99 protein-coding genes and 1 tRNA gene (2 of these 100 cut by a window edge) are annotated in these 115,343 nt (G+C 40.6%); 48 read left to right on the forward strand and 52 right to left on the reverse strand.

The genetic code is table 11. From position 1 onward, the window contains the following. The 6 genes from rnr to fsa form a co-directional block, all read right to left on the reverse strand. A protein-coding gene (gene rnr / locus H8B06_RS00960) for a ribonuclease R (protein WP_190992404.1) crosses the window boundary here: on the reverse strand, nucleotides 1-813 show its start. The gene continues 1,317 nt to the left of window position 1, outside the view; only the first 813 of its 2,130 coding nucleotides appear in the window; it begins with the start codon at nucleotides 811-813; its stop codon lies off the left edge, out of view. Between the two features lie 512 nt (nucleotides 814-1,325). Beyond that, a complete protein-coding gene (locus H8B06_RS00965; RefSeq protein ID WP_190992405.1) occupies nucleotides 1,326-1,772 on the reverse strand; it encodes a Fur family transcriptional regulator in 447 nt (148 codons plus the stop codon). A 76-nt stretch (nucleotides 1,773-1,848) separates the two neighbouring features. Further along, nucleotides 1,849-2,529 (reverse strand): anaerobic ribonucleoside-triphosphate reductase activating protein, encoded by a 681-nt coding sequence (locus tag H8B06_RS00970; RefSeq protein ID WP_190992406.1) that lies wholly within the window; start codon nucleotides 2,527-2,529, stop codon nucleotides 1,849-1,851. Further along, complete coding sequence (gene nrdD / locus H8B06_RS20770) at nucleotides 2,522-2,695, reverse strand: anaerobic ribonucleoside-triphosphate reductase (RefSeq protein WP_190992407.1); 174 nt, start codon at nucleotides 2,693-2,695, stop codon at nucleotides 2,522-2,524. The genes H8B06_RS00970 and nrdD overlap by 8 nt, the downstream gene beginning before the upstream one ends. 5 nt (nucleotides 2,696-2,700) lie before the next feature. Next, entirely contained in the window at nucleotides 2,701-4,797 is a 2,097-nt protein-coding gene (locus H8B06_RS00980; protein WP_190992408.1) for a ribonucleoside triphosphate reductase, read from the reverse strand. 173 nt (nucleotides 4,798-4,970) lie between these two features. Next, nucleotides 4,971-5,630, reverse strand: a complete 660-nt coding sequence (gene fsa / locus H8B06_RS00985) for a fructose-6-phosphate aldolase (protein WP_130140975.1) — start codon at nucleotides 5,628-5,630, stop codon at nucleotides 4,971-4,973. Nucleotides 5,631-5,754: 124 nt separating this feature from the next. Here fsa and H8B06_RS00990 point away from each other — a divergent pair, with 124 nt between their 5' ends. Continuing rightward, the gene (locus H8B06_RS00990; RefSeq protein WP_190992409.1) at nucleotides 5,755-6,978 is read left to right on the forward strand and encodes an MFS transporter; all 1,224 of its coding nucleotides are present in this window, start codon (nucleotides 5,755-5,757) and stop codon (nucleotides 6,976-6,978) included. A gap of 10 nt (nucleotides 6,979-6,988) precedes the next feature. Here the strand turns inward: H8B06_RS00990 and H8B06_RS00995 are convergent, their stop codons facing one another. The 5 genes from H8B06_RS00995 to H8B06_RS01015 form a co-directional block, all read right to left on the reverse strand. Beyond that, entirely contained in the window at nucleotides 6,989-8,251 is a 1,263-nt protein-coding gene (locus tag H8B06_RS00995) for an acyloxyacyl hydrolase (protein ID WP_223857400.1), read from the reverse strand. Nucleotides 8,252-8,259: 8 nt separating this feature from the next. Continuing rightward, nucleotides 8,260-8,697: a retropepsin-like aspartic protease gene (locus H8B06_RS01000; RefSeq protein WP_190992411.1), complete on the reverse strand. Its 438-nt coding sequence runs from the start codon at nucleotides 8,695-8,697 to the stop codon at nucleotides 8,260-8,262. A gap of 48 nt (nucleotides 8,698-8,745) precedes the next feature. After that, nucleotides 8,746-9,690: a malate dehydrogenase gene (locus H8B06_RS01005; RefSeq protein ID WP_190992412.1), complete on the reverse strand. Its 945-nt coding sequence runs from the start codon at nucleotides 9,688-9,690 to the stop codon at nucleotides 8,746-8,748. A 67-nt stretch (nucleotides 9,691-9,757) separates the two neighbouring features. Further along, nucleotides 9,758-12,067, reverse strand: a complete 2,310-nt coding sequence (gene tamL / locus H8B06_RS01010; protein ID WP_223857401.1) for a translocation and assembly module lipoprotein TamL — start codon at nucleotides 12,065-12,067, stop codon at nucleotides 9,758-9,760. After that, complete coding sequence (locus H8B06_RS01015; protein ID WP_223857402.1) at nucleotides 12,057-17,318, reverse strand: translocation/assembly module TamB domain-containing protein; 5,262 nt, start codon at nucleotides 17,316-17,318, stop codon at nucleotides 12,057-12,059. The genes tamL and H8B06_RS01015 overlap by 11 nt, the downstream gene beginning before the upstream one ends. A 296-nt stretch (nucleotides 17,319-17,614) precedes the next feature. Here H8B06_RS01015 and H8B06_RS01020 point away from each other — a divergent pair, with 296 nt between their 5' ends. From H8B06_RS01020 to H8B06_RS01035, 4 genes are all read left to right on the forward strand, one after another. Next, complete coding sequence (locus tag H8B06_RS01020) at nucleotides 17,615-18,286, forward strand: response regulator transcription factor (RefSeq protein ID WP_190992415.1); 672 nt, start codon at nucleotides 17,615-17,617, stop codon at nucleotides 18,284-18,286. Nucleotides 18,287-18,290: 4 nt separating this feature from the next. Next, nucleotides 18,291-19,568, forward strand: coding sequence for a sensor histidine kinase (locus tag H8B06_RS01025; protein ID WP_190992416.1), 1,278 nt, complete (start codon nucleotides 18,291-18,293; stop codon nucleotides 19,566-19,568). A gap of 74 nt (nucleotides 19,569-19,642) precedes the next feature. Further along, nucleotides 19,643-20,086 (forward strand): PepSY-like domain-containing protein, encoded by a 444-nt coding sequence (locus H8B06_RS01030; protein ID WP_190992417.1) that lies wholly within the window; start codon nucleotides 19,643-19,645, stop codon nucleotides 20,084-20,086. Nucleotides 20,087-20,106: 20 nt separating this feature from the next. Further along, nucleotides 20,107-20,550 carry a PepSY-like domain-containing protein gene (locus H8B06_RS01035; RefSeq protein ID WP_190992418.1) on the forward strand — a complete coding sequence of 148 codons (444 nt, stop codon included), beginning with the start codon at nucleotides 20,107-20,109 and terminating at the stop codon, nucleotides 20,548-20,550. A 24-nt stretch (nucleotides 20,551-20,574) separates the two neighbouring features. Here H8B06_RS01035 and H8B06_RS01040 read toward each other — a convergent pair whose 3' ends face one another. The 4 genes from H8B06_RS01040 to H8B06_RS01055 form a co-directional block, all read right to left on the reverse strand. Continuing rightward, a complete protein-coding gene (locus H8B06_RS01040) occupies nucleotides 20,575-20,790 on the reverse strand; it encodes a YqaE/Pmp3 family membrane protein (RefSeq protein ID WP_130140964.1) in 216 nt (71 codons plus the stop codon). Between the two features lie 36 nt (nucleotides 20,791-20,826). Continuing rightward, on the reverse strand, nucleotides 20,827-21,108 hold the full coding sequence (locus tag H8B06_RS01045) for a hypothetical protein (protein ID WP_190992419.1): 282 nt from the start codon (nucleotides 21,106-21,108) through the stop codon (nucleotides 20,827-20,829). A gap of 400 nt (nucleotides 21,109-21,508) precedes the next feature. Further along, nucleotides 21,509-24,082 (reverse strand): CHAT domain-containing protein, encoded by a 2,574-nt coding sequence (locus H8B06_RS20870; RefSeq protein ID WP_190992420.1) that lies wholly within the window; start codon nucleotides 24,080-24,082, stop codon nucleotides 21,509-21,511. Continuing rightward, on the reverse strand, nucleotides 24,070-26,064 hold the full coding sequence (locus tag H8B06_RS01055; protein WP_190992421.1) for a PKD domain-containing protein: 1,995 nt from the start codon (nucleotides 26,062-26,064) through the stop codon (nucleotides 24,070-24,072). Before H8B06_RS01055 ends, H8B06_RS20870 begins: the two co-directional genes overlap by 13 nt. A gap of 127 nt (nucleotides 26,065-26,191) precedes the next feature. Between H8B06_RS01055 and H8B06_RS01060 the strand changes: the two genes are divergently transcribed. Both H8B06_RS01060 and H8B06_RS01065 read left to right on the forward strand, forming a co-directional pair. Further along, nucleotides 26,192-26,758, forward strand: a complete 567-nt coding sequence (locus H8B06_RS01060) for an RNA polymerase sigma factor (RefSeq protein ID WP_190992422.1) — start codon at nucleotides 26,192-26,194, stop codon at nucleotides 26,756-26,758. Nucleotides 26,759-26,770: 12 nt separating this feature from the next. Further along, nucleotides 26,771-27,484, forward strand: coding sequence for a hypothetical protein (locus H8B06_RS01065; RefSeq protein WP_190992423.1), 714 nt, complete (start codon nucleotides 26,771-26,773; stop codon nucleotides 27,482-27,484). A 51-nt stretch (nucleotides 27,485-27,535) separates the two neighbouring features. Here H8B06_RS01065 and H8B06_RS01070 read toward each other — a convergent pair whose 3' ends face one another. The 3 genes from H8B06_RS01070 to H8B06_RS01080 are packed head-to-tail and all read right to left on the reverse strand — an operon-like array spanning nucleotide 27,536 to nucleotide 31,390. Further along, nucleotides 27,536-28,288: an isocitrate lyase/PEP mutase family protein gene (locus H8B06_RS01070; RefSeq protein ID WP_190992424.1), complete on the reverse strand. Its 753-nt coding sequence runs from the start codon at nucleotides 28,286-28,288 to the stop codon at nucleotides 27,536-27,538. 46 nt (nucleotides 28,289-28,334) lie between these two features. Beyond that, nucleotides 28,335-28,748 carry a DUF6157 family protein gene (locus tag H8B06_RS01075; RefSeq protein WP_190992425.1) on the reverse strand — a complete coding sequence of 138 codons (414 nt, stop codon included), beginning with the start codon at nucleotides 28,746-28,748 and terminating at the stop codon, nucleotides 28,335-28,337. Nucleotides 28,749-28,771: 23 nt separating this feature from the next. After that, a complete protein-coding gene (locus H8B06_RS01080) occupies nucleotides 28,772-31,390 on the reverse strand; it encodes a valine--tRNA ligase (RefSeq protein ID WP_190992426.1) in 2,619 nt (872 codons plus the stop codon). 147 nt (nucleotides 31,391-31,537) lie between these two features. Between H8B06_RS01080 and H8B06_RS01085 the strand changes: the two genes are divergently transcribed. Beyond that, nucleotides 31,538-33,469: an LTA synthase family protein gene (locus H8B06_RS01085; protein ID WP_190992427.1), complete on the forward strand. Its 1,932-nt coding sequence runs from the start codon at nucleotides 31,538-31,540 to the stop codon at nucleotides 33,467-33,469. 11 nt (nucleotides 33,470-33,480) lie between these two features. Here H8B06_RS01085 and H8B06_RS01090 read toward each other — a convergent pair whose 3' ends face one another. From H8B06_RS01090 to H8B06_RS01105, 4 genes are all read right to left on the reverse strand, one after another. Continuing rightward, entirely contained in the window at nucleotides 33,481-34,491 is a 1,011-nt protein-coding gene (locus tag H8B06_RS01090) for a hypothetical protein (protein WP_190992428.1), read from the reverse strand. A gap of 90 nt (nucleotides 34,492-34,581) precedes the next feature. After that, a complete protein-coding gene (gene odhB, locus H8B06_RS01095; protein ID WP_190992429.1) occupies nucleotides 34,582-35,820 on the reverse strand; it encodes a 2-oxoglutarate dehydrogenase complex dihydrolipoyllysine-residue succinyltransferase in 1,239 nt (412 codons plus the stop codon). A gap of 48 nt (nucleotides 35,821-35,868) precedes the next feature. Then, on the reverse strand, nucleotides 35,869-38,598 hold the full coding sequence (locus tag H8B06_RS01100) for a 2-oxoglutarate dehydrogenase E1 component (RefSeq protein ID WP_190992430.1): 2,730 nt from the start codon (nucleotides 38,596-38,598) through the stop codon (nucleotides 35,869-35,871). A gap of 163 nt (nucleotides 38,599-38,761) precedes the next feature. Then, the gene (locus H8B06_RS01105; protein WP_190992431.1) at nucleotides 38,762-40,003 is read right to left on the reverse strand and encodes a deoxyribodipyrimidine photo-lyase; all 1,242 of its coding nucleotides are present in this window, start codon (nucleotides 40,001-40,003) and stop codon (nucleotides 38,762-38,764) included. Nucleotides 40,004-40,214: 211 nt separating this feature from the next. On the opposite strand from H8B06_RS01105, the gene H8B06_RS01110 reads away from it, so the two are divergent. The 3 genes from H8B06_RS01110 (at nucleotide 40,215) to asnB (ending at nucleotide 44,860) form a co-directional block, all read left to right on the forward strand. After that, nucleotides 40,215-41,072, forward strand: coding sequence for a Rossmann-fold NAD(P)-binding domain-containing protein (locus H8B06_RS01110; RefSeq protein WP_190992432.1), 858 nt, complete (start codon nucleotides 40,215-40,217; stop codon nucleotides 41,070-41,072). Between the two features lie 75 nt (nucleotides 41,073-41,147). Further along, complete coding sequence (locus H8B06_RS01115; protein ID WP_190992433.1) at nucleotides 41,148-42,986, forward strand: UbiD family decarboxylase; 1,839 nt, start codon at nucleotides 41,148-41,150, stop codon at nucleotides 42,984-42,986. A 182-nt stretch (nucleotides 42,987-43,168) separates the two neighbouring features. Further along, the gene (gene asnB / locus H8B06_RS01120; RefSeq protein ID WP_190992434.1) at nucleotides 43,169-44,860 is read left to right on the forward strand and encodes an asparagine synthase B; all 1,692 of its coding nucleotides are present in this window, start codon (nucleotides 43,169-43,171) and stop codon (nucleotides 44,858-44,860) included. 56 nt (nucleotides 44,861-44,916) lie between these two features. On the opposite strand, the gene H8B06_RS01125 is transcribed toward asnB, so the two are convergent. After that, nucleotides 44,917-45,651: a 3-keto-disaccharide hydrolase gene (locus H8B06_RS01125; RefSeq protein ID WP_190992435.1), complete on the reverse strand. Its 735-nt coding sequence runs from the start codon at nucleotides 45,649-45,651 to the stop codon at nucleotides 44,917-44,919. Between the two features lie 125 nt (nucleotides 45,652-45,776). Here H8B06_RS01125 and H8B06_RS01130 point away from each other — a divergent pair, with 125 nt between their 5' ends. The 7 genes from H8B06_RS01130 (at nucleotide 45,777) to H8B06_RS01160 (ending at nucleotide 54,467) form a co-directional block, all read left to right on the forward strand. Beyond that, a complete protein-coding gene (locus tag H8B06_RS01130) occupies nucleotides 45,777-46,142 on the forward strand; it encodes a dihydroneopterin aldolase (RefSeq protein WP_190992436.1) in 366 nt (121 codons plus the stop codon). A 154-nt stretch (nucleotides 46,143-46,296) separates the two neighbouring features. Then, on the forward strand, nucleotides 46,297-46,740 hold the full coding sequence (locus H8B06_RS01135; RefSeq protein WP_190992437.1) for an Hsp20/alpha crystallin family protein: 444 nt from the start codon (nucleotides 46,297-46,299) through the stop codon (nucleotides 46,738-46,740). A gap of 132 nt (nucleotides 46,741-46,872) precedes the next feature. Beyond that, complete coding sequence (locus H8B06_RS01140) at nucleotides 46,873-47,511, forward strand: TetR/AcrR family transcriptional regulator (protein ID WP_190992438.1); 639 nt, start codon at nucleotides 46,873-46,875, stop codon at nucleotides 47,509-47,511. Between the two features lie 33 nt (nucleotides 47,512-47,544). Beyond that, nucleotides 47,545-48,906 (forward strand): TolC family protein, encoded by a 1,362-nt coding sequence (locus tag H8B06_RS01145; RefSeq protein ID WP_190992439.1) that lies wholly within the window; start codon nucleotides 47,545-47,547, stop codon nucleotides 48,904-48,906. Continuing rightward, nucleotides 48,903-49,961, forward strand: a complete 1,059-nt coding sequence (locus H8B06_RS01150) for an efflux RND transporter periplasmic adaptor subunit (protein WP_190992440.1) — start codon at nucleotides 48,903-48,905, stop codon at nucleotides 49,959-49,961. The genes H8B06_RS01145 and H8B06_RS01150 overlap by 4 nt, the downstream gene beginning before the upstream one ends. A gap of 12 nt (nucleotides 49,962-49,973) precedes the next feature. Next, a complete protein-coding gene (locus tag H8B06_RS01155) occupies nucleotides 49,974-53,024 on the forward strand; it encodes an efflux RND transporter permease subunit (protein ID WP_190992441.1) in 3,051 nt (1,016 codons plus the stop codon). Between the two features lie 216 nt (nucleotides 53,025-53,240). Further along, nucleotides 53,241-54,467, forward strand: coding sequence for an MFS transporter (locus tag H8B06_RS01160; protein ID WP_190992442.1), 1,227 nt, complete (start codon nucleotides 53,241-53,243; stop codon nucleotides 54,465-54,467). Here H8B06_RS01160 and H8B06_RS01165 read toward each other — a convergent pair. Together H8B06_RS01165 and H8B06_RS01170 are read right to left on the reverse strand one after the other, a co-directional pair. After that, the gene (locus H8B06_RS01165) at nucleotides 54,464-55,156 is read right to left on the reverse strand and encodes a LytR/AlgR family response regulator transcription factor (protein ID WP_190992443.1); all 693 of its coding nucleotides are present in this window, start codon (nucleotides 55,154-55,156) and stop codon (nucleotides 54,464-54,466) included. The genes H8B06_RS01160 and H8B06_RS01165 overlap by 4 nt on opposite strands. A gap of 19 nt (nucleotides 55,157-55,175) precedes the next feature. Continuing rightward, a complete protein-coding gene (locus tag H8B06_RS01170) occupies nucleotides 55,176-56,588 on the reverse strand; it encodes a sensor histidine kinase (protein WP_190992444.1) in 1,413 nt (470 codons plus the stop codon). Between the two features lie 266 nt (nucleotides 56,589-56,854). Between H8B06_RS01170 and H8B06_RS01175 the strand changes: the two genes are divergently transcribed. The 3 genes from H8B06_RS01175 (at nucleotide 56,855) to H8B06_RS01185 (ending at nucleotide 59,274) form a co-directional block, all read left to right on the forward strand. Next, entirely contained in the window at nucleotides 56,855-58,129 is a 1,275-nt protein-coding gene (locus tag H8B06_RS01175) for a TlpA disulfide reductase family protein (protein WP_190992445.1), read from the forward strand. A gap of 155 nt (nucleotides 58,130-58,284) precedes the next feature. Next, complete coding sequence (locus H8B06_RS01180) at nucleotides 58,285-59,103, forward strand: siderophore-interacting protein (RefSeq protein WP_190992446.1); 819 nt, start codon at nucleotides 58,285-58,287, stop codon at nucleotides 59,101-59,103. 98 nt (nucleotides 59,104-59,201) lie between these two features. Next, nucleotides 59,202-59,274, forward strand: a tRNA-Lys gene (locus tag H8B06_RS01185). A gap of 67 nt (nucleotides 59,275-59,341) precedes the next feature. Here H8B06_RS01185 and H8B06_RS01190 read toward each other — a convergent pair. After that, nucleotides 59,342-59,887 (reverse strand): OmpA family protein, encoded by a 546-nt coding sequence (locus H8B06_RS01190; protein WP_190992447.1) that lies wholly within the window; start codon nucleotides 59,885-59,887, stop codon nucleotides 59,342-59,344. Between the two features lie 336 nt (nucleotides 59,888-60,223). On the opposite strand from H8B06_RS01190, the gene H8B06_RS20925 reads away from it, so the two are divergent. The 4 genes from H8B06_RS20925 (at nucleotide 60,224) to H8B06_RS01210 (ending at nucleotide 62,655) form a co-directional block, all read left to right on the forward strand. Then, the gene (locus tag H8B06_RS20925; RefSeq protein ID WP_223857403.1) at nucleotides 60,224-60,322 is read left to right on the forward strand and encodes a DUF1348 family protein; all 99 of its coding nucleotides are present in this window, start codon (nucleotides 60,224-60,226) and stop codon (nucleotides 60,320-60,322) included. Nucleotides 60,323-60,466: 144 nt separating this feature from the next. Further along, entirely contained in the window at nucleotides 60,467-60,811 is a 345-nt protein-coding gene (locus H8B06_RS01200; protein WP_190992448.1) for a YciI family protein, read from the forward strand. Continuing rightward, nucleotides 60,804-62,072 (forward strand): RNA polymerase sigma factor, encoded by a 1,269-nt coding sequence (locus H8B06_RS01205; protein ID WP_317170819.1) that lies wholly within the window; start codon nucleotides 60,804-60,806, stop codon nucleotides 62,070-62,072. The genes H8B06_RS01200 and H8B06_RS01205 overlap by 8 nt, the downstream gene beginning before the upstream one ends. Nucleotides 62,073-62,187: 115 nt before the next feature. Beyond that, the gene (locus H8B06_RS01210) at nucleotides 62,188-62,655 is read left to right on the forward strand and encodes a DUF2721 domain-containing protein (protein WP_190992449.1); all 468 of its coding nucleotides are present in this window, start codon (nucleotides 62,188-62,190) and stop codon (nucleotides 62,653-62,655) included. A gap of 34 nt (nucleotides 62,656-62,689) precedes the next feature. On the opposite strand, the gene H8B06_RS01215 is transcribed toward H8B06_RS01210, so the two are convergent. The 4 genes from H8B06_RS01215 to treY all read right to left on the reverse strand — a co-directional run bounded on the left by H8B06_RS01215 (nucleotide 62,690) and on the right by treY (nucleotide 71,446). Then, nucleotides 62,690-63,202 (reverse strand): DUF421 domain-containing protein, encoded by a 513-nt coding sequence (locus tag H8B06_RS01215; RefSeq protein WP_190992450.1) that lies wholly within the window; start codon nucleotides 63,200-63,202, stop codon nucleotides 62,690-62,692. Nucleotides 63,203-63,313: 111 nt separating this feature from the next. Continuing rightward, nucleotides 63,314-65,149 carry a malto-oligosyltrehalose trehalohydrolase gene (treZ, locus tag H8B06_RS01220; RefSeq protein WP_190992451.1) on the reverse strand — a complete coding sequence of 612 codons (1,836 nt, stop codon included), beginning with the start codon at nucleotides 65,147-65,149 and terminating at the stop codon, nucleotides 63,314-63,316. A 35-nt stretch (nucleotides 65,150-65,184) separates the two neighbouring features. After that, nucleotides 65,185-67,302: a glycogen debranching protein GlgX gene (gene glgX / locus H8B06_RS01225; protein ID WP_190992452.1), complete on the reverse strand. Its 2,118-nt coding sequence runs from the start codon at nucleotides 67,300-67,302 to the stop codon at nucleotides 65,185-65,187. Between the two features lie 106 nt (nucleotides 67,303-67,408). Beyond that, nucleotides 67,409-71,446, reverse strand: coding sequence for a malto-oligosyltrehalose synthase (treY, locus tag H8B06_RS01230; protein ID WP_190992453.1), 4,038 nt, complete (start codon nucleotides 71,444-71,446; stop codon nucleotides 67,409-67,411). Between the two features lie 283 nt (nucleotides 71,447-71,729). Between treY and H8B06_RS01235 the strand changes: the two genes are divergently transcribed. The 3 genes from H8B06_RS01235 to H8B06_RS01245 are packed head-to-tail and all read left to right on the forward strand — an operon-like array spanning nucleotide 71,730 to nucleotide 73,150. Then, entirely contained in the window at nucleotides 71,730-72,209 is a 480-nt protein-coding gene (locus H8B06_RS01235) for an adenylyltransferase/cytidyltransferase family protein (protein WP_190992454.1), read from the forward strand. A gap of 41 nt (nucleotides 72,210-72,250) precedes the next feature. Further along, nucleotides 72,251-72,688: an adenylyltransferase/cytidyltransferase family protein gene (locus tag H8B06_RS01240; protein ID WP_190992455.1), complete on the forward strand. Its 438-nt coding sequence runs from the start codon at nucleotides 72,251-72,253 to the stop codon at nucleotides 72,686-72,688. A 27-nt stretch (nucleotides 72,689-72,715) separates the two neighbouring features. Next, nucleotides 72,716-73,150 (forward strand): hypothetical protein, encoded by a 435-nt coding sequence (locus H8B06_RS01245; RefSeq protein WP_190992456.1) that lies wholly within the window; start codon nucleotides 72,716-72,718, stop codon nucleotides 73,148-73,150. A gap of 80 nt (nucleotides 73,151-73,230) precedes the next feature. Here the strand turns inward: H8B06_RS01245 and idi are convergent, their stop codons facing one another. From idi to H8B06_RS01285, 8 genes are all read right to left on the reverse strand, one after another. Continuing rightward, nucleotides 73,231-73,758: an isopentenyl-diphosphate Delta-isomerase gene (gene idi, locus H8B06_RS01250; RefSeq protein ID WP_190992457.1), complete on the reverse strand. Its 528-nt coding sequence runs from the start codon at nucleotides 73,756-73,758 to the stop codon at nucleotides 73,231-73,233. Nucleotides 73,759-73,787: 29 nt separating this feature from the next. Beyond that, nucleotides 73,788-75,089 (reverse strand): cryptochrome/photolyase family protein, encoded by a 1,302-nt coding sequence (locus H8B06_RS01255; RefSeq protein WP_190992458.1) that lies wholly within the window; start codon nucleotides 75,087-75,089, stop codon nucleotides 73,788-73,790. After that, the gene (locus H8B06_RS01260) at nucleotides 75,073-75,777 is read right to left on the reverse strand and encodes a lycopene cyclase domain-containing protein (RefSeq protein WP_148921133.1); all 705 of its coding nucleotides are present in this window, start codon (nucleotides 75,775-75,777) and stop codon (nucleotides 75,073-75,075) included. The genes H8B06_RS01255 and H8B06_RS01260 overlap by 17 nt, the downstream gene beginning before the upstream one ends. Beyond that, a complete protein-coding gene (locus H8B06_RS01265; RefSeq protein WP_223857404.1) occupies nucleotides 75,777-76,232 on the reverse strand; it encodes a sterol desaturase family protein in 456 nt (151 codons plus the stop codon). The genes H8B06_RS01260 and H8B06_RS01265 overlap by 1 nt, the downstream gene beginning before the upstream one ends. After that, nucleotides 76,229-77,065, reverse strand: a complete 837-nt coding sequence (locus H8B06_RS01270; RefSeq protein WP_190992459.1) for a phytoene/squalene synthase family protein — start codon at nucleotides 77,063-77,065, stop codon at nucleotides 76,229-76,231. The genes H8B06_RS01265 and H8B06_RS01270 overlap by 4 nt, the downstream gene beginning before the upstream one ends. Further along, nucleotides 77,049-78,542, reverse strand: coding sequence for a phytoene desaturase family protein (locus H8B06_RS01275; RefSeq protein ID WP_190992460.1), 1,494 nt, complete (start codon nucleotides 78,540-78,542; stop codon nucleotides 77,049-77,051). Before H8B06_RS01275 ends, H8B06_RS01270 begins: the two co-directional genes overlap by 17 nt. Beyond that, nucleotides 78,535-79,212, reverse strand: coding sequence for a MarR family winged helix-turn-helix transcriptional regulator (locus tag H8B06_RS01280; protein ID WP_190992461.1), 678 nt, complete (start codon nucleotides 79,210-79,212; stop codon nucleotides 78,535-78,537). Before H8B06_RS01280 ends, H8B06_RS01275 begins: the two co-directional genes overlap by 8 nt. Nucleotides 79,213-79,385: 173 nt before the next feature. Continuing rightward, nucleotides 79,386-79,859, reverse strand: a complete 474-nt coding sequence (locus tag H8B06_RS01285) for a hypothetical protein (protein WP_190992462.1) — start codon at nucleotides 79,857-79,859, stop codon at nucleotides 79,386-79,388. 130 nt (nucleotides 79,860-79,989) lie between these two features. On the opposite strand from H8B06_RS01285, the gene H8B06_RS01290 reads away from it, so the two are divergent. The 12 genes from H8B06_RS01290 to mgrA all read left to right on the forward strand — a co-directional run bounded on the left by H8B06_RS01290 (nucleotide 79,990) and on the right by mgrA (nucleotide 94,970). Then, nucleotides 79,990-80,595, forward strand: coding sequence for a hypothetical protein (locus H8B06_RS01290; protein WP_190992463.1), 606 nt, complete (start codon nucleotides 79,990-79,992; stop codon nucleotides 80,593-80,595). 49 nt (nucleotides 80,596-80,644) lie between these two features. Then, nucleotides 80,645-82,675 (forward strand): tetratricopeptide repeat-containing sensor histidine kinase, encoded by a 2,031-nt coding sequence (locus tag H8B06_RS01295; protein ID WP_190992464.1) that lies wholly within the window; start codon nucleotides 80,645-80,647, stop codon nucleotides 82,673-82,675. Next, on the forward strand, nucleotides 82,668-83,288 hold the full coding sequence (locus H8B06_RS01300) for a response regulator transcription factor (RefSeq protein ID WP_190992465.1): 621 nt from the start codon (nucleotides 82,668-82,670) through the stop codon (nucleotides 83,286-83,288). The genes H8B06_RS01295 and H8B06_RS01300 overlap by 8 nt, the downstream gene beginning before the upstream one ends. Before the next feature lie 80 nt (nucleotides 83,289-83,368). Next, nucleotides 83,369-83,932 carry an RNA polymerase sigma-70 factor gene (locus H8B06_RS01305; RefSeq protein WP_190992466.1) on the forward strand — a complete coding sequence of 188 codons (564 nt, stop codon included), beginning with the start codon at nucleotides 83,369-83,371 and terminating at the stop codon, nucleotides 83,930-83,932. A gap of 63 nt (nucleotides 83,933-83,995) precedes the next feature. After that, nucleotides 83,996-84,958 carry a FecR family protein gene (locus H8B06_RS01310; RefSeq protein WP_190992467.1) on the forward strand — a complete coding sequence of 321 codons (963 nt, stop codon included), beginning with the start codon at nucleotides 83,996-83,998 and terminating at the stop codon, nucleotides 84,956-84,958. Nucleotides 84,959-85,102: 144 nt separating this feature from the next. Continuing rightward, nucleotides 85,103-87,502, forward strand: coding sequence for a TonB-dependent receptor (locus H8B06_RS01315; RefSeq protein WP_190992468.1), 2,400 nt, complete (start codon nucleotides 85,103-85,105; stop codon nucleotides 87,500-87,502). Next, nucleotides 87,502-88,614 (forward strand): PepSY-associated TM helix domain-containing protein, encoded by a 1,113-nt coding sequence (locus H8B06_RS01320; protein ID WP_190992469.1) that lies wholly within the window; start codon nucleotides 87,502-87,504, stop codon nucleotides 88,612-88,614. The genes H8B06_RS01315 and H8B06_RS01320 overlap by 1 nt, the downstream gene beginning before the upstream one ends. Before the next feature lie 53 nt (nucleotides 88,615-88,667). Then, a complete protein-coding gene (locus H8B06_RS01325; protein ID WP_190992470.1) occupies nucleotides 88,668-89,789 on the forward strand; it encodes a vWA domain-containing protein in 1,122 nt (373 codons plus the stop codon). A gap of 68 nt (nucleotides 89,790-89,857) precedes the next feature. Then, nucleotides 89,858-91,324 (forward strand): sigma 54-interacting transcriptional regulator, encoded by a 1,467-nt coding sequence (locus tag H8B06_RS01330; protein WP_190992471.1) that lies wholly within the window; start codon nucleotides 89,858-89,860, stop codon nucleotides 91,322-91,324. Between the two features lie 32 nt (nucleotides 91,325-91,356). Beyond that, complete coding sequence (locus tag H8B06_RS01335) at nucleotides 91,357-92,226, forward strand: helix-turn-helix domain-containing protein (RefSeq protein ID WP_190992472.1); 870 nt, start codon at nucleotides 91,357-91,359, stop codon at nucleotides 92,224-92,226. 146 nt (nucleotides 92,227-92,372) lie between these two features. Next, entirely contained in the window at nucleotides 92,373-93,875 is a 1,503-nt protein-coding gene (locus H8B06_RS01340) for an acyl-CoA dehydrogenase family protein (RefSeq protein ID WP_190992473.1), read from the forward strand. Between the two features lie 63 nt (nucleotides 93,876-93,938). Beyond that, complete coding sequence (mgrA, locus tag H8B06_RS01345; RefSeq protein ID WP_190992713.1) at nucleotides 93,939-94,970, forward strand: L-glyceraldehyde 3-phosphate reductase; 1,032 nt, start codon at nucleotides 93,939-93,941, stop codon at nucleotides 94,968-94,970. Here the strand turns inward: mgrA and H8B06_RS01350 are convergent. Next, on the reverse strand, nucleotides 94,967-95,569 hold the full coding sequence (locus H8B06_RS01350; protein ID WP_190992474.1) for an NAD(P)H-dependent oxidoreductase: 603 nt from the start codon (nucleotides 95,567-95,569) through the stop codon (nucleotides 94,967-94,969). The genes mgrA and H8B06_RS01350 overlap by 4 nt on opposite strands. A gap of 99 nt (nucleotides 95,570-95,668) precedes the next feature. On the opposite strand from H8B06_RS01350, the gene H8B06_RS01355 reads away from it, so the two are divergent. Continuing rightward, on the forward strand, nucleotides 95,669-96,589 hold the full coding sequence (locus tag H8B06_RS01355) for a LysR family transcriptional regulator (RefSeq protein WP_190992475.1): 921 nt from the start codon (nucleotides 95,669-95,671) through the stop codon (nucleotides 96,587-96,589). Between the two features lie 51 nt (nucleotides 96,590-96,640). On the opposite strand, the gene H8B06_RS01360 is transcribed toward H8B06_RS01355, so the two are convergent. Next, a complete protein-coding gene (locus tag H8B06_RS01360; RefSeq protein WP_190992476.1) occupies nucleotides 96,641-97,645 on the reverse strand; it encodes a cytochrome d ubiquinol oxidase subunit II in 1,005 nt (334 codons plus the stop codon). A 3-nt stretch (nucleotides 97,646-97,648) separates the two neighbouring features. Next, nucleotides 97,649-98,989 (reverse strand): cytochrome ubiquinol oxidase subunit I, encoded by a 1,341-nt coding sequence (locus tag H8B06_RS01365; RefSeq protein WP_190992477.1) that lies wholly within the window; start codon nucleotides 98,987-98,989, stop codon nucleotides 97,649-97,651. Nucleotides 98,990-99,155: 166 nt separating this feature from the next. On the opposite strand from H8B06_RS01365, the gene H8B06_RS01370 reads away from it, so the two are divergent. Further along, a complete protein-coding gene (locus H8B06_RS01370) occupies nucleotides 99,156-100,244 on the forward strand; it encodes a hypothetical protein (protein ID WP_190992478.1) in 1,089 nt (362 codons plus the stop codon). Between the two features lie 67 nt (nucleotides 100,245-100,311). Here H8B06_RS01370 and H8B06_RS01375 read toward each other — a convergent pair whose 3' ends face one another. Beyond that, on the reverse strand, nucleotides 100,312-100,866 hold the full coding sequence (locus H8B06_RS01375) for a DNA-3-methyladenine glycosylase I (protein ID WP_190992479.1): 555 nt from the start codon (nucleotides 100,864-100,866) through the stop codon (nucleotides 100,312-100,314). 225 nt (nucleotides 100,867-101,091) lie between these two features. On the opposite strand from H8B06_RS01375, the gene H8B06_RS01380 reads away from it, so the two are divergent. Beyond that, nucleotides 101,092-101,655: a DUF1697 domain-containing protein gene (locus tag H8B06_RS01380; RefSeq protein WP_190992480.1), complete on the forward strand. Its 564-nt coding sequence runs from the start codon at nucleotides 101,092-101,094 to the stop codon at nucleotides 101,653-101,655. A 10-nt stretch (nucleotides 101,656-101,665) separates the two neighbouring features. Here H8B06_RS01380 and H8B06_RS01385 read toward each other — a convergent pair whose 3' ends face one another. Beyond that, a complete protein-coding gene (locus H8B06_RS01385; protein ID WP_190992481.1) occupies nucleotides 101,666-102,592 on the reverse strand; it encodes a hydrogen peroxide-inducible genes activator in 927 nt (308 codons plus the stop codon). 106 nt (nucleotides 102,593-102,698) lie between these two features. Between H8B06_RS01385 and katG the strand changes: the two genes are divergently transcribed. Further along, nucleotides 102,699-104,906 carry a catalase/peroxidase HPI gene (katG, locus tag H8B06_RS01390; RefSeq protein WP_190992482.1) on the forward strand — a complete coding sequence of 736 codons (2,208 nt, stop codon included), beginning with the start codon at nucleotides 102,699-102,701 and terminating at the stop codon, nucleotides 104,904-104,906. 86 nt (nucleotides 104,907-104,992) lie between these two features. On the opposite strand, the gene H8B06_RS01395 is transcribed toward katG, so the two are convergent. The 9 genes from H8B06_RS01395 to H8B06_RS01435 form a co-directional block, all read right to left on the reverse strand. Next, on the reverse strand, nucleotides 104,993-105,265 hold the full coding sequence (locus H8B06_RS01395; RefSeq protein WP_190992483.1) for a DUF2249 domain-containing protein: 273 nt from the start codon (nucleotides 105,263-105,265) through the stop codon (nucleotides 104,993-104,995). A 43-nt stretch (nucleotides 105,266-105,308) separates the two neighbouring features. Beyond that, nucleotides 105,309-105,740, reverse strand: coding sequence for an RrF2 family transcriptional regulator (locus H8B06_RS01400; RefSeq protein ID WP_190992484.1), 432 nt, complete (start codon nucleotides 105,738-105,740; stop codon nucleotides 105,309-105,311). Nucleotides 105,741-105,764: 24 nt separating this feature from the next. After that, complete coding sequence (locus tag H8B06_RS01405; protein WP_190992485.1) at nucleotides 105,765-106,088, reverse strand: metal-sulfur cluster assembly factor; 324 nt, start codon at nucleotides 106,086-106,088, stop codon at nucleotides 105,765-105,767. After that, nucleotides 106,085-107,368, reverse strand: a complete 1,284-nt coding sequence (locus tag H8B06_RS01410) for a heme-copper oxidase family protein (protein ID WP_190992486.1) — start codon at nucleotides 107,366-107,368, stop codon at nucleotides 106,085-106,087. Before H8B06_RS01410 ends, H8B06_RS01405 begins: the two co-directional genes overlap by 4 nt. A 7-nt stretch (nucleotides 107,369-107,375) precedes the next feature. Then, on the reverse strand, nucleotides 107,376-108,212 hold the full coding sequence (locus H8B06_RS01415) for a DUF2249 domain-containing protein (protein WP_190992487.1): 837 nt from the start codon (nucleotides 108,210-108,212) through the stop codon (nucleotides 107,376-107,378). Nucleotides 108,213-108,441: 229 nt separating this feature from the next. Next, nucleotides 108,442-109,092, reverse strand: coding sequence for a hypothetical protein (locus H8B06_RS01420; protein WP_190992488.1), 651 nt, complete (start codon nucleotides 109,090-109,092; stop codon nucleotides 108,442-108,444). A 518-nt stretch (nucleotides 109,093-109,610) separates the two neighbouring features. Beyond that, complete coding sequence (locus H8B06_RS01425; RefSeq protein ID WP_190992489.1) at nucleotides 109,611-110,522, reverse strand: helix-turn-helix domain-containing protein; 912 nt, start codon at nucleotides 110,520-110,522, stop codon at nucleotides 109,611-109,613. Between the two features lie 34 nt (nucleotides 110,523-110,556). Further along, entirely contained in the window at nucleotides 110,557-111,501 is a 945-nt protein-coding gene (locus H8B06_RS01430; RefSeq protein ID WP_190992490.1) for an NAD-dependent epimerase/dehydratase family protein, read from the reverse strand. A gap of 4 nt (nucleotides 111,502-111,505) precedes the next feature. Then, entirely contained in the window at nucleotides 111,506-112,204 is a 699-nt protein-coding gene (locus H8B06_RS01435) for a type 1 glutamine amidotransferase domain-containing protein (RefSeq protein ID WP_190992491.1), read from the reverse strand. Nucleotides 112,205-112,931: 727 nt separating this feature from the next. Between H8B06_RS01435 and H8B06_RS01440 the strand changes: the two genes are divergently transcribed. The 4 genes from H8B06_RS01440 to H8B06_RS01455 all read left to right on the forward strand — a co-directional run. Further along, entirely contained in the window at nucleotides 112,932-113,444 is a 513-nt protein-coding gene (locus H8B06_RS01440; protein ID WP_190992492.1) for a DinB family protein, read from the forward strand. Nucleotides 113,445-113,526: 82 nt separating this feature from the next. Continuing rightward, nucleotides 113,527-113,964 (forward strand): carboxymuconolactone decarboxylase family protein, encoded by a 438-nt coding sequence (locus H8B06_RS01445; protein WP_190992493.1) that lies wholly within the window; start codon nucleotides 113,527-113,529, stop codon nucleotides 113,962-113,964. Between the two features lie 6 nt (nucleotides 113,965-113,970). Beyond that, on the forward strand, nucleotides 113,971-114,351 hold the full coding sequence (locus H8B06_RS01450; RefSeq protein ID WP_223857405.1) for a nuclear transport factor 2 family protein: 381 nt from the start codon (nucleotides 113,971-113,973) through the stop codon (nucleotides 114,349-114,351). Between the two features lie 184 nt (nucleotides 114,352-114,535). Continuing rightward, nucleotides 114,536-115,343: the 5' portion of a sigma-70 family RNA polymerase sigma factor gene (locus tag H8B06_RS01455; protein WP_190992494.1), read on the forward strand. It continues 41 nt past the right edge of the window; 808 of the gene's 849 nt are visible here — the first part of the coding sequence; the start codon lies at nucleotides 114,536-114,538; its stop codon lies off the right edge, out of view.

Genomic DNA, 115,343 nt, shown 5'->3' on the forward strand with positions numbered 1-115,343 from the left:
TGCGTCAAAAGGGTCTATCGTGAACGTAAGTATATCACGAAAATCACGCCTTTTCTTTATCTCGTCCGTGGGTATTTGCTCTGGAATGGCATTTGCCTCCGCTTCCACTGCGGAAGGAAAAGATAATGGAAAGCCGAAATCCGCAAGGATAGCATTAATTTCCGTATCGTTCTCTCCTTTTTTACCTAAAATGCTTTTGACCTTTCCGATCGGATTTTTAGCATTCTTTGGCCATTCGATAATGGAAACAACAACTTTTTCTCCATGTTGTGCACCGTTTAAATTGTCTAGTGGAACGAATATATCATGAAGCATTTTCCTGTCGTCGGGGAGGAAAAATGCATACGATTTGGCGATGTCTATCGTGCCGGTAAAATCCATTTTAGCACGTTGGATAATCTCCACGACTTCCCCTTCTCGCTTCCGACCTTTTCTACGTTCGTAAACGTGTACTTTAACGATGTCATTATGGAGAGCTTGTCTCAATTTCCGGGGAGCAATATGGATGTCATTTTCAAGTTCATCTTCTGGAATAACATAGGCCGAACCATCGGCTGTCATATCGACCTTGCCTTGGATGTAAACATGCAGCTGACTCAACTGAAACTTGCCTCGTTCTGTTTGCAGGAATTTGCCGGATTTGGATTCGTCAGAAAGGATCTCCGCAATTGCATTTTTTGATTCCGTATCACTAAGGTTGAGTTTTGCAGCTACCTGTTTATAGTTAAGGGGAGTGTTGTTTGATTTTTCGAATATATCTACGATAAGATGGGTTAGAACTTCTTTGTATGTGTTCTCTTTTTTTTGTCTCATATGTTTCAAATTATGGCTTGATATCCATTCTTCCTATTGTTGAAATCTGACAAGAGGGAAGGAGATGTTTCGCCTTCTAGAAGAGCGACTGCCAGTGTTTTATTTATATAAACTAAGATAAGCAAAAAATGTTCTTTACGTCTGTCAAAAGATAAGTGATTATCGCATTTTTATAAAAGTGTTTATTTTATTTATTTTACTTATGTTAATTATTTGATTATCTGTTATATATTTTATTGAATGCTAAATATATTTTTGTTCAAGGGCTGTTTTCTGAGGAATAGATGGGGTTTCGTGTATGGCTGTTGGTTTTTTGGGTGGTCTATAGATATTTTATATTATATTTTTAATTTCGTTTACCTTTTGCAACTAATTTGAAATAAGTAAATTATGAAATCTTTGATAAAATATGTAGGAATTGTTTTTAATGTTTTGGTTGATGATTTTTGATAAAAAAAATGCTTTCTGCACGCAGAAAGCATTTCAATTAAAAAAGTATTTTGGAAGAATATTTAATGCTCTTTTTGACAATTTGCACATAGTCCGACAGCGTTTATTGCGAGGGAATGTAGTGCAAAATGAGGGGGTAAAGTGATCTTTGGAAGGCTTACTTCGTTCAGGCAATATACACTGTTGCAGATCGAACAAATGAAATGCACATGTTGGTCGTGATGATGGTTTTCGGTACAGTTGGAACTACACATGGCATAGGTTGCTGTGCCATTTAGATCAAAGATTTTATGTACAATTCCCTTTTCTTCGAAGCTCGATAAAATGCGATATAAGGTTACCCGATCAATGTCCTTTCCCACTATTTTCTCTAAATCCGGTTGGGATATGGCTGCTTCTTTGTGCGTTATTTCTTCTAAAACACGCAGTCTTGGGGAGGTTACTTTTAATCCGTTTTCCCGTAGAAGTTCCGTGAAGTCTTTGTTTTTTTCTGTTTTTTCATCCGTCATGATAGGGGTAAATTTACGGATTTTTTTTAACTCCTATTGTTTATCCAATGGGAGTTAAAATATCGGATTGCTATCGTTATGTTGTACGGATTTCTACTTTGATTTTCTCGGTAGACAATCGAATAGGATTGAGATGGCCGTTTGTGTATGGAAGTGGAGATAGGGTCTTGACACCATTCCTAAAATATTGAATGAAGTATTTTCCTTCATATCCTCGTTGTTCTAGATAAGTAACCATAGCATCCATGTCCTCAATAGAGAGTAGATCGGCATGCCAAGTGGTCCTAACTTCACAAGGAATGGCGTTTTTCTGTAATAATGTCAAGCTGTCTACAAAAGTGGCAAACGTATCGGATAAGGTAATATCGTGATACTTTTGACTGGTTCCTTTGAAGTCTAGCGCGACGTAATCAAGTAAGCCCTCGTCCCACAACTGCTTTAAGGTAGCGGGCATGGTACCGTTGGTATCCACTTTTATCCGATAGCCCAGTTCTTTAGCTATGCGGGCAAGTAGTATTAAGCTGGGATGTAAAGTACATTCGCCGCCGCTGAAAACGACTCCTTGCAGCAGCGATTTACGAGATTGCAGAAAATCCCGGGCATCTTGAACAGAGAATTTACCCTTTCCCAAGACGATATCTGGATTATAGCAGTACAGGCAACGCATATTGCAGCCTGCAAACCAAAGAATGCAGGCTGGATAACCTGGATAATCCAGTAATGTGAAAGGTGTAATACTGTAAATGGGTTTAATCATGCTGCTCTTTAAAATGCGTGCGCTGACGATGTTCTCCTTTTTTACCAATGTTAAAGCTTTCAACTGGCCTGTGATATCCCATAACGCGGGTGTAGACCAGGCATTTACTGCGTTTTTGTTGGTTTTGCTGCAAAATCAACAATTCTTTTTCGGTGTTGTGTGTCATGTGTATTATATATGTTGATGGTTAGAAATAATCATGTCATCACATTGTGGGCAATATTCGTGTTCACCTGTAAGGTAGCCGTGTACCGGACAGATGCTGAATACTGGTGTAACCGTGATGTACGGAAGTTTGAAGTTAGAAATTACGGTATGTACAAACGCTCGACACGCTTCCGGCGAGCTGATGCGTTCGTTCATGTAGAGGTGGAGTACCGTACCCCCCGTGTATTTACATTGGAGCTGATCCTGTAGTAAGAGGGCTTCAAAGGGATCTTCTGTATAGTCCACTGGAATTTGGGAGCTGTTCGTATAATAGATATGTTTGCCTTCTCCGGCTTGAAGAATTGCTGGAAATCTTTTTTTATCTTCCTTTGCGAAGCGATAGGTTGTTCCTTCAGCAGGAGTGGCTTCCAAATTATAAAGATTGCCGGTCTCTTCTTGAAATAAGCGAAGGCGCTGACGTATATGTTCCAGGAGATCGGAAGCAAAAGCTATTCCCCAATCGCTCACGATATTCTCGCTGTCGCCACTAAAATTACGGATCATCTCGTTCATGCCATTGACACCAATGGTCGAAAAATGGTTACGAAAATGGCTTAGATAGCGTTTGGTATAAGGAAATAAACCGTTATCATACAGCTCTTGGATGAATTTTCGCTTTTTTTCTAAGGTAGACTTTGCTACCAATAGTAGCTGATCAAGACGTTCATATAGTTTCTCTTTCTGGTGAGTATAGAGATAACCTAACCTTGCCATGTTGATGGTAACCACGCCAATGCTTCCCGTCATCTCCGCACTTCCGAATAACCCGTTTCCTCGTCTGAGGAGTTCGCGTAGATCTAATTGTAAACGACAGCACATGCTGCGCACGGCGTTCGGTTTATAGGCTTCGGGGTTCTCGACTTTATGTCCATCGGCATCAATAATATATTGGCTACCCATAAAATTTTGGAAATAGGAGGATCCGATCTTTGCTGTATTTTCGAAAAGTAAATAGGCGTTCTCACTATACCAATCAAAATCTTCCGTGATGTTAACGGTAGGGATAGGGAAGGTGAAAGGTTGTCCATTGGCATCTCCTTCGGTCATCACCGTATAGTACGCTTTATTGATCATGTCCATTTCTGTCTGAAAATGCCGGTAACAAAGATCTTCCAGACGCGTCACACCACGTTTTTGGGCAAGATTGGTGAGTTGTTGGCTCCGAACATTCGCAAAAAGATGTTGTCCCCCTCTAGTGGGGATCTGCTCTCTTAAATCTTCCGGCACATTCCAATCCAACGTGATGTTAGTGAATGGCGATTGCCCCCACCGTGCGGGTACGTTGAGGTTATACACAAAGCTGCGTACCGCTTTTAATACATCACGGTAAGCCAGTTGATCTTTAAAAACATAAGGAGCGAGGTAGGTGTCAAAAGAACTAAAGGCTTGTGCCCCCGCCCATTCGCTTTGGAGAATACCGAGAAAATTCGCCATCTGCCCCAATGCTTCACGAAAATGAGAGGGAGGTCGGCTCTCCACACGTCCCCGCACACCGTTAAAACCTTCATCAAGTAGTACCCGCAGGCTCCAGCCGGCACAATAGCCGGTTAGGCAATCTAGATCATGAATATGGATGTCACCATTGCGGTGTGCATAGCCTTCCTCTTTATTATAAATTTTATCTAGCCAATAGTTCGCAATAATTTTTCCCGCAGTATTGTTAATCAAGCCTGCATTGGAATAGGAGGTGTTCGCGTTTGCGTTAATGCGCCAATCTCGTTGTCGGATGTATTCTTCTACAGTTTGACTGCTGTCTACATAAGTCGTATCCTCATTAAAATGATCAACGTGTTCCCGCTGCAACTTGCGTGTATGCCTATAGAGCATGAAGGATTTCATAACCTCAAAATAGCCGAGCTCATAAAACTGCCTTTCAATGATATTCTGTATATCTTCGACGGCCCATACTTCTTGTTCGCGCAAGTTCGTTAATACCCGCTCGAATACGCGATCATCGATAGGATAAGATACGCTTTGAAAACCTTTCTGGATAGCGTCCTGTATTTTATAGATTTCTAGGGGCGCATAAACTCCATTTCGCTTGATCACATATTTTTCCATAACTGTTGTTTTGTCTGAGAATGCCGAGCTCCTCTATTTGGTGGAGGCTTCTAAACAAATTTAAGATGGAAATCAGGGTTGTTTTATGACCGGAAACATAAAGCGTTAAAAAAATAAAAAAGCCTCTCCAAATGATATCTGAAGAGGCTTTTTCTGCGGAAATAAAATCCTTTTTATTTTCCTGCCGCTTTCGCGTGGTCGGCTAAAAATTGTGCCAATCCACTATCGGTTAATGGGTGCTTTAATAGAGAAAGGATAACAGATAATGGCCCTGTCATCACATCCGCTCCAATCTTGGCACATCCCAATAAATGTGCACTATGGCGTACGGAAGCCGCTAAGATTTCGGTTTTAAAGCCGTAATTGTCATAAATAAGGCGGATTTCTTCGATCAATCCCAAACCATCTACAGAAATATCGTCCAACCGTCCAACAAATGGGGATACGTATGTTGCTCCTGCTTTTGCCGCTAATAAGGCCTGACCTGCAGAGAAAACAAGCGTGCAATTGGTTTTGATACCTTTTTGGCTGAAATATTTGATAGCTTTAACGCCATCTTTAATCATGGGAACTTTCACCACAATTTTAGGGTTTAGAGCAGCCAGTGCCTCACCTTCTTTGATGATATTGTCATAGTCGGTAGAGATAACTTCTGCACTTACATCGCCATCTACAATATCGCAGATAGCTTTATAGTGGTTAATTACATTCTCTTCGCCACTGATGCCCTCTTTCGCCATAAGGCTGGGATTCGTAGTTACGCCGTCTAATACACCGAGATCCTGTGCTTCTTTGATCTGTGCTAAGTTCGCGGTATCGATAAAAAATTTCATGTTTTATTAGATTGTTTATAGTGATTTAAAATATTTTAAAACATAATATACCTAAGTATGTTACAAAAGTAATTATATTATTCTCAATCTGGGAAGGTTTAGTCAAAACATTTTTTTGCCGTTCATGGATATATTCAGATCGCTTTCTTATCCTAATTTTCGATTACACGTCATAGGTCAGGCGATATCGCTTTTAGGTACTTGGATGCAGCGGATTGCTATTAGTTGGATGGTTTATGAAATGACGAACTCTGTTTTTTGGTTAGGTTTCGTACAATTTATCGCCTTGTTGCCCTCCCTGATTCTCTCTCCCTTTGTCGGTTCATTTGTCGATAAACATCAGAAATACAAATTGGTTTTTCTCACGCAGATCGGGTTAATGATACAAGCTGGTGTGTTGACTTTGGTAGTAGGACTGCAGTTACAGACCGTTTTTATCCTGTCCATGTTGGGGTTTATACAGGGTGTCATCAACGCTTTCGATGTACTTAGCCGTCAATCCTTAATGATATCGCTCGTAGATAACAAACGAGATTTACCCAATGCCATCGCATTAAATTCTTCCATCTTCAATGCAGCGAGGATGGTCGGGCCGGCTATTGGTGGTATTTTATTAACCAAATACGGCGAGTTTGTATGTTTTGGCATCAACTTTATCAGTTTTGTACCTGTTATTATATGTTTGCTGCTGATGCGTGTGAAAGAAGATCCGTCAAAGCTTATCAAGGAAAGCAATTGGCGGGCACTTATAGAGGGGTTCAGCTATTTGCGACGTTCACCACATATTGCATCATTGATTATTGTATTGGTGTTTTCGAGTTTGTTGGTTATCCCTTACACCTCTCTATTGCCCGCAGTGGCTAAGGATCTTTTTAGGGGGGATGAATCTACGTTCTCTTGGTTTGAAAGTGCCGCTGGTTTTGGTGCGATGATCGGAGCCATCAATATGGCAAGGTTAAAAACCGGTGAAAATCTGCGATATCGCGTGTTATTTTCTGCTTTTTTAATGGGGGCAGCACTTTGTTTATTAGCATTTGCTCGTATTCTACCGCTAGCCTTAGTGTTTACCATGATGGTGGCGTTTGCCATGATGATGCAAAATTCTTCTATTAATACGTATATCCAGACACATGCAGTTCCGAGCTATCGGGCTAGGGTAATAGGTTATTATGTGATGGCTTTTCAGGGTGTTGCGCCGATTGGGACACTCTTGGTTGGGGCAATGGCCGAATATATTGGAATCCAGCGTACGCTCTATGTGATGGGAACATCCGGTATTGTTATTGCGTTAGGTTTTTATACCTATTTGCGGTTACACATTCACCGGCGATTGTTCAAGAAAATATAACAGGTCTCCATCAATACAGCAACGATGGTGCTTTATTTTTAAATCGATAACCTAGACCTAACATCAAATAATTAGGTTCGTGAAAGTCTTTTAAATTATAGCCAATATGTAAGAATGAATTTTTGGTGGTTGCAACCTTCAGCGCAAATGTTTGATAAGTACCCCCGAGATCTCCGCCTTTGTGTAGCACATTACCTCCCAAACCGACGCCGATGGTAAAAATTGGCATAATATATTCGGCCCTCGCGGATAGCCCCACGGCCAGCTGTTTATCTAAAGATGGTTTGAAGAACTTTTCTTCCATGGTAGCCGAGAAATAGTTCTTGGTATAAACATTGGCACTGCCATCGTATACTGCGTCGACGGAAACGCCCACTCGAAACCTATAGCTTATATTGTACATTGGGCCAAAATACATGCCTAAAACAGGATATTGATGCGGCGAAGCGACAGGTTGCCCCATAACGTCGACTCCTTTCCGACGCCATGAGCCGAAAAGAACTAAATCATAGTTAATATGTTTGGGATACGCTGTGCGTAAAGAGTCAGGGATTTTGGTATGTTTTGTGGCGGGTTCTCGTTTTCTAAAATCATATAAAATACCCATTTTTAACCCTAGCATATTGAGCCCTGCATTTGGAAAATTTGTATTGCCATTTGAGAAATGCGTAAAGTCTAAACCAGTTGCCAGATCGGTATGTGGTGTTAATCTCCATCGCACATATAGGCCTGCATTCAAATAGGCATTGGTTTTGGAACCAATTGCGATATTATAAGGGTTGTGTACAAAATGATGCGGTTTCCAACCAGTAGATAAGCCAAAATTCCATTCATAATCTAGGGCTGTGTTTAGGCTTAGCTGCGTGATATTGGATCGTTGGAAAAAGTATACCGTTTTGGGATTGCCTAATTCCTGCGGGTTGCCGAAGTTATAAAATGACACGCCTATTCCTTGATAGGTATGTGCATAAATTCTATCTCCTAATGATCCATTTGGGAATCGAAAGGCATATTTTATGTGTCCAGATAACGCATTTCGAATAGGTTTTCGTTGATTGTTAAATCCGGAATAAAAAGGAACATTTGGTAATATATAGCCTGGTCGAAGTTCGAGTCCCAAATGGTGTACAAAACGTCCGGCACCATTCAGCTGATACACCGTATCAACCGAGAGTGTATCTAGTCCGAAAGCTAACGTGCCTACTGGGATAGCAAGGAGAAGGCTGCACGAGCATAATGCTTGGAGGAACACCGATTTTAGACCCATAAACATACACTAGCTCAACTTACTTTGCGGTCTCTTAAGATCAAAAGTTGTTTCCGATAATCAATTCGAGCAGCATAGGAAAATAGAATATCTCCTCCCAATACACCGATAACCGGGGGAAGATTCATTTGCTGATAGGCATAATTCACGGCGCTCAGGTCAAGTACTGCCGTTATAAATTTTTTTATTTTCCAGTTGCCTATGGCGAAAGTAGGTAGTTCGAGCATAAAACTTTCCATAGAATTTGTACCTAAGCCGGTCGAGATGATATTGGTATTCTCTATTTTTTCTTCTGGAATACCGGATTGCAGGAGTGTGGTTTTATCGAGAACGGTTTTTGAAGCGCCGGTATCCAGCACCATTTTAAAAGGTTGGTCAAATAAACAAACATCAATCAATATATGGTAACCATCGCCCTGAAGCTCCAATATTTCTAGCGGAATTTTTTGCATGGGTTAAACTTAGGAAATATAAAAATAAAACCCATGCAAAAAAGCGTGTTATATGATATTACTATCTTTCAATACTTGGTTCATATTTCTTACCGCATTTGCGCTATTTTTAAACAAGGCTTTCTCCTCTTCCGATAGTTCCAATGGAACAATGCGATCCCAACCTTTTTTGTTTATAATGACAGGTACGCCAATATTAATGTCTTCTTCGCCGTACTCCCCTTCTAGGAATACAGACGCCGTAAATAACCTATTTTGATCACGTACAATACTTTCTACCATAGCAGCCGTTGCCGCTCCGGGCGCGTACCAGGCCGAAGTACCAATTAAAGCAGTAAGTGTCGCTCCGCCCACCATTGTTTTGTTGACAATATCGTCTTGCTCTTCTGGTGTAAGGAAACTGTTTACAGGAATACTGTTCCACGTTGCGTGCTGTATCAATGGAATCATAGTGGTATCACCATGCCCGCCTATTACGATAGCATTTAAATCATTTGCTGACGCTTGTAGCTTTTGGGAAATTTGGTATTTGAAACGTGCTGAATCCAATGCGCCACCCATGCCTATAATCCTATTTTTAGGGAGACCGCTCGATTTTAATGCAAGATAGGTCATGGTATCCATCGGATTGGCTACAATAAGGATGATAATGTCCGGGGAATGCTTCACTAAATTCTCCACGACCGATTTCACAATACCAGCATTGGTGCCTATCAGTTCTTCGCGTGTCATTCCTGGTTTCCTCGGAATACCCGAAGTAATAACAGCCACCGCCGAACCCGCAGTTTGTGTATAATCGTTGGTGACTCCTTTTATGGTAGAATCAAATCCGAGAAGAGCGGCTGTCTGCATCATATCCTGTGCTTTGCCTTCTGCTACACCTTCTTTGATATCTAAGAGCACAATTTCTTCTGCAATGTTTCGTCGTACAAGATTGTCAGCTGTGGTAGCACCCACAGCTCCTGCTCCAATAACTGTTATCTTCGTCTGCATATTTTTCTCCTTTTATATTGGTATAGAATGATGTGTAGATAAATGTACGAAACTTTTCGGTATTCCCCTAGAACGGATAACCGATAGCTAAATTAAATACGAGGTTTTCGCGTCTCCATTGCGAATCACGGAAATCGATGTATTTAAATACCCAACGATCGCCCGGATCCCGATAAGGCACACGTACCGGGATCGCAAAATCTGTACGGATAATTAAGAAGTCCAAATCAAGACGTAATCCTAAACCTGTACCTACGGCCAGCTCCTTATAAAAATCCTTCGACAATTTTCCGCCAGGTTTGTTTTCATCCTCTCGTTGTAGCCAGATATTGCCCGCATCTATAAATGCTGCCCAATGCAGCATACCCGCTATCTGCGCCCGGTATTCCGTGTTAAGCTCTAATTTAAAATCACCCGTTTGATCAGCGAAAAAATTGTTTTCGCCCAAATTTTCAGGCAATGCTGAACCGGGACCGACTGCTCTGGGGCGGTAGGCACGCAATCCGTTAGGACCGCCGGAGAAATATTGTTTTAAATACGGAAGCGACCGTGAATTTCCATACGAATGGCTTAAGCCCACCATCACTCTCGAGGCGAGTTGTGAACTGGATGTCAATTTCATATAGTGGCGGAAGTCTGCTTCCGCTTTGATAAACTGCGCATATGGCGTTCCAAAAATCTCCTTCGCACCTTCATCATAGTTGGCTCCTTGAATCAATCCCAATACGTTGCCAGAAGTGTTTAAACCGGTTTTTACATAAAAAGTGTGCTTACGTGCTGCTTCCATCGAATTGGTAAACGTATACGAATAGTTTGGGCCGAAAGAAAACTGGGGATCTACAATGTGGCGTAGGGTAGGGACTGTATCCATTTGTGCACGGTAATCATCTGTAATATTACGTGGCTGTACATAGATAATTTCCGCAACGGCCAAGTCGTGTTGTTTTTGATCGTCTTCTCTCCAATTATATCCATAATTCAGGGTAAGGGAATTAAGTGTATACGCATTCCGTCTGTTCAAAAACTCGTAACCTACTTTTGCATACGTTTTCGGAATATAGCGTCTGGATGGTGCCCATTTATAGGGGGATAGCAAACGTGGCCATACGATACCTACCTCTGTTCCATAACGTATGTAAGCAGAGTTCAAGTTAACACTACCGCCTGTTTGGGTCTCGTAGCCCCCAAAAACACTTACCGTAAGCGTCTCAAACCCTTTAAAAGCATTGCGAAGTGTCCAATGTGCATTGGCTTCCGTACCATTATAAACCGACGCCGTCTTTCCAATCACCTCAAAACGGATCGATTTTCGTTGCATGGGGGTGAGGTGGTAGTAGACATCCATGGTGTTAGCTGAATCAGGACTGTCAACGAATGTGTTCTTCACAAATTTAAAAGCATTGAGATTGACCAGGTGGCTAATGGTTCGATTGTGTTCCCACCGTGTATACGTATCTCCTTTGTTGAAAAAGATATGGTTGGCCAACACTTTTTTACGATAGGTATCTTGTGGGTCTATGATATAATACTGGTTATTAAATAGTTGCTGTTGCCGGGGACGTGTTGTTTCGAAACCCTGAGATGTTTGCCGATAGTTGGGATAAATAAAAATGTTCCCTATTTTTTGGGGCTCTTTTGCTTTCGCGGGTGTTTCCGGTTTTACCGTAACATACATATCTACTTGGTGATTTCCCCGGCTACTGTCCACTTCCATTAATAAATGGTCAGGCGAAAAATAATAATACCCTTTATTTTTTAAATCATTGTCGATACGGTCTCGCTCATTTAGGATAACATCTAAATTATAATTGCTCTTCACATGCAGTAAGGATTGGGATTTTGTGCTTAGAATATCCTTTCCGAGCTGTGTGGCCGAGTCTATTTCAAAATCAACTTTGGCGATTCGGTAAATCTTTCCGGGGAATGCATTGTAGGTAACCTCTGCCAACTTCCCGTCTATCGTGGTATCTGACGTAACATACGCATTAAAAAAACCAAAATTCTCCATCCGGTTGCGTAGGAGATTTTCGTTATACTCCCTGTTTACATCGCTAAGTAAAACGGGTTCTTCTCCTTGCTTTCTCAACCATCTATTGATCGCGCCTGATGCGGAGTCAGACCCGCCGCCCATATTATACAGACCTAGTTTGAAACGCATACCCAAAATCTTTTTATTCGGTTTGGGGCGGAGCATTTCTTCCAGATGTGTTTCAAATGCTTCTTTTCGTTCTTTCGGAATACTATCTTCGGAATGGATGACAACATGTCCTTTATTATAGAGCTTTTCATCTTCCGCAAGATATTTGGTTGAATTACAGCTCGCCACCATAATCATGGTGATCATACCTATGGCGATATAATGCAACTTAGTCTTCATACGACCTCCTTTCCTCTTCATCGTCTCGGATAGCATTTGTTGTAGTATCTATTTGTGTATTCGTTGAATCTTTGTTCTCCTGTTCTGTTTCTTGTTCTTCTTGTTCTTCCATTTCTTCTTTCCGGATAGCCCGATGGGTGGAATCTACGGGTTCATCTGTCGTCGAACTGTCGCTGTTATTATCCTGCGGTTGTAGTTGCTCGTTTTTCCGGCGCTCCTCCACGCGTTTGCGGAACTCCGGACTGTTCTTCATGAGGCTATCTCTAATCACGAGGCGTACACTATCCCGATAAGCAGAATCTGTCTCCATCCGCTCCACATCGAAACGACGCCGAAAACTCCGACTATCCGTATTGTAATACTGTTCTAAGGCTCTGGAACTCATAAACAGCTCTTTGAACCGATCGTAACTCATGGTAATGATAAAACCGATACCGGTTTCGACAAATTGCCCTTGTAGCGTAGCCTGATATTGATTCTTTCGGTATACACGGGCAAAGTAGCGTCCGTCTTTTGAAAGTTGATAATCCAACGAAATGTCTCCCGCGATATTGGATGCTTTTTCTCCCGGACGCGTGTTACCTTCGACTTCGAAGTTGGAACCAATGGTAACTTTTAAGCGATCATCAAATAACATCTTAGATACCCCGACATTTAAATCTGTTCTCGTTTGTGCATTCCCCGTCAGATAATCCTCTTCCGATTGCAGATTGAAATCAAGTTCTACACCTTTAATAAGGTCGGACGCTAGATTATTCAGCTGGCTTGTTAAGAATGAACTAACCGTGCTACGCGCCATTCCCTCAGCTCCGCCGCCGCCCGAAAGGCTTTCGAACGGATTAGCCGACATAAAGCGACCGAGTGCAATTAATGAAAATACCTGCTTGTTCAATTCTGCCGGATCTTCGCGTATATTGGCTAAGGCAATATTCACCTTGCTCACAACATCTTGCGAAACAATAGCGTTGTTCTCATCCAGATCAATGTCAAAGTTAATTTCCGGTTTGAATAGCTCACCCGTGAGGATTAATTTTACGTCGAACGGAATCCGCTGCTTGTAGAGGTTTTGACTTTCCCCACCAATTTGTGACTGTACGAGTTCCAATGTTGGAAAGCGACTTCGGTATATGGCGGTAATATCCATACGCGCGTCCAATGGGTCACCGTTCCACGTGATGGTGCTTCCTTTCTGGAAAAGGAACGGCTTCGAAATCGGTCCTAATGAGAATGTATAATCTCCTTTTTCTACCGTGTAAGTGCCCGACATGGTGATTTTGTTACTCGCATCGATGGTTGCGTTTAACTCGGCAATACCTTGGATATTGAGCGCGTCTTGTGTACCCTCATCTAATATAACTTTGAATTTTGCCTCCGGATCGGTGGATAGATTGAGGGCAATGTCCATGCCAGACAGTTGTGTTGCTGTCGTCATCGAATCCAGGCGGGCAAATACATTCGCACGAGCTGTATCCGAACGGTTTACAAATTTGACCACACCATCCCGTTGCGCAATGCCCGGATCATCATTGGGTACAATGAGTGCAAAGTCCGTATTCTCATTGACCTTGATATCTCCCTCTACCCGCGGTTGATCCAGGTTGCCGCGTATACGAAGATTGGAGGTTAAATATAGTTTCCCGAAAAATAAATCGTTATCTTCTCTTGTTGAATTGACCGCAGCGAAATCGTTCATGGTCAAGTTCAGATTAAAATTGAAATCCGTATAGGTAGTGGTCGCTATAGCGCCATTTAATAAGGTAGAGTTACCACGTTGATCTTTGATCTCAAATTTTTTGAACTGTATGCCTTGGTTGTTGAAATATATGGTTTGGTTATCCATGAGGAAGTCAGCATTCAACATCGCGACGTTCAATTTACTGTTTTGGAATGTCAGCCCACCATTGATTTTCGGTGCATCGACCGTTCCCGTAATTTTCAAGTCACCTACCAAATCGCCTTCGCAGTCTTCCAGATAACCCAAGCTAAATGCTTGTATCGTTGTCATCTTCATAGGCTTCAAGGATAGTGTAGCGTTTAGGGTGGCCGGTCCATCCGGCGGACTGATGAAATCACCTGCGAGCTGTACATCATTACCATTTCCTTCGATTTTAACATCAGCAGAAAATGTGTTTTCTTTAATGTTATCTACTTTAACCAATACGTTACCCACGGTGTCTTTTCCAAAGTAAAACCTGTCGATCGTCAAGTCAGAAACAAACACAGGGCTGCTCTCCAGGCGAGATACGGTTGCTGTACCGTTGATGCCCCCACCTACATTGAACATTTCTGAAGCCAACATTTGCGCAAAGGTCTCGATTCTAAAATTGTTAAATGTCACATCAATAGGTGCGTTCGCTATTGAATCCTGTGATTGAACAAGAAGCTCCTGTCCGTTATTTGTTAAACGGAAATTGTTTGCATGTATGCCGCGTTCCCCAAAGCTAATTGTATTTGTTGAGTCGATACGCCAGTCTTCATAGTTTAATTTCAGCCCGTCTTCATGGAGACTGAACAGAAAATTGTTTTCGGCAGCCTGTAGTCTCGCCCCTAGATGATACTGTTCTTTATCTTCTTTATCTTTTATCCAAAGACCGAAATCGACGTTATTCTCTACTACACTGCCACTTGCTACGGTATTATTTAATTCAATATTACCCATTTTGATCTTATGGATAAGTGCAGAATAATACAATGTACTATCGAATGTTGTTAAATCAACACCCACATTTTCTATGGATGTTCCCCCATATATAATCTTTGGTGCAATGAGTTTGGCCATAAAATTTTGTGTAGCGCTGTTAAAGGTCCCATCTAAGGTTATATCGCGCATTTCTTCCAAATCTGGGAGAAAGTTGCGTATAAAGCGAGAGTGATTGAGCGTGGCACTAAATTCGAAGCTCTGCGGGTCGTACGAGGTCGTATCTTTTGGTGCATTACCGGGATTGTAGTAAATCTTTACAATATCCTGTAAGGCAGGTGCCAGTGCCGTGAGTTGGTATTTTCCAACCATATGTGCCCGAAGAAATTCTGATCGTAAAAGAAGCATATTTCTACTGGTATCTGCAAATGCCTTTAAGGAAATGCTATCTAACGTATAACGCGCGTCGTTGTATGCGATTGCGGAATTGACAATGTCTAAGGAACCGTTTAAGAAATCGGGGTCGGCTGTTTCAAAATCGGCGACAATTTTTCCATGATATCGAAAATCATCTTCCATCAGGTTCAAGTTTTGCAGATTTACGCTGTCAATAAGGAGTGTAGCGTTTACTTTTGGATAGGTATTGCGCATGTCCGCTGCAAAATCCATGTTGAACTGTATGTTGGGATCAGGACTATTTAGCGTACCTGCAATATCACCATCTTTAGCATCCACGTGCAGTTGAATATCGCGATAGGCATATCCCATCGCATCCAAATGATTCAAGCGTCCGTCTATAGATGCGTTCATGTTTTTGGGATCCAATCCAGTTCCCACTACGGTGGCTTCCGCAGATAGTATACCCAAAACAGAATCTTGATTCAAGATGTTCCCGATATTCAGGTCATCGATGGATACATAAGCGTTGTACGTGGTATCTGCTCCCATTTGCATGTTCCCATTAACGGTTGCATTTCCTTTTTCTGTTACCAGACTCATGTTGGCATCGAAGCCAGACATGCCTCCTTTGAATGTTCCCGATAGGCTGATGGCGTTGGGGAGTTGTAAGCTGTCTGGCATCATGGACTTCGCCACCAAGCGTTCGATATCCGCTCTGCCGGTCGTGAATTTTTTCAAATTCAAATCGATATAGAGTTTATCGGTATCCGGCAACCCCCGAATGACCGCACTGGCTATCAGATGTGTACGATCTAATGTTTTAAACTCTATGTTGGGAATAGCCAAGTTATCCATCCGCCCTTTTACGGTACCATTGATATAAAAAGAACGAGCCAGGAGCGGTTTCATAACTTCCATCGTATCCAGATCCGGTACGAAATAGCGAATATCGCTCATATCAAGCGTGGATTGTTTGATGTTGGCTTCTACCAGAACTTGGCTGGGGTCTTCCGTTAAAGCATCCAGTGACGGGTAGGATAGTTTGATATAATCCCGAATAGTTGTCTTTGGTGTTTGCGCGATAAAATTCCGGATTTCCACCCCCGTATTATGATAGACAAAATCTGCTTGTAGCTTTTTGATAGCAAATCCGGAATGGTCTGCCATCGAGAGGTTTTTCAAAGAACCGGAAATAGAATCACTCGAATAGTATAGATCTTCAAGTTCGCCCAAAAAGTCGCTGATTTTAATATTGAAATAGTCGAAACCCTTCATACGTGGTTCGTTATCATTCTTAAACCAGACATTGGTTTTGTCGATGTCTAATTTATCGGCCGAAACAATCCAGTTCATGGAACTACTATCTGAAGTGGTGTCAGATACCGTAGTTACCGTCGGTGTAGATGCCGTTTTGCCCATAAATATTTGGGAATCAGACTCATCTAGCGTAACCTTGCCTAAACGTACAATTTCCTTATTGAGATCCATTTCCTTGATCTCTGCCGCTAACTTCCGGATATTAAAGCGGGTATCCATGGCGGCTGACGAATCTTGATATTCCACCAGAATGTTGCTCAAGTCGAGGTTTTTTATCTCCAGATCCGGTAGTAGGGAAGACTCCTCGACGGAAGTATCCGTAATACCGAAATCTTCCGCGGATGGAGCCTCTCCATCAGATACGGGCGCCCATTGTCTAACGAAAGCCGTTAGTCCGTCCAATTTAATGTTGGGCATCGAAAAAGCCATATTGTTGGTTAGGTCAAACTTCTTTACTTTCGTGTCGAAATGTTGTAACCGAACGTCCGCACTTGTCCCGATAACCTCGTCATGATAAACAAAATGAATCCGTTCAAAAAGTACGTCGTTGATATCGAAAACAAGGGCGGATGTAGTATCGGCATCTGCGGTACTTTCCTCTTCCGAAGCAAACGCTTCGACAATGTAATCGAAATTAAAACTGCTATCGGGCAGTGTCCTGTTTATTTTAGCCGTAATACCCTTTAATTCTAACTGCTGTATCTCTACGGTATTTTTCAACAACTTAAACATATTGATATCGACCAATAATTTTTCGCCGGCAATCAACGTGTCTTTGGATTGGTCTTCAAAATAGACGTTTTCCAATACGAGTTTTTTAGGAAAAGTAATGTTAATGTACCCTATATTGACTGGTGTGCCAATCTTGTTTTCCAGATAGTTCGTGACTTTGCCCATTACGTAGTTTTGAACCGCAGGCATTCGTATAAGAAAAATTAGCAATAGCAGAAGGGCAATAATACTGCCGATAATCCATAATATTGTTTTTAAAGCTATTCGTCCGAATCGATTCAAAGTAATTTTCTGTTAAATTTTATGTGACTTTATTTTGTAATCCTCTTTAATCAACAAACGTAAAAACAGTAGAAATGTTCATTCCTACTGTTAATTATTTGCCGATACAAATTAACAAACAAAAATAAGTTTTGTGAACTATTAATGATAAAAGAGTAATATTGTAGTTTAGTTTGACGATGAAAATACTGATTATAGAAGATGAAATAGACCTTTGTGAGGTGATGAAATCATTTCTAGAAGGTGAAAAATATATCGTGGAAACCGCTAATGATTACGCGAGCGGATTCGCCAAATTGGCTAATTATGATTATGACTGTGTGTTACTGGATATTATGCTGCCAGGCGGTACGGGCATGCAACTGTTAGCGGAGTTGAGAGCATTGGGAAAAGATGACTCTGTCATCATCGTTTCGGCGAAGGATTCGGTGGAGGATAAGGTCGAGGGATTGGAATTGGGGGCGGATGACTATCTAGCAAAGCCTTTTCACCTCGCGGAGCTTTTGGCCCGTATCAAGACAGTTATCCGCCGAAGAAACCATCATGGAGAGCAGGCTATTCAATTTAAAGACGTTAAATTATTTCCAGAAGAGCGTAAAGTTCTTATTGGAACAGAGGAAGTCCAGCTAAACCGGAAAGAGTACGACTTGTTATACTATTTTATGATACGTCCGGAAAAACTAATTACAAAAACATCGCTTGCGGAAGCTGTTTGGGGTGACGATGCTGATCAATCCGATAACCTTGATTTTATCTATTCACAAATAAAAAATTTACGACGAAAACTCAAAAACCATCAAGCAGAAGTTGACTTTCAGGCAGTCTATGGCATAGGCTATAAATTGGTATAATACGATGCAAGTCTCTCTTAAAAATTATACGTTACGTTATTTAAGTATTGCTTTTCTCGTTATTATCACGATTTGGGCTGCATTGTTTTACGCCTTTATTCTGGAAGAGGTATACGATAATGTAGACGATGGATTGAAAAACCAAAAGATCTTGATCCTAAGGGAGGTGTACGAGGACCCGAACCTTCTGGAAACAAATGAATATGGCATTAACCAATTCCGAATTACACCGGTTGGTGATGATGACGATTTTTCGGAGGAGAATTATCTTGATAATGAATTTTTCTATATGCCCTATGACGATGAAATGGAACCTTATCGGGTGTTGCGTACGGGCTTCTACGCACCAAACCAGAAACCTTATCATTTGGAAATCCGTACATCTACTGTCGAGGAAGACGATTTGATACTAAATCTGACTACGGCACTCCTAGTTTTATACCTTGTGCTTGTTTTGGGCGTATATTTAATTAATGAATCGGCTCTTCGACGAGCTTGGCGCCCATTTCGAATTATTTTGGAGAACTTAAATCTTTATCGCTTTGGGAAAAAGGATTATCTAAAGCCTGTATCCACCAATATTATGGAATTTAATCAATTGGATGAGGAGATACATCGGATGTGGCGACGGAATGAGGAAGTGTTTGATGAGCAAAAGCGTTTTATTGAGAATGCTGCACATGAGCTGCAAACACCTTTAGCCATCACGATTAATAAATTGGAAATGTTAATGGAGGACGATTCCCTCTCCGAAGACCAACTGACACAGTTAGCGGAATCAAAATCATCGTTACGAAGATTGGTGAATTTGAATAAAGCGTTGTTAATGCTTTCGAGAATTGAGAATAAACAATATAAAGATGTTAAACAGCTTAATCTAAATCAACTGGTAAAGGAGATCAGTGCAGATTTCCAAGATTTTTTGTCTTTTAAAGATATAACACTACAGCTGAAGGAAAATGGGATTTTCGATATATCGATGAACAAAGATTTGGCACTTGTATTGATCTCTAACTTGTTCCGAAACGCCATACGATATAATATAAATGGGGGAATAATAACTGTACATATACAACATAATCAGCTTTCTATCACTAATACAGGAAATCAAGTTTCTTTAGATCAAGAAAAAATTTTTAACCGCTTTCATAAAGGGACGCAGGATAGCCAATCGAATGGTCTGGGACTTGCTATCGTGAAATCTATTGTCGATACCTATCCCGAGTTGTCGATTAATTATCGCTTTGAGGATAATAGGCATGTATTTTCGCTGAAAAAATAAATAACATTATTCCAGTTCCTAAATTTTTCCTAAATCAAATACAATTTTTGTAGTATCAAAAGAATGTATTAAAAATGAAAATGTCATTAAAAATAACCGCAATGATATTGTTGCTATTTATCGTATCGAACGCTTCTGCGCAAGATAAAGTAATATCATTTGCAAAACTGCCTACTAAAGCCCAAACATTCGTGAAAAAGCATTTTTCAGAAAACGATGTTACGACAGTCATCATAGATACAGAATATCTTATCAAAAAAGAGTATGAAGTACGCTTGAAGAATGGCTCAAAAATTGAATTTAACTCGGATGGAGAATGGGAAAAAATAGAGATGAAAGGAGTCGCCTTGCCCATACAAGTTATTCCGCTAGCAATTTCCCAGTATATCCATAAAAGCTTTCCAAATACGTTTGTAAAAGAGGTGAAGAAACAAAAAAATGGATATGAAGTGGAGATTTCAAACGGACTTGATTTGGAATTTTCAAAAAAAGGTGAGTTTATTAGAGTTGATGATTAACAAATTTTAGATTATATATAATGAAAAAAACACTATTTGGATTGTCTTTATTGGCAATAACATCGTTCTCCACTATTTCTTGTGATGACGATAAAGTGATTTCAGAAGCAGAATTACCAAAGAAATCTCAAGATTTCATTTCGGAGTATTTTGCAGGAAAATCTTATTCGCGAGTTGAAAAGGAAGGAAAAAACTATTCTGTAAAGCTTGGTGAGCCAGGCAGTCAAATTGAAGTAGACTTCGATGCTGATGGTAATTGGATGGAAGTAGATGGAGATGACGGGATATATATTCCGACAGGTTTTATTTTACCTAAAATTGTGGATTATGTAGAGGATAATCATCCTAATGACGGTATCAATGGTATTGAAAAGATAGCTTCGGGGTTTGATGTGGATTTAGTGGTTTCGGATACTGATTTGATCTTCAACGTGAGTGGTGATTTTGTGAGACAAGATAGATAACAAATAGGGGCGATTCTCGCCCCTTTATTTTGTCTCATAATATATCGGACGTTGCATTTGTCTCTCCAATTGTCGGATGCGATTCTTATTTTTCTCATCGATACGGGAAGCTACAGCCCATATCGCCGCAGGTAACCAACCGATTAATGTAAACTGTAAGAAAAGACAGATAAAACCAATGAATATCTTTCCTCTCAAAAAGAACGATAGCCAAGGGAACAAGACTGCAATCAATATCATCGTATTATTATTTTAATATTTTCTGAATTCTTTTTTTTAATAAGGTTCTATTTCGTTGTTTTGAATAGATGTTTCTTTTTTGTGCTCCCGCTCAAACGTAATATTTATTCCAAAAGTCAAAGCAAAAATAATACCGATTATTAGGGCAAAAGGAACAAGTATTGCGATCACAAAAGCGATAATGAAAGGAAGTTGGATGTATGGTTTACCTGTTTTCGACGTTATGTTGACCTTTGTCTCTTGAATCCAATACGTGATTTTCTGAAAGGCGTCGGAGATGTTGTCGCTGTTTACAGTGAATGTTTTTTTTGTTTCCATGATGTTCTTTTAATGTAGTTATTTATTTATCTCTTTTTGTATACTCCAAAGATAGTCTAGTTACAAATACAACCGTAGGTAGAATAGGTGTGCTTAATACATTTCTCGGTAAAAACAGTGTAGCACTCGGTGAAAATGTGTGAATTTAATTCTTTGATCGTTGGATGGTAACATTTTCAGTTACTAGCTGATATATCTACGAGTTTAACAAATTTATTCACTAAAAAAAATTAACGTTATGGAAAAACTTTTATCGAGGATGATTGTTCTAGAAAAGGACATCAAACGCTACAAAAGAAAAAGAGGTATAAAATATCAAATGATTTAAATTATGGAAAAGAATTTTGACGTGCCTCATGGAAGCCATGAAAGCATACAGCAGGGGATGATACCGAATGAATCATTTCTGATGTTTATGGTGGGGTTTATAATGTTTGTTTTTAAACTTTGTAAACCGTAATATGCCATAGAGGCAGATACCTAGCACAAGGAAAGCAATTAAGATTTTCCATGCAAATTGCTGTAGACTTGTATATTTATGCAAGTCTACTTTTATATCTATTCCGGTATAGGCGATATTGGCCCAATACCAAGGATTTGCACCTAACGCGGATTGTTCGGAAAGATACTTTCTTTTTGCTTCCGCTAAAGCATGAATGGGCTTTTTGTGTATCGTCAACTCCTCATAGAATTTTGCCATAATACCTAGCATAGCGTCATCACTAGCAAACCAATGTGTTGCCATTACTCCCGGAATTCCTTTGCTTAAGAATGCTCTATTGATGCTTTCCAATCCTTCAGAAGGAAGAAGATTACCTGAAGCTGTATTACAGGCTGAAAGAACCACAAGAGGTGAATTGATATGGTAATAGCGAAGTTGATCGGCAGAAATAGCTTGATGGAGAAGTAGTCTGGCTTCCTGTTGCGGTGTAACAACTGTATGGGCAGCAATATGGATAATAGAGGGTGTAGGTAAATCTTGATAAGAGAAAATTCTCGTCTTATAATGTAATTGAAGGTTTTCCACCTCTTTTCTCACAAAATGAAGATCAGCTAGTGGAGGGGGGTATTTATCGCGATATAATATACTGATTTGAAGATCATGAAATGATGTGTTTGGATACAAGTCGTTAATTAAAAGGGAATTAACATATTGAATGTCGAAGTCTTCCACTAAAAATCTGTCAGATTCTCGAAGTGCATCAAAAGGGAGGATGTATAACTCGTTATGGAGGGAAAGCCGTAGCGTTGAATATCGGCAAGGGAGAGATGGCAATAACTGGTTCTTCAAGTATTGTGCGCTAGCAAAATAATGTTTTGGATTGTTGTTGAAACGATGGGGAGATGTCGAGAAATAATCTGTCTTAAATTGAATGATGGAATCCAGTAAACCTACACTTTTCTGTCGTATATAGGATATTTGACCCCTATCTATTTTGAAAATGGACAGTGTACTATCAGGGTGGATAAAATAGGAATATGTTAGGGATAAACTATCACGTAGCTGTCGCTGAAAAGTTTCAAAGTTTGGTAATGCCACTTTTCTGGTGAAATACCGCTCTTCTAATTGAAAATCAGTTAGCATGGATTGAATCGAGTGATTTATCTCGGTAAGGTCGCTGCTATCGGTTAAGTTATCACGTATCAGATAGAGCTGTTGGAGCGCTTTCATCCCTTGACTTAGTGTTGTCGTGTCGCTTTCCCAAAATGTTGTCCGATTAATGTCATTCCAAAGCATACGACCTTTTGCTAGTTCAGTCAACCACAGAAGCTTGATTAGTTTCGCCTGACTAAAATTTTCCGGATTTCCGATGTGATTAAAAACGAGACTTAAAAGCTGTTGATTCCATTTGTTTCCGGTAATATGGCTGGTTTTGCTCGTAATATTTTGTTGGAAAGCAAAATCTTCCTCGATCGCTTGTTCAAAATGATAAAATGCGGAATCTATATGTTGTTTTGCATAAACTAAACCTAAGTTTTTTAATACGGAAATTTTGGTGTAACTTGATATAGAAGGTGAAGTAACGTGCTCATCGAACAGCTTCTTTGCTTTCTCAAAACAGGCTTTAGCTTGTGTGAATTCCTCTTTTAGTAAAAAGTTCTCTCCAAGAGTGTTATAAAGATTTGCTTTTTCTCGAAAACGGGTATGTGGAAAAAACTTTTTTTCTACAGATAAGGCTTCTACGAGATATCTTCGACTTAAATCTGTTTGATTTTCTTGTAATAGAAATATGGATTTTCGTTCCAATACAGGGATTTTGCTTAGCGCTAAATTTTCGTCTAAAGGCAATGCATTCGCTATTTCAAGGGCAAAATTAGTATGCCATTTGGCTGAATCGATATTGTTCAAGGTAGCATACGCAGAGGATAAGGAATAATGCAAAAGAACATGCAAATAATCGTTTTTTGCATGGTGTTTTAATCCCGAAAGTGCAGCATTTTTTGATTTTTCGTGTTCACCCTTGTACACATACAGGAGTGCAAGATTGTTGTAAAGCGATGCTTTTGTTGTGTTGTGTTGTGTTTCATTTATAGCCTTTAATTGTAGATTTTCCGCCTTTTCGTAGTCCGCAATTACCGTGTAATTATTAGCAAGTGGTTTGTACAAATACGTTAACCTGTCTTCCCGATTTAACAAGCTGTTTTCGTTATCGTATAGTAAAGCTTTTTCGTAATATTTGATCGATGCTAAAAAACGGCTGTGTTCCCGAAAGCTATAGCCCATGTTGATCAAAATCCAAGTATATGTTTCTTTCTGTGCTTCGTTGAGCACTTTGTTTTCTATTGGTTGGAGAAAGAGATCCGGCTGTTTTTCAAAGGAAGTATACTGATCGTATACCAATTCTCCGAGCGAATCGATAAGGGAAGTCGCTATGGAGTCTGACGGCGTGTTGTCCAGCACACGTACTTCTTGATTCCTACAGGCTAGACAACTAAAAATAAACCCGATTAGGAATAATCTTACAATCGCCACATCAAATAGAAATTAAGGTTGCTCTTATATGTTTTGTCAAAATGATAGCGTATACCGAATGCCGGTCCCAAATACGTGCGTCCTATATTTAGATCCACTAAAGGTGCGAGTAGCAAGGGTGATATTTTTTCTTTTTCAGCATTTCTATTTACCGTGTGTTCCGTTCGTTCTCCCCCAGCATTAATCAGGTGATAGGTTACTTGTTGATCATTCTGCAAATTAACGTTTGTTTTGACGAGCGCACCTACACCTGCCGATATATATCGACTGATATTGTAACGAATTTGTACAGGGACTTGCAGGCTAAGATATTTTTTCGTCGCTGAGCTGTCTAAACCACTGTATCCGTAGTACATGAGGTCTCCTCTTTCATTAGGTAGTTGTATTTCCCCTTTTCGGTCGGCAAATGAAGCCGCATAATCCACTCCAAAAGTACTCGCATAAAGTTCCACTTGCCAATAAGGTTTGTTATAAGGAGCGATAGGGGCTAATCCTAAGCCAATAGTCAGCCCTTTTGTTAATTTACCGATTTCGTCATTGGGATGTTTAGCGGGAGCGTTTAGCCCCAATGTAATTATCGGTGATAGCCCAGGACGGAAACGGGCTGTTGACGTATTGGTGCGAATAGGATCGTTTTTGTCAAAATAGATATTGGTATAGCTCGGAAGTGCTTTGTTCTGCAATTTTTTGTGTGATTTCAATGTAAAGCGGATAAATCCCTTGGTGCTATCTTGATCTGTAATCGTCGGTGAAGCTGTTCCGGGTAGTGCGATTCCACGAAAATGGAAAATGATTTTATCGTCATCCTTGATTTGGTATGTATAGCATCCCAAATCTTGATCGGTTAAACAGGTATCGCATTGCGGATAGAGGTTGAGTAGTCTAAAGGTGTTTACATCCACTTGATTGGGGAAAAACATCTCCAGACGGATGTTCTTCGCATCACCCTCGCCATCGTTCTGAAATTGTACTTTATAGGTCAGTGTTTTCTTTTTAAACTGTAAACGATAATCTAGGAGAGCAGGTCTTACAGACATTTTATTAGGGTCATGTGATTTGATGATGGGCACGTCGAGTTTATGGATAACCGGATTACCGCCTTCCGCAAGATATATTCCGGTAACCGTGACGATAGCATTCGTATCCGCAAGCATTTCGGGGGTAATATCTAGATTGATAATGGAAAATTGGCTATCACCTACATCACCCTCAATTTCATATTGCGTCACGGTATTGTATTCGTCCAACAAGCTGTTGAAAAAACGCGCGGCTTCATTGCCTGTAAAATTTAATTCCTCCCGGATGCCATAATCGGGACTACCACTTTGCGTAATGGAGGTATGTGTTACATTTGCCCATAGGGATTCCAATTCTCTCTTGCGTTCAACAGAAAGAATATTTTCATTATGGTAGCGGCTTTGATTTGCAACGACAAAGCCGTTAGGATTGATAAGCTTTTCATTGGTTAACACCAAGATTTTTCCCTTAGGGGCACTTGGTTTGACACCGACGATCAATGACATATCCTCGCCGGGTACGGCGTTGGCATTTTTAAACAGTTGAAATACTTCATTCGATTTGAAGAAATTACGTTCGAATATATTTGGAAGTTTATCTGCACTTGCTAGTTTAGATTCTACTTTCACCTTCGTTTTAGGTTTCTTGGGCCGAGGGCCATTGTCGTAATTGTTGACAATATATAAGGAAACATCGTATTCTCCAGGCTCTTCATATTGGTGCTCCGGTGATTCCTGCGTACTGAATTGCCCGTCTCCAAAATCCCATAAATAAGTGTAGTAGGCCTGGCGACCTCCCGGAATGGGCACTAAAGGCCGTATAACCGGGGTAAACTTAACACTATTTGTTAGGTATTCCGTTTGGATAGACGAAGGAAACGTGTCTTGCCGAACCACTAAAGTATCCTGCCCCAAAGCAATATGGCTATAAAAGGCCACAAGTAGGTAGTAGAGTGCTCTTTTCATAACTTACCAATTGGTAAAATTCTTTTGTACTATTTCCAAAAATAGCGTAATTTGTTATAAACTTAAGAAACCGAGCGATAAATATTATTAATACACAGTGATTACGTGAAAATACTGACCAAGTTACATGCATAGCGATCAAAAATATATTCAATTTCTGCTTCAGAATAATGGAGAGGGGATACAGCATATCTACCGGAAATTTGCCGACAAAGTAGTTGCATTGATCCGTCACAACAGTGGAACGGATGACGATGGATTTGACATGCTACAAGAATCCTTGGTCGATATTTACCACATGGCAAAATATAAAGATTTTCAATTGACAACCTCTTTTGAATCTTTTTTATTATTGGTCAGCAAAAGAAAATGGCTGAACGAATTAAAAAAAAGAAAAAACAAAGAGGTAACAAATGTAGAGAATTATGTATTTGATATAGAAGATGATTCACAAGCAGTGTATAGGGAACATATGACACTAGTCGAAAAAGAAAAAATATTGATGGAACTTGTCGATACGTTAGGTGAGCGATGTCAGGAAATTATTAAACGTTGCATGGTATCAAAGAATCAAGAAAAGATTGCGATATCTCTTGGGTTGACGTATGCATATCTCCGAAAGAAAAAAAGTGAATGTATGGCGAAATTGGGGGAAAGAGTGAAAGCGCATCCTTTTTTTAAAGCGAATAGCTAAAAAAGTAATGAGATGAAAACGAGAGAAGAACTTATTCAGGATTATATAGATCAAGTCTTATCGTCTACAGATAAGCAACTATTTGATACACTTTATGAAAGTGATGCTGAATTTCGAGCAGAATTGAAGTTGCAGAAAGAAATGACCAATATACTTAGTCGAAGGCTTTCGTCCGACGAGGAAACGTTGCGTACCAATCTTAAAAAGGTAGAAACAACATATCGGAAAGGAAAAGTGATCCGTTGGAAACAATGGCTTATACCTTTGGCTGCAGCAGCCTGTCTTCTTATTGTTGCGAAGTTTGTTTTCTTCCCGTCCGATACGGCATTATATGAATTGCCGGAAATGCGTTCAGAAATTGTACGTGGAAACCAAAGTAACGAATCGGATAGTTATGAACGTGCTGTGGAAGCTTTTAATGCGAAAGATTATCAAGAGAGTACTCCAATTTTGTTAGCATTACACCATGCTGATGAAGCAATTCTACAATATCAATTTTATCTTGGGCTTAGCTTAATAGGCGAGAAAAAATTTGATGACGCACAGAAATATCTCCTGTTTTTAGCAGATGGTGAATCGGTTTTCCAACAAGAGGCTAGTTACTATTTGGCCATTGCTTTGATGGAGTCAGGACAAACGGAACAAGCAAAACAGAGGTTGTCTAACATTGATCCATCGTCTAAAATTTACGAAAAGGCGAAGAAGTTGTTGGATCGTATAAAATAAAATAGGAGGTCCTGCACCTCCTATTTTTTTATGGTTTGATCCTGATCTCGTTTACGATTTGGGAAGCCTAGGATCATTTACAAAATATTGAAATACATCTATATTCTTCTCCACTAACCATTCATAGATTTTTGCGCCATGACTTAACCGCTTTACGCCCCATTGATGCAATGTGGTTAAGTCGGGTAGGGTGTCTATTAAGAAAACATTGAGTGGAAGCTGAGTAGAAGAAACAATTTTCTGAATATCTTCTTTTGTTTCCACAAGGGGAATGAAGAGCCCGTCGGCACCAGCTTTCTCATATAGAGATGCTCGGGTGATAGATTCTTCCAATGCTTGTGGATGTTCGGTTGTGTACGTATCAGCACGAGCATTAATAAACATTTGGGGTGTAGTGGCTTTGATCGCTTTGATTTTATTTGCCAACAATAGTGCATCCTGTAGCTTTCGTTCGCCGTCAATGACCTTACCATCTTCCAGATTAATCCCTACTACACCGAGGTTGGCTAGTTGTTGAACATGCTTAGAAACGGTATCCGGATCATCGGAATACCCCGCTTCAAAGTCTACCGATACGGGAATGTCAACGGCTTTCACGATGCGCTCGACCATAAACAAGATTTCGTCTACCGATATCTGTTCGCCGTCTTCATAGCCTAAGAGATTTGCAATCGCGTGGCTGGAACTTCCCAATGCTTTAAAACCGGCGTCTTCTGCAATTTTCGCACTTTGTGCATCCCATACGTTTCCTAATACCAATATCTGATTTTCCTGATGAAGCTGTTTAAATGTAGTATATGACATAATCCTATGTTTTTACTAAAAGAACAGCAGAAAATGGGTTTGGTTTTTATTTACTGGATTTCATTGCTTTAACAAGCTTTAAATGCTTGTTGGTAATAAACTTTTTATATTCGGGGGTTTCCAGACCATAAATAGCCATTTTGCCCTGATCATCGCAATGGATACCAAACCCATATGCTTTGGTGAGGGGGGAGGCCCGGAAGCAAGGCTGTCCTTTAAAAAAGAATTGTTTCCGGGCCTGTTCGTATGCAGCTTCCGTTAAATCGTTCCTATCCGCAAATACCTGGAACAGTATATCATCGGATGTGAATTTGTAAGGATTTTCAGCCAAAAGTTCATATTGCATTTCCGCAATCGTCTTTTTATCCCCTTTGGATCGCGGTATCGTTCCACAAGCTACTTTAGTGTCATCCGCTACCGTAATGAATGTATCCTTGTAGTTTGTTGTGTGGGCTTTCATCGTGATAAATATAAGTAATGTTATTATCCTAATGCAACTAAACTCTCCTCTAGAATCTTAATCTTTGCTTCGGCATCCGCTTTTTTGTTACGCTCATTATCTACAATTTCCGGTTTGGCATTCTGTACAAAACGTTCGTTGGATAACTTTTTGTCTACGGAGACTAGGAATCCTTGGAGGTAGACGATTTCTTTTGTAATACGTTCCCGCTCAGCTGCCACATCAATATTTCCCGTGTCCAGTTTTACATAGCATTCACTCTTTCCGGCAAGAAAACTTAAAGCTCCGGTTATCTTTTCTTGCACGAAGGCTAAATCCGAAACATTAGCTAATTTGATAATGCTATCTTGGTATTTTGCAAAATCAATCTCGGTGCTGTTAATCGCTAACGGAAGCGGTGTTTTAGGCGATATACCTTTTGAGTTTCGTACATTACGCACCTCCGAAATAATTTGCTGTACCGTTGTAAATTCCTTGATGATTTGCTCATCATAAGCTTGTACAGTAGGATATTGGGCCACGATAACACAATCTTTGGTGTCGCGTGAACCAAATAATTCGTCGTGCCATAGTTCTTCGGTCAGAAATGGCATAAAAGGATGTGCCAATGTTAAAACTTTTTGGAAAAATTCTTTGACCGTTTCCAGTGTCTCTTTCTCAATAGGCGCTTGATAAGCTGGCTTTACTAACTCCAGATACCAAGCACAGAAATCATCCCAAATCAATTTATAGGTAGCCATTAAGGCATCGGAAAGACGATAGTTGGCAAAGTGTTCGTCAATTTCGGCTACTGCCTGATTGAAACGGTTTTCGAACCATTGTGCTGCCGTTTTTTGTCCTACTGTCGCAGGTGCATCCGTACTTTCCCAGCCTTTAACCAAACGAAATGCGTTCCAGATTTTGTTGGCAAAATTTCGACCCTGTTCGCAGTAAGCCACGTCAAACATGAGGTCATTTCCGGCAGGAGAGGAGAGAAGCATCCCTACACGTACCCCATCGGTGCCATATTGTTCCATAAGCTCTATCGGGTCGGGTGAATTGCCGAGTGATTTAGACATTTTGCGTCCTAATTTATCACGGACAATCCCCGTAAGATATACATTACGGAACGGTGGTTTCTGTGTATAGTCATGTCCCATGATGATCATACGCGCCACCCAAAAAAATAGAATCTCCGGTGCAGTTACCAAATCATTGGTCGGATAATAATAGTTGAAATCTTCGTTTTCCGGATGACGTACACCATCAAATACAGACATTGGCCATAAGCCTGATGAAAACCAGGTATCTAAAACATCGTCCTCTTGACGGATACCATTTGCAGACTTGTCTTGTGCTTCAAATTCGTGCAGCGCTTCTGCCTCTGTTTTCGCAACTACCCATTCATTATTTTCATTGTACCAAGCAGGGATACGTTGGCCCCACCACAATTGACGGGAAATACACCAGTCTTTTACATTTTCCATCCAATGCTTGTATGAAGCAAAGAATTTTTCCGGAATCAGCTTTATGGTTCCATTTTCTACGTATTCCAAGGCCGGCTTCGCCAATGCATCCATTTTGCAAAACCATTGCATAGAGAGTTTCGGTTCGATAGCAGCATCCGTGCGCTCTGAGAAACCAACCTGCGATTTGTAATCTTCGATTTTCGCTATCTGATCGGCTTCTTCCAGCATTTTAACTACTTTCTTGCGGGCGATAAAGCGATCTTCGCCAACCAGGATTTGTGCTTTTTTATTCAATGTCCCATCATCGTTCAAAATATCGATAACAGGCAGATTATGCTTTTGTCCTAATTCATAGTCGTTCAGATCGTGAGCAGGTGTCACTTTTAGACAGCCCGTACCAAATTCCATCTCCACGTATTCGTCTTGGATAACGGGGATTTCACGATTTACTAACGGAACAAGGATGGTTTTCCCCTGAAGATGTTGGTAGCGTTCGTCGTTCGGGTTGATACAGATGGCGGTATCGGCCATGATCGTTTCGGGACGAGTAGTCGCAATAATAATATGGTCTTCACTATCTTGGACTTTATAACGAATGTAGTATAGTTTCTGATTGACTTCTTTACGGATTACCTCTTCGTCCGAAAGTGCCGTTTTTCCCTGCGGATCCCAATTGACCATCCGCACCCCACGATAGATATAACCTTCTTTGTAAAATTTAATAAACGTATCGATAACCGCTTCGGATAAATCTGGATCCATTGTAAATTTAGTGCGCTCCCAATCACAAGACGCCCCCAACTTTTCTAATTGCTTCAAAATGATGCCGCCATATTTGTCCTTCCATTCCCAAGCGTGTTTTAGAAAATCCTCCCGCGTCAACGATTTTTTATCGATACCTTGTTCTTTAAGCATTGCAACCACTTTTGCTTCCGTAGCAATCGACGCGTGATCTGTTCCGGGTACCCAGCAGGCATTTTTGCCTTGCATACGCGCACGACGGATCAGTACATCTTGAATAGTGTTATTCAGCATGTGTCCCATATGCAGCACACCGGTAACGTTCGGTGGCGGCATCACAATGGTATAGGGTTCGCGTTCATCCGGTGTCGAACGGAAAAAATTATTCTCCATCCAATAAGAGTACCATTTTTCTTCCGCTTCTTTGGGGTTATAAGTTTTTGCTATGCTCATTATTGTAAATCGTTCAAAAATCGAAATGCAAAAATACAGAATTAGCCGCAATTGTGCGAATGCGTTGATTTGCATTATTATTATGTAAATTTGTGGTTAATTTTATGTTAATTTACAACTGCCGTAAGTTTTCTTTTTTATCTACGAATGAAATATAGGTCTTATAATTTAGTGAATACCTTTTGGTTATTAACTATTCAATTTCTCCTGTTGTTACTTTTATATGCCCTACTGCGCATAGGATTTTACGTTTATAATAGCTCGTTATTTCCCAATGTGGCGACAAATGATTTTCTTTTGATGTTGTGGGGTGGGATAAAATTTGATGTGGTTGCATTACTATATTTAAATATGCTCTATATTTTAATGCAGGCCATACCGTTCACATTCAAATATGCACGTCGTTATCAAAGAATAGCGCATTGGATCTTTATCGTGACCAATAGTTTCGGCGTGGCACTCAATGTGATTGATTATGCGTATTATCCGTTTACCTTAAAGAGAACAACGGGAACGGTATTTCGTCAATTTGCGAACGAAGAGAATCTTAGTAAATTAGCTTTTGATTTCGTCTGGGGATATTGGTGGCTCGTGTTGTTTTTTATTGCTTTGGTTTTTGTCGTGAGGGCCATCGCCCGTATAGTTATTATATACCGTCCTCGGAAACTTTCATTCCCATTTTATATCGCGCATACTGGGTTATTTCTATTCGTCGCATTTCTATTTATAGGAGGCGTACGTGGCGGATGGGCACACAGCACGCGTCCGATCACATTGAGCAATGCGGGTGACTATGTACACAATCCGGAAGAAATGAATATTGTGCTGAATACGCCTTTTAGTATCTTAAAGACGCTAAAAGCTGTTCAGTTTAAAGAAGTTCATTTTTATACCGAAGAAGAACTGCAGAACGTTTATCCCGTTATTCATCAACCCAATGATACGGCCGATTTTAAGAAAATGAATGTGGTGGTCTTGATTTTAGAGAGTTTTGCAAAAGAACATATCGGCGCACTGAATAAAGATATACAAGGAGGGAGTTACAAAGGATATACCCCGTTTTTAGATTCGTTGATTGGAGAGTCCTATACGTTTTCCAGATCCTTTGCGAATGGTAGAAAATCCATTGATGCGTTGCCCTCGGTTATTACAGGTATCCCATCGATAGGTGAGCCTTTTGTCTTATCGATATATTCTGGAAATAAAACGACGAGCATGGCGAAGCTGTTGGGTAATGAGGGATATGAAACGGCTTTTTTTCATGGGGCGCCCAATGGGAGCATGGGGTTTTCGGCGTATATGCAGCTCGCCGGAATTCAACATTATTTTGGTAAGAACGAGTATAATAATGACAAGGACTTCGATGGGATATGGGGTATTTGGGATGAACCTTTCATGCAGTTTATGGCGAAAGAGCTGAACAATCTCCAACAGCCTTTTTTTGCCGGCTTTTTTTCTTTATCGTCTCACCACCCCTTTAAAGTGCCTGTTCAATACGAAGGAAAATTTCCCAAAGGTCCGCTTCCGGTGCAAGAACCTGTGGGGTATACGGATTACGCTTTACGACAGTTTTTTAAGACAGCCTCGCAGATGCCCTGGTTTGACAATACACTATTTGTTATTTGCGCCGACCATGCCACCGTAAGCCATTTGCCTGAATACAAGACATCTGCCAATAGCGTAGCCATTCCGATTATCTTTTATCAGCCGAGCGATGATAATCTGCAGGGCGTTTCCGATAAATTGGTACAGCAAATCGATATTATGCCTACGGTATTGAATTATCTCGGGTATAATAAGCCGTATTTTTCGTTTGGTTTTGATGCTTTTTCCAGTGATAGAAATAATTTCTTAGTGAATAACATTAGTGGTACCTATTGTTTCTTTCAAGATGATTATTTTATGACGCACGATGGAGAACAGCCTCTTTCCTTATTCAACCTGAGAAAGGACCGCCTGGAGCAGCATGATCTGTTGTCAATGAAGCCACAAGTTGCGGATAGCTTGGAGCGGAGCTTAAAAGCTTTTATCCAGCAATACAACAACCGTATGATCCACAATGATTTGACAGCGCCATAAGTAAGGAGGTATTAAAACAAGACTTTTCCGAATCGGTATCGTAAGGTAAATGCTTGTTGGTTACTGAGTTGATCCGGGGCGAAATGGAAAGAGGCCGTAAACCTCCCTTCTAGATTTCCTCGTCGGAAAGGTGTCCAACCCAAATCAAGACGGTTGTACGTGTTCCGGTGATAAAAGGAATCGCCATTAGGAAGATGCTGTGCCTCCCCGAGATATAACGTATTGCTAACGAAAAATTGCTTATAGCCTAGATGTAGGTTTGAAATAAAACCTTTAGCTACACGGAGATCATACTCGTTGCGTACACGGTCGAAGCCAATGGCCATACCGGCCTCTATCGTCAGCGAGTCCAAAAATGTCTTACGGCTTAAATCAGCACCTATACGTAGAATTACGATACCATTATCCTGTATATTATCTTCAAGCTCCACATTGCTCGTTTTTGCGTTATGGTAGAGTAGTGCATCGTCGGCTACATAGAAGCTGCTGAAAGTATATTTTCCCGAAAGGCCTACTACAAAACGTTCCCGCTGATGATAGCTTTGTTTGCTTAGCCAATCGATATAGATTGCCTGCTTCATATATTGGTTGCGGAAAGCAAAATACATACCTTCTATATTTGGACGCTCATAGAAGAAGGTGTCGGCCAGTACCATTCTGGGCACATCCGCCAATCGCTCATGACGGGGCATGTGTCCTAACGCAAAATCGATATTTTTATTGCTGAAATTATAGTAAGCAATAGGGGAGATACGTTCCTTATTTTCATTATTTATGCCGAAGTCCTGATTATAATGAAGCCCGCCATAAATGCGGTGGTTGCTGTCTAAGGCAAAATACAGTTTAGGCGATAAAATGGTGCCTAGGAAAGTCTTGTCTTCTGTGTAACTGGATTTATATTCTCTATTATCAACATATCCAAAGAAATCGACTTCTAAACCCATTTGTTGCTGTGCTTTGGATATCGAGGTAATGCCACAGCACAAGAGGGCAATAGTTAAAACGAGTATATATTCTTTCATGAGCAATAGTTGTCCATAGCAAAACGTGTTTTCAGAAAAAAGGTCGTCTCTATAGAAGAAGACGACCTTTTAGAGCGTATAGGTATTTATTTATACTTCTAATAATAACCTTGCCGGATCTTCCAGCAATTGCTTTACACGAACGAGAAAGCTTACGGATTCGCGACCATCAATGGTACGGTGATCATACGATAATGCAATATACATCATCGGACGGATAACCACTTGCCCATTTTCAGCTACTGGACGTTGCACGATGTTATGCATGCCCAAAATAGCCGATTGAGGAGCGTTGATGATCGGTGTAGACATCATGGAACCAAACACACCACCGTTGGTGATCGTAAATGTTCCACCTGTCATTTCCTCAATAGTCAATTTGTTATCACGTGCTTTTGTTGCAAGATTAATAACTTCTTTTTCAATTTGATACAAACTCATGGATTCCGCGTTGCGGATAACCGGAACCACCAAACCTTTAGGAGCAGATACCGCAATAGAAATATCGGCAAAGTCTGAATAAACGATTTCGTTTTCTTCTATACGCGCGTTAACCGCTGGCCATTCCTTCAAGGCCATGGTTACAGCTTTCGTAAAGAAGGACATGAAACCTAAACCGACACCGTGTTTTTCTTTAAAGGCGTCTTTGTATTTTGCACGAAGATCCATGATAGGCTGCATGTTTACCTCGTTAAAAGTAGTCAACATCGCCGTTTCATTCTTCACGCTTACCAAACGTTTCGCGATTGTTTTACGGAGCGACGTCATTTTTTCCCGACGTTCATTGCGTGAGCCGGCAGCAGCAACCGGAGTAGATGCAGCTGACCCCGTGTCAGGTTTGCTTTCTGCTTTAGGTGTTGCAGGTTTAGCCTGCGCTTTCTCAGCGTCCTCTTTGGTAATACGACCATCTTTGCCCGTACCTTTGATTGTAGACGGGTCGATTCCTTTTTCTCTTAATATTTTCGCTGCAGCCGGAGATGCTGTTCCTGCAGCATAAGAATCTGAGTTTTCAGTTTCTTCTTTTGCTGGCGCAGTTGTCTCTTCTTTTGCAGCAGGAGCTTCTTCTTTTTTATCTGCACCCCCAGCTGGAGCATCCCCATCTTCGATGGTACATACTACCGCACCAATTTCTAAAGTGTCACCCTCTTGTGCAATAATTTTAAGGATCCCCGCCTTTTCTGCAGGTAATTCAAAAGTTGCTTTGTCGGATTCCAATTCAGCGATGTTTTCGTCCATTTCAACGTAATCGCCATCTTGTTTTAGCCATTGTGCCAAGGTCACCTCTGTGATCGATTCTCCTACGGCAGGTACTTTGATTTCTAAGCTCATATTTTTGTTTTATATTATATCAACAACAAGGATAATTGTTGATATGTTTTATATTTCGAATGCTTTATTAATTATCTCTGCTTGTTGTGCCAAATGACGTTTCATATAGCCTGTAGCTGGTGATCCACTTTCCGGGCGGGCAATAACACGTAGGTTGAACGGTGAACCACTGAGTTTGCGGCAGTAAAAAGGCCATGCTCCCATATTTTCATTCTCCTCTTGTACCCATACGAATTCTGCCTTCGCATATTTTTTGCGCAGCGCTTCAAGTTGATCGTATGCAATCGGGAATAATTGTTCTACACGTACAAGTGCAATATCTTTACGTTTATCAGCTTCTTGTTTTTCTAGTAAATCGTAATAGATCTTACCCGAGCATAAGACAACACGTTTTACAGATTTGGCCGTTACATTTGCATCGTCTATTATTTCTTGAAAACTTTTTTGCGTAAAATCAACAAGAGAAGAAACAGCTTTCGGATGCCGTAAAAGGCTTTTCGGTGTTGCCACCACCAACGGTTTACGGAAGTCGCGATGAAGCTGACGACGTAAGAGATGGAAGTAGTTTGCAGGCGTTGTGCAATTGGCTACAATAATATTGTCGTTGGCACTCAATTCCAAATAACGTTCGATACGACATGAAGAGTGTTCTGGGCCTTGTCCTTCCATTCCATGAGGAAGAAGCATAACGAGTCCGTTCGATCTTTTCCATTTTGTTTCGCCCGAGGAGATATATTGGTCAAATACAATCTGTGCACCATTGGCGAAGTCACCAAATTGAGCTTCCCAAATCGTCAATGAATTGGGATTCACCGATGCATAGCCGTATTCAAACGCTAATACCGCATATTCTGAAAGCAGTGAATTGTAGATACTAAACTTATCCCCTCCCTTTAATTTGCTAAGCGGGGTGTACGTTTCGTCCGAATCCTCCAATGTAACGACCGCGTGCCGGTGCGAGAATGTACCGCGTTGCACATCTTGTCCAGAGATACGGACACGATAATCTTCGTTCAATAATGTGGCATAAGCCATTAATTCACCCATCGCCCAGTCGTATTTGTCCGTTTCGATCATTTTTAATCGATCCTCATATACTTTGGTAATCTTCCGGAAGAATTTCTTGCCCTTCGGTAAAGAATTCATTTCCTTGGCAAGTTCTAAAAATAACGTTTTAGTAACTTTCGTGATTACGGGTTTGCCAATATCCGATTGTTTCGCCGGACGAAGACCTTTCCATGCTCCCGCAAACATCGGACGTTCATCGCTAATCTCCTCTACCGTTTTCGCCGCATCTAAACGATCCTGCAAAATCGCACGGAAATCTTTTTCTAGTGTTTTTGCGTACGCCGCATCGATAGAACCTTGTTTAATCAATTTGTCTACGTATATCGCCAAGGTATTCGGATGCTTTTCAATGAGTTTATATAGCGAAGGTTGTGTGAACTTCGGTTCATCTGCTTCGTTATGTCCGTATCTTCTATAGCCTAATAAATCGATAAACACATCGGTTTTATATTTCTGACGATATTCTACGGCCAGATTAATCGCATATACTAATGCTTCTACATCATCCCCATTAACGTGGAAAACAGGAGATAAGGTTACTTTTGCGATGTCTGTGCAATAGGTAGAAGACCGTCCATCTTTATAGTTTGTCGTGAAACCAACCTGATTGTTAATCACGATATGGATAGTGCCGCCAGTTTTATACCCATCCAATTTCGACATCTGTATGGTTTCAAATACAATACCCTGTGCAGCTACAGCTGCGTCACCATGAATAAGGATAGGCGCAATTTTAGAAGAATCGCCGGCATATTTCATGTCAATTTTGGAACGTACCATACCTTCTGCCACACCATCTACGGTTTCCAGATGTGATGGATTTGGTGCAAGACTAAGGTGAATATTTTTCCCCTCTTGGCTGGTAATATCGGAAGAAAAACCCAAGTGATATTTCACGTCGCCGCCAAACTGCGTTTCTGGGTCGGCTTCATACATTTTTCCTTCAAATTCAGAAAATATAGTTTTGTAGGCTTTGCCCATAATATTGGACAACACGTTCAAGCGTCCGCGATGTGCCATGCCAATAACAAATTCTTCTATTCCGAGGGAAGATCCTTTTTGAATAACAGAGTCCAGTGCTGGAATCAAAGATTCACCACCTTCCAAGGAAAACCTTTTTTGCCCCAAAAACTTGGTGCCTAAAAAACTCTCGAAAATGACAGCTTCGTTTAATTTCTTTAAAATACGTTTTTTCGTCTCTATGGGGAAGTTCGGTGTATTTCTGTCTGCCTCCATTCTATCCTGTAGAAACTTGATTTTTTCGGGATGACGGATGTAACGAAATTCTGCACCAATAGAACGACAGTAAGTCTCCTCAATAAATTGACGAATATCGCGGAGTTTTGCAGGGCCGAGACCAATTTCCACACCGGCATTGAAAACCGTATCCATGTCTACTTCCGATAAACCGAACGTTTCCAGTTCTTTTCCAGGAAAATATTTACGGCGCTCACGAACAGGGTTAGTCTCCGTAAACAGGTGTCCACGGTCACGGTAACCATGAATCATGTTTAAAACCTTGATTTCTTTAATGGTGTGCTCGGGAGTTTGTTCGGCAATAGTTTCTCCTCCGTAGGTTTGTCCGAAATCGAATCCTTCAAAAAACTTCTGCCAACTGGCGTCTACTGAATTTGGGTCTTCCTTGTATGCTTGATATAACGCGTCAATGTATCCTGAATCGGCGTTACTCAAATATGTTAATTTATCCATGAGGAAAGCTTACGTATAAAAATTTTGCCCAAAGTTAACAAATATTACATATTATGTCATGGATAAATGCAATAAAAAACGAGTTTAAACGGCAAATAATCTTCCATATAGAAATTATATGACAAAATGCTGTGTCTCTAGGAAGAACGGGCTTTATATTACACTATTTTGTGATCTTTTTTGTTTGATAATTTTTCTTCAAGAGTTCTTCCCACGATGTTTTTAAATTGTCTTTTGGGCTAGTGCCTGATCCGGCAAAGTGAAGCCAATATCCGTAGGTAGTCGCAGGTGCGTAATCCAATAGATATTCTTCAAAAAAACTAGCTCCTGCTAAATGATTAATATCCCATTCCTGTAGCATGTAGGCCGCTAAGATATCCCGGTGTTCATAGGGTAAATTACCTGTTGTTTGCAGCTCTTGGATTAGTTTGTCGATAATAGGATGATTACTGCCCGTTATAAATACTTTTAAATCATCTTTAGAAGCAATTTTCCCGCTTTTGTCCGTGTGATTTGGTTTAAAAAATATATTGGGATATTTTTTTAACATAAATCGAAAATAATCACGCCATAAAAGACGCATCAATAATCGATCATATTTCTTTTTGTTTGCAGGGTGATAATATTCTTTGATTTTGTGATAGTAAAAAGCTGGGGAAATGGCTCCATGCGCAATATAAGGAGAGATGAGGTTATAGTCATTTACATCACTATAATCTGCAGAGAGCGTCTTTTCAATCATTTCCAATGCTTTTTCTTCTCCCCCCTGTAGAGGCATTTCTATATTGTCTAGCGATGCGATGGCTTCGGGTGAAAATCCCAAATCTTCTAATGTAGGGATGTGGGTGGCTTCCAGATGTGGATGTGTTGTAATGCGCGTGACAGCTGGCAAGACCGGCCGTACGAAGCTCTCTTTTTCGACCTTTTTCTTGAATGCGTTGAAAGAATCTGGGATATCCCTGATGGGAATAGGTAAATCCTCTTTATGATATAAAGTATGGCCTATGAAATGTTTTAAATTAATCTTTTCTTTCCAAAGCGTTTCCTCCACACGTTCTGATATGCTCGTTTCCCGTTGGGCGACTTCTCTATGGTGATACACCTCTGTTACTTCGTATTTGGCACATAGTGTGCCTATTATATCTTCTGGCTTATCATGAAAAACGAGTAAGTCACCCCCTATTTCTTGTAGGGTAGATTTAAAATGAGTAACGGATTCCAAAAGAAACTTAGTACGGATGATGCCGGTATTCTGAAATCCTACGTCGTTTGTTCTAAAATAACGGGGATCAAAGAAATATACCGGTATGATAATGTCACCTTTTTGCACAGCTTCATGCAAAATTTCATTATCATGAATACGCAAATCATTCCTGAACCATACTAAAATTACCTTTTTTGTCATACAAGAAAATGCCAAGCGGAGATGTTAACGATTGATGCAAATATAGCGTAAAATATGATGTTATTTAGGTGTGTGAGCTCTTTTTACAAAGGGGAGACAAATGGATCGGCAAATATCAACGCCTATTTTTTTGTAACAAATGGAGTTTTTTGTGAACATTCACCGTCATATTGTGTTATGAACTCAGATGATTATATAACTGGATTTTTTTATGGATATTTTGATTAGCGGACTCAATAATTATGTAGGACGGCGGTGTACCAGCTTGATGGCCGATGGGGATTTCCGTTTGTTCGCTATCACGAGAAACAGGAAGCTGTTTGAAGAACGTATGTCCGAACCAATACACGCTCAAGTATTTGAGATTGATTTATTGAAGGAGGATGTAGTTGATGGTAAGGGGCTACCTTATATAGATGCGTCTTTTTATTTTACCCAAGTGCCGGCGTTGGACGATAGTGTTAACGTAAGAGTGGAATTGCTTTGTTTGCGCAATTTTATTCGGTTAATGAAGTATTTAAAATGCAATAGACTGATTTATGTAGCGAGGCTTATGGATAGACACTCTTTGCAGCCCATTATAGAGCTGTTGAAAGAGCTTCAGGTAGACTATACGGTGGTACTGAAAAATATAGTAGTCGGGAAAGATTGTATACTTTATAATATATATCAGCAGATGTCCGCCCGTAAAGTAGTGTTTTATTCTAAACAATACGGCGGCGGGTTGCTTCAGCCTATTGGAATACATGACTTTGTGCGTTGGCTGAAAGCGATTTTACCGGTCCCGAATTTTCATTACAAGGTGGTGGAAATAGGAGGGGAGAATATAATCTCTGCCGTTGATCTCTATCGACTTTACTTAAATCTAAAGATGAAACTGAATGTACAACGGATGATATCCTTGCCGGATTGGCTGTTTGGTTTGTTGTATCAACGAGATATAAAAGAAAATACGGGACCGACGGAGTTTTTGCAACCTGTGCTGGTAAATAAGATAATCGATAATAATTGGAAGTCTTATTTTCCTTTTACATTTACGCCACTAGAAGACATCCTTGTAGCAGAGTAGCAGAGTAATTTTATTGGTCATTGCCCGTTTTCCGGTTATTCTGTTATTTTTGTTGTTCACTATATTTCGTAAGGCATGGGGTACAGCAGTTTAGCAGCGTGTGTCGCTGATTTAGAACAACACGGGCATTTGGTGCGTATTAAAGAGGAAGTCGATCCGTATTTGGAAATGGCCGCTATCCACATGCGCGTATTCGATACAGAAGGGCCGGCACTATTTTTTGAAAACATCAAAGGTTCTAAGTTTCCGGCGGTTTCCAATCTCTTTGGAACGTTGGATCGCTCCAGATTTATGTTTCGTGATACATTGGATCACGTCAAAAAATTGGTTGACGTGAAGATGAACCCTATGTCGGTGTTCAAAAATCCCTTTAATTATATAGGCTCATCCATGGTTGCACTCGGCGCGCTCCCCTGGAAGAAGAGAACTGGATCTCCTATTCTATATGGGCAGACACAAATTTCTGCTTTACCCCAGATCGTTAATTGGCCGATGGACGGTGGTGCATTTGTGACCATGCCGCAAGTGTATACGGAAGATGCTTCACGTCCGGGCATTATGCAGGCTAATCTGGGGATGTATCGTATACAACTATCCGGAAATGAATATGTGCAGGACAAAGAAATCGGGCTTCACTATCAATTGCATCGTGGGATTGGTGTGCATCAAACAAAAGCAAACCAGCTTGGTGTGCCCTTAAAAGTCAGTATTTTTGTCGGCGGACCTCCTTCGCACCCCCTCTCGGCTGTGATGCCATTACCCGAAGGGCTTTCGGAAATGATTTTTGCTGGAACCTTGGGGAATCGACGGTTTCGTTATTTTTATGATGAAGAAGGGTTTTGTATTTCCGCAGATGCGGATTTCGTTATTACGGGTACGGTATACCCTAATGAAAATAAGCCCGAAGGACCGTTTGGGGATCATATAGGGTATTACAGCTTAACGCATCCATTTCCTTTGATGAAGGTGCATAGAGTTTATCACCGTCAAAATCCCATCTGGTCATTTACGGTGGTTGGCAGACCGCCACAAGAAGATACCAGTTTTGGCGCACTGATTCATGAAATCACAGGTAACGCTATTCCACAACAAATAAATGGTCTACATGCTGTTCATGCAGTAGATCCTGCGGGGGTGCATCCGCTGCTATTTGCGATAGGAAGTGAGCGGTATACACCTTATCAAGAAGTCGACCGACCGCAGGAGGTCTTGACGATTGCAAACCAGATCTTAGGTACGAATCAATTAAGCTTGGCAAAATATCTTTTTATCAGTGCGCACGAGGATAATCCGCGATTGAATATTCATGATATCCCCGGATTTTTTATGCATATCTTGGAACGTATTGATCTAACCCGCGATTTACATTTTTTGACCAATACCACGATTGATACGTTGGATTATTCCGGAGATGGACTAAATGCTGGTTCAAAAGTTACGTTTGCGGCGGTAGGAAAGAAAAAGCGGGAGTTACGAAGAGAGATTCCGCTATCCTTAAACCTTCCCCGCCCGTTTAATCAGGCAAAAATGCCCTTACCGGGTGTTATCGTGCTAGATGGAAGCCCCTTTACCACTTATAGAGAAGAAGCTGAAGCAATCGAGGCCTGGTGTAGAGAAGCGAAATCCCAAGATTGGGATGGCATTCAACTGATTGTATTGGCTGACGATGCCGCTTTTACGGCAGATACCATTAATAATTTTGTTTGGATAACGTTTACCCGCAGTAACCCGGCCTATGATATCTATGGTATCGATAGCTTTACTTCCTTCAAACATTGGGGATGCAAAGGGCCTGTTATTGTAGATGCACGTCGTAAGCCACACCATGCCCCGGACTTGATTAAGGACGAAACCGTGGAACGAAGGGTGGATGGTCTTGGTGCTAAGGGGGGATCTTTGCATGGGATTATTTGATGAGTGAAAATATATAGTCTGCACTGAAATGCTTGTTTTTGTGTGATTTTATTAAATAAATGCTATTTGTATTGCGTTATTTTTAATAAAAAATAAAAAATATTGTGAATTTAATTTTTTAATGTGTTTCTTTGTGTCATTATTCTAATGAATATTAGTAAACAGTATTAAAATTTAAATTTATGTGTGGAATTGTTGGTGCTTTTGAATTAAAGCCATTCTCCTCGGAGAAGTTGAGACCGCAGGTGTTGGAAATGTCAAAGCGTATTCGCCATCGCGGGCCAGACTGGTCAGGTATTTTTACCAGTGAAAAAGCTATTTTAGCGCATGAGCGCTTGGCTATTGTCGATCCTAAATCAGGAAGTCAGCCATTGTTTAGTCCAGATGGGAACGTTGTTCTTGCTGTAAATGGTGAAATCTATAATCATCAACAACTCCGAAATACACTACCTAATTACGAATTTACCACACAGTCGGATTCGGAAGTCATTTTGGCATTGTATCTGGCAAAAGGTGCTTCGTTTATAGAAGATTTGAATGGCATATTTGGTTTTGCGCTATATGATGCACGTGACGACTCCTTTTTGATTGCACGTGACCACATGGGGATTATCCCGTTATATTATGGTAAAGATGAAAACGGACAGCTTTTTGTCGCTTCCGAATTGAAATCATTGGAAGGTTTTTGTGTAGAGATGGCGCAATTCCCTCCCGGACATTACCTATACAGTAAAGAAGGAAGTGAACCTCAAAAATGGTATGTGCGTGATTGGGAATCTTACGATGTCGTAAAAGATAAGGAAACAGATTTAACGAAGCTACGTCAGGCGCTGGAAGATGCGGTGCAACGGCAGCTGATGTCAGATGTTCCCTATGGTGTTCTTTTGTCGGGTGGCCTAGATTCTTCTGTTATTGCGGCCATCACAAAGAAATTCGCATCCAAACGTATTGAAACGGGAGGAAAAGAAGAGGCTTGGTATCCCCAGCTGCATTCTTTTGCGGTAGGATTAAAAGGTGCGCCCGATTTGATAGCAGCCAAAAAGGCGGCCGACCATATTGGTACGATCCATCATGAAATTAACTTTACGATCCAAGAAGGATTAGACGCTATCCGGGATGTTGTCTATCATTTAGAAACCTATGATGTGACGACTGTCCGTGCTTCAACACCGATGTATCTCTTGTCACGCGTTATTAAATCTATGGGCATCAAGATGGTATTGTCCGGTGAAGGATCTGATGAACTTTTCGGAGGATATCTATATTTCCATAAAGCACCTAATGCCCAAGAGTTTCATGAAGAGACGGTACGGAAACTGAAAAAATTGTATCTGTATGACTGTTTGCGTGCGAATAAATCTTTAGCCGCTTGGGGGGTAGAGGGGCGCGTGCCATTCTTGGATAAAGAGTTTATGGACGTCGCTATGACGCTTAACCCGGCGGATAAAATGATAAAAGATGGACGGATGGAGAAATGGGTCGTGCGAAAAGCATTTGAGGATTATCTGCCTGAAAGTATCGCTTGGCGTCAAAAGGAACAGTTTTCCGACGGGGTGGGATACAGTTGGATTGATACGTTGAAGGAACTGGCAGAAAACAACGTGTCTGATGTCGAATTTGAAACAGCAGCAGTGCGTTTTCCTGTTAATCCGCCAAAAAATAAAGAAGAGTTTTTATATCGTTCGATATTTGAGTCGCATTTTCCATCGGAAGCAGCAGCCATGACGGTACCATCGGTGAAATCGGTTGCTTGTAGTACCCCAGAAGCGCTAGCTTGGGATGCTTCTTTTCAGAATATGAACGATCCTTCAGGCAGAGCTGTGGCTCATGTGCATAACGATAGCTACGAAAAGACATCGCAACCAGCTATTTAACGCAATTTATGAATGTTAGTTAAGGTAGAGACGCTGCTTGGTGACGTCTCTATCCTTCATAATGGTCTAACCCAAATATTGCGGAAACTCACCGGATTGTTGTGATCCTGTAAGATAATAGGGCCGGCGCCATGTGCCTCCATCTTTGGTAAACCAATATATTCTGTCGTACCCTCGATCTGCGTGTTGTTCTGTATCAATATACCATTATGTAAGATGGTAACGCTACCTTTGCTGATCAGCATACCATCTTTATTAAAGCGCGGGGCTTTATAAATGATATCATAACGGTGCCATTTGTCTTCTGTTGCTCTTACCTCCACCAAAGGAGGGCGCTGTTTGTATATGCTCCCAGCTTGCCCGTTGACATAGGTGGGATTGTCGTCATTGTCCAGTACCTGTACTTCATATCTGCCTTGAAGAAATATACCACTGTTTCCACGCCCCTGGCCTTCGCCTTTTACGATCTCCGGACTTTTCCATTCTACATGGAGTTGAAAATCTTCAAATGTTTGTTTGGTCTGGATGTCACCTGTTTTAGGTTTAACGGTTAAAATGTTATTTTCTACAGTCCACGTAGCGGCCTGTTCGGGGTTATTACGGCTTACCCATTGGTCTAGGTCTGTTCCATCAAAGAGAACGATGGCATCACTGGGTACCTGATTTTTAAGCGTTACTACAGGAGGTTTAGGAGAATAAAATTCTGTGTCTTCTGGTTTGAATTTTGTCTGCGCCATACTGCTTAAGGATAATATCAGAAATAATAATGTGCTTCCGAATTGAATATGCATGAGATATATGTTTTTTGATGCTTATAGTAAAACAATAATATGTATTAATTTACAGGTTTCATCTAATTATTTTTTCTTTTATCATATTATTTACATCTCGGTTTCATTTTTTTATATGTTTGTATATGGGTTCTATCACACAGGAAGTGGCACTTAAGGATGTGCGTTTCTTTTCACCGATCGGGTACTACGAAGAAGAACGTATTTTGGGAAATGAGTTTTTCGTGGATGTGTCTATCTACTTTCCCTTTGACAATACCGACGCGGAGGATCTGTCAAATACGGTTAATTATGCTGAACTCTATGATCTATTATGTAAGGTTATGAAAAGAGAACGTAAACTTCTGGAGTCCGCTGCCCACGAAATTCTTTCCAATATACAGGACCGTTATGCTTTTATTCATGAAGCACGTGTCTCCATTCGTAAAACAACACCTCCATTCGGTCATGACCGTGTACATTCCGTCGTGTCTTTATGTTATAAGAAATAAGATATTTCTTTTTTTATGTAAATTAGTGACATTGTGTCGTTGTTTTTTATTTTTTAAAGACATAATGTCTTCTTTTCTTGTTTTTATAGCTTCGGTATAGCGTTTGATCAATACCAAGCATAAAATAAACAAGAAAAAATAGGAGGATATAAACATGGCATTAATCAAATTCCCAAACAAAACTGTAAATTCAGACGTTGTCAATCCGTATGTAAATAGCTTTTTTGACAACTTTTTCAACGATTCGTTCATTTCAGACCGTTTAGTAACGCGTGTTCCTGCCGTGAATATCGCTGAAACTGAAAAGGCATACGAAATTTCATTGGCGGCTCCAGGATTACAGAAATCAGATTTTAAAATCAATGTCGACAAGAACTTGATCACTATTTCTGCTGAAAAGAAAGAAGAGTCCTCGTCGGAAGACAAATTGTACAGCAAAAAAGAGTTTAATTTTAGCTCATTCACCCGTTCGTTTTCCCTTCCGGAATCCGTCAATTACAATGATATTGAAGCAGCGTATACGGATGGTGTATTGCAGGTAACCGTCGGTAAGAAAGAAGATGCAATCGTTGCCAAAAGACTTATCGACGTCAAATAATTGTGAGTAGTGTGGTTTAAGGTGAGGTTGAAGCCCCTGCAGTTTTGCGGGGGCTTTGTTTTTTTCGCTATTTCATTTTAGTATTTGTGAAACTTAACAGTGTTCACTATTTTTGTTCTGAAAAAAAATTACATGGGTATACAAGAACGGAAGACCAGGCATAAAGAAGATTTGCGCAAGCGTATTTTGGAAGCAGCTAAAAAGTTGTTTGTCACAGCAGGCTATGAAGCTACTTCCATTCGGAAAATAGCCAAGGAAATCGAATTCAGTCCGACGACAATATACCTATATTATAAGGATAAAAGCGATATTATCTATGCATTGCATCAAGAAGGGTTTCAGCTTTTGCGGCAGGATTTCCAGCCGTTGATGCAGGTCGAATCTCCTTTCGAGCGGTTGAAAGCACTGGGAAGATGTTATATTAAATTTGCCTTTACACATCCCGATTTCTATGAACTTATGTTTATCATGAAAGATCCGATGCAGTATTTAGAAATTAACTGTGTTGAAGCGGCATGGGATGAAGGCGAACGTGTTTTTGATTTTCTCCTGCAGACTATACGGGACTGTCAGGAGGAAGGTTACTTTAAGGGGTTGGATACCATTCATGTAGCGATGGAAGCTTGGGCTTCTGTGCATGGTATGTGTGCATTATACGTTTCGGGACATCTTAAAAGTATGATGCATGTTGTTTTCGGAGACGAGGATCAGGAACGCATGATTGAAAGCGCATTTCGCGTCCTTGTGCATTATCTCGAATCCACTAAATAAAAAATTTTAAACATAAACTTAACACTGTTAATAATGAGGACGGTATTCATAAGTTTGATTTTCATTTGTTTTTCCGGCGCGAACATCTCCGGACAGACATCACCACTATTGGATTATATTGAAGAAGGGCTAGATCATAATTTGGTGCTCCAGCAGAAAAATCTCTCGCTGCAGCGGGCGATGAATGCCTTACAGGTCGCAAGGTCTATGTATCTACCTGCTATTGACTTAGACGTGGCTTATACGCATGCGAAAGGCGGGCGATCCATTAATTTACCGGTGGGCGACATGCTTAATCCCGTTTACAATACCTTGAATGCGCTCACACAGTCTCACGCATTCCCACAAATACAGAATGAAACGATTAATTTTCTTCCGCAGAATTATTATGATGCAAAGGTGCGAACCGTGGTCCCGCTTGTCAATACAGATATTGCCCATAACAAACAGATTAAAACGGATGCGGTGCGTCTACAGGAATCAGAAATAGGGATTTATAAACGTGAATTAGTCAAGGAAATTAAGCAGGCATATTATCAATATATCAGCGCCCTGGAGATAGAGGGCATTTATAAATCGTCGTTGGAATTAGCCCATGAAGGGCTTCGGGTTAATCAGAAGCTGTTAGAAGCAGGTAAGGGATTGCCCGCTTATGTCGTTCGGGCGAAAGCGGAAATAGCACAAATTGAATCGCAACTTGCCGAAGCAGAAAAGAACATAAGAAACAGTTCTTTGTATTTCAATGCATTATTGAATAGGGATGCCGATGCGTTTATTGAACAGGATAGTACGCTTTTCTTAGAAGAGAAATGGAGCGTACAGTACGGAGGCGAAATTGATATCTCCCAGCGCGAAGAACTACTCGTCTTGCAGACGGGGATAGCGATGCAGGAATCTGCATTGAAGATGAACAAACAGTATCTGGTCCCTAAAGTAAGCGGATTTCTTGACTTGGGATCCCAGGCAGAGGGTCTAAAATTTAACCAGGATTCGCGTTATTTTATGGTTGGGCTGACCTTGTCCATGCCTCTTTTTCAGGGCAATAGAAACCGTTTGAAGATTGAGGAGACAAAAATCGACCTTGCCGAAACATGGAATAGAAAAGCGCAGGCGGAACAACAGTTGACATTGGCCACAAAAGTTGCCCGGAATGACGTGCTGGCAGCACACAAAAATTACGAAAAATCAAAAGCGCAGTTAGAAGCTGCATCTACTTATCAGCGACTCATACAGCGGGGCTACAACGAAGGCGTTAATAGCTATATGGAAGCCATTGACGCGCGTAGCCAATATACTGCAGCAAAACTTTCTGTCAATATCAGTCAGTTACAGATGCTGGCAGCATTGGCTAAATTGGAACGTGAATCTGCAACCTTTCAAATCCCTCAACCATGAAAATATCATTTTTAAATCTTTTAGTTTCTGCAGTTTGTTTTGCCTTCTTATTTTCTTGTGGCCAAGCAAATCGCTCATTGGCCATTCCAGATACCGATACCATTCCGGTGACACTGATGACCTTACATGCAAACGAAATCAATGCCACTTTTGAAGCCACAGGCACATTTACTACGGACGATGAAACCCTGTTAGGGTTTAAAAACGGAGGTGTTATTGAACAGATTTATGTCCGCGAGGGGGATCCTATTAAAACGGGACAACTACTCGCCCGGGTGCATAAGGATGAAGTGGAGACAATGGCTTCCCAGGCATCGCTGGCGTTGAAAAAAGCGCAGCGTGATTACGAACGCGCTCGTAAACTGTATTACGATAGCGTTGCTACCTTGGAACAGATGCAAAATGCAAAGACAGCGCTCGACCTGGCACAGCAAGATATAAAGCGTACACGTTTCCACGAACAGTACACCGAAATACGGTCGACAAGCAATGGCTACGTATTGGCACGGCTGGCCCAGGAAGGGCAAGTGGTTGGCCCCGGTACACCCGTTTTGCAGATAAATGGAGCAAATGACGGGAACTGGCAATTGAAAGTAGGGGTGTCCGACCGGCAATGGGCAGCTGTCCAGGAAGGGGATAGTGCCCGGATTTCATCAGATGTGTTAGGGGAGGGAACCTATCGTGCGGTTGTCCGGAAGAAATCTAAAGGGCTAGATCCTAAAACAGGTACTTTTAGTGTGTTTCTATCGCTAACGGCCAATGCTCCAGCCAAATTAGCTGCAGGTATGTTCGGCAAAGCCTATATGCAACTACGGTCAGCGCAACATTCGGCATGGACCATTCCATATGAATCTCTTTTAGAAGGGAACGGAAAAGAAGGATACGTGTTTGTGACGGATGATAGAAAGACGGCCCGCAAAGTAAAGGTACAGATCGCATCCATCAACAAGGATGATGTATTTATTTCCTCCGGACTGGAAGAAGCGACTGCATTGATCGTATCGGGTAGTCCGTATCTAGTTGACAGAAGCCCTATAAAAGTGATAGAAAAATAAAGGAAATTCGATATGAACTTCATCAAATATCCCATCAAAAATTATCAGTTTACACTGATTATGGTCCTCATGGTTGTAGTTGTAGCCATTAGCACTATTTTGACTATGCCAAGGGCAGAAGATCCAGAGATGAAACCAGTGAGTTTTCCTGTCATCGTAGTATACCCCGGAACAAGTCCTAAAGATATGGAGCAACTGGTTGTAAAACCGTTGGAAAGCCGGTTTTATGCTTTGGATGGGATAAAGCGTATCAAGACAACGATTACCAACGGTGTAGCTGTTATTTTTGTGGAGTATGTGTATGGAGAAGATTATGAGGCAAAATATCAAGAACTGATACGGGAACTGAGCGCCGCTAGCGGAGAGCTTCCGGAAAATATTTATCGTGCGGAGGTAAAGAAAGTCGACCCGACCACGGTGAGTGTGATCCAAACCGCTTTAATTTCTGAAAACGCATCGACATCGACGATGAAACGTTTGGCCGATGATTTGAAATCTCGCCTAGAAAAAGTAAAGGCGCTGAAAAATGTGGAGATCAGCGGTTTGCCCGACCAACTTATTCGGGTGGATTTAAACCTGTCACGGCTCGCCAGCTTAAAAATACCTATGGATCAGGTGGTGCAGGCCATACAAAGCGAGAATCAAAATATTCCCAGCGGTGCGGTCGTTGCCGGCGGAAAGTCCTTCAGTGTGACAACCAGTGGCGATTATAAAAGTATTGAACAAATTAAGAATACCGTTGTTTCGAGTGCGGAAGGGCGAAACATTTTGCTCCGCGATGTTGCCGAGGTATATCCGACATTTGGACAAGCTGCACATGTCACAAGATTGAATGGATATCATGCGGTATTGGTGAATGCGGCCCAAAAAGGGGGCATGAATATCAGCGATACGCAGAAAGCCTATCATCAAGTGTTTGAAGCATTTCGAAAAACACTTCCCGCGAATGTTGACTTTATCGTAAACTTTGACCAAGCCGAGCAGGTCAATAGTAGATTAAGTGGTCTTGGAGTGGATTTTGTCATCGCTATTACCCTGGTGCTTTTTACATTGCTACCGTTAGGTTCACGTGCATCGCTGGTCGTCATGATCGCTATTCCGCTGTCGCTGGGTTTAGGGCTCATTACGCTGAATCTCGTCGGTTATTCGCTCAATCAGCTTAGCATTGTCGGATTTGTCGTTGCCCTGGGACTGGTCGTGGACGATAGTATTGTAGTCGTTGAAAACATCGAGCGTTGGATGCGGGATGGATATTCACGCTTGGAAGCCGCGATTAAAGGAACGCATCAAATCGCTTTAGCTGTTGTTGGTTGTACGGTTACACTGGTAATTGCTTTTCTTCCGTTAATGTTTATGCCAGAAATGGCGGGGGATTTTATACGCAGTATGCCGACTGCTGTTATCGCATCCGTAATTGGTTCTATGTTTATTGCTTTGCTTGTTGTTCCTTTTCTAGCAAGCAAATTGTTGAAACCCCATATTTCTGAAGATGGTAATGCTATTTTACGCGTATTGAAGAAATTGATACACAATACTTATGCGGTGTGGTTGGACAAAGCTTTGAAACATCCGAAACGAACTGCTGTCATCGCATTGGGTATATTCTTGGCTTCCCTAGCTTTGATTCCTGTTGTGGGCTTTTCGTTATTTCCGCCATCTGAAAAACCGCAATTCATGATTCACATTGCTGCACCGTTGCAAGGCAGTTTAACAACGACGGATAGTATCACCCGGGAAATAGAGGATGAGCTTCGCCAGATAGCGGATATTAAATATTTTACGAGCAATGTGGGTAAAGGGAATCCAACGATTTATTATAATATGAGCCAGGCGAGCGAAAACGTTGGGCATGCTGATATTTTTGTGCAGCTGCATAATGATGTGAAGGCAAAAGAAAAGGAATTGCTGATTGAAGCATTGCGCCAGAAATGGACAAATTATTTGGGTGCCAAAATCGAAGTCAAAAACTTTGAGCAAGGCGTACCCGTGATTTCACCTGTGGAAGTACGTTTGTTTGGAGACGATTTAGATACCTTACAACGTTTGGCTGCTGATGTAGAAGAGTTATTAAAAAAGACGCCGGGCAATGTCTATATAAATAATCCACTAAAAAATAAGAAAACCGATTTGCATGTCGTGGTGAATAGGGAGAAGGCCATGGCTTTAGGCGTGCCCACGGTACGTATAGATCAAACGGTACGGATCGCGTTGGCCGGATATGAGGTTGGAACATACACGGATCCCAAGGTGGACGACAACGAATACCGTATTATGATCACCGTTCCAAGACCGAATATGCCTGATATGACGGTGTTTGACGGTATTTTTGTCAATAATGTTGAAGGAACGGCTATTCCGCTTACACAGCTGGCAACTTTGGCATTCGAATCTTCTCCTTCTAATATCTATCACCAAGACAAAAACCGGGTGGTCTCTGTAAATGCTTCCGTTGCCAAAGGTTTTTCAAATGATCATGTGATTCAGGAGGTCATCAAAAAAATGGATGCTTTTCCTTTTCCGAACGGTTATGCTTACGAAATGGGGGGTGAGGTAGAAAGTAGAGAGGCTGCTTTCGGTGGATTTGGTACCATTATCATGGTGACCGTATTTTTGTTTATCGCTGTGTTGGTATTGGAGTTTAAGACGTTTAAGAGTACGTTGATTGTTTTGTCCGTGATTCCGTTGGGTATCGTAGGTGCGGTTCTGGCGTTAATGGTTACGGGAAATACCCTGTCTTTTGTCGCCACCATTGGCCTGGTGGCTCTGGCGGGGATTGAGGTGAAAAACACGATCCTGTTAGTAGATTTCACGAATCAGCTAAGACGGGAAGGAGTAGCATTGAACGACGCTATTGAACAGGCAGGTGAAATCCGCTTTTTACCGATTATATTAACGTCGCTTACGGCTATTGGTGGTCTGTTACCTATTGCCTGGTCGAGTAATCCTTTGATATCCCCATTGGCTATCGTGATGATCGGTGGGCTGATCAGTTCCACGTTGTTATCCCGAATAGTAACACCAGTTATCTATAAGCTTATTCCGCCAGTCATTGAAAAAAAATAATATATGAATAAAATCTTTTTCTTACTTTTGCCCGTATCATGAAGATTACTTCTCTATACAGGATATTAACTGTACGCGACAGAATAGCGTAAGTACCGGGCATCCACTATGCCTAGATATCTTTAAAATAAGTCATTTCAAGCTTATTTTAGTTGTATTCCCACTTATTTTTGATGACAAGACGCTCAGAAGACTGCGTTGTTTATAGAAAAGTTTATGCAAGAAAAAGAAAACTGGAAAAAGAAATTCCTCATTATATGGATCGGGCAGTTTATATCGTTGATTACAAGCTCTGCCGTCAATTTTGCTATTATTATATGGCTAAGTATCGAACATGGATCTGCCGAGGTGCTTGCTTATGGTGCCATTGCAGGGATGTTGCCCGCTGCGGTTATCGGTCCGTTTGCAGGGATATACATTGACCGTTGGAACCGGAAGAAAACAATGATGTTTGCCGACGGCTTTGTAGCACTATGCACATTGGTCATGTCGATTAGTTTTTACCTCGGATACGAAAGCCTTATTTTAATATACGCGATGCTGGCACTACGTTCGGTAGGATCAGCTTTCCACATGCCGGCCATGCAGGCATCTATTCCGATGATAGCACCGGAAAGCGAGTTGCTCCGCATAGCGGGTGTCAACCAGATGATCCAGTCTATTTCTGCAATTGCAGGGCCGGCATTAGGGACCTTAGCCATTACGTTGATGTCTATAGGCAACGTGTTGTTATTGGATATTGTCGGCGCCGTAGTAGCTATCAGCGCATTGTTGTTCGTATATATCCCGAATCCAGAGGTTCCTGAAAGGGCGAAAGCCAGTTTCAAACAAGCTTGGGCCGACCTGAAATGGGGCTTCAAAGCAATTTTGGATAACAAAGGACTGACCTGGCTTTTCGCATATTCTACTATCGCTACCTTTTGTATTATGCCTGTTGCGGTGTTGTTTCCACTATTGACATTGCAATATTTTGGTGGGGGCAAATGGGAAATGAGTATCGTTGAAATGGTGTGGGGACTCGGCATGCTGGTAGGGGGGAGTGTGTTGGGGATCTTTAGACCCGCTATCCGAAAAGTGGTGCTGATCAATATGACGACTATTATTTTAGGGATAAGCTTGGCATTATCAGGTGTTATTCCCCCACATACGTTCTGGATCTTGGTCGGATTAACAGCGATAGGTGGCGTGGCAGCAACGATTTATAATGCGAGTTTTATGACGGTATTACAGGAGGAAGTTCGCCCCGAAGTGATGGGACGTGTTTTCTCCCTCTATTTCAGTATGGCCATTATACCCACCGTTATTGGATTGCTCGGTACGGGCTGGGCGGCAGATTTCTTTGGCGTAAACAATATATTTATTGCTTTAGGGTGCATCATTGCCGTTGTTGGCGTGTTTTCTTTCTTCAATCGTTTTATTATGGGATTGGGGAGGAAGAGTTAAGCATGGGGGTGTGTAGAAAATTTCTGCTTTACGATGTCGATATAGGATCCGCCTACCGGAATCACGTGTGATTGAATGGTGATTTGATGCCGCTCTATTTTCTCGACTTTCGAGGTGTTGACGATAAAAGATCGGTGTACCTGCATGAATGATTGTGGCGGTAATAAATTGATGGTTTCTTTAATGGTCGCGCGTGTCAGAATTTCTTTTTCGGGGAGAGCATATCTCATATAGTTTCCGGTGGCTTCAATGAAAAGAATGTCGTCCAGTAATACCTTTACGGTATCGTATCCGTCTTTAATAAAGATGTGGGAAGGAATGGTGTCTATTTTGTTTTGTAGTATTTCATGGGCTTTGTTGCAGGCTTTTAAAAACCGGACAAATGTGAATGGCTTTAGTAGATAGTCGATTGCTTCTAATTCAAACCCTGTAACAGCATGTTCGGAGTAAGCCGTAGTGAATACCAGTAGTGGTTTCCGAAGTAAACTGTTATAGAATTCTATACCTGAAATATCAGGCATTTTAACATCTAAAAATAATAGATCTATCTCGTTTTTGCGCAGATAGTCGATCGCTTCAAAAGCATTGATAAAAGTCGTTTCAAGTGAGAGAAAAGGTGTTTTTTCAGCATGTGCCTTGACAATTTCCAAGGCAATGGGCTCGTCGTCTATAGCTATCGCTTTAATCATATTTTTTGCTTTACTGACGTTACGTAAGGTTTAGGGTTAAAAATATAAAATATTCTGTATTTGTTTCTTCAATGTGGAGTTTATTCCGATCCGGATATAATAAACGTAATCGGTTTCTAACATTTTCTAACCCAATACCCGACTTGCTTTTTTCTGGATCAGATTCTTTATGGTAGTGTATACTGTTATATACGCTTAGTTTTAAGATATCTCTTTCTATCGAAAGATGTACACGTATCCAAGATGGTTTGTTTAGGCTGATGCCATGTTTAAAGGCGTTTTCAATGAATGGAATAAGTAGCATAGGCGCTATTTGTTCATCCCCGATTTCATCATCGCGGGGGAGTTCTATGGCAATCTGGATGGATGGGATGTCAGCTATACGTAGTTTTTGGATAGCAATATATTCTTTTATATAGTCGATTTCGCGGACAAGTAATATGCTGTCTTGCTGGTTTTCATGTAGCATAAAACGCATTATATCAGCGAGCTTCTGAATGCCCTCCGATGTTCTTTCGGCGTTTTCCTGTATGGCGATGCCGTAGAGCGTATTCATAACGTTGAACAAAAAGTGTGGGTTGATCTGTGATTGCAAGAGCTTCAAATCAGCGGAGGTTTTTCCCAAGGTTTTTTGCAAACCAACTATTTGACGTTGCTGTTTATGCTGGTGATAATAAAAGACGTAAATGGCAGGTGTGAGTATACCGCCCAATAGGAAACAGAAAAATATATTGAATCCATTGAAAGAGAACCATCGTGTATTACTAAATATTTTTATTGTCATTTCCATTAAGCTGGAAAATAAGACGATGCAGATCAGATTGACGAATATAGAGAGAACAATATGAATCACTTTTGGGGTTTGGTCTTTATCCAAGCGGGGTAAAAGGTAATAATGATGAACAGCGAAAAGACTATAGCTAAATGGAATCGCGAAGGCAGTTAAGGCAGCGACATATTCACTTACCTGGAAAACCGGTATAAAAATAGCTATCCCAATGATCAACGTAATAATAAACTCTCTTAACGTTTTAGAAAATAGCGTATCGCGATTTGACATCTTAACCAAATATTGGACAACGCTTTTAATAACGCTGTATACTAACAACCCAAAACATAGGATTCCGCTAAGCACAAAAGGGGGCATAATCTGGTGTGGAGGTAACGGTCTCCATTCCTGGATAACAAAGTGTATAAAGGCTCCTGTGAAGAAAATGGTAGCGACTGAAATAGCCCATTTATACATTTTCTGTATGGAGAAGAGAATAGGATAGGCATACAATAGGTAAAAGCTGACGATACCGTATACAGTAAATAAATGAAGTTGGAGGGCAGCCTGTTGACCTTCATCGCTTACATCATGAAGTAAAGTGATGAGTAAAAACAAGTAGATACCGGTGACGATGATGAATTCTATCCAACGTGATTTCATGTTAATCGGGTTATGTTGTTGTAAATACTGCTGCAAGAATAAACAGAATACAGCGTTGTTCAAATAAAATGTGATAAACCTATTTCATGATGTGATAAATATAACGGTTTTCTCCCCCTCCGCGGGTTGACGTCTTAGAAGAATGGGTGAAAAGAGTTTGTTGGTCACCTAAATCAAGTGGTTCGTCACATGTTTTTGTTTTACAAACAGGAGGCGAATACCTTTGGTTATAAATTGTTTTACGATACTATTTAAAAATTAAGATTATGCACCTATACGTTAAAAGTCTATTGTTTGTGCTGTTGATGCCTTCAACAGCTATTTTTGGTCAGGATAAACCTTTTCAATGCACACTGGTTGGCGAGGTCATCGATCGCCCGTACAGCGACGAACTTTTATTTATAAAAGAAGATGAAGACCAACGGATATCGTCTATTTCAATTCCTATCGTTAACGGAACGTTTACCTATACGTTTACGGCAGATTATATTGAGAGTTATACATTAAGCTTTAAAGATGAATATATAGAAGGGACGTGGAGACCTCAGGTGTTTTTTGCAGAGCAGGATACCCTGCATATGACATTGTATCCCCAAGATAAGGCTTTACACAACCAAATAAAAGGTGGAGAGGTAAATGCGCAACTGATGCACTATCAAGATCAAGCAGAGGCGCTATTTGGACTTCGCTCCCTTGATGAAGAGGAAGAACGGCTAAAAGAAACAGGTATGTATCTCACACCGAAAGCGCAAGCTTTATTAAAGGAAATCGAGGCAGCGAGCACGAATGAAGTCCGGGATAGTTTAGCTCGGATTGGTCGTCAATTACAGACGGAGCAAAAAGATCTGACACCGGCAGCGAGGGAGAATAGGGCTTTATTTGAGAAGCAGTTTCTGGCCTGGATAGCGTGGAAAGCCGATCAGGTAATAACAAATCCCTCTTTGATTACCTATCGGGACTTGTTAATGTTGTTGCGGATGGCGGACGCCTCATATGATCGTCCTTTGCCTATTGCCGTGGGAGATCTATTGGCGAGCTATGAACAACATTATCAGCCGCAATACGCCGACCATCCCTATACGCGACAGGCAGATTTTTTTTTAACAGCTTTAAATACGATCAAAAAAGGAGGAAAATATATAGATTTCAGTGCTCCTGATTTTGAAGGGCGTACGGTGACGCTTTCGGAACACATCCAAGGAAAATATGCCCTGATCAACTTCTGGGCCTCCTGGTGTGGGCCTTGCCGGCGAAAAGGTAAAGAGTTGATTTCCATATACGAAGAGTTTAAAGATCGCGGTTTTGAAGTTATAGCAATTGCCCGCGAACAAAACAGAGAAGCTGGTATCCAAGCTGCTAAAGCCGATCAGTATCCGTGGCTCAATCTATTAGAGATTAACGACAAGCAGAATATTTGGAAAAGATATGGACTTGGTAATTCCGGTGGGGGCGTTTTTCTTGTAGATCGCGAAGGTGAAATTTTAGCAATATCGCCTACTGCCGACGAGGTTAGAACAGTCTTGCTGGACAGGTTAGACTAATCGCTGTATTCCTCCTGCTTACATGTTTAACAGCTCCTGTTCCTGCACGTAATTTGACAATACATGATATGGTTGTTGTTTTAAATCATTCTAAATAGGTTTATATTTGTCAATACGATCATGAAAGTAACAACACATCAAAAAACACAATTAAAATGAATAAAAAGGGTTTTCCACCTATTCAAGCGCAGTTGACTGTAAGTAGAAAAAAACAGCTTACCCCACATTATATCCGGGTTTATCTCACGGGAGAAAAGGTGCCGCTATTTGCTAATACAACAGTAGGTATAAATAACAAGATTCTAATTCCACCCAAAGGAGTGGACAAGGTATACTTTCCGGAGTTGGATAAGGAAACGAACACGTGGAAACTCCAATCGGAAGAGGTTCTGCCAATCCGGAGAACCTATACGCATCGTGGTATTGATCTTCATACGAATGAGATCTGGATCGATTTTGTCGCCCATGGCGACGAAGGACCGGCCTCAGCATGGGCGATACAAGCGGAAAAAGGAGATGTGTTGGGTGTTCTGATGAAAGATGGCAAAATGGAACTCTATAAAAAAGCAGATTATTATCTGTTGGTAGGCGATGCGACAGCCATTCCTGTATTAGGAGCTATTTTAGAAGATCTACCTGCAGAGGCCAAGGGAATTTGTATTATTGAGGTTTACGGAGAAGAGGACGAACAAGATCTTAAAACAAAAGCTGATATAGATATCATCTGGTTGCACAATCAGCATCCGCAAAGCGGCAGCCGACTTGGAGATATGGTAAGGGAGCAGCTATTGCCGGAAGGATCGCGTTCGGGTTATGTTGCGGCAGAATATTCTTCGGTAAAAGCCATTCGTCATTATTTACGGAAAGAAAAGGGATGGAAGCCGGATGAACTATATGCCTATTCTTATTGGAAAGCAGGGGTAGCAGAAGATAAATCCACCGCTGATAGACAGCAGGAAAAGCGGGAGTCGTAATTATTAAATGGAAAGGAGCCAGTTGCCGGGAACCGAATAGCAAAAAAATACAAAAAACCGTTGACATTGTAATCCGTGGCGCTTACTTTTGCATAGCGGACTCCGTAGCTCAGTTGGTAGAGCAACAGACTCTTAATCTGTGGGTCCTGAGTTCGAGCCTCAGCGGGGTCACAAAGCCACTTCACAGTGGCTTTTGTTATTTAAGCTGGAATGAGAACCTAGGGGTTTGAAAATCCTGCTATTTTACGACCGATATTTCTACCCGCCGATTTTGTTCCCTCCCGCTTTCTGTATCGTTGGATGCAACCGGTTTGGAAGCACCAAATCCTCTGGCGCTAAGATTTTCGGATGGCACGCCGGCGTTGACGATATAGAGCTTGACCGCATTGGCTCTGTCCTCAGATAGCGATTGGTTGTATTCGGCCGTACCCTCGACGGATGAATGACCATTGATGATAAAATTGGCCGACGGATCTTTCTGCATTTCTCGGACGATATTGTCCAACACCGTATACGACTCGGTTTTGAGTACACTAGAATCAAATTCAAACAGGACGTTCTTGAAATTGAAATTCGGCTTTTCGACCACCGGTTCAGGGTCTTTGCGTGGTTCTTCCTGAGCAATGACAGGTTCTTCCACTACCTCAACGGGTTCTTCCCGTACAGGTGTTTGTTCAATCTGGCTACCTGGATTAACCATGATTTTTTTGGACTTGCAAGCAGACAGGTTTAAGACCAATAGAACGCAACTTATTGCTAAAAGGCTTTTTATTATAGGCTTCATAGTATTTTCCTTTATTAACGTGTATACCCCAAAGATACTATATATTCTTTTACCATCCCTAGCAAAACGTATGATTTTGGCTGTACGTCATACCTCTTGGAGGTAAATTGTCATTTTATTGCTTCGTCAATAAAACTGGCCGTCTCGGCTGACAGCCGTCTAAAAACGCAGAAGCTTTCTGTTTGTCTAAACAGAGCAAGTTATGTTTTGAGACACTCGAAACTTATTCCGCGCGTCAAAACTATTTGCCTTTACAGGTGATATTAACACCGTCCGAAGTCGAGTTTTTATTGTAATTTTAAGTCTTAAAGCTATGGAACAGAAACTCCATTTGCCTTGGGGATAGCAAAACAAAAAATCCAAATGGAGGAAGATGCTTGGAATAGCAAAAATTCCGAAATGGTATCACTGGCTTATACCATTGACAGCGAGTGACGAAATTGAGATCTGTTTATCAATGGTCGGGAAGAAATTGTAAGGTTTTTGATTGAGAAATGGGAAAAGGAATAGGATTACACCTGTCCCCATTCCGTAAACTCGGTCGTCATTAGGGTATGTTTAATTTAAAATTTTAAGACAGTGAAAGAATTTGCATTAATTTTCAGACTAAAGGACATTTCAGATTTCAAGCCATCACCCGAACAAATGCAAGAAAGGATGAATTGGTTAGCAGGCATTGCCTCACAAAACAAATTAGCGGACAAAGGCAATACACTTCTGCCATTTGCAGGTAACGCAAAAACTATTCAATCTAACAATGTCATAACGGACGGTGCTTACGCCGAAATCAAAGAGTTTATCAGTGGTTACATTGTTGTAAAAGCTGATACCATTTATGAAGCCGTAGAAATGGCAAAAGCCAATCCTATTTTTGACCAAGTAGGTGGTAGTATTGAAGTGAGAGAAGTTTTACAGCGTGATTAGTCCAAAATCACATAGGGAACTTTTACCGCATTTATTCCGACAGGAATATGCCAAGATGACGGCTGTACTTTGTCGTCATCTTGGCTTGGTACATATCGAGGTTGCAGAAGATATTGCCAGTGATACATTTTTGAAAGCATCGGAACATTGGGCTATACATGGTGTACCCAATAATCCAACAGCATGGCTATATACGGTAGCCGGAAACAAAATAAAGGACTATTTCAAACACAGGTCTATTTTTGAAAACAAAGTTAAGGATGCCTTAACATCCAATGAAATTGAAATAGAAAAGGATTTTGAATTTAATAACCAAATCATAGCGGATAGTCAGTTAGCCATGATTTTTGCTGTATCTAATCCAACCAATTCAATAGAAGCCCAAATCTCATTGGCACTTCAAATCTTATGTGGCTTTAGTGTCGAAGAAATCGCTAATGCTTTTTTGACAAATAGAGAAACTATAAAAAAAAGATTGCAAAGGGCAAGGAACAATTTGCGGAATGACAATTTTCAAATTAACGGCTTAACAGAAACGGATATAAAAACAAGGTTGGACACTGTGTTAAAAACATTGTACTTACTTTTCAATGAGGGCTATTTTTCCAAAACCAATAATCAGTTAATCAGAAAGGAGCTTTGCTCCGAAGCCCTCAGATTAACACTGGTCTTGACTGAAAGCCAGTTGACCAATACACCCCAAGTAAACGCCTTGCTCGCCTTGATGTGTTTTCAAAGTTCAAGACTGGATGCGAGGACAGGCGTAAACGGCGAAGCTATTCTTTTTGACAAACAGGACAAAAGCCTTTGGGATAAGTCTCTTATCGACAGGGGGAATTATTATTTAGTCAACGCCTGCAATGGTGAAGAAATATCAACGTATCACTTTGAGGCCGGGATAGCCTATTGGCATACCACCCCAACCGATAATACTAAATGGGAAAATATATTGCAACTGTACAATAGGCTTATACTTATAGCGTATTCGCCTATTACTGCCTTGAACAGAGCATTTGCTTTCTCCAAAGTATATGGCAATGAAAAAGCAATCAAGGAAGTGGAAAAGCTAAATTTTTCGCAGAGCAACTATTACCATGAATTATTGGGCTATCTGTATTGCAGTATAGACATCAATACTGCAATACAACATTATACCAAGGCGATTGATTTAACCAAATCCAAGATAGCACAAAAAACACTCAAACAAGAGATTGGCAGACTATTAGAACTCAAAAAAAATAAGGGGACAGCATCTCGTTAGATTTGTCCCATTTCTTTACTTCTAAAAATTTGAGGGTCGAATAATTATAATTTTCAATGTATCTTTGGGTAATTGTCATGATACTTGACAGATAAAATTAATATACGTCTAGCTTATGATAACATACGGTACCGCTGCTTTGCTCTTCCCGGCTATCAGTTTGATCATGCTTGCATACACCAATCGATTCTTGGCTTTGGCTGCTTTGGTGCGGAGTCTGCACGCCAAATATCTTGAACATAATAAAAAAGGTGTATTGCAAGGCCAAATTGGAAATCTTCGGTACAGACTTAAATTACTGCGGCATATGCAGGGTATGGGCGTGTTAAGTTTTATAAGTTGTATCGTGTGTATGTATGGAATTTACCTAAGCAACGTACTGGTTGCCGAGATCTCTTTTGCATTAAGTCTTTTGTTCTTTACGGTGTCTTTGGTTATTTCTTTCGTTGAAATTCAATTGAGCAACAAAGCGTTAGAACTTGAATTGAGTGACATGGAGGAACATGCTGATCCTTCCTTAGTTAAATATTTAAAGAAAAAATTGGATCCTCGGAAAAAGTTGGATGATAAATCGGAAGAATAAACAGATTCGTGTCTACTGACCACCATCTCGTATATCAAGGGGTTAAATCCTTCAGTGACGTAGGCCTCTCACCAGTATCTTTTTTGATAACACTAAAAGTTCCATTTATTTCCATGATGACCGCACGCACTTCGCTCAGTTGTTCTAAACGGTAGCTTCGGATCTCAGCAAGTATTTCTTCCTCCGTAATTCTTTCCTTTTCTAAGGCATCTTTAATAAATTCCCCATTATAAAAAAGAATGGTAGGGGTAGAGTTAATCGTTTTTTCGATGGTTTGCGAGCGTTGCGCCAAATAAGCTATTAGATATTGTAAAGATACAATGATAAATACGGCTATAGTACCATCAAGTATGGGAACCTTGTTGAGTAACATCGATGACAAAGTTGATCCTAAGGTTACGGTGACTACAAAGTCAAATGCATTCATTTTAGCCAATGTTCTTTTCCCCATAATCCGGATAACGGCCAAAATTGCAAAATACGACACAACGGTTGCAATACTGATTTTTAATAGATTTTTACCGTCGCTAAAAAACAGGTCTTCCATATCAATTTATTTAAAAGTGGTAAGATTACCACGAAAAATTAAACCTTGTACTAGCGAACAACGTAAACATGTGTAATGTTCATTTCATTTTTATTTTAAAAGGAGAAATATTTATCGATCTAACTCCTGTTGTAACGTGCTTTGGAATATGACGCCTGTCTGTGCCGGAATATGTACGAAGCCTCCATTCAATACGGCTGGAGAGAGTCCACCCCACATGTTATCTCCTGTATCCCACACTTTTTCCCAGATTTCATCTTCTGGAATAGTAAACCGTTGCGTAGACGGAGAAAAATTAAACAAGCAGATGAGTTTTTCTTTTATATGTTCAACATATAATATGAGCGAACCTTTCTGCAGATCGCTATTTACCCGTATATTTTCTCTCTTTAGGTTCCGAAGTACAGTATTGGACTTTCTTAAGGCAATTAGGTTTTGATAGTAACGTAACATAAGTTGCTGCGCAGCTTTATCCTTTTCCGTCCAATCTAACACGCTATCGTCAAAAGTTTTTTTGTCCTGTGGGTCGGGTACCTCCCCATCACCATGAAAATCCGAAAACTCTTCGCAACGTCCTTTGCGGACCGCAGTGATTAAATCAGGATCACTATGACTGACAAAATAAAAGAAGGGCTTTTGTGAAGCCCATTCTTCTCCCATAAACAATAAAGGCGTAAATGGAGATACCATGACCGCCATGGCCATCAAACGTTGTAAATCCGGCGTAAACAAGATACTGCTTCGTTCGCCAAGCATGCGGTTACCGACCTGATCATGGTTTTGTGAAAAAACAACGAATTTCTCTCCGGGAATTCCCTCCGCATTACTGCCAAAAAATTGTTGACGGTGAGTAGAATATTGGCCTGTAAATACGTAAGCCTGTTCATAAGCTTTTGCTAAATGTGCGATGCCATTAAATTCTTCGTAGTATCCTTTCTTTTCTTCGCCAGCAGCGACGCGCAATGCATGATGGAATTCGTCAAGCCATTGTGCATCCATGGCAAAGCCGTTTTGCTCCAGCGGTTCTAAAAAACGTTTATCATTCAGGTCACATTCCGCTATCAGATAGTTTTTTTGATTCGTTTCCCGCATCAGAAGGTCTGTTGTACGCCTTATATCTTGAAGTATATGAGACGGGCTGAAGTCCTTAATAGCATGTACGGCGTCTAGACGAAGCGCATCGATATGAAAATCCCGGAACCACATCCGTACATTTTCACAGACGAAATCCCGTATACCATAGTTCCATGCATCATCATAATTGATGGCTTTCCCCCAAGGCGTTTGATATTTATCCGTAAGGTATGGGCCATATTGGTTGAGGTAATTACCTTCGGGGCCAAAATGATTGTAAACGACGTCTAGGATTATCGCGATACCTTCTCGATGGCAGGCGTTTACCAACCGTTGCAATTCCCGGGCACCGCCATAAGAATGTTGTACTGCAAACAAAAATGTACCATCGTAGCCCCAATTTCTTTCTCCAGGGAACTGTGCCACAGGCATAATTTCGATGGCTGTTATGCCCAGGTTCTTCAGATAAGGTAATCGCTCGATAACACCATTAAAATCATGCGTCGAAGAAAACGTGCCTACATGAAGCTCGTAAATAATGAAATCACGTAATGTTGGACAATGATAATCTTGATCGGTCCAATCGAATTGAAGATCAACAACGGCCGATGGTCCGTGTACGCCTTCCGGTTGAGAACGGGAGGCGGGATCGGGGAGTACTTCGCCGTCGATGATAAAATGATACCGTTGTCCAGTAGTTATTTCTTCACTTTCCGTATACCAATAGCCGTAGGCTTGCTGTGACAAAACAATATCTGCATTGGGCTGATAGGTGCGGCATATAACGTTTTTAGCTTTGGGTGCCCAAACCGTAATCTGTACTTTATTGTTGTGGAGTGTAATGCCTAACGGTTTTGTTCTTCCTGTATCCATGGGTAATTTAGCATTGTATTTCAATAGTAGAAAAATTAGGTCGACATAAGAACAATGGTGGAACGCCCAGGTACGTTGATAGACGAATCAGACGCATAGGTGTCATGCGTATCAATAGTGTCCAGATTGGTATCTATAACTATGGTCCATTCTTTACCATATTTTGCACCCGGTAGTTTATAGCTGATATCTTCCCAGTACGCGTTGAACATGATATAAAAACTATTGTCTACGATTTTACTTCCATCATCGCTCAATGAACGGATACCATTGCCATTTAGATAAACAGCTAAGGATCGGGCAAAATCATTTTGCCAATGCGATTCTTCCATTTCCCAACCTTTAGGATCAAACCATGCTATATCTTCTAAACCAATACCTTTTATGGGGATACCTTGAAACCATTTTCGCCGGCAGAATGTCGGATGCTCTTTCCGGAAAGCGATCAATTGTTGGCAAAATGTCAACAGGTGTTCATCTTGGCCCACCCAATCGAGCCACGATATGTCGTTGTCCTGACAATACGCATTGTTATTTCCTTGCTGGGTGCGTCCGAACTCATCTCCGGCAACGAGCATAGGGACACCTTGTGAAAGGAATAATGTAGTCAATAGATTTCTTTTCTGCTTAGCCCGCAGTTTATTGATTTCTTCATCTTCTGTTGGTCCTTCCGCGCCACAGTTCCACGAACGGTTGTGGCTGTCACCATCGTTGTTGTCCTCGCCGTTCGCCTCATTATGCTTCTCGTTATACGAAACAAGATCGTGTAAGGTGAACCCGTCATGTGCCGTAATGAAGTTAATGCTGGCAGTCGGTCTGCGATAATCTCCCTGATAAAGATCTGATGATCCTGTTAATCTATCGGCGAATTCACCAAGCATGCTATCAGCTCCTGTCCAATAATCGCGCATACAATCACGGTATTTGCCATTCCATTCCGCCCAACCGGGAGGGAATTCGCCCACTTGGTAGCCTCCTTCTCCGATATCCCAAGGTTCCGCAATGAGTTTTACCTGCGAAATAACAGGATCCTGATGGATGACATCGAAGAATGAACTCAGTTTATTTACTTCGTACAGTTCGCGGGCGAGGGCAGAAGCAAGGTCAAATCGAAACCCATCAATATGCATCTCTTGTATCCAGTAGCGCAAGCTATCCATGATTAATCGAAGAACATTCGGCAGGCGCGCGTTAAGTGTATTTCCCGTACCCGTAAAGTCCATATAGTAGCGTGGATCTTCGGTCAGTCGATAATAGGAGGCATTGTCAATGCCCCGGAAGGAAAGCGTCGGTCCCATCTCGCTTCCCTCGCCCGTATGGTTATATACGACATCTAATATAACTTCTATGCCCGCGCGATGGAGTTCCTTCACCATATTTTTGAATTCTATGACCTGTTCACCTTGGCTACCGATAGACCCGTACCGAATATCCGGGGCAAAGAATCCAATCGTATTATAACCCCAATAGTTTGTTAGGCCTTTTTCTTCGAGATGTCGGTCTGTAATAAAATGATGTATAGGCAAAAGTTCTATTGCTGTTATACCGAGCGATTGTAAATAAGAAATAGTTACGGGATGTGCCAGTGCAGAATAAGTACCCCTTATCTCTTCCGGTATTTCTGGATGCTGTGCCGTAAACCCTTTAACATGGACTTCATAGATAATACTACGGTGCATAGGGATGCGAAGAGGTTTATCCCCTTCCCAGTTAAAAGATCCGTCTATCACAACACCCTTCGGGATATAGGGTGCGCTATCTTTTTCGCTAAAACTTAAATCAGCATCCGGGTGACCTACTTCATAACCAAATAATGCGTCGTCCCAACGTAATGTGCCAGCTATAGCTTTGGCATACGGGTCGATAAGAAGCTTATTTGGATTGAAACGATGTCCTTGTGTAGGTTCGTATGGACCATATACTCGATAGCCATATAACTGTCCGGGACCTATATCGGGGATATAGATGTGCCACACCTGATGTGTCCGTTCTTTGATCTTGATTTTCAAAGACTCCTTTTCATCGGTTTCGTTTTCGAAAAGACAGAGTTCCACGGCTTCTGCATTTTCAGCGTAAATAGCAAAATTTACGCCGTTGCCATCAAAGGTAGCTCCTAAAGGGTAGGAGGATCCTACAAGTGCTTTTATATTCATTTTATATATATTACATCTAATTAAATTTTTCTTAAGGGTAATGAAATATCAGATTGTTATTGATCCCCTTGTGTGGTTTGAATAAATTATGATTGCTGCTTATTCGTTATATCCGGTCGTATAATTCCATATAGTGACGCAATTTGGTTTTGATGCTATCGTCGAAAGCAGCTTGTGGGGCTACCCAGCTCCAATTTCCGGTGCTATTCGCTGGATTATTCATGCGATGCATTCCCGGAAGGGATAAGAGATCTTGCAACGGTACAATGATGGTGTCTGCTATTGAAGCGTATGCTGTTTTCAACATAATATCTGCGATATTCGTTTTATCGGCCGTGACCGATGTATAATGGGAGAGACGCTCTTTAGCGGCATCATCCAATTCTTCGTTGAACCAGCCCACGACCGTATTGTTATCGTGTGTACCTGTATAGGCGAAGAAATTTCGGTCGTAATGGTGAGGGATATGTGGGGATGATGCCATATTATCACCGAATGCAAATTGAAGAACTTTAGTTCCGGGTAATTGGAAAGTGTCCCGCAATTCGTACACCTCCTCGTCAATGTCGCCCAGATCTTCAACAACGAAAGGCAGTTTGCCCAATGTAGATTTTATCGTATTGAAAAAATCTTTTCCCGGACCAGGCTTCCATTGACCATTTTTCGCTGTCTCGTTTGGAGCAGGAACTTCCCAATAGGCCGCGAATGCTCTGAAATGGTCAAGCCGAATCTTGTCAAAAAGCTTGCTATTATGCGTTAGTCTTGCTATCCACCACGCATAGTCGTCCTGTTTGATTGCTTGCCAGTCGTATACGGGCATTCCCCAAAGTTGACCGTCCGCATTGAAATAATCTGGTGGTACGCCAGCGATAGATCGAAGTTTTCCGTCCGTTTCCAGCGAAAATAAATGTGGGTGTGCCCAAACATCCGCAGAGTCGTGCCCCACGTAGATGGGCACGTCTCCTAATATGTGTACGCCGAGTTCCCCGCAATGGGTTTTCAATTTTTTCCATTGACGGAAGAAAATATACTGTGTCCATTTTTCTTCGCAAAGTTGCGAGCGATGTGCAGCCTCAAATTCAGCAAGCGCCTGCGGATTATGCGACTTATACGGTTCTGGCCATGTATACCATGGCGTATCCGAATAAGTGTTATGTAAACTAGCAAACAATGCGTAATCATCCAGCCAATACGCTTCTTCCTCACAAAAAGTTTTGAAATTAGGATCGTTGGCAAGATCTGCCCGTTCGAATGCCATGTGTAGCCATTCTTTTTTTACGGATTCAACTCTTGCAAAATCAATTTGTGTACAGACATCAATGGTCGTCGTTTCTAGTTCTTTTTGCGTCAACAGGCCTTCGTCGACTAATGCTTCTAGGCTTATTAACAGCGGATTGCCGGCCATCGCGCTGCGGGTACTGTAAGGAGAATGACATTGTTCATTAGCGGTCGGCCCTAACGGTAATATTTGCCACCAGCGCTGTCCGCTGGATTGGAGAAACCTGGCAAAATCATACGCTCCTGGACCGAGATCGCCAATCCCAAAACGAGAAGGTAAAGAGCTAATGTGCAGTAATACGCCCGCGCTTCTAGGATTTGGTGGTTCACTATAATGAACAACGGCAAGCGGAAAATCCTGAAAAACAGATGATAGTTTTAATGCTGTTCCCTCTCCTGTAATAGCGCATAATAGGTGCCGCCAGTGAACCGGCAGCCTATTTGGCAAAATAACGGTTGTATCCTTCCAATCCACACGTTGCACTACACCGTTTTGTATTTCTGCGATGGCGGCAAGATGGAGGGGTACTATAACGATTAACCAATCTCGTTGATGTTTACGGGCGTAAGCCAATATATGCTCACTATATTTTCCTTTCACCTCTAAAGGGATATATTCCCCTTCTGCAAATAATAGGCGATACTGTTGACGAAGATGGAGCAAGGTATTCAGCAGCCAAAGCTTGATTTTTCCATTATATCGTTCTTGCCAGAGTGCAGGAAGGATACTATTATTATCTAATTCGTCGATTTCACGTAAATATTGTTGCCGTATAGTATAGTCAACTTGACGTCTGTTATCGGGATCCACAAAACTTAAATCCCATAGTTCTGTTCCCTGATAGGTGTCCGGTACGCCCGGACAGGTGAATTTTAATAGGAGCTGAGCCAACGCATTTAGGATACCAAAATCTGCCATGCGTTTTAAGTAAGCATGGAAAACGGGGAAGAAAGGTCCTTGCTTAGCTAATAGAAATTGGGCAAAACGTTGAACACACTGTTCGTAGGATTCATTTGGTGCTGCCCAATCGGAATGTTCTTTCCCTTCTCGTAAGTACTTTGTTACGTAATTTAAAAACCGATCCTCAAAGTCATCGTCCGGACAATCAGGCATCGGATAGGAGCCGAACATCGACTGATAGATCGCATAAATATCATTGGGATGCGGTAAATCTTCTTCATAGTGGTCTTTTATAATTTTTTGCCAGATTTCAACTTGTTCAATCCAAGCTTCCGGCCAAGCAGTCAATACTTGGAGGCGGGCCCTTACATCTTCCCCACGTTTTGTATCGTGTGTAGCCGTGGCATTTAGTGCAGAAGGCCAAAGCGCTTGCCGTTTCTGCATAGCGCTATGAAAAGCAGAAACGCTGATACCAAAGTTTGCTGGATGATCACCGACTTCGTTATGGCCAACGAACCGATTGTATGTATACATGAGCGTATCTTCGATGCCCTTTGCCATGACGGGCCCCGTGAATTGCATACAGCGTTGAAAGAAGATTATTGCGCTTTTCCGGTAGGGGAGATCCGACTCGCGCTGTGCCCGCTTTATAACGTCCCGCAATTTTAACGTTCCTCGAATAGTATCAGCCTCTTTCAGTAATATGGTGTCGAAAACAGCCATTATCGCGTTATAAGCCTCTGCTGAGAAGGGGAAGTTTTCTTCGTAAAGCCGATATACGGGAAAATATACCAAGAATGCCTGTATGGCGGATCGAAGTTCTTGTACACTAATAGGAGGCGTATGAAGATCAAGGTTTAAATCAAAAAATAATCGACATAGGTTGTCGACTTCGCCTTGCATGTGTTTGCATAAAATGGCCCTTTTCTTCTCGATTTGTTCTTCTTTTATCGAATGGCTTTGTCCGACGAATCCTTCGTAAAAATCGGTGAGAAGTCTTTCGCTTTTGCTATATGTACAAACGTTATTACACAGCGCCAGAAAATCATAACCTGTTGTGCCTTGGATGGGCCAATCTTGTGGGAGTTCTTCCTCTTGCTCTACTATCTTTTCAACAACGATATACGTGTTCGATCCGCACTTTTTCCGTAGATCTCTTGTATATTTTGCTGGATTATAAAGACCGTCTATGTGGTCAATACGAAAGCCATCTACAATTTTTTTAGCGTGGAGTTCTCCGATAAAGCGATGTACGTCGTTAAATACGGCATCATTTTGTACGTTCAAACACATCAATCCGTTGATGGTAAAGAAACGCCGATAATTTATACGCTGATCTGTTTCTGTCCAATGACAGAGCTGATAATGTTGTTTGGATAGGATATCCAATATTTTTTCTTTATTATCATTGATGTTATCCAAACATTGGTTTATTTCCTCGTAAGTGGAGGGTTTAACGGGAAGGCGATGATCGAAATAGGTAACATACAGCTGCTGCTTTTCAAGTATAATGTTAATTTCTCCCGATTGGACGGTTTCATGGAGATCCTTTCCCAGAATAGGAATCATTAGCTTTCCGTTCTCAAAGAATATACTATGATGTGTTGTGTCAAAATGGATGCTGTATGGGGACAGATCGCCATATTCTAGGACGTCCATAAGCCAACTATTTTTAGGATGAAAGGCCATGTGGTTTGGAACGATGTCTTGCAACCACTTTATATTACGGTCGGCTAGTTGCTCTTTAAGTTTTATCAGCTGATCTAGTGTTCCCAGTTCCGGGTTGATCTTGTTAAGATCCGTTCCATCGTATCCGTGCACACTACCAGGCACCGCTTGTAGGATAGGAGAAGCGTAAATGGTGTCAATACCGAGATTATGCAGATAATCTATAATCTGCTCAAAATGTTGAAAATCAAAGTCTTTATTAAACTGAATACGGTACGTGCCGCTTGGTATGTCCATTATAGTTTCGCTAAAATAAAGTTATCCTGAAATGAAGGAGATATTGTGATTTACTCCCACGTATATTGAACGTTGAAGAGATGGTTTAGTTTGGAGAAAAGTAAGCATTTAGTCATAAAATGATAAAAGAAAAAATTTTCAAAACGAGATTAACATAACTGTGTTCTCTATATACCTATGTGAAACAGCGATATACTAATCTTGCGATAATATTAGTTATATCGAGTTCTCATTAGCCAAAAAAAGAAATTGGATAGATAAAATTGAAACTAAATAATTTACCATGAAGATCGGAATAACTTTTTCTGCTTTTGATTTGTTGCATGCAGGTCATATTAAAATGCTGGAAGATGCTAAAGAACAATGTGACTTTCTCATCTGCGGCGTGCAGACGGATCCTACCTTAGACCGACCAGAAAAAAATAAACCCACGCAGACTGTTTTTGAACGCTATATGCAATTGCGAGGTTGCAAACATGTAGATATGATCATCCCGTATGCGACAGAACAAGATCTGGAAGATATACTACGTTCGTATAAAATTCATGTGCGGATTTTGGGGGACGAGTATAAGGACAAGAATTTCACGGGAAGGAAATACTGTGAAGAAAAAGGTATCCAACTTTACTTTAATCGTAGAGAGAACCGGTTCTCCAGTTCGTCTTTACGAAAAATCATTGCGAAGAAACAGCATGAGGAACCTGTTTCCATCGTTCATCTAAAAGAAAATATAGAGCTGCCGTTACAACGGCTAAATGCATAAGAGATACAGCGTAAAAGAATAATAGGTTTTAATAGTAAAAAATGAAAGTAGGAATTATTTTTGGTGAATTTGATCTTTTACATTTAGGTCATCTCGTCATGTTGGAAGAGGCTAAACGGTATTGTGACCATCTAATTGTTGGATTAAAAACGGATACCGCAGAACAGGATCGAAACAGTTCACATCCGGCGCAAACCGTTGTCGAGCGGTTCATTAAATTGGAGGGTTGCCGGTATGTAGACGAAATTATTCCTTATGGATCGGACGAAGAATTAATGGACATGTTGCAATCCCTACCTATTGATATTCGATTTGTAGAAGGGATGGTTTCGCATTTTCCGGGAAAAGATTATTGTCTGAAAGAAGGGGTTGAAATTCATTATACGAAGCGTAAACATCGTTTTACAAGTGATAGGCTACGAAAGGTGGTGACAGAGAAGGAACTTACAAAAGAGCAGCTGGTTAAAACGATCAACTAGAATCTTAGCAGAAAACAAGAGTAAAATATGAACAGGGTAACAGTAGGCATTGTAAGCAATAATAGGAGGTTGCGGGTCGCATATAGATTATTATTTGAACAGGAGACGGAGGGGTATGTGGAGGTTCTATGGGATGCCGTTTTGGGTGACGAGGTCAAATCGTGCCAAAAATATTACGGCCAGCCGGATGTGCTCGTGGTGGATTATGAAGGAATGTGTGATCAGGCTTCTTTCGACTTGGAAGAGCTAAACTATATCTTTCCTGGAAGCAAATTTTTATTTGTCTGCGACGATTCCAATGCAAGTCGGACTCGGGAATTGGGAAAGAATCTGCAACAATTTCTAATTTCAAAATATTGCTCTGTTCAGACTTTATTGTCCGCTATTTCCACTCTTATTTTGAAGACTTCTCCTCTTCTATTTCAACCCCAAAAAACAAGTTCATTTTCTATGAATAATTAGAGAATGCCTTCCGCAAATTCTTTCCAGAAACGGATATAACTCATGGTACCAATCTATTAAATTAAAGTTTCGAAATTACGTTATTGTTTATACTGTTTCAAATTAGGTATTACCCGGGGTAAGGCAATCTTAAACCATTGCGTATAAATTTCCGGATTTTGATTTATATCCACTAAAATTTCGTTCAGATCCACCCATTTATAATCTTGAACTTCATCTTTGTTGATCTTCGGTTCCTCATTGGAGTAACCGATACAAACGTAATCGTACTCATTTTCTATCAAATTGTTTTCAACTTCAACTTTATAAATAAACGAATGCGAAAACTCCAAATCACAATCCAATCCCATTTCATACGTTAAACGCTCCGCAGCACTTAATAGTACGTCCTCTTCCCATTGGGGGTGGGAACAACAAGTATTGGTCCAAAGTCCAGCGCCATGATATTTTTGGTTTGCCCTTTGCTGTAAAAGAAGTTCACCTTTATCATTAAATATAAATACCGAAAAGGCCCTATGAAGGTGACCTTGTTTGTGGGCTTCCAATTTTTCCATTTCACCAATCGCGACGTCGTTATCGTCTACTAATATTACTTTATTTCTTTCCATTTTTGCAGTTTAACATAGTTCTGAATAGTTCATTTTAACGCTTCTCCATATACGCGCAGCGCTCTGTCTCTTGCAAAGCTGTGTTCAACTATTGGTGGAGGGTAAGCATCGGTTCCGAACTCAGGCAACCATTTTTTTATATATTCTAAATTTTTATCGAATTTTTCTATCTGGGTAGTAGGATTAAATACCCGAAAATAAGGCGCGGCATCGCAACCTGATCCCGCTGCCCATTGCCAATTTCCATTATTCGCAGATCGATCGTAATCGTTAAGTTTTTCAGCAAAGTAGGCTTCGCCCCAACGCCAGTCTACAAGCAGATGCTTGCATAAAAAACTGGCAGCAACCATCCTTACACGATTATGCATATACCCCGTTTCGTTGAGTTGTCGCATACCTGCGTCCACCATCGGAAAGCCCGTTTTACCAGCACACCATTTTTCAAATTCCGTTTCGTCATTCCGCCATTTAATACGATCATATTGCTTTTTGAAAGACTCCTGCTCAACGGCTGGGAAATGATAAAGGATTTGCATAAAAAACTCCCTCCAGATCAGTTCGGACAGCCAGATTTGATTGTGCTTGATAGCAAAAGTTACACACTTTCGAATGCTTATGGTGCCAAATCGTAAAGCAATGCCTAGCTGTGTTGTTTTTTGCACAGCAGGATAATCCCGAAATTTGTCGTAATGATCAATGATGGCAGCTTCTAATGTAGGATTTTCAAAAACCATATCTGTCTTTTTAAAACCAATGTCATGTAAAGAAAGGATTTCTGAAAAAGATAGAGGATATAGATTTTCTAATTTTATGTTGTACGATTTGTAGTGTTCAGCCTTTAATTTTTCCCTCCACTTTTTAGCATAAGGCGTGTATATTGTATAAGGTGAGCTATCGTTTTTTACAATATCATTTTTGTCAAAAATCACCTGATCTTTGAATGCTTGAAAACGAATGTCACGTTCATTTAAAAAATTATATATTTCTGTATCGCGCCGGATGGCACTAGGTTCATAATCCCTATTGCAAAAAACGGTTTGGATCGCAAATTCATCGACCAGCATTTTAAAGATATCAAGCGGGGCTCCGTAAAAAGTTTTGAGGGCAGAACCCCGTGATTTTAAAAGCATATTGATGTGTGTAAGTACTTGATGGATATAATCTACCCGCCTATCATTTTTATTGGTCAATCTATCCAATATATTTTGATCGAAAATAAAAACAGGCAAAACAGGAAATTCTGAAGAAAGGGCCTGATATAGGCCTACGTTATCCGTTAAGCGTAAATCTCTACGAAACCAAAAAAGAGAAATTTTACTTTTTGCCACCATATTTTTTACGTTGAAATAGTTTGAAAAAATAGAGAACCAACAAAAACTGTGTGTAACCATAAACAGCATCTTCAATGGGAATGGTCAGGATTCTTATTCCTAAAAAATCAGTAGGGTTATAGTTTACGATTGGCGCATCTAGCCCTGTGCCAGTTAGGATACCATTAACCGGAAAAAAACCTAACAATAATACGGTGAATACCAACGATGCTTTGCCAATCCAATCCACTCGGGCAATAAGATGTAAATACACGAGTGTGGCTATGGCAGTGATTGCTGTTACAAGGGTGTATATTTTATCATCGTTCAATAAGGCTGTAACAGATAATATAATCACACTCACAAAGACAATGATGTTGTTAAAAGCACTAAACCACGTTAAATTGAAAAATTTATCCAAGCAGAAATAAGTGAAGATGCAGGAAAAAGGAATACAAATAAAAAATAGCCATTCTTCAATAGGTAATCCGGCTAATATAATTCCCAGCGTATAATTCGTATTGAACCACCAGACACCACGGGCTGTAAACCAGATATCCCAAGCGATATAAGGGATGGCGACAATCGTAACTGAAAGCAGAAAGGTGCCGAAGTGTTTGTGAAATTGAATTCTCCTGTCAAAAGATGCGATAAAGCAAACAATGATCGTGAAGAAGTTAATCAATAGATAAGTATAGGGCTGTAACATTATTTTTTGTTGAAGTACATTTTAAAATATTTGATAGGTACCCATAAAAATCCAAAACACTCGCCGTGTTCCTTTCCCGTGTGTTTGTGATGTTGCTTATGTGCTCTCCTGATAGATAGCAAATACGGATTCTTGGTATCTCTCAAAACTTTTATACGTTGGTGTATAAATATATCGTGTACAAAAAAATAAGCCGTACCGTATAATGTGATACCAACCCCCATGTAAAATAAATAATTGTATCCCGCCTCTGCTCCGAAGTACATCAGTGCAATAGCAGGCATGGCAAATATGACAAAGAACCAATCGTTCCGCTCTAACGAGCTATCGTGGTTATGGTCGTGATGGTCTTTATGTAAACGCCAAAGAAAACCGTGCATAATATATTTGTGAATAAGCCAGGTCGCGCCTTCCATCAATATAAAAACGAGGAGTATGATTATAAAATTCATCATAGGAAAGCCATTTTATAACGTAAATAGCTGGTGAGTGCAACGAATACTTTCTGCGTATTTGGAATTCTAATTCTGTTTGCCAAGATATCTTCAGATGATTTCTTTTTAATCTTGCAGAACAACGAGAGATAGTATTTGTAAGCTAAGTATACACCGAACATAGAGGAAGTAGGAAGTTTCTTAATACCAAGTAGGGCCTCCTTAAATTCCGTTTCAATTTCATTCTCGATTTGACTCTTTACGCCGTTATCAAATGCACACATATCGATACCCGGAAAATAAGTGCGTCCCAATGTCTGGTAATCGTCTTTCAGATCCCTTAAAAAATTCACTTTCTGAAATGCTGAACCCAACTTCATAGCATAGGGTTTCAACTCTTCGTATTGCTTTTTATCACCTTCGATAAACACCTGCAGGCACATCAAGCCCACCACCTCGGCAGATCCGTAGATATAATCCTTGTACAGTTCCGAGTTGTAATCCATCTTTTGTAGATCCATTTCCATGCTGTGAAGAAACTGCTTGATGAGCGTTTTATCAATGTGGTATTTATTAACCACTTCCTGGAATGATTGTAAAATAGGGTTTAATGCAATCCCTTCTGCTAACGCAATATCCGTTTCTATTTTGAGCCTATCAAGTAACTTTTTTTTGTCATAACCATGAAAACTGTCCACAATCTCATCTGCCAATCTTACGTATCCATAAATAGCATAAACAGCTCGGCGTATCGTAGGGCTCAGGGCTAAGATGCCTAACGAAAAACTGGTGCTGTATTTTTCAGTCGTTTTTTTACTTACTTCGTAAGCTAACTCATCAAATAATCTTTTCATAGCTTTCTATTTTTAGGTGTTGGATTTCGTTGGCCGCTATTTTTCCCGAAATAATAGAAGGTGGTACTCCTGGACCGGGAACGGTCAATTGACCCGTATAAAATAAGTTGCTTATTTTTTTATTTTTAATCTTGGGCTTCCATACGGCTGTCTGTGTTAAGGTATTGGCAAGACCATAGGCATTACCACCATAAGCGTTATAATCGGATATAAAATCACTAATGCAATAACTTCTCTTATATTCAATTTTCGAAAATAAATCGGTTGTGCCTGTATGGCGTTCCACTCTTAAGAGCATTTCTTTCAAGTATCTTTCCCGTGTTTCTTCTCCATCTTCGATTCCGATAGCCAAAGGCATGAGTAGAAACAGATTTTCGCTGTTCTGCGGAGCAACATTTGCGTCTGTTTTTGAAGGACAACAAGCATAAAACAACGATTTTTCCGGCCATTTTTTTTCGTTATAGATGCAATCGATATGCTCGTCCAGATCATGTTCAAAAAACAGGGTATGGTGTTTTAGATTTGGGATGGGTTCCTTGATCCCTAAATAATAGAGCAGACAGGATGGAGCAAAAGTACGCCGCTGCCAATATTTTTCATCATAGTTCCTGCGTTCTTCGGGCAAAAGAGTCTCTGTATGGTGATAATCGGAAGAAGCAATAACCGCGTCAAATTCGTGATATGCTCCATTAATAGTGAGTGACGTTATTTTGCCATTTGCCACATTTATTTTTTCGACCGTGTGATTGAAATGAAAAACCGCTCCCTGATTCTCTGACACTTTTTGCATAGCTAATACCAATTGATAAAAACCACCCATAGGGTAGTGTGTCCCTAAGGCGTATCCTCCATAATTCATTAAGCTATATAACGCCGGAATATGTTTAGGAGAAGCACCCAGAAATATCACGGGAAACTCCATTAAAGCCCGTAATTTTTTATCGGTAAAATATTTAGCAACATACGTCCTAAAATTTGTTAGTAAATCAAGTTTGAAAACACTTTTGGCAATTTTTGGAGAGGCAAATTCTAACCAGTTGTGGCAAGGCTTATTAACGAAATCCTGCATACCGACTTCATACTTAAATTTTGCAGACCGCATGAATCTCTCCAATTGACGATCTGCTCCAACCTCTATCCGTCCAAACAAGTCTTTTAAGTCTTCGTACCGCTCCGGTATAGAAATTTTATCGTCAGCAAAAATCATCTCAAACTGTGGATTTAAAGAGATCAATTCAAAGAAATCAGCTGTTTTGCACCCAAAATCAGTAAAGAAATTTTCCATAATGTCTGGCATCCAATACCAACTTGGTCCCATATCAAAAACGTAACCCTGTTCTGTGGAAAATTGTCTTGCCCTACCTCCCGGTTGAGCATGCTGCTCAAAGACGTGCACCTCGTTTCCTGCTTTTGCAGCATACGCAGCAGCAGAGATTCCGGAAAAACCAGACCCGATGATCGCTATTTTTTTACTCATCTTTTACCTGTTTATCCGATAAATATGTTCTCGTTACGCTATCCAGCAATTCCGAGTTTTCGATATTTCGTAGAAATATAGGTTTGTGAAAATGATCCAGTTTATGTAATAACCTTATCAATTCCATTTTCTCTACATGATCCAGGTTTCCCGTTACAATCTTGGTAGCCTGCCGGATTTTATCTATCTGCTTTTCCAATGCGTTTATGCCAGAAGCTGAAATAGTGATTATTTTACTTCTTTTATCCGTTTCCGAATCTTTTTGTATTATCCAACCTTGCGCGATAAGCCTATTGATAATTTGCATACCGGTAGGCTTATCTTGAATGTTTTTTTTGATAAGTTCCATCTTCGTCATAGCACCAAAAGCTTTCAGATTGATGAGGTAAATAAACTCCTCTTGTGTAGAAAATTCGGAATTATGCATGGCAGATTTGGAATAGGTTTTTGCATACCTATTCATGTGTACAATCAGGGTATTGATAACACTCTCCGGACTGCGACCGTTTTCTTTACCTTCCCAATCAGGCTCATATATGATGTTCTCCTGTAGGCGCATTTCATCATATATCCAATGTTTGAAGCCTGATATATCCGTTGTATAGTTTTTATTTTCCATCTCAAACTTTTCCATTAGGTTTATAATGTCCTTTAGAAGCGTGTAGTTCATTTATTAGTATATTTTAATACTTTAATTCCAGTTATTAGAACGTAAATATACATTATTAGTTTTAATAAAGAACTTTTTTATACTATTTTTTTGTAGGAAAAAAAATAGCCCGATGTGGGCTAAAGATGTATAATGGAAAAATAGGATTTTCCGCAAGGTAAAATGGTTAATTGTTAATCGTCGCAACCCAAGGGTGTGTACAGCAACGTATAATCTGCACGCTCGTCAGTTTCCTGTACACCGGTACTGGTATTAACCTTTAGTGGTTTTTGAGCCAATTGATCGGGTGCGAACTTGAACGCTACCGCCATAGAATCATTCATCCCTTCTTGCATATAACGCCATACCGCCGTGATCTCATCTCCGGTAATAGTCCCTACTAACACGCCTTTGCGGCGGTCTTTTTCTTTTGGTATCCAATTCATCTCGCCTTCGACCTTATCAGCATTTATAATTAGCTTTACGGTGGTTGTATCCTGTTGGTCAGCACCTTCGGTTCGGATAAAACAGTAGGATTTTTGCACCGTTCCGTTGTGTACCGTTGCATTGACGGTATCGTCATCAATCCATTCTGACTCCTCGTTGTTGCTATTTCCGCTACCCGTGCATGAAGCTAACGCGATAGCAAATATTAAGAGATATTTCATCAATATATAGATTTTGTTTTATAATACTTTACAATAGTAGTGCCGCAATTTAAAAACCCTTGTTTTCGTGGATTGAATGCGTTCGAATTCCATAGTAACTTTGAAGTAGAGATTTAAAGGTTTAGAAAAGATGAAAAAAATAATGTTGTTTATGGTATCTATTCTACTTTTAGGATGTACCAAAGAAGATAATCCAGCTCGGGAAAACGAAGATTTTAATAGCCTCTATGGTGGCATACCCTATAAAGGAACGGTTCAAGGACGTATTTCGTTGGATGAAGGCAATGCACTTGATCTCTCCGGAGACGGGAGTATTGCCCTTATCGAAGCAACAAGTGATTCTGTTTCTATCGTTTTTCTGTCGGATATCGACGACTTGGGTGAGATCAATATCAAGATACGCGGAGAATTCAATAGCAAATCCTTCCATATGGGAAAAGAAAGTTCCGGTATCTATTTTAGGGTTGTTGATCAGATTATAAATGGAAAATTCACTTCCGAAACACAAGATATGGTGTTTGAAGGGAAATTGGAGAAGGAAAGTGGGCAAATGGAAATGGTGGCCATATTCAAAGAGGAAACCGAGAGCTTTCCCGAGGGAACAAGGTTAGAACTTAATTTTGATACCAGTCGTAAGATCACGGAAAATGACGACGATGGACCTGGCTGTCAGATGCGCATGGTTCCCATATGGGATCCTAACGGTATGACTATGGGTATGGTTCCCGATTGTTAGTTTGGGTATTTATCCGTAATTTCAAAAATAATCAGTGATTACATTTCACATGACGCAGAAACTCGGATTGCTTATTTTGTATTGGTTGTTTATAATAACATCTGGATTTAGTCAGTCGAAAGATGAACTAAAATACTACAACGATAGTGTGTACCGGCAACTTCAGCAAATACAAGACCACGAAACAAAGGCACAGGCTTTATTCGATCTGAGTTTTTTTTGGTCAGACTACGATACAACGAAGGCGTTTTCGTATATACGCGAAGCGGAGAATGTGTTAGGAGGAATCGGTAATTCCACGTATTATCGGGGATTGAAAAGCTTTTACCGTGCCGCAGTCTATTTTGAGACCGATCCTGCCAAAGCCAAACAAAAATACATGGAGGCAGAAAGCAGTTTGAAAGATGTTGGTGCAGAAAAACGTCTGGAGGCGTCACGTTACCGTGCAAGGTTATGGGGGAGCTATGGTGCTTTATCGCAACGTGAAGGTAAAGCACACGAATATGTAGAAATTCTAATAGAAAAAGTCATTCCCTTAGCCAAGAGTATCGGAGATTCATCCTTATTAGGGAATAATTATCAGAATGTCGCCATGAATTTAATGAATTTAGGCGATTATGAGAAAGCAGATGAGTATTATAACAAAGCGCTGCAGTTACTTAAAGGGAAGAATGAGGCCTTAGAGGAGCGTTTTACACTATTTATCAATGCAGCACGCAATGCTTTGCTGCACAAAAATTATCGTAAGTCGGGTGAATTTATAGACAGTGCAGCGGTTTTGGCTGTTCAGATTCCGAATTCATCCTATATTCCTATGTATCATGCTGTTTCGGGAAGTCATTGGGCGGCAGTCAAAAATTATAAAAAAGCAGATGCACATTTTGAAAATGGCCTCTCCGCAGCAAAGACGCGGAACAATGAGGATATGGTAGCCACCCTACTTTTTGATCAATTTACGGCCTATCAGATGAACAACCAATATGCCGCAGCAAGGGAAAAATTATTAGAAGTATTGCCTTATGTACAGCAGCAATCTTCTTTGCGAAACAAGCAGATGGTATATTACAATCTCGCTAATACCGTAGCGAAATTAAACCAATACCAAGAGGCTGTGAAATGGTACGAAGCATATAAAAATGTATCAGATACCCTTTTTTCTGATCAAAATCAAGCCCACATAGAGGAATTAGAAAAAAAATACGAGACAGCAGAAAAGGAGAAAGCGTTTCTCCAGATAAAAACAGAAAATCAAAAACAGCAGCTTTCCCTGCAAAATACCCGGATGCTGGCCGGCGTTCTGTTGTTAACCAGTATTATATTGGCCGCAGTTAGTTATAGTTGGTATAATGCCTTGAAGAACAAAAAGAAATTAGCGGCACACAAAGAAATGCTGTTTCAGGAAGAACTTAAAAATCATCGACAGCAAGAAAAACTGAATTTGTATCATGCTATGCTGCAAGGACAGGAACGCGAACGTAGTCGAATAGCTAGAGATCTGCACGATGGCTTGGGTGGAATGTTGGCAAGTGTTAAATTGAAATTATCCGCAGTTGCCACCAATGTTGATAAACAAGAGATTAATAAGGAATCCCATATGGAATTATATACCATTATCAATCAATTAGACCATTCGGTCAATGAACTGCGTCGGGTAGCACGTAATATGATGCCCGAGTCTTTATTGTACATGGGGCTGGAAGCGGCTTTGAAGGATCTATGTAATGCCATGAGCAATACTGAACTAAAGGTAGATTTCCAGACGTCAAACTTGAATGACAATTATCCTCAACCTTTTCAAATCGCGGTGTATCGTATTGTGCAGGAACTATTAACCAATGCCGTAAAACACAGCGGAGCTTCGCAGGTTTGGGTGCAATGTAGTGAAGAAGATGGGAAGTTTTTCATTTCTGTGGAGGACAACGGCCGCGGATTTGATGCCAAGAATGATCTATTTGAAAAAGAAGGAATAGGAATTTCTAATATCCGCAACCGTGTAGAAATATTAAATGGGCAGTTTGATATCGATGCAACATTAGGTCGGGGAGCATCGTTTCATATTCAACTTGATATATATGGATAATGTTATCTCCGTCATCATTATTGACGACCATCCGTTGGTATTAAATGGGTTTGAGTTTATTTTAAATCGGAATGCCAATATCTTACTCAAAAAAACGTTTACCCGCGCGAAGGATGCGTTGGACTTTTTGGAGACCGAGCAGATAGATGTCGTGCTGATGGATATTAATATGCCCGATATGAATGGGATCGACGCGACTGAAATTATACGAAAGTCATACCCCGACACACGGATAATCGCCATTAGCAATCTAAACGAAGGAAGTATCGCTTCGCGCATGATGCAAGCTGGCGCGGCCGGCTACCTTCTTAAGAATGTATCTGCAGAAGAACTGATAGAAGCTATACAAGCCGTATATGAAGGAGAGCAGGTGTTGAGCAAAGAGATGAACGATGTATTGTCTGATAAACGGGATACTGTACCTAAAATCACAGAAAGAGAACGGGAAGTACTTGCTTTGATGGCCAAAGGATATACCACACCAAAGATTGGCGAACTCATGTTTATCAGTCCGCTGACGGTCGAAAGTCACCGACGGAATCTCTTGCAGAAGTTTCGTGTGAGCAATTCGGTATCGTTGATTCATAAAGCTACCGAGATGAAGTTTATTTAATTTTAAAAAGATCATATTGGTAGATGTTTATTATTTGGATTAGTTCTAAATAAAATGTAGGTTTGTCGTCGATTTATGTTATGGAGAATACGAACAACATAGACTGCGACAAAAGCAATATACTGAATGAATCTACTTTTAAGGCATTATACGATGCCCATTGGCTCCGGTTATTCCGTTATGCGCTTTCTCATACGAAAGATCAGGCAGTTGCCGAAGAAATTGTTCAACAGATTTTTGAAAGCCTTTGGAGTAGACGGTCTGCCCTCCAAATAGATCATTGCACCATATCAAATTTTCTGACGCGCGCAGTCAAACTTAAAATCTTTGATCACCACCGTCATCTTGCTATACAGAGGCAGGCACAACCTATCCTTCTGAAGACGGCAGAACAATCGGCCAATACGACCGAAGACACCTGTCAGTTCAATGAATTATCAACACAAGTCTCCATATTGGTCAGCCAATTACCAGAACGTTGTCGAGAGGTGTATCGTCTTAATATTGAGGAAGGGATGACTTATAAAGCAGTGGCATTGCGCATGGGGATATCGCCTCATACCGTTAAAGAACACTTGGCGCGAGCACGGCACTATATTCGGGAAAATTTGCAACGAAATTATAACGATCCCATACTTTTTTAATTTTTTATCCCCCCATCTGTGATCCTGAAACGAATACCTTATTAAAAGGATGATAAGCACAGGATGAAAGTAACACCGGCTCTATTACAAAAATTTCATCGGGGGCACTGTAGTCCAGACGAGGAAGAAGCGGTACGAAAATGGCTCGACGCCGACGATATTTCCGAAGATGCGCTAACTGAACCTACTGATCAAGAACTTCGCATCGGTGAGGAACTATGGCAGCGACTATATGCAAACCAGTTGGATAGCTCGACGGAAACTCCATACGATCTAGGTGTTGCTCCCAGGAAACGTAAACCACGTAAATGGCTGGTTTATTCCATGGGAGCGGCAGCTTCGCTCATGCTATGTGTGCTTCTTGTAATTTGGAATAATTGGCACGGTGTTGCCAACCAAAAAACAGTGATTGTCCCCTATGCGAATAAGGGAGAATTAATACTCCCTGACGGCACTGTTGTCTACCTCAATGCCGGGAGCAAGTTAGACTATCCGGAGCAGTTTAACCAGAAAGAAAGGATGGTGAAATTGAGTGGAGAGGCTTTTTTTGAGGTCGCCCGTGATACCCTACGTCCTTTTCGTATCGTTACGGATGGCACGGTGGTCGAAGTGTTAGGCACTGCATTTAATCTTACTGCTTATCCGGGGGAGCAACAGCGGTTAGAAGTTGTGCGTGGGGCGGTGCGCTTTAAATCGGCGTCCAGTGAAAAGCAGTTGGTGGTTAAAGCCGGCCAAAGTGCTTCCCGTGATGAGCACCGTGAGATACGATACGGTTCACCTGTGGAAACAAAATCGCCGCTATGGAGGGATGATGCTCTTATATTTAAGAATAGTACCTTGAAAGAGGTCGCTCATGTGTTGGAACGGCTATATGATGTGAAAATCATATTTAATAAACAAATGTTCGAAGAGTTACGCTTTACAGGAAAATTTGTGGCCGTACCGCTAAAAACAGTCCTTGAAGATATAAGTTATGTTCTAAAAATAAAATACAGTGCAGAAGATAAAGAAATACATTTTTACTAAAAAGATAATCAACAATGAACGATACGACTTAAGGAATACTTTAAAGATAAAAAAAGACCGAATGCCTGTCTGCAAACCCGACATTCGGCCCTTGGAAAATTACATCAATAGCATAGAAACTATCAATATAATATGTACAAAAATATGAAAAAGGTACCACTAAATCACTTGGGTACACAAAAAACAGGTCTCTTCTTACTCCATTTATTGCTCATCTTGATTTTGCCTAAATTATCTTTGGCGCAACAAGATCCGTTGGAAAGAACCATTACCATACATGCATCTGAAATTACGTTAGAGACGGCATTGGACCGTATCGCTAAATTGGCAAACTGTTCATTTTCCTACAATAATGCCGCTATAGAAACACAAAGGAAAGTAAGTCTGTCTTTCGAAAACAAAACTGTAAATAGCATTTTAGATCACATTGTTCCTTCCGCCACAGCCTCGTGGCGCTCACGTGGCAATCAAATTTCTATTCGATTTGTGACAGAAGATATTGCTGTTAACTCCATGAAAAATGAAGAGATTAGAGAGGTTTTAGTGACGGCCAGCCGCATGCCGGAGAGTATCGATGAGGTGCCGTCTTCGGTAACGATATTAGGTAAAGAACAGATTGAACAGCAGGTCAGCATTAACCCCTCAATCAGTGAAATTCTGGCATTTACCGTACCCGGCTTAGGCCCTTCAACCAATAAAGCAACAAACTCCGGGCAGACACTGCGCGGGCGCAGCGTATTGGTATTGATAGATGGCATACCGCAGTCGACTCCACTCATGAACGGAAACCGGGATATCCGTTCGCTCGATCCAGCCATTATCGAACGTGTGGAAGTTATCAAAGGAGCGACGTCTATTTACGGAAACGGTTCGGGAGGAGGTATCATAAACTATATTACTAGAAAGCCTGATGCGACTAAACGTATTGCCGGACAAACATTCGTAGGATTAAATGGCCATCCTGGTTCGCTAGATAATTCCATTGGATATAGACTGTCCCAGTCTTTCAGTGGTACGATTGATAGATTCTCTTATGTGGCGAGCGCTACCTATAATTATACTGGTTTGTTGAAAGACGCTGAGGGGAATATACTAGGGCAGGAAGACGGTCTGGGACAATCGTACGCGCTGAATACCTTCGCAAAGGCTACTTACCAATTTAATAACCACAGCGATCTTACCGTTGCTTATAGTTTTTTCAGAAGTCTGCAAAACAGTGATTACATTGTAGAACCCGGTGTTTATGGTGAACATCCGGCAATTGGGGTAAAAGGCGAAGATCCGGGAGATCCAGCAGGAACACCGCAAAACCATAACGTTTTTGCCACCTATAAACTTCGTAATCTCCCTTTCGGGAGTGAGCTGGATCTCACGGGTTATTTCCATCGATTTCTATCGACCAACCGTTATGTTGCCAGATCAAATGGATGGTACGGTCCTGGTCAGACACAAATCAGCTCCAAAAAGAAAGGTCTTCGTCTGAACTTACTCACGCCTTTTGGCAGTGGACGTATAAAGGGAACTGTCGCGTACGGGATGGATCTCTTGGGGGATGACACTTATCAGCCGCTATTGGATGGAAGAGTGTACATACCCCATATGGACATGACTAATATAGCGCCATATGCCCAGCTTAAAATTGATATGCTTGATCACCTGATATTCAAAGGAGGTATCCGTTATGAGAATGCGCGGGTAGATGTGAAAGATTACCAAACACTTCCTAAAGATGCAGATGGTGGTGGCGTAGTAGCTGTCAAAGGGGGGCAGATCAATTATAAAAGTGCGATGTTTAATGCAGGTTTACGCTATAATAAATACGAATATTTTAATCCGTTTGTAAGTTTTTCCCAAGCCTTTGGTCTTAACGAATTGGGACGTATACTACGATCTGCTGAAGTTGAAGATATGATAATGCTCCAAACCGACCCTATTATCACCAATAATTATGAAGCTGGTTTTAGCAGCCGTTTTTCGATCTTCAACTTAACGGCGGCCTATTACATCAGTACCTCTAAGCTGGGGGCTAACTTAGTCGCAAATGAAAGCGGTACAATGTTGCCTCAGCGTAATCCCGAGCGGGTACACGGCTATGAGTTGACACTTGATGCGCAGTTATTGAAAGTTTTTGGGATAGGTGCGACTTACGCGTATGTCGAGGGTAAGGCAGAAAAAGAAGACGGTACGAAAGAATATTTGGGATTCGCCCGTATTGCACCGCCAAAAGCTACTGCATACGCTCGATATAAAGCTACGGATAAGCTGGATCTTCAGTTGTTTTGGGTTTACACCGGAAATCGCGACCGTTTTGACCCAAAGGAAGACGGCGAGTATAGAACCGGACAGGGTCCCGTCAAGTCGGTTAATATTTTTAACCTGAGCAGTTCCTATCGGATGAACAATGCCATGCGAATCGGACTAGGCGTAGAAAATATCTTTAATAAAGCTTACTATCCGTTCTATAGCCAATATAGCGTAGACAATATTCGCTACACAATGGGCAACGGTGCCCGCGCAAATCTTAACTTTACGTATACATATTAATGCGCTTTCTAAAGAAGCTGAATGCATGGTTACATTTGTGGTTAGGCCTAATAACGGGCCTAATCACTTTTATCGTAAGTATAACAGGTTGTCTGTATGTATTCATTGACGAGATAAGGGAGATAGCCTACCGTGATCGGCTTTACGTTCAAGTGGCGGACGTACCATACCAGCCGCTATCGATATTAATGGAGCAAGCCCAATCTGCTGTACCCGCTATACACGAAATTGTGCGGGCGGATATACAGCCCGCACCCGGGCGCACTTGGACGTTCCGTGCCGGAACGAAGTATAGGGTCTACGTAAATCCCTACAATGCTGCGGTGGTATATGTCGAAGATCAAAACAAAGAATTTTTTCGCATTATGCTCGAACTGCATCGAAACCTGCTCTTGGGAAAGAAAATCGGACAGCCACTAGTCGCTTATTCGATCCTTATTTTTCTCTTACTTTGTTTGAGTGGACTCGTGCTCTGGTGGCCTAAAAAATGGAACCGAAAAAACTTGAAAAAATCTTTTACAGTCAAATGGAAAGCTTCTTTTAAAAGGTTGAATTACGACCTGCATAATGTTTGGGGATTTTATATGTTGATTCCGGGACTGGTATTAGCCATGACCGGCTTGGTTTATTCTTTTTCTTGGTTTGACCAAGCTTTCACGTATGGTTTTAGTGGTGGGCAGCATCGAACATCCTGGGAAATCCCTAAGTCGGCGCCAGATGAAAGTTCTGATCAACGTACCATGGACAGTGCGTTTATCCAGGTGTTACAACGTTATCCCGATGCGGATATGATATCCATGCGCGTTCGCGAAAAGAAAGATGCACCTTACGATTTTCAGATTCGCATGCAAAAAAGCAGAACCTATCATTTTGAGTGGTCGTACTATGACAAGCAAACAGCAAAACTACTCTATTCCTATGGCACAGATGACCTGAACACTGCTGATAAGATCCGTGCCATGAATTATGATTTGCATGTCGGTTCTTTTATGGGCTTAACGAGCAAAATTTTTGCTTTTCTATGTTCTATGGTTTGCGCCAGCCTTCCGTTGACCGGATTTTTAATCTGGTATAACAAAAAATGGGGAAAGAAGAAAAAGCGCTATTTTTAATATTCTTACTTTTTTCAGACGCGATAAAGGTTATTATATCGTAAATTTAACTTATGAAGAAAGCGGAAAGAAATAAGGGATTTGTTTTCAAGCAGTACGAAGAACCCTTTCAGACGCCTTTTGATAAGTTATTTGAGATTTTCAAGGAACTCATCACCCATACTTCCGGTGATTTTGACGAAGCCATTGATTGGCTGCGGGAACTGGACAAAGAGTTCAAACTCACTACCCCGGAATATACCATAGACGATTTTATAGCGGATTTGAAGAATAAGGGATACATTGTGGAACGCCTTGGTTTGGGTAGTGACGGAAGTGTAGATATTACGTCGAAGATGGAAAAAGCACTCCGACAAAATGCCCTAGATCAAATTTTTGGCAAGATGCGTAAAGGTAAATCTGGGAATCACAAAACGAATTACCAAGGACGTAGTGATGAGAACACGGGAGATTTTAGAGATTATCAATATGGGGATAGTCTGGAGAAAATATCGGTGACAGAGAGTTTGAAAAATGCGCAGATAAACCACGGGATAGGGGATTTCAGCTTGTCAGAAAACGATCTGGTCGTAGAGGATACACAATTTAAATCACAGATGAGCACGGTGCTGATGATTGATATCAGCCATAGTATGATTCTATATGGGGAAGATCGGATTACGCCGGCAAAAAAAGTGGCTATGGCCTTGTCGGAGCTCATCCTTACACGTTACCCTAAAGATTCGTTGGATGTTATTGTCTTTGGCAATGATGCCTGGCCTATCGCGATCAAAGATCTACCGTATCTGCAAGTGGGGCCGTTTCATACGAATACCGTTGCGGGTGTACAGCTGGCCATGGACATACTCCGACGGAAACGCCATGCGAATAAGCAAATATTTATGATTACGGATGGGAAACCAAGCTGCTTGAACATGCCGGACGGTACGTACTATAAAAATCCTATGGGGCTGGATCCGTTTATCACTAGCAAATGCTATAGCGTGGCAGCGCAAGCACGAAAATTGGGCATACCGATTACGACATTTATGATCACGGCTGATCCCTACCTACAGGAGTTTGTCGATGAATTTACGGCGTCAAACCGGGGTAAAGCTTACTATACAGGATTGGGAGATTTAGGCGAAATGATTTTTGAAGATTACGAAGAAAATCGCAAAAAGAGAATCCGCTAAACAGCGGATGGAGAACAATAGAATAATGATTTTGTGCGCATTCACTTGCGCTTTTAATAGGATATTATATGGATTATACGAGGATAAAGACTTTTGGAGAACTGAAAAATACAGGATATACACCCAAAACGATCAAAGAAGAGCTACGTCAAAATCTAATTGCCAAAATACGGAAGGGGGAAACCGTTTTTGAAGGGGTACACGGATATGAGGATACGGTTATCCCAGAATTGGAAAGAGCTATTCTCTCCAAACATAATATCAATTTGCTCGGGCTTCGGGGTCAGGCAAAGACACGACTGGCAAGATTGATGGTCAATTTGTTGGATGAATATATTCCTGTTGTGGAGGGCTCGGAGATCAATGACGACCCATATCATCCCATATCACGTTATGCTGTAGAATTGCTGCGCGAGAAAGGCGATGATACACCCATCAGCTGGCTTCACCGAAATGAGCGTTTCGCAGAAAAATTGGCTACACCAGATGTAACGGTAGCCGATCTTATTGGCGATGTTGATCCTATTAAAGCAGCAAATTTGAGACTGAGCTACGCCGACGATCGTGTGATCCATTTTGGAATGATTCCCCGGGCAAACCGTTCGATATTTGTGATCAACGAACTGCCGGATCTGCAAGCCAGAATTCAGGTGGCGCTCTTTAATATTTTGCAGGAGGGTGATATACAGATTCGGGGATTCAAGTTGCGCTTGCCGTTGGATGTACAATTTGTGTTTACGGCTAATCCAGAGGACTATACCAATAGAGGAAGTATTGTGACGCCGTTGAAGGATAGGATAGGTTCGCAGATTTTGACGCATTACCCAGCATCGGTAGCGGTGGCCAAAACGATCACGGCACAGGAAGCAGACTTGGAGGCCGGGCAAAAGGAACAGATTTATGTTCCAGAGCTGGCACGAGAAATTGTGGAGCAGATCAGTTTCGAAGCTCGAAGTAGCGAATATATCGATGCGAAAAGTGGGGTCAGTGCGCGAATGAGCATTACGGCATTCCAAAACTTGCTGAGTACAGCTGAGTTGCGTATGTTGCGAAACGGAGACGCGACCACAGTGGTGCGGTTGAGCGATTTTATGGGGATCGTGCCAGCGATAACGGGAAAAGTAGAGTTGGTATACGAAGGCGAGCAGGAGGGAGCTGCGTCGGTAGCTATACAATTAATCGAAAATGCTGTAAAAACCCTTTTTCCTATCTTATTCCCTAAAATAGAGAAACTGGAAAAGGAAAACGAACAATATCCTTACGATGAAATTGTGCGCTGGTTCTCGGATTCGGATGGTATTGAATTACCCGATGAATTAACGGATAGAGATTATCAGCAAGTATTGGATCAAGTGGAGCCTATCCGTGCATTGATACGGCAGTATCAACCAGATACCAAACCGGAAGATATCTATTTTCTAAGTGAATTGGTGCTTTGGGGATTGACTTTATACAATAAATTAAGTAAATATAGGTTAGATAATGGATTGCAGTTTCAAGATAATTTCCAGCGATACCTTAGAAATAATATATAGAAATTGAAATCTGGAAATATAACAGAAAGGGCATGGAAAAGAATCAAATAAACGCAGACGAGTTTGTTTCTAAGTTCATGGACGGCAGCGTCGATCACCTGACCTACATCCAAACACCGATTAAGATATTTTCATTAAAGGATATAGCGCCCTATCTAAAAATACCTATTCCTCCGATTTTTTTTGGCTATAATCTGTTGATTTATATCACCGAGGGATATTTCACGCAGCAAATTGAATCGACAACTTTCATGGTTCAGGCTCCGGCCGTGTTAATTTGTAACTATGGACATATATCCGCCATCCATTCGGTTGATAAGTCTGCACAAGGTTATTGTGTCTTGATTAAAGAACAGGCCATGACATCCTTGTTCAGAGAGCAGGAAATCTTAAATATCTTTACGATTTCCCCCTTACTTAATCTAACGAAGTCCGACAGTCAGGAACTCAACACACTGCTTGATCTATTATATAAAGAAATCTATAATGAATTGCCTTACAAAGAGCTGTATGAAAGTATTTTCAAGACGGTTATTTTGAAGGTAATCAAATTGTCTGAGGCAAATAGATCGTTAGCACGTCGGCAAGAAATTGCCATTGCTTTCAAACAATTGGTGCATCTGCATTTTAATAAACATAAAACGGTTGATTTTTATGCAGATCGATTGGCTGTATCGATCAATTACCTCAATCGATGTGTCTCTTCTGTATTTAAAAAATCCTCAAAGGAACTCATCTTGGAGGTTACGATTATTTATAGTCAACTATTATTATTGGAGACCAGTAAAAGCGTAGCATCCATAGCTTATGAGTTAGATTTCGCTGACCCTTCCTATTTTGCACGCCTTTTTAAAAGGATTGTAGGTATGTCGCCTTCCGACTATCGGAAAAATGTCAAGTGATTTAAAAAGCTGCATGCACGTTTTGTCCTATATATTGTCCAAGTCCTCATGTTTTTTTTCTTCCTAACTACTTAATTTTGTTTCAGAAGTTGCTTCGGCCTTTTATAAACGGATAGCAACAAACATTTAAGAAAAATAGGATTGACATGAACGCAGTAAGAGAACAAATTGACTTTAATACGTATATCACCGATTTCAGAAAGCACCTAAAGCATTTGTTTCGTGAAGAATTTGATTATAATGCAATGAGTCTGCATCGGGACCTTCCGGCCGACTTTCTGTCGAAGATTATGGACAAAAAGCCTTTGGCAGTTGCGGTTCCGACACTTTATGGCGGGAGGGGTGTTTCTGTTAAAGAATGTCTGCATGTTCTTTCGGCGGCGTCTTATGAATCACTAGCGCTTTCCTTGATGTTTGGGATTAATATTGCCTTGTTCTTAGAACCATTGGCAAAATATGGTGATTATTCCGTTCAGGAACGCGTGTTTAAGCAGTTTATCGAAAACAAGGCTATGGGTGGGTTGATGATCACGGAAAAGGCTTATGGAAGTGATGCGTTGAACATGAAAACAGCTTACCAACAAGTAGAGAATGGCTACCATATTAAGGGACAAAAACATTGGCAAGGCTTGAGCGGTGCAGCAGACTTTTGGTTAGTAACTGCTCGCAAATTTAACCCAAATGGTGATTTAGCCAGAGATATCGATTTCTTTGTTACGGATAATAGTGTACCTGAACAACATATTCCGATGGTACACCGCTATAATAACCTTGGATTATATGCAATTCCCTATGGTATTAATGAGGTCGATTTGGTGGTGCCCGAGGAACAGAAGCTACTGGCAGAAAGTACCGGGATCAAATTGATGTTAGATATGCTCCACCGCAGTAGGTTACAATTCCCGGGTATGGGTATGGGATTTATTAAAAGGTTATTAGACGAATCGTTGCAACACTGTCAGACAAGAATGGTCGGTGGTGTTCCGTTATCAAATCTTGATTCCGTAAAATACCAGCTGGCAAGAATTCAGGCAGCTTATACTATCTGTTCCGGCATGTGTGCATTTAGTATGGGACAAAGCGGTATTGAGCACAATCTTGCAGCCCTCAGTATTGAAGCCAATACATTAAAGGCTTTGGTAACCGACCTGATGCAAGAATCGGCACAGATTAGTTTACAACTGGCCGGTGCAAACGGATTCCGCCTAGACCATGTAGCGGGTAGAGCTATCGTCGATAGCCGGCCATTTCAGATTTTCGAAGGCTCCAATGAGATGTTGTATGCGCAGATTGCAGAGGGCATACTTAAATTGATGCGTAAAGTAAAAGAGAATAACTTATTACAGTTCCTGACGACCTACAACCGTACGAATTTAAGTGCAGACTTCTTTCGGTCTTATTTAGACTTTAATCTTGATGGCGCCGTAAAACAGCGTGATTTGGTAACGCTTGGTAGTATGATTGCCCGTGTAATTAGTTTCCAGTTTGTTTTAACGCTGGATGGATTTAATACGCAACTGGTTGAAATTACAAGGCAGTATATTCTTAAAGATTTAGCGATGTTCCACGGACAACTGCATTCGAAAAACGATGCAGATCCTGTATTGGATTATGAGGCCAATTCAGATTGGGCTACTTTTTTAGTATAAAACTGCTGACTATTATAGTATATTAGCGTACTATAACGAATAGACAAAAATTGAATGAAAGATATGCATTATACGCCAAATCCAGATAGGTACCAGCAAATGGTATATAACAAATGCGGAAACAGCGGTTTAAAATTACCCGCGTTATCGTTGGGTCTATGGCATAATTTCGGCGACGACAAACCCCACCATATCAAACAGCAGATTTGCCGGACGGCATTTGATCTGGGGATTACTCATTTTGACCTTGCAAATAACTACGGCCCACCTCCCGGAACGGCGGAACTGGCTTTCGGCAGAATATTAAAAGAAGACTTTGCAGGCCTGCGGGATGAGCTTATTATTTCAACAAAGGCTGGTTACGATATGTGGCCGGGACCATATGGCGAATGGGGGAGCAAAAAATATCTGATAGCAAGCTGTGATCAAAGTCTTAAACGAATGGGGCTTGAATATGTTGACATTTTCTATTCCCACCGTTTTGACCCCAATACGCCGCTGGAAGAAACCATGCAAGCATTGGATCAGATCGTACGATCTGGGAAGGCATTATATGTAGGCCTTTCTTCTTACAATAGCAAACGAACAAAGGAAGCGGTTGCTATACTTAACGATCTTGGAACGCCATGTCTTATACACCAGCCGAGTTATTCTATGCTTAACCGTTGGATTGAAGATGACGGTCTGATCGATACGCTTGATGAGCTCGGTGTAGGCTCTATTGTCTTTTCTCCACTTGCCCAAGGCATGCTCACAACGAAATACCTAAAGGATATACCCGAAGACAGCCGTGCTAGCCAACATAAGTCACTAAACCCGAATTTTCTGAGCAATGAAAATTTGGAAAAGATAAGAGCATTGAACGCCATTGCTGAAGGTCGTGGCCAAACGCTTGCACAAATGGCTATTGCTTGGGTTCTCAAACAAGGGCGGATTACATCAGCCCTTATCGGAGCCAGCAGACCAGAGCAGGTTATCGATTGCGTAGGCGCGATACATAATCTTGATTTTACCGAAGCCGAACTTACCGAAATAGACCGTTTTGCCACGGATGGCGGACTGAATATCTGGGCAAGATCGGCAGAATTAGATTAAGTTTGGGGAGTGAAAATAGATTGTAGGTGACGAATGTATTCTTCGTGATATCCCGCTACTCTTTCTAACGTCGCATTTTTTTCCAAATCATGAAAATGAAACCCCGGAATGCGAATCATGCCCGTAAATTGGTTCATTTTATGGAAGCCGAACAACACGCCCTCATCAACCGTTGTTTGATCAAAGAACTCCCCGGGAAGCGTGAAAGCTGTTTCAGGGGCATTCCAGCTCGTCGTCACCATATATCTCTTGCCGTGCATCAATCCTCCTGTTCCGTAATTGATGGCAGGATTCTTTCGGCTTCTTCCATCATTGGCATAGATGCCGTTTTGATGCCCTGCGGTAAATACTTCGTCAATATATTTTTTCAACCGGTTAGGCACCTGGAACCACCAAATAGGCGTATGATATATAATAATCTCTGCCCATTTGAAGTTTTCCGCTTCTAATGCGGCATCAAGGTCGTCATTGATATCAGTAATGCGTATGTTAAAATCATTTTCTTTCAAAAAATCACTGGTCCAACCGGTAAGTGTACTATTAAAGCTTCCGCCGGAATGTGCAAAATGTTGTCCACCATTGATGATAAATATATTCATTCTTGTATCATTTAAATAATTAATACTGCAAATTTCTATTATAAATATTTATTATAAAAATAACTTAAATTGTATATTTGTATTATAAAAATAATAGATATGCGTTGGAATTTAGAATGGTTACGTACTTTTAAAGCGATTTATGAAACAGGCACGCTCTCGGCGGCGGCACAGGAATTGTTTATTTCCCAGCCAGGTGTAAGTCTTCATTTAAATTCGCTAGAAGCGTATACAGGTTATAAGTTATTTGATCGGGCGGCGAGAAGGATGGTTCCGACTGAAAAAGGTAAAATTCTCTACAATTTTATTCTGGAGCCGCTAAAAAAGTTGGAAACAGGAGAAGAAAATTTTCATAGACGTTCTGAAGAAGAAAGGGCAACGATAAGCCTAGGCATGTGTTTTGAAACTTTTCAATACACATTGGAAGAGCATATTAAGGAACTTCCATTCAACCTGATCATTAAGTTTGGTGAATATCCCCAGATGCAACAGGATTTAGACCATGGGTTACTTGATCTGATTGTAACGCCGCAAAAAGGAGCACAGCAAAATTTGGAATATAAGGCCTTTTCCAAAGAACGAATTGTATTGATTGCTGGAAATAATACCGATACTTCCAAATTGGAAAAACTCTTAGCGCAAAGAGAAAATAAACAAGCGGCCGTACTTTTAAAACAACAGCTTTGGTATAGCACTGCGGCTGATATGGAACATTTGAAAAAATTTTGGTTACAGCATTTTGGTGAACATCCCGATTTCAGCCCAAACTATATTGTACCCAATATCAGTTCCATCATTCGATGTCTACGGGACAGTACGGGATTTTCTGTCGTGCCGGATTTTCTCTGTCGTGATGAAATAGCATCTGCCAAAATAAAATTGGTTTGGGAAGGGGATAAACCGTTAGAAAACATCTTGTATTTTGGTACCCGTAAAAAAACGATGTATAAAAAAGAAATTGAAAAGCTACAAAGTTTATTCAAAGAAAAATGGGAGATGGCAAACGTCCTTGAAAAATAACGGAAGCATAGGATTCCCTCTGTCGGATCGATGTTTTTCGCAACAAGCAGATTACGTATTCTTACGGTGAAAAGAGTATAAAAGATAAAACAAAAAAGGGAGGATAAACACCGAACCAAGCAATAACGCCCATGCTAGTGCTTCTATTGTTTTTTCACTTCCTTGATGATCAAATAAAGAAAGCGATTCTTCATTGGCAAGGAGGATGAGGTCAGGGAAATGGTTGTATGTAGCGGCCACGAGAATCATAAAAGTCTGAAAGGCTACACATATGCGCATAATCGTACTTTTTTCTTTTGTGAAGGCCCAAAATAATACAATGATCGATAGGGTAGCCAATACCACAGCAATTTGACCTATAGTTTGTCCGAAGATCCAGTTGAATAAAGGAATATCCGCGAAATGAGCTGTTATAAAAACCGCAATACCGGATAATAATACAACAAAAAAATAAACTTTAGCCCTGCGGGTAAGATAGCGCATAAATTCGCTGCTTTCTGCTTCTCCGATAATATAAATTGAAGCTAAATATGCACTGATCGCAACGGTAAATACACCGACACTAATACCAAATGGATTCCACCAGCTATAAACATATGCGCTTAGGAAATCGGTATTATGTAAGTTGATGGAGCGGGAGACGGTGCTCGCAGCAATAAGGCCTAAAAAGAAGGGGGTGATCAAACTACTGATTTGGAAAATTCTATTGTAGACGATTTGCCAATCATCATCAATAGCATCATAGTGTCGAAATGTAAAAGCTGTACCTCTGGCAATAACACCCAATAACATAAGCACTAACGGGATGTGTAAATAGATCGATATGGTGCTGTATATGGTGGGGAATCCAACAAATAAAATTACAATGGCAATAATCAACCACATGTGGTTTGCTTCCCAAATTGGCCCAATTGATCTATAAGTGGTTCTTTTGACCTTTTGGATATGTTTTTTGCCCGTAAATATTTCCAATACGCCTACCCCAAAATCAGCGCCGCCGAGAATCAAATAAAGATAGAGTGATACCCATAAAAAAGCAATTACGACGTACAACATGGCCTAATGTTTTACATTATGTTTAAAATGAGGATCAGTGGGATCATAAAGTTTACCTACCATTTTCATCTGCCTGTAGAGTAAGAAGACCACAATGAGAGACAACGAGATAAATACGGCTGTGAAAATGTAAAATGAATATACGATTCCGGGCATCGGTGTAACGGCATCTTTTGTTCGCATGATCTCATAGATAATCCACGGTTGTCTGCCGACCTCTGTAACAACCCACCCCGCCTCCAGAGCGATATATCCCAACGGAATGGCAAAAACAAAAAGTTTCAGGAACCATGGAGACGAAAGCCAGCTATTTTTCTTCCATATCGCGATGAAATAGGTCAGTGAAATCAAACAGAGTAACATGCCTAAACTAATCATGATTTGAAAAGCGTAATGCGTGATGGCAATAGGAGGGAGATTTTCTTTTGGGAACTCATTTAAACCCTTCACCGGCGTTTCAAAATCGCCATGCACTAAAAAACTGAGAACTCCGGGCAGCTTAATCGCATAATCCACTTTTTGATTCTCTTCGTCGACGATTCCGCCTATAATGAAAGGCGAGTACGGTTCCGTATGAAAATGTGCTTCCATCGCCGCTAACTTGATGGGTTGGCGCTTGGCAACATCCTTTGCTGAAATATCTCCGCTGATAGGCTGTAATAAGGCTGCTATACAAGCGCAGGTCGCTGCAATAAAAAAAGCTCTACGGTGGAATTCGATGTTTTTATTTTTTAAGATCATTAAGGCATGAACGCCTGCCACTGCGAATCCTGTCGCGACAAAAGCGGCCAAAACCATGTGTAAAGCCTGCGAAAACCAAGCATCATTAAGCATGGCTTTGATAGGATCAATATTCGAGTAAACGCCATCATGGTAATCGAATCCGGAAGGACTGTTCATCCACGCGTTTGCTGCGACTACTAAGATACCCGATGCAAGCCCGCTAATACCCACTAATACACCTGTGGCCCAATGAAACCACTTGTTAAATCTGTTCCAGCCATATAGGAAAAAACCTAAAGCGATGGCTTCTATAAAAAAAGCGGTTCCTTCTAATGAAAAAGGCATCCCGAAAATTGGACCGGCATGTTTCATGAACCCGGGCCAAAGTAATCCTAACTCGAAGGAGAGCATGGTACCCGAAACAGCCCCTGTTGCAAATAAAATCGCTACACCTTTGCTCCATGCTTTTGTTAAACCTTTATAGAGTTCATCTCCTGTTTTTAAGTACTTGTAATGACTAATAGCCATGAATATGGGCATAACCATGCCTACACAAGCAAAAATGATGTGAAAGCCCAAAGAAAGCGCCATTTGTGATCGAGCCGCAATAAAATCGTCCATATTGGTCTAATTTAGTTATTTAAATTTTTAGTTATCCTTATAATCGCCAATTGTTTATGGATTGTTTTGTAAGTATTTGAATTTAAGTGTTATATGTTGTATGTAGATGCTTTGTATATAGGGGTTTCGATAGCTTTTATGTTTATAGCTGTACATTTATGGCATCATGAAGAAAGTAATTATTATTGCGATCTGTTGTGCTATCAGTAGCATTCATCTTTTTCAATCCTGCAAGAAAGGTGGGGATGATGAAAAAGACGAAGTGGAAGAGCGCCAGATAGTGGACTGGGGAGACGTTTATTTTATTGCTTATTCCTTGAAAACCAACGCAGGAATACCCGGTTATTTTAGAAATAATAAAGAATTTCCACTGGAAATCAGTACCGACATGCAGATCATCCCTACGGATATTTCCGTAGCATCAGGCGATGTATATGTAATCGGTACCGAATATAAGGGACAATCCGTTTCTGGTTCCCCTTCGAATGCGGTATTATGGAAAAACGGTAAGCGGTCAGAGCTGCATACTCCGGAAACTAAATATGAAGAAGCTACCGCGGTATTTGTCAGTGGAGAGGATGTTTATGTAGCGGGTTCGTATGTTCCGGCAGACGGCGAAAAAAGGATAGGGGTTGTTTGGAAAAATGGAGATCCCGCTATAGTCACCGATGGAAAAGAATCCACGACGTTTGCGGATCTTTTTGTGTCGGGAGATGATATCTATATAGTCGGTCATGAAAATACGCAAGGGGGGATTATATCCAAGTATTGGAAAAACAAAAAAGCGGTCAAACTGTCCGCCGGGGACGTTACTACCTACGCCAAGAGTATAGTCGTTGATGGGGCGGATATTTATGTATTGGGATATGTAGATAACCTATCGACAGAAGGTAGGAGCCTCAAGTTATGGAAAAATGGAAGGGCAGAAAAGCTGATTAGTGGTCGGTCTGTGATCAGGGGAGGGAAGATCGTTGTAGAAAATGGCCATACCTATGCATGTGGTTATGAACAAGTAGGAAGTAAGTATGAACCTAGACTTTTCAAAGACGGGGTTATGGAGCCACTGGAAGATAAAAACAGCGGTCATACCTATGCCTTGGATTTAAAAGTTTACAATGGGAATGTACTCGTGCTGGGTAGAATAGATTCCGAGTCAGTAATTGAATCTATACTTTGGATCAATGGCGTTCCAGCCAATATTGGAACCCTTGGAGCACGAGCGAGTTTGGTTGCTTTTGATGTCGTACCTCGGTAGAATGTAAAGCTTTAGTCGTTTATATAAAATATATTTTCATTTCTTGATCGTTATTGGAGATCGTAATTTAGTATTGCTTTGACCACATCGGATTTTGTTTCATAACCTTGTCATGTACCGGACAATTTTCTGTATGTGCCCCTTGTAAGTAACCAATGCTCATTAAAAATTCGTTTACGATTTCACCACCGGTAAAGCGGAATGTTTTTTTGAACAGTTTTACCCACTCTTCTTTGGTTTTCGGATGGTGGTGCTCCAGCCATTGTTCAAAAGAGCCGAATTCTTTTTGCAAGGCAAGAATTGTTTGTGCATTCTCTATCGCGGCATTTACTTTAAGCTTATTACGGATAACTCCGGGATCCGCCAAAAGCCTTGCTTTGTCTGCATCGGTGTAAGCAGCGACTTTTTTGATGTTAAAATCGCTATAAGCTCTCCTAAACGATATTTCCTTCTTTAAAATTGTTTCCCAACTTAAACCTGCCTGGTTAATTTCTAATATCAATCGGCCAAACAGTTCATTATCATCATGGATTGGAAAACCATAGTGATTATCGTGATAGTTTTTGTGCAAAGCCTTTTTTTCTTCGGATTGCATTGCTTCTATAGCAGAACAGTAACTCATATGTTATATTTTAGATGTCTATTTATATATATTAGATTGGTGTAACAATATACAAAAGATATTGATAATCAATCTAGCTTTTTGTTACTTCGACTAAAAGTTCATAGATAAATATTTATGGCAAAATATCTTGTTTTTTTAACAACGTTGTCAGCATATCTTTTGTAACTTTAACATCTATAGTAAATCCGTAAATCTAAAAACAAGAGCGTAGAAACAAATATAATGAAAAAGGCATCCAAGGATAGCATTTCCGGTTCTGGCAGTAGATTCTGCGCTTTTCTACGTGGCGTGAATGTGAAAGGCACGAATATGAAAATGGCAGAGGTTTGTGCTGTATTTGAAAAAGCGGGGATGAAAGATGTTTCCTCCGTGTTAGCTTCGGGAAATATTCTGTTTTCCTCTGAAAAAGAGGAGGAGGAGTTAAAACGAATACTGGAAAAGTCGATGTCAGAACACTTTTCATATGAAGCCTTTTTATTCGTAAAAAGTCAGCAGGAAATAGAGACGATCTTCCGTGAAACACCTTTTGAGACCAATGCCGAATATCATATTTATATTTTTGTGGGTGTGGAGGGTATAGCGAAAATATTGATGATGGAATTTGAAAAATCAAGAAAGGTTTCCGGGGAAGAGGCGCAGCTGATGGGACGTAATTTCTATTGGAAGATTTCGAAAGGAAATACCCTCGATTCTGAATTTGGGAAAATTCTGGGAAGAAAAAAGCTAAAAGATTCCTTTACTTCACGGAATCTTAACACGTTTGAGAAAGTGTTAAAGAAGCTATGATTTTACCGATTTAACTAGTGGACACTTTTTTCAAAATGGGATTTATCGCCGATAGGATTTCGTTTTCTAAAATATCCAGTAGCTTTTCTTTTACAAAATGGCGGTAAGTAATCATGCCGATTTCCCGCGCTGGTTCTGGTTTGGCAAAATGCTTTACACAAGCCTGTCTTTCTGATGTGAAAGCGAGAACTGCTAATTCGGGAATAATGGTAATGCCATTGGTCATCTCTACCAAATTGATTAGCGTTTCGATACTACCGGCGTCAAACGTTAGTTGTTCATTTTTCGAATTTGTCTTTTTTAATGAGCATAAATTCATCACCTGCGATCGTAAACAGTGCTCTTCCTCGAGCAACCACAACTTGCTGATATCGATATCATCAGACAAAATATAATTGCTTTTGAGTTTACTCTGGGGTTCCGGTGCAAAAACAAGCAACCTTTCTCTAAACAGTGGACGCGTTTTAAATTCATTGGCTTCCTGTTGAAGTGCGATTATACCTACATCGATTATATCTTTGCGAAGATAGTCTGTGATTTGTTGGGTACGTAGTTCTTTTAACTGTATCCTTAGCCTGGGGTACTTGGCAGTCATGCCCGGAATAAAATGATGCAGTAGATAGGGGGCTAAAGTTGGGATGATGCCGATTCTCAGTTCGCCTTGTATTTCATTTTCTGAAGCGACGTATTTTACTTCATACTGCATATTGTCAACGGCAGATAAAATGGTTCTGGCGTTTTCAATAACGATCTTACCCATTTCAGTGGGAATAATAGGGTGTTTTGACCGGTCAAAAATAACGACGTCCAATTCTTCTTCTAGTTTCTTCAGCATAATACTCAACGTCGCCGGTGTTACAAAACAGGCTTCCGCAGCTTTTTGAAAATGACGGTGCTCATCTATAGATAGTACGTAATGAAGTTGTTGTATATTCATATTAGATAAAATCTAATCAAAGATAAATATTTTTAGTTTTGTTTAATATTCTTTTTTTGACTCTTTTGTATCGTAAACAACGAAAGAAAACTTAAAGAGAATAATAATGGAAAACATTTCAGGAGACATCAGCAAATGCCCATTTCATAATGGAAACATGGGAGCAGTTAACCACAGTGGTAAAGGTACATCAAATACGCATTGGTGGCCGGAGCAATTGACAGTTGACGTGCTACGTCAGCACTCTCCGGTTGCAGCACCTTATAACACGTCGTTTAATTATAAAAAAGAATTCAATTCATTGGATTATGAGGCGTTAAAAAATGACCTCCACGCGTTGATGACAGATTCACAAGACTGGTGGCCGGCTGATTTTGGCCATTATGGTCCGCTGTTTATCCGTATGGCTTGGCACAGCGCCGGCACTTATCGCATTCAAGATGGTCGAGGCGGCGGCGGCAGGGGGCAACAACGCTTTGCTCCGCTGAATAGCTGGCCGGACAATGTGAGTTTAGATAAAGCCCGTCGTTTGTTGTGGCCGATCAAGAAAAAATATGGCAAAAAGATATCTTGGGCGGACTTAATTATCTTAGCGGGTACAGTAGCGCTGGAATCCATGGGATTTGAACCCCTCGGTTTTGCAGGCGGACGGGAAGATGTCTGGGAAGCAGATAAAGATGTATACTGGGGAGATGAAAAAGAATGGTTGGCACACCGTAACCCCGCGGAATTAGAGAACCCACTTGCAGCTACGGAGATGGGTCTGATTTATGTCAACCCAGAAGGACCTAATCGGAATCATGACCCATTAGACGCGGCCAACGCGATTCGTAAAACCTTCGCTAACATGAATATGAACGATGAAGAAACTGTAGCCCTCATCGCAGGTGGACATACTTTCGGAAAAACACATGGTGCGGCAGCTGCGGATACACATGTTGGCATTGACCCGGAAGGCGATGAATTGGAATATCAGGGATTGGGATGGCGGAATGCATATGGTACAGGCTATGGAGATGATACCATTACGAGTGGACTTGAGGTAACCTGGACCTATCATCCAACTCGCTGGGATAACGAATTCTTCCATATTCTTTTTGCCTATGAATGGGAGTTAGCTGAAGGCGAAGGCGGTGGCTATCACTGGCGACCGAAAGATAATGGTGGGCAGGATATGGTACCTATGGCACATTCGGAAGGTCGTCGAGAACCACGGATGTTGACCACGGATATCTCTTTACGCGTGGATCCGATTTATGCGAAAATTTCTCGTCGTTTCAAAGATGATCAACAGGCATTTTCGGAGGCGTTCACAAAAGCCTGGTTTAAACTGACCCACCGTGACCTAGGTCCTAAATCGCGTTACATAGGTCCGGAAGTTCCACAAGAAAACTTCGTATGGCAGGATCCCATCCCCGCCGTAGACTTTGAATTGATCGATGAGCTTGATATAGAAAAACTGAAGAGAGACGTGTTGACATCCGGTTTATCGGTTTCCCAATTGATCGCTACTGCTTGGGCTTCTGCTTCTACTTTCCGTGGAGGAGACAAACGCGGAGGTTCCAATGGAGCCCGGATTCGCTTGGCACCGCAGAAAGATTGGGCGGTGAATAATCCAGCGGTGCTTGAGCAGGTATTAAATGTTTTGGAAAAAATACAGATTTACTTTCATGAACAGCACGAAGGAAATAAAAAAGTGTCTCTAGCAGATCTTATTGTATTAGCCGGAAATGCAGCAGTAGAAAAGGCAGCAAAAGATGCAGGAGTAGATATTACTGTGCCGTTTACTCCAGGCAGAAACGATGCAACGGCAGAACAGACAGACGTCGAGTCGTTCCAATATCTAGAACCTTATGCAGATGGGTTCCGTAATTATCTAAAAGCAAAAACTACGGTGTCTACAGAATCTTTATTGATCGATAAAGCACAGTTGTTGACGCTTACCCCACCTGAAATGACAGTTTTGATTGGCGGTATGCGTGTATTGGGTGCCAATTACGATCATTCCAGTCTAGGCGTGTTTACAGACCGTGTCGGCGTATTGAGCAACGACTTCTTTATAAATCTTCTAGATATGAATACGGCTTGGAAAGCTACGGACGCCACAAAAGAGGTTTATGAGGGGGTAGACCGCCGGTCTGGCGAAATAAAATGGACAGCTACCCGCGCTGATTTGGTATTTGGTTCGCATTCCGAGCTGAGAGCATTAGCTGAAGTTTACGCTGCGAATGATGCAAAAGAAAAAATGGTTCAAGACTTTGTAGACGCTTGGGCAAAAGTCGCTAATCTAGACCGTTTTGATCTAAACCGCTAATCCACGCTTTAGGTACCGACGGAAGAGCCTATACTAAAAATTAACTGTTAAACTCTTTGTTTTGCAAATTTAAAGTGCCCTGTTGATTAGATCTTCAGGGCCTTTATATTATTTTCTACTTTAATGACCCTGACTTTCCATTCTTCTGGACCTTTTTCCAGGTATTCCCAACGGAATGGTTCGGTGCCATATATAGAGCGAAACTCGTAAAACAAAGGAATTGGGTCATGATCGTTTATGAAAATAAAGCTTTCGTCTACAGGGAGCTCTTTGAAAAGTTTAATTAATAATTCGTGTCGTTGAATGGGAATCAGTACCCGTACGTCCAATTCTCCGTCTATGTTTTTTTCTAAAGTCATTTTTCTAAAATTTAATATATGAACGTTATGGAATAATTTGGTCTTAATCGATCAGATAGGCTAATCCCTTGGTTACCGATTGGCAAAGGTCTCTGACTTTTTGCTTGTTGAACATTTTCTCGATGAGTTCTCTGGCGATTTTGTATTCATCATGGATTGGGCAAGGATGGGCTGCGGAACATTTGCGCAGACCAAGACCACATTCTTTAAAAATATGATCACCTTCTATCGCTTCTACAATATGGATAATAGCTTGTTCTTGCTGTTTCTCATCGAGATAAAAACCGCCAGTAGGGCCCTTCAGGCTATTTATTATCTTTTTTCGAGCCAATTGCTGTAATATCTTCCCAACGGTATGCTCACTGGCATTGATTCTATCGGATATGTCTTTGATATTGGATTTTTCTCCATTTTCACTTTTGCTCGAAAGATAAATGACAGCTTTAATCGCCGTTTTACAAGTTAAGCTCAGCATATTGTTTGATTTTGTGCTAGATGTTTATCGTCCTAAAAATTCTCGTCCCTCCGGAGAGATCATACTAAAATTCCATGTGGGTTCGAAGACCAGGTGAAGGATTATTTCCCAACCGGGGAAGGATTTCGTAAGCGAATCACGTGTATCGGTTGTAATGGCTTCGCCCATAGGGCAAAATTGTGTAGTTAAAGTCATAAAGCATATAATTTTATTGTCGGCATCATCAAAATATAGTTCATAGATCAGGCCTAAATCGACAATATTCAACCCTATTTCCGGATCTTCTACATGAGATAGCCCTAATAGCGCGTGATCGCATTTTTCTTTATTATTTGTTTTGATATTCATAATTGTCTTGCTTTATGTGCAGCGGTGACTATCACATTGTATACATATAAAATAGCAGCAATGAGTAAAGCCAATGCACCTATTTTTAAAATAACTTGGTTGCGTATGATCATGCCGAGGATAAATAGTGTAAAACCTACGAGATAACTGTATAACATAATTTGGTAAATACGATCATTAAATATTTCTTTCGGTGTCGGGGTTTTCCCTTGGTGCGCTTTGTTACGATAAATCTTGTTCCAAACAATAAAGGGCATCGTTTTGAAAGTCATACCCAAAATGATAGCCGTAAGCCAGCCAAAAAAGATACAGAAGCCGTAGATCATGACCATGCCGGGAAATTGTTCTTGTGGTAAAAGTGCCAATGCAATGATCAACATTACAAGAGGCAATAGCATCTGGGCAACCGAAATCAAGGAAGTCTTCATTTGCTGATCAACTCTTTTCCGGATTCTAACCTTATAAGCTTGATAACAGTGGTTTCCGAACAATAAAATAGCGGATAAACCCAAAACTATCGGTATATAAAATGTTAAGGTCGAAAAACCGGCCAGATAGCATACAGAAAAGCTGATCAATGCTATATTGAGCAATGCAAAAATCAACCATAGTATCCTGTCATTGGTATATTTGGAAATCATAAACATGGGGATTAATCGGGATCCCACACCGATAACCATCAATACAAACCAGCCTACAATACCCAAATGGGCATGGAAGGAGAGGTAGTCTACCGAATTGCTAGGTAGTATCGGGCTGCGAAAATTCAATACCAATAACAACCCGAAAAATGTGGTAGCAAACAGCCATAGGGTAGAAGTGATCACGTACCAAGCATGTACATTCCATCTGTTGCTTTTAAAGGAGCTACCTAAGACATTGGCTAGATAGCAGATGACACCGATATTGACCAGGATAGCACCGATTTGCAGCGTTAGCCCCATATTAAACACATAGAAGCCATAAACCAGAAGCGGCGTGCCGATAGCTGTAAAAATAAAGGTCAGGTATGCCAACCGATCGCTGTCTAGTTCACCTTCTACCAATACGGGTAAAAGCTGATGAGATGCACCAAAGATAATCATCGTGCCCCAAGCTAACGCCATGGTGTGTGTAATAGCAAGAGCTTGTGGATTAAAATAATGTGCCCCAACAGTCTCTGTATGGCATAAAAGTAGGATGGTTCCCGTTAAAAAGCCGAGCGCAGCATAAATATAAAATGGTAAAACTACTTTGTAGTTTGTCGTTTTCTGCAATCCGCCGATAAGAGGAGACATCATAAGGTAATTATTTATTTTTAAATATCAACAAGTAAACCTCGCCATCCTGTACTTCTTTTATTCTGTAGTCAAATTCTCTTTCTGCCAGTTCTTCTAAAAGATACACCGGAATCCTTTTGTGATGCACATAAAGTGCGTTGTCCGAAGGTAATGTCTCTAAATTTTCCAGTATAGTCATCATAGGCATGGGCATTTCTAGTTGACGGACATCTATTTCAACCATATTATCCGCATACTGCTTGAGTAACATTTGCCAGTCGCCCGATGCTACTAGCTTCTTTTTCTCTACAGGAACGTCTTTTACGGGCTTTTCATCGGTAGCTATTTTATAGAAAAAAGTTTCTATCGTATCTGTATCAATAGGATTGACATAACTCTTAAAACCTTGCCTTTCCAATAGTTTGATTAATGGGACGGGTTCAAAACTGTTGATGATGACGAGTACTTCTCCAGGAAGTAACGATTTTACCTTTTGTTGTATCGCTTTCAATGGATCGCTTCCCTTCGCTAACATCTCCCGCACATCGAAGTTGATCAATTGATTGGGATGTATATGTTGTAGATACGCTGGTTTCGGCTTATTATTGGCAACGCTGTTTTCAGCATTGTCTGTTTGTGCATAATCCCTTTCAAAACCCAGAGGAGCCAGTGCTTTGAAAAAGTCTTCCGGTTTGCAGCCTCCTATTTTTGAAGCCATAGCGATTGTTGTTCTCCCTGCCATCAATGCTCTCAAAAGGGGATTTCTTAGCTTTTTAAAATCCGGACTAAGCTTTACAATCGTTTCTAATGCATCGGGATGATATTTCAGCAATGCTGCGATTTTGGTTCGTTCATTGATCAACATATTCTATTCATTTATTGTTTGTTCGTTTGATAGCTCGCTTATTTTTGCCTACCCGAATGTACCACCATTGTGGTCCCTCTTGGAGGTGCCTGTTTGCATGTGTAAACCTTTTAAGGAGCTAATCTAGAACAAATGTAAATAATAATTTATAAATAAAAGTATTAAAGTACTTTTATTCTTTTATAGCTATTGGATTCTATGAACAGGCTCTTCTGCATGCGAACAAAAACTACCGCACCCGCAAACTCACGACAGCACTCCAATCCCCAACGCCGTGACGGTTTATTGCACGCACTTTTGCAAAGACTGTAGATCGGGATGGTACGCTTTTAATCAAGTTTTTTCGGGAACGGGTAGTAAAAAGTGATTGCTCCCATTGAAGCTCTGAAGATTCCGGTGGCACATCTTCACCTGATATCCATATTGCATAGGTATATTCATAGGTCATATCTCTGCCTAACGAATTGAAATCGAAGTATAGTTCATCGCTAACTCGCCCATCCGAAAGTCGACCTCCAGTGGGCATCTCTGGAACAGTCCCTTTCTTTCTGCCGGTAAATACTGGAAATCCCGATGAGTACAAGATGGACAGCTCGCCTTTTGCCACATAGTTGACATAGCCTGCCAGCTGGCCTAACAATTGTGACAGCTTAGCTTTACTTTCACGTTTTAATTCCCTATCTATACGTCCATGAGTCCAGTTTGCACGCGCTAAGTACACCGCATACTCATTATAAGCATTTTCGATTTCTTCAAGCGAAGGAGTAGGAGTCGGGAACTTAGGGTTTCCACTCATAGAAGTAAGGATAATATCTGCTTCCACAAGTAATTTGTTGTCTTTATGATGGACGAAGCCACCTAACACACGTATATAGTTCATAATTAATGATATTAGACATATCTAAATTTAGGGTTTAGTTATTTAAATTTCAAACTTTACCGTTATATCATGATATATTAACGATATTAAAATTTATATAAACGATATCGAAATAAAAAAAGACGTTCTATATAAGAATCATAACGTTTAAAAAAAATATATTCACGTTTTATTATGAATAATAAACAATATTTTAAATAATAAAAACGGTAAATTGAGATATAATATCAATACTATAATTAGTATAAACGATTTACTAAATAAATAAAACGAATATAAAGGAGACAATACCGTTTAAAGAAGATATCCTATCGTTTATATGATATTAATAAACGATATAATAATAAATAATATCGTCTTTATATTATAATAAAACGTTTATTTAAATAAGTACAACGTTAGTTTGCAATATAAATACGTTATTTTAAATATAAGTAACGTTATATTTTCGCTTAGCTTATTCCTCGAATAATACACTTTTTATTTGTTATTAGCACAAAACTCGTACTCTTTTTACATTAATTAAAAGACTGTCTAAACTCCAATGGGGAAACAGAAGTTCGGGTTTTAAACAGGCGATGAAATGACTGTGCATGTTCAAAACCTAAATGATAGGCAATTTCAGATACGGACATTGAGGTTGTTGATAGCAGCTCTTTTGCTTTTTCAATGACACGGTATTGTATATGTTGTTGTGTCGTTTGCCTTGTATGTGCTCGTAGCATATCACTAAGATAATTGGGACTTAAATTCAATTCATTGGCTACAAATAGAACGGTAGGAATACCGTTATCCGCTAATTTGTCATTTTTGAAATACTCGTCCAGCAGAGCTTCCAATTTGGTCAGTAAATCGTTGTTGACCTTCTTTCTTGTCAAGAACTGACGATTATAAAAGCGGTCACAATATTTCAGCAACAAATCAATATTTGACACCAGTAAATCTTGCGTATAAGCATCCATATTGTCATCTATTTCTTTATTGATATTGTCTATAATGTGCATGATAGCGTTTTCTTCTTTCTCGGAAAGATGTAGCGCTTCATTGCTCACATACGAGAAATAGCCGTATTTCTTGATTTCGGATGCCAAAGGATAGCTATGAAGAAAATCGGGGTGCACCACCAATACAAAGCCCTTTACGCCGTTGAGAAGTACATCTTCAAACTGTAAGACTTGGTGTGGGGCGATAAAGTACATAATCCCCTCGTCAAAATCATAATATTGCTGACCGTATTTACATTTTCCACCTGCACAGTCTTTTTTTAAGGCGACCACGTAAAAATCAGTTGTAATAGCATTCAAAATCGTTTCCGGCTCTAATTTTACATCATCAAAATTAAACACACTTATTAGTGGATTGGACGGTTTGTTCAATCCCAAAAACTGATGCAGAGCGTTTATGGAAGGTACTTTTGTCGGAGCTTTCATTTACTGATTTTCTGATTTATACATAGCTAAATTACTACTTTTCTTTTTCGGTTTGAATTTGCTCATTTCTAATTTGCTCTATTCCCTGTCTGTAAGTTGTCACCTGAAATTCGGGAAATCGCTTTTTGAATTTAGAAATATCAAAAAGGTTATCGTGCTCATAGCGTGGCAGTAACTCCTGTAACTCCTTTAGGCTCTTATTAAACAGCGAACCTATTTTAAATACAAATTTCGGAACAACGGAATACTTTAATTCTTTACCATAGATTTCAGAAGCGAACGTAATAAATTCTTTATAGGTAGGATTGCTTTCATCAATAGGCAAATGCCAGGTCTGCCCGAAAGCATCGGTCGTATTGCCAATTAAGGCCGTTGCTCGACTTGCGTCAGGTGTCCAAATCAGACTTCTTTTTTTTGTGTCGCTTAAAGGCACTCTGAGTTTTTTGTCTGCTCTGATATTATCGAAAATCAAGGTATTGGTAATGCTTTGCGTTTTTCCTGTTCCGTAAAATTCGGGAGCACGACAGATAGCGGCTTCCAATTCGCCTGATTGAATCTCTCGTAAAACCATTTCTGCCATTTCTTTTCTCACTTTTCCTTTTCTCCCCACAGGGGTGAATGGCGTTTGCTCAGTGATTACTCGGCCGTCTTGTGGGTACATATAAGTATTGTCAAAAAACACCAATTTTGTTCCAGTGATTTTACAGGCATCAATTACGTTGCGAAGAATAAGAGGGAATTGTTGTTCCCACAATTCAGAACTCATCGGAAGCCCTAAAGTGAAGTAAGCTATTTCACTGCCTTGTACAGCTTCAATGGTTTGCTCACGAATGGATAAATCTGCTGAGAATACGGTATCGGTATCGTTTACTTTTTTAGCCTTACGGCTTACAATTTTAATATCAGAAGTATAATTTCTTTTCAGTTCCCGCGCCAATTCCTCACCAATTTGACCATTTGCACCTAATATCGTTTGCATCTTTTTATCTTTTATTTTTCAATTTTTGTATGATTACTTTTGCAATTTCTTTTGAGCTGAAAGGGTTTTGTCCGGTGATTAAATTCCCATCCACAACCACTTTGGAAGTCATCGGGATAAATGCCTTTTTATAGTTGGAAGTCCTCTTTTTCAATTCGGTTTCGAGATTAAATGGTACTTCTTTTTTTCGTTTGGCTAAACTTTCTTCAAACCAACTAAAACCCGTCATCGTTTTGGCTTGTATTAAATATCTTCCGTTGGATAGTTTTACGTTCAATAACCCACCAACTCCATGGCAGACTGCCGAAACGATTTTACCTATTTCGTAATGTTCTCTGATAATGTTTTGCAGGTTGATATCATTAGGAAAATCATACATCGTACCATGTCCACCAGCGAGATAAATAGCATCAAATTGTTGCATGTACACATTGGTTAGGCTCTTACTATTTTTTAGCAATTCCCGAAATGAGGGATCATTCCAATATTGCTTAGAAATTTTATCCAACGTAAAGCGTTTTAGGCTTTCGGGATCAATAGGGACATTGCCACCATTCGGGCTTGCAATAGTTACCTCGTAGCCATTAGCTATTGCTTCGTGATATAGGTGTGTCAATTCGCTAAGCCATAGACCGGTTTCTAATTCTCTGTTTTCATAAACATTGATATTGGTTACAACGATTAAAATTTTCAAAATACCCATATTGCTATTTTTTTTAATACTACAAAGGTCGGCATGAAAATTAAGGTAAATGTAACTTAATTAAGGTAGGTTGTAACAAAATCTCTAATTATAATATCGAGCCCCTAGGTCCTCATCCCGGCTATAAGAAAAAAAGCAACCCTTTTTGAGTTGCTTTTGTTTGTGATCCCATTATAGGGAACTTTGATGTCCAAGTACAAAGGACTTTTGAAAACTTGGAAAAGGTATTGAAAGCCGGAGGTTCAAGTTTGAAGAATGTCGTTAAGGTCGTTGAAATTGAAGCCATTACCGTAGTAGATGAAGTAGCTGATTGGAAAAAGTAAAACGTTATCATATCAGCATTTTATCGACCTCTATAAATAGTTGTTAATCAGTGCTAATGAGAAATATTAAAAAAAAATCAAATAAGTTGTCACGAATCTATGCCTTAAAATGTCTTAACGAAAAACAATAGAAGCCCAAAGTGGGAGATGAAAAAGTTAAAGAAGGTAAATCATACTTTACCTATACCTTGAGCAAACGGTGAGCGTATTCTAACAGAACTTTTAAATTTAAACAACGATGATTCCGATTCATGAACTTTTATGGTTTACTTTAGCAGCTTTCATAATGTCTATATTACAAATAATCCACTTTGGATAAGGACGCAGAAATGGTTTATGGCCGATGTATTGACTTTTTTGCAGTAAAAATGGTGCTTTCAAAAGCTAAATAACAACAGAATAAGATGGACAACATTCTATCAATAAGAGAATCAATCTGGAATCAATTCGGAGCAAGCCTTGATATGCTTGAAAATGCGATTATGATGTGTCCAGACGAGCATTGGGACACGGAAATAAGATTTTGGTATGCTTCCTACCATTGCACCTTTTGGACAGACTATTACTTAACAACTGACCCAAGTAAATTTACTCCACCAGCACCTTTTACATTGTCTGAGTTTGACCGGGCAGGTAAAATGCCAGACCGGACATATTCAAAAACTGAAGTACTGACGTACTTGGGACATTGCCGACAAAAGGCAAATCTATTCATATCAGTGCTGAAAACACACCAATTAAACGAACGGTGGATTAGCGAGCGCAAAAATTATACGTTATTGGAGATTTTGATTTATAATATACGGCACATTCAACATCATTCAGCCCAGTTAAACTTGTTGTTAAGGCAAACCATTGATAATGCGCCGACTTGGGTAAGTCAAGCCAAGAACCTGAATACGAAAAGTAGGGAGTAAAAAAATAGTAAATTAGTGGGTATAATGAAATATGTGTCCGTAAAACCGACTGCCCTAAAAGTTAAACGAAAAAGAAATAAATATGGAAAACAGAATTGACATACAGCAGCTTGAACCGGATGCATTCAAAGCAATGTTCGCTTTGGAAAATTACCTTCAACATTCGGGACTTTCAAAAACGTATTTGTACCTGATTAAAATTCGTGCCTCCCAAATCAATGGTTGTGCTTTTTGTATCAATATGCACACCGCGGACGCATTGGAACAAGGTGAAACTGCACAACGAATTTTCTTGCTCAATGCTTGGAAAGAAGCTGAATTATTTACCAAGGAAGAGAAAACAATTTTAGCCATAACCGAGGAAGTAACCTTAATCAGCCAAAACGGATTAAGCGATGAAACTTACAAACAGGCCGAACAACTTTTTGATGGAAACCAAATTGCGCAAATCATAATGGCGGTTGTTACCATAAATGCGTGGAATAGGATTGTAATGATTACCAAGAAAACGGTAAAATAAATAGATATGGACAAAATAACAATTAATAAAGAAGACATTGTTGAAGCGGAAAACAGGCTTTTTGCGGCTCAACTTGTAAGCAATGTAGACATTCTTGACCAACTATTGCACGATGACTTAATTGCAGTTGCACCAACAGGACAAATAGTAACGAAGCAAATGGACCTAGATACCCATAGAGCAAAAACAATGATTATTGAAGATGCTTCAACCGAGATCAACGACATTAAAATAACAGGTGATACAGCACTTTCTATCGTAACCATGACAGCTAAAGGGGAAACCATGGGAACACCGATAGAGGGAAAATTTCGCTATTTTAGAGTTTGGAAACGATTTGACGGCATATTGAAAGTCATAGGAGCAAGTTTTATGCAACTATCATAGAGTTTTCTCCACTGTGAACCCATTATTGCATTCAACTTATGAGAATAATGTGAAAAAACTTATGAAACAAACATTCAGAATCACAATACGCAGGACAGGAAGTCAACGAAAGAAGAAGGGAAATTCGTTTGATTGTCCCTTTCTTTCAAACAGGAAAAAAAAATATCCTTCAAAAAAAACAACAATGCAGGAAAATTATAGCAAGCTCTTGACCTATGCCTACAATATTGTGGGGTCTTATGAGGATGCCAGGGATTTAGTACAAGATGTATTGGAGAAATATATCACACTTGATAAATCGAATATTCGGCACGAATCAAATTTTTTGATTAAAAGCACGATCAATCATGCCATCAATTTCAAAACCCGTCAAAGCAAAAGAGAAATCTTTGGTGAATGGTTACCGGAGCCGGTATCATTTGAAAATGCCGATACTAAAATCATCAAAGACGAGACCGTAAGTTACACCATGTTGGTGCTGCTTGAACATCTCAATCCAAAAGAAAGGGCTGCTTTTATTTTGAAAGAAGGGTTTGATTATTCGCATTCAGAAATTGCAGCGTTGCTCGAGATAAGTCCCGAAAACTCGCGCCAACTACTAAGCAGAGCTAACAAGCAATTAAAGGGAGATAAATTTTTGCCACAAAAGTCAAATATTGGCATTCATATAGAAACATTAGGGAAATATCAAGCGGCATTAGCTCAAGCCAATATTAAAGAGTTGGAAAATTTATTGGTCAGCGACATAAAGCTGAATGCCGATGGGGGAACCCAGGTACAGGTGGTGAAAGGCAAAGAGGTGGGACGAACAGCTACCGCCACATTACTGGTCTATGTGCAACAACAATTTCTGTCTGATAAAGAAGTTACTTTTCAATTCTTTAATCATCAACCTGCAGTTTGCTTCTGGGAAGGTGATAAATTACATAATTGCCATATTCTCCAATTAAGTGATGAGGGAGCGATTCGGGAGATTTATTCCATCGTGGATC

This window comes from Sphingobacterium micropteri (assembly GCF_014692515.1).
GTDB lineage: Bacteria > Bacteroidota > Bacteroidia > Sphingobacteriales > Sphingobacteriaceae > Sphingobacterium > Sphingobacterium micropteri.

Coding starts and splice junctions, on each gene's coding strand:
- H8B06_RS00965 (WP_190992405.1), bottom strand. CDS start 1,772: ATGACGGATGAAAAAACAGAAAAAAACAAAGACTTCACGGAACTTCTA.
- H8B06_RS00970 (WP_190992406.1), bottom strand. CDS start 2,529: ATGATTAAACCCATTTACAGTATTACACCTTTCACATTACTGGATTAT.
- nrdD (WP_190992407.1), bottom strand. CDS start 2,695: ATGACACACAACACCGAAAAAGAATTGTTGATTTTGCAGCAAAACCAA.
- H8B06_RS00980 (WP_190992408.1), bottom strand. CDS start 4,797: ATGGAAAAATATGTGATCAAGCGAAATGGAGTTTATGCGCCCCTAGAA.
- fsa (WP_130140975.1), bottom strand. CDS start 5,630: ATGAAATTTTTTATCGATACCGCGAACTTAGCACAGATCAAAGAAGCA.
- H8B06_RS00990 (WP_190992409.1), top strand. CDS start 5,755: ATGGATATATTCAGATCGCTTTCTTATCCTAATTTTCGATTACACGTC.
- H8B06_RS00995 (WP_223857400.1), bottom strand. CDS start 8,251: ATGTTTATGGGTCTAAAATCGGTGTTCCTCCAAGCATTATGCTCGTGC.
- H8B06_RS01000 (WP_190992411.1), bottom strand. CDS start 8,697: ATGCAAAAAATTCCGCTAGAAATATTGGAGCTTCAGGGCGATGGTTAC.
- H8B06_RS01005 (WP_190992412.1), bottom strand. CDS start 9,690: ATGCAGACGAAGATAACAGTTATTGGAGCAGGAGCTGTGGGTGCTACC.
- tamL (WP_223857401.1), bottom strand. CDS start 12,067: ATGAAGACTAAGTTGCATTATATCGCCATAGGTATGATCACCATGATT.
- H8B06_RS01015 (WP_223857402.1), bottom strand. CDS start 17,318: ATGGGCAAAGTCACGAACTATCTGGAAAACAAGATTGGCACACCAGTC.
- H8B06_RS01020 (WP_190992415.1), top strand. CDS start 17,615: ATGAAAATACTGATTATAGAAGATGAAATAGACCTTTGTGAGGTGATG.
- H8B06_RS01025 (WP_190992416.1), top strand. CDS start 18,291: ATGCAAGTCTCTCTTAAAAATTATACGTTACGTTATTTAAGTATTGCT.
- H8B06_RS01030 (WP_190992417.1), top strand. CDS start 19,643: ATGAAAATGTCATTAAAAATAACCGCAATGATATTGTTGCTATTTATC.
- H8B06_RS01035 (WP_190992418.1), top strand. CDS start 20,107: ATGAAAAAAACACTATTTGGATTGTCTTTATTGGCAATAACATCGTTC.
- H8B06_RS01040 (WP_130140964.1), bottom strand. CDS start 20,790: ATGATATTGATTGCAGTCTTGTTCCCTTGGCTATCGTTCTTTTTGAGA.
- H8B06_RS01045 (WP_190992419.1), bottom strand. CDS start 21,108: ATGGAAACAAAAAAAACATTCACTGTAAACAGCGACAACATCTCCGAC.
- H8B06_RS01055 (WP_190992421.1), bottom strand. CDS start 26,064: ATGAAAAGAGCACTCTACTACCTACTTGTGGCCTTTTATAGCCATATT.
- H8B06_RS01060 (WP_190992422.1), top strand. CDS start 26,192: ATGCATAGCGATCAAAAATATATTCAATTTCTGCTTCAGAATAATGGA.
- H8B06_RS01065 (WP_190992423.1), top strand. CDS start 26,771: ATGAAAACGAGAGAAGAACTTATTCAGGATTATATAGATCAAGTCTTA.
- H8B06_RS01070 (WP_190992424.1), bottom strand. CDS start 28,288: ATGTCATATACTACATTTAAACAGCTTCATCAGGAAAATCAGATATTG.
- H8B06_RS01075 (WP_190992425.1), bottom strand. CDS start 28,748: ATGAAAGCCCACACAACAAACTACAAGGATACATTCATTACGGTAGCG.
- H8B06_RS01080 (WP_190992426.1), bottom strand. CDS start 31,390: ATGAGCATAGCAAAAACTTATAACCCCAAAGAAGCGGAAGAAAAATGG.
- H8B06_RS01085 (WP_190992427.1), top strand. CDS start 31,538: ATGAAATATAGGTCTTATAATTTAGTGAATACCTTTTGGTTATTAACT.
- H8B06_RS01090 (WP_190992428.1), bottom strand. CDS start 34,491: ATGAAAGAATATATACTCGTTTTAACTATTGCCCTCTTGTGCTGTGGC.
- odhB (WP_190992429.1), bottom strand. CDS start 35,820: ATGAGCTTAGAAATCAAAGTACCTGCCGTAGGAGAATCGATCACAGAG.
- H8B06_RS01100 (WP_190992430.1), bottom strand. CDS start 38,598: ATGGATAAATTAACATATTTGAGTAACGCCGATTCAGGATACATTGAC.
- H8B06_RS01105 (WP_190992431.1), bottom strand. CDS start 40,003: ATGACAAAAAAGGTAATTTTAGTATGGTTCAGGAATGATTTGCGTATT.
- H8B06_RS01110 (WP_190992432.1), top strand. CDS start 40,215: ATGGATATTTTGATTAGCGGACTCAATAATTATGTAGGACGGCGGTGT.
- H8B06_RS01115 (WP_190992433.1), top strand. CDS start 41,148: ATGGGGTACAGCAGTTTAGCAGCGTGTGTCGCTGATTTAGAACAACAC.
- asnB (WP_190992434.1), top strand. CDS start 43,169: ATGTGTGGAATTGTTGGTGCTTTTGAATTAAAGCCATTCTCCTCGGAG.
- H8B06_RS01125 (WP_190992435.1), bottom strand. CDS start 45,651: ATGCATATTCAATTCGGAAGCACATTATTATTTCTGATATTATCCTTA.
- H8B06_RS01130 (WP_190992436.1), top strand. CDS start 45,777: ATGGGTTCTATCACACAGGAAGTGGCACTTAAGGATGTGCGTTTCTTT.
- H8B06_RS01135 (WP_190992437.1), top strand. CDS start 46,297: ATGGCATTAATCAAATTCCCAAACAAAACTGTAAATTCAGACGTTGTC.
- H8B06_RS01140 (WP_190992438.1), top strand. CDS start 46,873: ATGGGTATACAAGAACGGAAGACCAGGCATAAAGAAGATTTGCGCAAG.
- H8B06_RS01145 (WP_190992439.1), top strand. CDS start 47,545: ATGAGGACGGTATTCATAAGTTTGATTTTCATTTGTTTTTCCGGCGCG.
- H8B06_RS01150 (WP_190992440.1), top strand. CDS start 48,903: ATGAAAATATCATTTTTAAATCTTTTAGTTTCTGCAGTTTGTTTTGCC.
- H8B06_RS01155 (WP_190992441.1), top strand. CDS start 49,974: ATGAACTTCATCAAATATCCCATCAAAAATTATCAGTTTACACTGATT.
- H8B06_RS01160 (WP_190992442.1), top strand. CDS start 53,241: ATGCAAGAAAAAGAAAACTGGAAAAAGAAATTCCTCATTATATGGATC.
- H8B06_RS01165 (WP_190992443.1), bottom strand. CDS start 55,156: ATGATTAAAGCGATAGCTATAGACGACGAGCCCATTGCCTTGGAAATT.
- H8B06_RS01170 (WP_190992444.1), bottom strand. CDS start 56,588: ATGAAATCACGTTGGATAGAATTCATCATCGTCACCGGTATCTACTTG.
- H8B06_RS01175 (WP_190992445.1), top strand. CDS start 56,855: ATGCACCTATACGTTAAAAGTCTATTGTTTGTGCTGTTGATGCCTTCA.
- H8B06_RS01180 (WP_190992446.1), top strand. CDS start 58,285: ATGAATAAAAAGGGTTTTCCACCTATTCAAGCGCAGTTGACTGTAAGT.
- H8B06_RS01190 (WP_190992447.1), bottom strand. CDS start 59,887: ATGAAGCCTATAATAAAAAGCCTTTTAGCAATAAGTTGCGTTCTATTG.
- H8B06_RS01210 (WP_190992449.1), top strand. CDS start 62,188: ATGATAACATACGGTACCGCTGCTTTGCTCTTCCCGGCTATCAGTTTG.
- H8B06_RS01215 (WP_190992450.1), bottom strand. CDS start 63,202: ATGGAAGACCTGTTTTTTAGCGACGGTAAAAATCTATTAAAAATCAGT.
- treZ (WP_190992451.1), bottom strand. CDS start 65,149: ATGGATACAGGAAGAACAAAACCGTTAGGCATTACACTCCACAACAAT.
- glgX (WP_190992452.1), bottom strand. CDS start 67,302: ATGAATATAAAAGCACTTGTAGGATCCTCCTACCCTTTAGGAGCTACC.
- treY (WP_190992453.1), bottom strand. CDS start 71,446: ATGGACATACCAAGCGGCACGTACCGTATTCAGTTTAATAAAGACTTT.
- H8B06_RS01235 (WP_190992454.1), top strand. CDS start 71,730: ATGAAGATCGGAATAACTTTTTCTGCTTTTGATTTGTTGCATGCAGGT.
- H8B06_RS01240 (WP_190992455.1), top strand. CDS start 72,251: ATGAAAGTAGGAATTATTTTTGGTGAATTTGATCTTTTACATTTAGGT.
- H8B06_RS01245 (WP_190992456.1), top strand. CDS start 72,716: ATGAACAGGGTAACAGTAGGCATTGTAAGCAATAATAGGAGGTTGCGG.
- idi (WP_190992457.1), bottom strand. CDS start 73,758: ATGGAAAGAAATAAAGTAATATTAGTAGACGATAACGACGTCGCGATT.
- H8B06_RS01255 (WP_190992458.1), bottom strand. CDS start 75,089: ATGGTGGCAAAAAGTAAAATTTCTCTTTTTTGGTTTCGTAGAGATTTA.
- H8B06_RS01260 (WP_148921133.1), bottom strand. CDS start 75,777: ATGTTACAGCCCTATACTTATCTATTGATTAACTTCTTCACGATCATT.
- H8B06_RS01265 (WP_223857404.1), bottom strand. CDS start 76,232: ATGATGAATTTTATAATCATACTCCTCGTTTTTATATTGATGGAAGGC.
- H8B06_RS01270 (WP_190992459.1), bottom strand. CDS start 77,065: ATGAAAAGATTATTTGATGAGTTAGCTTACGAAGTAAGTAAAAAAACG.
- H8B06_RS01275 (WP_190992460.1), bottom strand. CDS start 78,542: ATGAGTAAAAAAATAGCGATCATCGGGTCTGGTTTTTCCGGAATCTCT.
- H8B06_RS01280 (WP_190992461.1), bottom strand. CDS start 79,212: ATGAACTACACGCTTCTAAAGGACATTATAAACCTAATGGAAAAGTTT.
- H8B06_RS01285 (WP_190992462.1), bottom strand. CDS start 79,859: ATGAAATATCTCTTAATATTTGCTATCGCGTTAGCTTCATGCACGGGT.
- H8B06_RS01290 (WP_190992463.1), top strand. CDS start 79,990: ATGAAAAAAATAATGTTGTTTATGGTATCTATTCTACTTTTAGGATGT.
- H8B06_RS01295 (WP_190992464.1), top strand. CDS start 80,645: ATGACGCAGAAACTCGGATTGCTTATTTTGTATTGGTTGTTTATAATA.
- H8B06_RS01300 (WP_190992465.1), top strand. CDS start 82,668: ATGGATAATGTTATCTCCGTCATCATTATTGACGACCATCCGTTGGTA.
- H8B06_RS01305 (WP_190992466.1), top strand. CDS start 83,369: ATGGAGAATACGAACAACATAGACTGCGACAAAAGCAATATACTGAAT.
- H8B06_RS01310 (WP_190992467.1), top strand. CDS start 83,996: ATGAAAGTAACACCGGCTCTATTACAAAAATTTCATCGGGGGCACTGT.
- H8B06_RS01315 (WP_190992468.1), top strand. CDS start 85,103: ATGAAAAAGGTACCACTAAATCACTTGGGTACACAAAAAACAGGTCTC.
- H8B06_RS01320 (WP_190992469.1), top strand. CDS start 87,502: ATGCGCTTTCTAAAGAAGCTGAATGCATGGTTACATTTGTGGTTAGGC.
- H8B06_RS01325 (WP_190992470.1), top strand. CDS start 88,668: ATGAAGAAAGCGGAAAGAAATAAGGGATTTGTTTTCAAGCAGTACGAA.
- H8B06_RS01330 (WP_190992471.1), top strand. CDS start 89,858: ATGGATTATACGAGGATAAAGACTTTTGGAGAACTGAAAAATACAGGA.
- H8B06_RS01335 (WP_190992472.1), top strand. CDS start 91,357: ATGGAAAAGAATCAAATAAACGCAGACGAGTTTGTTTCTAAGTTCATG.
- H8B06_RS01340 (WP_190992473.1), top strand. CDS start 92,373: ATGAACGCAGTAAGAGAACAAATTGACTTTAATACGTATATCACCGAT.
- mgrA (WP_190992713.1), top strand. CDS start 93,939: ATGCATTATACGCCAAATCCAGATAGGTACCAGCAAATGGTATATAAC.
- H8B06_RS01350 (WP_190992474.1), bottom strand. CDS start 95,569: ATGAATATATTTATCATCAATGGTGGACAACATTTTGCACATTCCGGC.
- H8B06_RS01355 (WP_190992475.1), top strand. CDS start 95,669: ATGCGTTGGAATTTAGAATGGTTACGTACTTTTAAAGCGATTTATGAA.
- H8B06_RS01360 (WP_190992476.1), bottom strand. CDS start 97,645: ATGTTGTACGTCGTAATTGCTTTTTTATGGGTATCACTCTATCTTTAT.
- H8B06_RS01365 (WP_190992477.1), bottom strand. CDS start 98,989: ATGGACGATTTTATTGCGGCTCGATCACAAATGGCGCTTTCTTTGGGC.
- H8B06_RS01370 (WP_190992478.1), top strand. CDS start 99,156: ATGAAGAAAGTAATTATTATTGCGATCTGTTGTGCTATCAGTAGCATT.
- H8B06_RS01375 (WP_190992479.1), bottom strand. CDS start 100,866: ATGAGTTACTGTTCTGCTATAGAAGCAATGCAATCCGAAGAAAAAAAG.
- H8B06_RS01380 (WP_190992480.1), top strand. CDS start 101,092: ATGAAAAAGGCATCCAAGGATAGCATTTCCGGTTCTGGCAGTAGATTC.
- H8B06_RS01385 (WP_190992481.1), bottom strand. CDS start 102,592: ATGAATATACAACAACTTCATTACGTACTATCTATAGATGAGCACCGT.
- katG (WP_190992482.1), top strand. CDS start 102,699: ATGGAAAACATTTCAGGAGACATCAGCAAATGCCCATTTCATAATGGA.
- H8B06_RS01395 (WP_190992483.1), bottom strand. CDS start 105,265: ATGACTTTAGAAAAAAACATAGACGGAGAATTGGACGTACGGGTACTG.
- H8B06_RS01400 (WP_190992484.1), bottom strand. CDS start 105,740: ATGCTGAGCTTAACTTGTAAAACGGCGATTAAAGCTGTCATTTATCTT.
- H8B06_RS01405 (WP_190992485.1), bottom strand. CDS start 106,088: ATGAATATCAAAACAAATAATAAAGAAAAATGCGATCACGCGCTATTA.
- H8B06_RS01410 (WP_190992486.1), bottom strand. CDS start 107,368: ATGATGTCTCCTCTTATCGGCGGATTGCAGAAAACGACAAACTACAAA.
- H8B06_RS01415 (WP_190992487.1), bottom strand. CDS start 108,212: ATGTTGATCAATGAACGAACCAAAATCGCAGCATTGCTGAAATATCAT.
- H8B06_RS01420 (WP_190992488.1), bottom strand. CDS start 109,092: ATGAACTATATACGTGTGTTAGGTGGCTTCGTCCATCATAAAGACAAC.
- H8B06_RS01425 (WP_190992489.1), bottom strand. CDS start 110,522: ATGAAAGCTCCGACAAAAGTACCTTCCATAAACGCTCTGCATCAGTTT.
- H8B06_RS01430 (WP_190992490.1), bottom strand. CDS start 111,501: ATGCAAACGATATTAGGTGCAAATGGTCAAATTGGTGAGGAATTGGCG.
- H8B06_RS01435 (WP_190992491.1), bottom strand. CDS start 112,204: ATGGGTATTTTGAAAATTTTAATCGTTGTAACCAATATCAATGTTTAT.
- H8B06_RS01440 (WP_190992492.1), top strand. CDS start 112,932: ATGGACAACATTCTATCAATAAGAGAATCAATCTGGAATCAATTCGGA.
- H8B06_RS01445 (WP_190992493.1), top strand. CDS start 113,527: ATGGAAAACAGAATTGACATACAGCAGCTTGAACCGGATGCATTCAAA.
- H8B06_RS01450 (WP_223857405.1), top strand. CDS start 113,971: ATGGACAAAATAACAATTAATAAAGAAGACATTGTTGAAGCGGAAAAC.